The 115,343-nt window shown below is 69.4% G+C and carries 92 protein-coding genes, 2 tRNA genes and 2 pseudogenes (1 of these 96 running past the window's edge); 38 read left to right on the top strand and 58 right to left on the bottom strand.

The genetic code is table 11. The features are described from left to right. The 3 genes from SGFS_RS29240 to SGFS_RS29230 form a co-directional block, all read right to left on the bottom strand. Nucleotides 1-1,468: the 5' portion of a protein kinase family protein gene (locus SGFS_RS29240; protein WP_286254711.1), read on the bottom strand. 230 nt of this gene lie to the left of the window's left edge; 1,468 of the gene's 1,698 nt are visible here — the first part of the coding sequence; it begins with the start codon at nt 1,466-1,468; its stop codon lies beyond the left edge, outside the window. A 117-nt stretch (nt 1,469-1,585) separates the two neighbouring features. Continuing rightward, nucleotides 1,586-3,802 carry a murein biosynthesis integral membrane protein MurJ gene (murJ, locus tag SGFS_RS29235; protein WP_286254710.1) on the bottom strand — a complete coding sequence of 739 codons (2,217 nt, stop codon included), beginning with the start codon at nt 3,800-3,802 and terminating at the stop codon, nt 1,586-1,588. A gap of 48 nt (nt 3,803-3,850) precedes the next feature. Continuing rightward, nucleotides 3,851-6,271, bottom strand: coding sequence for a DUF6049 family protein (locus SGFS_RS29230; protein WP_286254708.1), 2,421 nt, complete (start codon nt 6,269-6,271; stop codon nt 3,851-3,853). Nucleotides 6,272-6,507: 236 nt separating this feature from the next. Between SGFS_RS29230 and SGFS_RS29225 the strand changes: the two genes are divergently transcribed. After that, complete coding sequence (locus tag SGFS_RS29225; RefSeq protein WP_286254707.1) at nt 6,508-7,947, top strand: CCA tRNA nucleotidyltransferase; 1,440 nt, start codon at nt 6,508-6,510, stop codon at nt 7,945-7,947. A gap of 139 nt (nt 7,948-8,086) precedes the next feature. Here the strand turns inward: SGFS_RS29225 and SGFS_RS29220 are convergent, their stop codons facing one another. The 4 genes from SGFS_RS29220 to SGFS_RS29205 form a co-directional block, all read right to left on the bottom strand. Further along, complete coding sequence (locus SGFS_RS29220; protein ID WP_286254706.1) at nt 8,087-8,551, bottom strand: LppU/SCO3897 family protein; 465 nt, start codon at nt 8,549-8,551, stop codon at nt 8,087-8,089. 131 nt (nt 8,552-8,682) lie between these two features. Beyond that, the gene (locus SGFS_RS29215) at nt 8,683-9,963 is read right to left on the bottom strand and encodes an MFS transporter (RefSeq protein ID WP_286254705.1); all 1,281 of its coding nucleotides are present in this window, start codon (nt 9,961-9,963) and stop codon (nt 8,683-8,685) included. 126 nt (nt 9,964-10,089) lie between these two features. Next, entirely contained in the window at nt 10,090-11,172 is a 1,083-nt protein-coding gene (locus SGFS_RS29210) for an inositol-3-phosphate synthase (RefSeq protein WP_286254704.1), read from the bottom strand. Between the two features lie 44 nt (nt 11,173-11,216). Continuing rightward, nucleotides 11,217-11,894 (bottom strand): PadR family transcriptional regulator, encoded by a 678-nt coding sequence (locus tag SGFS_RS29205; protein WP_286254703.1) that lies wholly within the window; start codon nt 11,892-11,894, stop codon nt 11,217-11,219. Between the two features lie 374 nt (nt 11,895-12,268). Between SGFS_RS29205 and SGFS_RS29200 the strand changes: the two genes are divergently transcribed. Next, nucleotides 12,269-14,944 (top strand): transglycosylase domain-containing protein, encoded by a 2,676-nt coding sequence (locus tag SGFS_RS29200; RefSeq protein ID WP_286254702.1) that lies wholly within the window; start codon nt 12,269-12,271, stop codon nt 14,942-14,944. A gap of 218 nt (nt 14,945-15,162) precedes the next feature. Next, entirely contained in the window at nt 15,163-16,662 is a 1,500-nt protein-coding gene (locus tag SGFS_RS29195) for a glycosyltransferase family 87 protein (protein ID WP_286254701.1), read from the top strand. Nucleotides 16,663-16,786: 124 nt separating this feature from the next. On the opposite strand, the gene SGFS_RS29190 is transcribed toward SGFS_RS29195, so the two are convergent. The 3 genes from SGFS_RS29190 to SGFS_RS29180 all read right to left on the bottom strand — a co-directional run bounded on the left by SGFS_RS29190 (nt 16,787) and on the right by SGFS_RS29180 (nt 19,544). Beyond that, nucleotides 16,787-17,818 (bottom strand): alanine racemase, encoded by a 1,032-nt coding sequence (locus SGFS_RS29190; protein ID WP_286254700.1) that lies wholly within the window; start codon nt 17,816-17,818, stop codon nt 16,787-16,789. A gap of 64 nt (nt 17,819-17,882) precedes the next feature. Then, on the bottom strand, nt 17,883-19,004 hold the full coding sequence (gene femX / locus SGFS_RS29185; protein WP_286254698.1) for a peptidoglycan bridge formation glycyltransferase FemX: 1,122 nt from the start codon (nt 19,002-19,004) through the stop codon (nt 17,883-17,885). Between the two features lie 225 nt (nt 19,005-19,229). Then, nucleotides 19,230-19,544 carry a hypothetical protein gene (locus SGFS_RS29180; protein ID WP_286254697.1) on the bottom strand — a complete coding sequence of 105 codons (315 nt, stop codon included), beginning with the start codon at nt 19,542-19,544 and terminating at the stop codon, nt 19,230-19,232. A 263-nt stretch (nt 19,545-19,807) separates the two neighbouring features. On the opposite strand from SGFS_RS29180, the gene rpsF reads away from it, so the two are divergent. The 4 genes from rpsF (at nt 19,808) to rplI (ending at nt 21,533) form a co-directional block, all read left to right on the top strand. Next, entirely contained in the window at nt 19,808-20,098 is a 291-nt protein-coding gene (rpsF, locus tag SGFS_RS29175) for a 30S ribosomal protein S6 (RefSeq protein ID WP_005482942.1), read from the top strand. 79 nt (nt 20,099-20,177) lie between these two features. Further along, nucleotides 20,178-20,774 carry a single-stranded DNA-binding protein gene (locus SGFS_RS29170; RefSeq protein ID WP_286254696.1) on the top strand — a complete coding sequence of 199 codons (597 nt, stop codon included), beginning with the start codon at nt 20,178-20,180 and terminating at the stop codon, nt 20,772-20,774. 57 nt (nt 20,775-20,831) lie between these two features. Beyond that, on the top strand, nt 20,832-21,068 hold the full coding sequence (gene rpsR / locus SGFS_RS29165) for a 30S ribosomal protein S18 (protein ID WP_003949403.1): 237 nt from the start codon (nt 20,832-20,834) through the stop codon (nt 21,066-21,068). An 18-nt stretch (nt 21,069-21,086) separates the two neighbouring features. Further along, entirely contained in the window at nt 21,087-21,533 is a 447-nt protein-coding gene (gene rplI / locus SGFS_RS29160; RefSeq protein WP_286254694.1) for a 50S ribosomal protein L9, read from the top strand. A gap of 197 nt (nt 21,534-21,730) precedes the next feature. On the opposite strand, the gene SGFS_RS29155 is transcribed toward rplI, so the two are convergent. Further along, on the bottom strand, nt 21,731-23,077 hold the full coding sequence (locus tag SGFS_RS29155; protein WP_434028087.1) for an MATE family efflux transporter: 1,347 nt from the start codon (nt 23,075-23,077) through the stop codon (nt 21,731-21,733). Between the two features lie 449 nt (nt 23,078-23,526). Here SGFS_RS29155 and dnaB point away from each other — a divergent pair, with 449 nt between their 5' ends. Beyond that, nucleotides 23,527-25,002, top strand: a complete 1,476-nt coding sequence (dnaB, locus tag SGFS_RS29150; RefSeq protein WP_286254691.1) for a replicative DNA helicase — start codon at nt 23,527-23,529, stop codon at nt 25,000-25,002. Between the two features lie 335 nt (nt 25,003-25,337). Here dnaB and SGFS_RS29145 read toward each other — a convergent pair whose 3' ends face one another. Both SGFS_RS29145 and SGFS_RS29135 read right to left on the bottom strand, forming a co-directional pair. After that, on the bottom strand, nt 25,338-25,778 hold the full coding sequence (locus tag SGFS_RS29145; protein WP_286254690.1) for an NUDIX domain-containing protein: 441 nt from the start codon (nt 25,776-25,778) through the stop codon (nt 25,338-25,340). Between the two features lie 384 nt (nt 25,779-26,162). Beyond that, complete coding sequence (locus tag SGFS_RS29135) at nt 26,163-27,272, bottom strand: FAD-dependent oxidoreductase (RefSeq protein ID WP_286254689.1); 1,110 nt, start codon at nt 27,270-27,272, stop codon at nt 26,163-26,165. A gap of 72 nt (nt 27,273-27,344) precedes the next feature. Between SGFS_RS29135 and SGFS_RS29130 the strand changes: the two genes are divergently transcribed. Further along, nucleotides 27,345-28,025, top strand: coding sequence for a TetR/AcrR family transcriptional regulator (locus SGFS_RS29130; RefSeq protein ID WP_286254688.1), 681 nt, complete (start codon nt 27,345-27,347; stop codon nt 28,023-28,025). A gap of 232 nt (nt 28,026-28,257) precedes the next feature. Here the strand turns inward: SGFS_RS29130 and SGFS_RS29125 are convergent, their stop codons facing one another. Further along, on the bottom strand, nt 28,258-28,872 hold the full coding sequence (locus SGFS_RS29125) for a TetR/AcrR family transcriptional regulator (RefSeq protein WP_286254686.1): 615 nt from the start codon (nt 28,870-28,872) through the stop codon (nt 28,258-28,260). A gap of 118 nt (nt 28,873-28,990) precedes the next feature. Here SGFS_RS29125 and SGFS_RS29120 point away from each other — a divergent pair, with 118 nt between their 5' ends. Continuing rightward, on the top strand, nt 28,991-29,914 hold the full coding sequence (locus tag SGFS_RS29120) for an alpha/beta fold hydrolase (RefSeq protein WP_434028086.1): 924 nt from the start codon (nt 28,991-28,993) through the stop codon (nt 29,912-29,914). A gap of 125 nt (nt 29,915-30,039) precedes the next feature. After that, nucleotides 30,040-31,425: a serine hydrolase domain-containing protein gene (locus SGFS_RS29115; protein ID WP_286254683.1), complete on the top strand. Its 1,386-nt coding sequence runs from the start codon at nt 30,040-30,042 to the stop codon at nt 31,423-31,425. Between the two features lie 102 nt (nt 31,426-31,527). Here the strand turns inward: SGFS_RS29115 and SGFS_RS29110 are convergent, their stop codons facing one another. Both SGFS_RS29110 and SGFS_RS29105 read right to left on the bottom strand, forming a co-directional pair. Beyond that, nucleotides 31,528-31,980 carry a GNAT family N-acetyltransferase gene (locus tag SGFS_RS29110; protein WP_286254682.1) on the bottom strand — a complete coding sequence of 151 codons (453 nt, stop codon included), beginning with the start codon at nt 31,978-31,980 and terminating at the stop codon, nt 31,528-31,530. A 193-nt stretch (nt 31,981-32,173) separates the two neighbouring features. After that, nucleotides 32,174-33,040, bottom strand: coding sequence for a GNAT family N-acetyltransferase (locus tag SGFS_RS29105; protein ID WP_286254680.1), 867 nt, complete (start codon nt 33,038-33,040; stop codon nt 32,174-32,176). A gap of 175 nt (nt 33,041-33,215) precedes the next feature. Here SGFS_RS29105 and SGFS_RS29100 point away from each other — a divergent pair. Both SGFS_RS29100 and SGFS_RS29095 read left to right on the top strand, forming a co-directional pair. Next, nucleotides 33,216-33,374 (top strand): annotated as a pseudogene (locus tag SGFS_RS29100) (hydrolase); the annotation flags it as partial. A gap of 420 nt (nt 33,375-33,794) precedes the next feature. Beyond that, nucleotides 33,795-35,291, top strand: a complete 1,497-nt coding sequence (locus SGFS_RS29095; RefSeq protein WP_286254679.1) for a globin domain-containing protein — start codon at nt 33,795-33,797, stop codon at nt 35,289-35,291. 3 nt (nt 35,292-35,294) lie between these two features. On the opposite strand, the gene SGFS_RS29090 is transcribed toward SGFS_RS29095, so the two are convergent. The 5 genes and pseudogenes from SGFS_RS29090 to SGFS_RS29070 form a co-directional block, all read right to left on the bottom strand. After that, entirely contained in the window at nt 35,295-35,777 is a 483-nt protein-coding gene (locus SGFS_RS29090) for an NUDIX domain-containing protein (RefSeq protein ID WP_286254678.1), read from the bottom strand. Nucleotides 35,778-35,986: 209 nt separating this feature from the next. Further along, nucleotides 35,987-36,380: pseudogene (locus SGFS_RS29085) on the bottom strand (LysR family transcriptional regulator); the annotation flags it as partial. Nucleotides 36,381-36,528: 148 nt separating this feature from the next. Continuing rightward, nucleotides 36,529-37,674, bottom strand: a complete 1,146-nt coding sequence (locus tag SGFS_RS29080) for a cystathionine gamma-lyase (protein ID WP_286254676.1) — start codon at nt 37,672-37,674, stop codon at nt 36,529-36,531. After that, nucleotides 37,671-38,162, bottom strand: a complete 492-nt coding sequence (locus SGFS_RS29075) for a low molecular weight protein-tyrosine-phosphatase (RefSeq protein WP_286254674.1) — start codon at nt 38,160-38,162, stop codon at nt 37,671-37,673. Before SGFS_RS29075 ends, SGFS_RS29080 begins: the two co-directional genes overlap by 4 nt. Nucleotides 38,163-38,171: 9 nt before the next feature. Next, entirely contained in the window at nt 38,172-38,549 is a 378-nt protein-coding gene (locus SGFS_RS29070) for a phage holin family protein (protein WP_286254671.1), read from the bottom strand. A gap of 58 nt (nt 38,550-38,607) precedes the next feature. Between SGFS_RS29070 and SGFS_RS29065 the strand changes: the two genes are divergently transcribed. The 4 genes from SGFS_RS29065 (at nt 38,608) to SGFS_RS29050 (ending at nt 41,260) form a co-directional block, all read left to right on the top strand. Beyond that, entirely contained in the window at nt 38,608-38,925 is a 318-nt protein-coding gene (locus SGFS_RS29065) for a cupin domain-containing protein (RefSeq protein WP_286260121.1), read from the top strand. Between the two features lie 161 nt (nt 38,926-39,086). Next, nucleotides 39,087-39,299 carry a DUF5326 family protein gene (locus tag SGFS_RS29060; protein WP_286254670.1) on the top strand — a complete coding sequence of 71 codons (213 nt, stop codon included), beginning with the start codon at nt 39,087-39,089 and terminating at the stop codon, nt 39,297-39,299. A gap of 699 nt (nt 39,300-39,998) precedes the next feature. Continuing rightward, entirely contained in the window at nt 39,999-40,724 is a 726-nt protein-coding gene (locus SGFS_RS29055) for an IclR family transcriptional regulator (RefSeq protein WP_434028218.1), read from the top strand. A 98-nt stretch (nt 40,725-40,822) separates the two neighbouring features. Next, nucleotides 40,823-41,260: an SsgA family sporulation/cell division regulator gene (locus SGFS_RS29050; protein ID WP_286254668.1), complete on the top strand. Its 438-nt coding sequence runs from the start codon at nt 40,823-40,825 to the stop codon at nt 41,258-41,260. Between the two features lie 119 nt (nt 41,261-41,379). Here SGFS_RS29050 and SGFS_RS29045 read toward each other — a convergent pair whose 3' ends face one another. Continuing rightward, nucleotides 41,380-42,858 (bottom strand): YibE/F family protein, encoded by a 1,479-nt coding sequence (locus tag SGFS_RS29045; RefSeq protein WP_286254667.1) that lies wholly within the window; start codon nt 42,856-42,858, stop codon nt 41,380-41,382. Nucleotides 42,859-43,079: 221 nt separating this feature from the next. On the opposite strand from SGFS_RS29045, the gene thiC reads away from it, so the two are divergent. After that, nucleotides 43,080-44,897, top strand: coding sequence for a phosphomethylpyrimidine synthase ThiC (gene thiC, locus SGFS_RS29040; protein WP_286254665.1), 1,818 nt, complete (start codon nt 43,080-43,082; stop codon nt 44,895-44,897). Nucleotides 44,898-45,254: 357 nt separating this feature from the next. Here thiC and SGFS_RS29035 read toward each other — a convergent pair whose 3' ends face one another. From SGFS_RS29035 to SGFS_RS29025, 3 genes are all read right to left on the bottom strand, one after another. Next, nucleotides 45,255-46,130: a hypothetical protein gene (locus SGFS_RS29035; RefSeq protein ID WP_286254663.1), complete on the bottom strand. Its 876-nt coding sequence runs from the start codon at nt 46,128-46,130 to the stop codon at nt 45,255-45,257. A gap of 183 nt (nt 46,131-46,313) precedes the next feature. After that, on the bottom strand, nt 46,314-47,417 hold the full coding sequence (locus SGFS_RS29030; RefSeq protein WP_286260116.1) for a metallophosphoesterase family protein: 1,104 nt from the start codon (nt 47,415-47,417) through the stop codon (nt 46,314-46,316). A gap of 199 nt (nt 47,418-47,616) precedes the next feature. Further along, complete coding sequence (locus SGFS_RS29025) at nt 47,617-48,729, bottom strand: LacI family DNA-binding transcriptional regulator (RefSeq protein ID WP_286254661.1); 1,113 nt, start codon at nt 48,727-48,729, stop codon at nt 47,617-47,619. 402 nt (nt 48,730-49,131) lie between these two features. On the opposite strand from SGFS_RS29025, the gene hisC reads away from it, so the two are divergent. The 5 genes from hisC (at nt 49,132) to SGFS_RS29000 (ending at nt 57,863) form a co-directional block, all read left to right on the top strand. Beyond that, nucleotides 49,132-50,211 carry a histidinol-phosphate transaminase gene (gene hisC / locus SGFS_RS29020; protein ID WP_286254660.1) on the top strand — a complete coding sequence of 360 codons (1,080 nt, stop codon included), beginning with the start codon at nt 49,132-49,134 and terminating at the stop codon, nt 50,209-50,211. 222 nt (nt 50,212-50,433) lie between these two features. Continuing rightward, entirely contained in the window at nt 50,434-51,942 is a 1,509-nt protein-coding gene (locus tag SGFS_RS29015; RefSeq protein WP_286254658.1) for a cytochrome ubiquinol oxidase subunit I, read from the top strand. Nucleotides 51,943-51,972: 30 nt separating this feature from the next. After that, nucleotides 51,973-52,977, top strand: a complete 1,005-nt coding sequence (gene cydB / locus SGFS_RS29010) for a cytochrome d ubiquinol oxidase subunit II (protein ID WP_286254657.1) — start codon at nt 51,973-51,975, stop codon at nt 52,975-52,977. Nucleotides 52,978-53,074: 97 nt separating this feature from the next. Continuing rightward, a complete protein-coding gene (cydD, locus tag SGFS_RS29005) occupies nt 53,075-56,575 on the top strand; it encodes a thiol reductant ABC exporter subunit CydD (protein ID WP_286254656.1) in 3,501 nt (1,166 codons plus the stop codon). 226 nt (nt 56,576-56,801) lie between these two features. Then, nucleotides 56,802-57,863 (top strand): M23 family metallopeptidase, encoded by a 1,062-nt coding sequence (locus tag SGFS_RS29000; protein ID WP_286254655.1) that lies wholly within the window; start codon nt 56,802-56,804, stop codon nt 57,861-57,863. Nucleotides 57,864-57,876: 13 nt separating this feature from the next. Here SGFS_RS29000 and SGFS_RS28995 read toward each other — a convergent pair whose 3' ends face one another. The 7 genes from SGFS_RS28995 to SGFS_RS28965 all read right to left on the bottom strand — a co-directional run bounded on the left by SGFS_RS28995 (nt 57,877) and on the right by SGFS_RS28965 (nt 65,133). Then, nucleotides 57,877-58,746 carry a Cof-type HAD-IIB family hydrolase gene (locus tag SGFS_RS28995; protein ID WP_286254654.1) on the bottom strand — a complete coding sequence of 290 codons (870 nt, stop codon included), beginning with the start codon at nt 58,744-58,746 and terminating at the stop codon, nt 57,877-57,879. A gap of 172 nt (nt 58,747-58,918) precedes the next feature. Further along, the gene (locus tag SGFS_RS28990; RefSeq protein WP_286254652.1) at nt 58,919-59,821 is read right to left on the bottom strand and encodes an LLM class flavin-dependent oxidoreductase; all 903 of its coding nucleotides are present in this window, start codon (nt 59,819-59,821) and stop codon (nt 58,919-58,921) included. 41 nt (nt 59,822-59,862) lie between these two features. Further along, nucleotides 59,863-60,411, bottom strand: a complete 549-nt coding sequence (locus tag SGFS_RS28985) for an RNA 2'-phosphotransferase (RefSeq protein WP_286254649.1) — start codon at nt 60,409-60,411, stop codon at nt 59,863-59,865. A 162-nt stretch (nt 60,412-60,573) separates the two neighbouring features. Beyond that, a complete protein-coding gene (locus tag SGFS_RS28980; RefSeq protein WP_286254647.1) occupies nt 60,574-61,521 on the bottom strand; it encodes a MerR family transcriptional regulator in 948 nt (315 codons plus the stop codon). Between the two features lie 35 nt (nt 61,522-61,556). Beyond that, nucleotides 61,557-62,495 (bottom strand): metal-dependent hydrolase, encoded by a 939-nt coding sequence (locus tag SGFS_RS28975; RefSeq protein ID WP_286254645.1) that lies wholly within the window; start codon nt 62,493-62,495, stop codon nt 61,557-61,559. Further along, nucleotides 62,492-64,270 carry an SDR family oxidoreductase gene (locus SGFS_RS28970; protein WP_286260115.1) on the bottom strand — a complete coding sequence of 593 codons (1,779 nt, stop codon included), beginning with the start codon at nt 64,268-64,270 and terminating at the stop codon, nt 62,492-62,494. Before SGFS_RS28970 ends, SGFS_RS28975 begins: the two co-directional genes overlap by 4 nt. A gap of 14 nt (nt 64,271-64,284) precedes the next feature. After that, complete coding sequence (locus SGFS_RS28965; RefSeq protein WP_286254642.1) at nt 64,285-65,133, bottom strand: M24 family metallopeptidase; 849 nt, start codon at nt 65,131-65,133, stop codon at nt 64,285-64,287. Nucleotides 65,134-65,498: 365 nt separating this feature from the next. Between SGFS_RS28965 and SGFS_RS28960 the strand changes: the two genes are divergently transcribed. The 6 genes from SGFS_RS28960 (at nt 65,499) to SGFS_RS28935 (ending at nt 69,971) form a co-directional block, all read left to right on the top strand. Continuing rightward, on the top strand, nt 65,499-66,488 hold the full coding sequence (locus SGFS_RS28960; RefSeq protein ID WP_286260114.1) for an ABC transporter ATP-binding protein: 990 nt from the start codon (nt 65,499-65,501) through the stop codon (nt 66,486-66,488). Continuing rightward, nucleotides 66,478-67,410: an ABC transporter permease subunit gene (locus SGFS_RS28955; RefSeq protein ID WP_286254641.1), complete on the top strand. Its 933-nt coding sequence runs from the start codon at nt 66,478-66,480 to the stop codon at nt 67,408-67,410. The genes SGFS_RS28960 and SGFS_RS28955 overlap by 11 nt, the downstream gene beginning before the upstream one ends. Further along, nucleotides 67,407-68,318: an ABC transporter ATP-binding protein gene (locus SGFS_RS28950; protein WP_286254640.1), complete on the top strand. Its 912-nt coding sequence runs from the start codon at nt 67,407-67,409 to the stop codon at nt 68,316-68,318. Before SGFS_RS28955 ends, SGFS_RS28950 begins: the two co-directional genes overlap by 4 nt. Nucleotides 68,319-68,328: 10 nt before the next feature. Further along, entirely contained in the window at nt 68,329-69,048 is a 720-nt protein-coding gene (locus tag SGFS_RS28945; RefSeq protein WP_286254639.1) for an ABC transporter permease, read from the top strand. A 278-nt stretch (nt 69,049-69,326) separates the two neighbouring features. Beyond that, entirely contained in the window at nt 69,327-69,596 is a 270-nt protein-coding gene (locus SGFS_RS28940; protein ID WP_286254638.1) for an SGM_3592 family protein, read from the top strand. Nucleotides 69,597-69,883: 287 nt separating this feature from the next. After that, nucleotides 69,884-69,971 (top strand) — tRNA-Ser (locus SGFS_RS28935). A gap of 727 nt (nt 69,972-70,698) precedes the next feature. Here the strand turns inward: SGFS_RS28935 and SGFS_RS28930 are convergent. The 9 genes from SGFS_RS28930 to SGFS_RS28890 all read right to left on the bottom strand — a co-directional run bounded on the left by SGFS_RS28930 (nt 70,699) and on the right by SGFS_RS28890 (nt 81,472). Beyond that, nucleotides 70,699-71,562, bottom strand: coding sequence for an HAD family hydrolase (locus tag SGFS_RS28930; RefSeq protein WP_286254637.1), 864 nt, complete (start codon nt 71,560-71,562; stop codon nt 70,699-70,701). Next, nucleotides 71,559-72,836 (bottom strand): serine--tRNA ligase, encoded by a 1,278-nt coding sequence (gene serS, locus SGFS_RS28925; protein ID WP_286254636.1) that lies wholly within the window; start codon nt 72,834-72,836, stop codon nt 71,559-71,561. The genes SGFS_RS28930 and serS overlap by 4 nt, the downstream gene beginning before the upstream one ends. Before the next feature lie 655 nt (nt 72,837-73,491). Continuing rightward, on the bottom strand, nt 73,492-74,427 hold the full coding sequence (pheA, locus tag SGFS_RS28920) for a prephenate dehydratase (protein ID WP_286254635.1): 936 nt from the start codon (nt 74,425-74,427) through the stop codon (nt 73,492-73,494). Nucleotides 74,428-74,888: 461 nt separating this feature from the next. Continuing rightward, entirely contained in the window at nt 74,889-76,283 is a 1,395-nt protein-coding gene (gene efeB, locus SGFS_RS28915; protein ID WP_286254634.1) for an iron uptake transporter deferrochelatase/peroxidase subunit, read from the bottom strand. Between the two features lie 8 nt (nt 76,284-76,291). Then, the gene (locus SGFS_RS28910; RefSeq protein ID WP_286254632.1) at nt 76,292-78,493 is read right to left on the bottom strand and encodes a copper resistance CopC/CopD family protein; all 2,202 of its coding nucleotides are present in this window, start codon (nt 78,491-78,493) and stop codon (nt 76,292-76,294) included. 14 nt (nt 78,494-78,507) lie between these two features. Beyond that, nucleotides 78,508-78,966, bottom strand: a complete 459-nt coding sequence (locus SGFS_RS28905) for a copper chaperone PCu(A)C (protein WP_286254629.1) — start codon at nt 78,964-78,966, stop codon at nt 78,508-78,510. Next, nucleotides 78,963-79,637 carry an SCO family protein gene (locus tag SGFS_RS28900; protein ID WP_286254628.1) on the bottom strand — a complete coding sequence of 225 codons (675 nt, stop codon included), beginning with the start codon at nt 79,635-79,637 and terminating at the stop codon, nt 78,963-78,965. Before SGFS_RS28900 ends, SGFS_RS28905 begins: the two co-directional genes overlap by 4 nt. Nucleotides 79,638-79,766: 129 nt before the next feature. Further along, the gene (locus SGFS_RS28895; RefSeq protein WP_286254626.1) at nt 79,767-80,531 is read right to left on the bottom strand and encodes a YcnI family copper-binding membrane protein; all 765 of its coding nucleotides are present in this window, start codon (nt 80,529-80,531) and stop codon (nt 79,767-79,769) included. 152 nt (nt 80,532-80,683) lie between these two features. Continuing rightward, nucleotides 80,684-81,472: a hypothetical protein gene (locus tag SGFS_RS28890; protein ID WP_286254625.1), complete on the bottom strand. Its 789-nt coding sequence runs from the start codon at nt 81,470-81,472 to the stop codon at nt 80,684-80,686. A gap of 437 nt (nt 81,473-81,909) precedes the next feature. Between SGFS_RS28890 and SGFS_RS28885 the strand changes: the two genes are divergently transcribed. Both SGFS_RS28885 and SGFS_RS28880 read left to right on the top strand, forming a co-directional pair. Next, entirely contained in the window at nt 81,910-82,359 is a 450-nt protein-coding gene (locus tag SGFS_RS28885) for an ATP-binding protein (RefSeq protein ID WP_286254623.1), read from the top strand. A gap of 568 nt (nt 82,360-82,927) precedes the next feature. Further along, nucleotides 82,928-83,791 carry an alpha/beta fold hydrolase gene (locus tag SGFS_RS28880; RefSeq protein ID WP_286254622.1) on the top strand — a complete coding sequence of 288 codons (864 nt, stop codon included), beginning with the start codon at nt 82,928-82,930 and terminating at the stop codon, nt 83,789-83,791. 105 nt (nt 83,792-83,896) lie between these two features. On the opposite strand, the gene fxsT is transcribed toward SGFS_RS28880, so the two are convergent. The 4 genes from fxsT to fxsA form a co-directional block, all read right to left on the bottom strand. After that, nucleotides 83,897-87,868, bottom strand: coding sequence for an FxSxx-COOH system tetratricopeptide repeat protein (fxsT, locus tag SGFS_RS28875; protein WP_286254621.1), 3,972 nt, complete (start codon nt 87,866-87,868; stop codon nt 83,897-83,899). Nucleotides 87,869-87,994: 126 nt separating this feature from the next. Beyond that, complete coding sequence (locus tag SGFS_RS28870) at nt 87,995-89,245, bottom strand: TIR-like protein FxsC (protein ID WP_286254620.1); 1,251 nt, start codon at nt 89,243-89,245, stop codon at nt 87,995-87,997. Between the two features lie 116 nt (nt 89,246-89,361). Next, on the bottom strand, nt 89,362-91,788 hold the full coding sequence (locus tag SGFS_RS28865; protein WP_434028085.1) for an FxsB family cyclophane-forming radical SAM/SPASM peptide maturase: 2,427 nt from the start codon (nt 91,786-91,788) through the stop codon (nt 89,362-89,364). Between the two features lie 137 nt (nt 91,789-91,925). Further along, on the bottom strand, nt 91,926-92,129 hold the full coding sequence (fxsA, locus tag SGFS_RS28860) for an FxSxx-COOH cyclophane-containing RiPP peptide (protein WP_286254618.1): 204 nt from the start codon (nt 92,127-92,129) through the stop codon (nt 91,926-91,928). Nucleotides 92,130-92,974: 845 nt separating this feature from the next. Here fxsA and SGFS_RS28855 point away from each other — a divergent pair. Together SGFS_RS28855 and SGFS_RS28850 are read left to right on the top strand one after the other, a co-directional pair. After that, the gene (locus SGFS_RS28855; protein ID WP_286254617.1) at nt 92,975-93,919 is read left to right on the top strand and encodes an intradiol ring-cleavage dioxygenase; all 945 of its coding nucleotides are present in this window, start codon (nt 92,975-92,977) and stop codon (nt 93,917-93,919) included. Between the two features lie 9 nt (nt 93,920-93,928). After that, nucleotides 93,929-94,747 (top strand): triphosphoribosyl-dephospho-CoA synthase, encoded by an 819-nt coding sequence (locus SGFS_RS28850; protein WP_286254615.1) that lies wholly within the window; start codon nt 93,929-93,931, stop codon nt 94,745-94,747. Between the two features lie 117 nt (nt 94,748-94,864). Here SGFS_RS28850 and SGFS_RS28845 read toward each other — a convergent pair whose 3' ends face one another. Both SGFS_RS28845 and SGFS_RS28840 read right to left on the bottom strand, forming a co-directional pair. Then, nucleotides 94,865-96,382, bottom strand: a complete 1,518-nt coding sequence (locus SGFS_RS28845; protein WP_286254614.1) for an aminopeptidase P family protein — start codon at nt 96,380-96,382, stop codon at nt 94,865-94,867. A gap of 141 nt (nt 96,383-96,523) precedes the next feature. After that, on the bottom strand, nt 96,524-98,080 hold the full coding sequence (locus SGFS_RS28840) for a PP2C family protein-serine/threonine phosphatase (protein WP_286254612.1): 1,557 nt from the start codon (nt 98,078-98,080) through the stop codon (nt 96,524-96,526). A 526-nt stretch (nt 98,081-98,606) separates the two neighbouring features. Here SGFS_RS28840 and SGFS_RS28835 point away from each other — a divergent pair. Together SGFS_RS28835 and SGFS_RS28830 are read left to right on the top strand one after the other, a co-directional pair. Next, nucleotides 98,607-99,272, top strand: coding sequence for a bifunctional DNA primase/polymerase (locus SGFS_RS28835; protein WP_286254610.1), 666 nt, complete (start codon nt 98,607-98,609; stop codon nt 99,270-99,272). 532 nt (nt 99,273-99,804) lie between these two features. After that, nucleotides 99,805-100,536, top strand: a complete 732-nt coding sequence (locus SGFS_RS28830) for a TrbL/VirB6 family protein (protein WP_286254609.1) — start codon at nt 99,805-99,807, stop codon at nt 100,534-100,536. A gap of 265 nt (nt 100,537-100,801) precedes the next feature. Here SGFS_RS28830 and SGFS_RS28825 read toward each other — a convergent pair whose 3' ends face one another. The 3 genes from SGFS_RS28825 to SGFS_RS28815 form a co-directional block, all read right to left on the bottom strand. After that, the gene (locus SGFS_RS28825; RefSeq protein WP_286254607.1) at nt 100,802-101,791 is read right to left on the bottom strand and encodes a DUF5926 family protein; all 990 of its coding nucleotides are present in this window, start codon (nt 101,789-101,791) and stop codon (nt 100,802-100,804) included. A gap of 155 nt (nt 101,792-101,946) precedes the next feature. Next, nucleotides 101,947-102,489 carry an ATP-binding protein gene (locus tag SGFS_RS28820; protein WP_286254606.1) on the bottom strand — a complete coding sequence of 181 codons (543 nt, stop codon included), beginning with the start codon at nt 102,487-102,489 and terminating at the stop codon, nt 101,947-101,949. Between the two features lie 348 nt (nt 102,490-102,837). Next, nucleotides 102,838-103,635, bottom strand: a complete 798-nt coding sequence (locus tag SGFS_RS28815) for a glycerophosphodiester phosphodiesterase (protein ID WP_286254604.1) — start codon at nt 103,633-103,635, stop codon at nt 102,838-102,840. 219 nt (nt 103,636-103,854) lie between these two features. On the opposite strand from SGFS_RS28815, the gene SGFS_RS28810 reads away from it, so the two are divergent. From SGFS_RS28810 to SGFS_RS28800, 3 genes are all read left to right on the top strand, one after another. Then, nucleotides 103,855-105,510, top strand: coding sequence for a S1C family serine protease (locus SGFS_RS28810; protein WP_286254603.1), 1,656 nt, complete (start codon nt 103,855-103,857; stop codon nt 105,508-105,510). A gap of 209 nt (nt 105,511-105,719) precedes the next feature. Beyond that, the gene (locus SGFS_RS28805) at nt 105,720-107,243 is read left to right on the top strand and encodes a COG1361 family protein (RefSeq protein ID WP_286254602.1); all 1,524 of its coding nucleotides are present in this window, start codon (nt 105,720-105,722) and stop codon (nt 107,241-107,243) included. A 65-nt stretch (nt 107,244-107,308) separates the two neighbouring features. Continuing rightward, nucleotides 107,309-107,393, top strand: a tRNA-Ser gene (locus tag SGFS_RS28800). Nucleotides 107,394-107,528: 135 nt separating this feature from the next. Here SGFS_RS28800 and SGFS_RS28795 read toward each other — a convergent pair. The 8 genes from SGFS_RS28795 to SGFS_RS28760 all read right to left on the bottom strand — a co-directional run bounded on the left by SGFS_RS28795 (nt 107,529) and on the right by SGFS_RS28760 (nt 115,298). Continuing rightward, nucleotides 107,529-108,905 carry a tyrosine-type recombinase/integrase gene (locus SGFS_RS28795; RefSeq protein ID WP_286254600.1) on the bottom strand — a complete coding sequence of 459 codons (1,377 nt, stop codon included), beginning with the start codon at nt 108,903-108,905 and terminating at the stop codon, nt 107,529-107,531. Between the two features lie 64 nt (nt 108,906-108,969). Continuing rightward, nucleotides 108,970-109,155: a helix-turn-helix transcriptional regulator gene (locus SGFS_RS28790; RefSeq protein ID WP_286254598.1), complete on the bottom strand. Its 186-nt coding sequence runs from the start codon at nt 109,153-109,155 to the stop codon at nt 108,970-108,972. A 110-nt stretch (nt 109,156-109,265) separates the two neighbouring features. Then, nucleotides 109,266-110,687, bottom strand: coding sequence for a DNA primase family protein (locus SGFS_RS28785; RefSeq protein WP_286254597.1), 1,422 nt, complete (start codon nt 110,685-110,687; stop codon nt 109,266-109,268). Continuing rightward, entirely contained in the window at nt 110,684-111,049 is a 366-nt protein-coding gene (locus SGFS_RS28780) for a hypothetical protein (RefSeq protein ID WP_286254596.1), read from the bottom strand. Before SGFS_RS28780 ends, SGFS_RS28785 begins: the two co-directional genes overlap by 4 nt. Then, nucleotides 111,046-111,951 carry a bifunctional DNA primase/polymerase gene (locus tag SGFS_RS28775; protein WP_286254595.1) on the bottom strand — a complete coding sequence of 302 codons (906 nt, stop codon included), beginning with the start codon at nt 111,949-111,951 and terminating at the stop codon, nt 111,046-111,048. The genes SGFS_RS28780 and SGFS_RS28775 overlap by 4 nt, the downstream gene beginning before the upstream one ends. An 88-nt stretch (nt 111,952-112,039) precedes the next feature. Continuing rightward, entirely contained in the window at nt 112,040-112,498 is a 459-nt protein-coding gene (locus SGFS_RS28770; RefSeq protein WP_286254594.1) for a hypothetical protein, read from the bottom strand. A gap of 13 nt (nt 112,499-112,511) precedes the next feature. Continuing rightward, nucleotides 112,512-112,970: a hypothetical protein gene (locus SGFS_RS28765; RefSeq protein WP_286254593.1), complete on the bottom strand. Its 459-nt coding sequence runs from the start codon at nt 112,968-112,970 to the stop codon at nt 112,512-112,514. Between the two features lie 207 nt (nt 112,971-113,177). After that, nucleotides 113,178-115,298, bottom strand: a complete 2,121-nt coding sequence (locus SGFS_RS28760; protein ID WP_286254591.1) for an FtsK/SpoIIIE domain-containing protein — start codon at nt 115,296-115,298, stop codon at nt 113,178-113,180. Between the last annotated feature and the right edge of the window lie 45 nt (nt 115,299-115,343).

Below are 115,343 nucleotides of genomic sequence, written 5' to 3'. Positions count from 1 at the left end.
ACGTAACGGTCACCTTCCCGACCTGCTGGACCTTGCCGAGATCGAGAATTATGCCGAGGCCCGACTTCAGGTTTCCGAAGTCGGCACCCTTGTAGAAGTTCGTCTGCCAGTACGACCCTGCGTCGCTGTCGTAGGCCCTGTTTATGTCGGACGGCTTCTCGGATCCGTCGCCGAACGGGTCGAAGTCGTGCGCGCCGCTGATCGCGATCGGCTTGGTGACAGGCTTCGTCGGGCTCTTGTCGTTGTCGTCCGTCGTCTGGCTCGTGTCGGTGTCGCCGGACCGGTCGCGGTGCTCCATGAGCGCGTCGGCGAGCTGCCAGCTGCCGAGGCCCAGCGCGGCGATCAGCAGTGCGGACACCGCCCACTTGAGGGCCCTGCCCGTGCGGCTCTGCAGCGGGGGCGGCGGTGTCGGAATGGGCTGGGTCGCGCCGGCGTGCGGTGCCTGGCGGCCGTAGGTCCCCTGCTGGTACGTCGTGCGCTGGTAATCGGGCGGGGCGGTGAACGCCGGCTCCGGCGGGCGGATACGGGGCATCTCACCGATCGCCTTCACGAGTTCCTCGGGCGTGGTGCACGGGGACTCATGACGGGAGGCGGTCGCACCGTCGTTGGCGAGCGCACGCATGGCGAGCTCCGACAGGCCTCGGTGGACGCCCGCGCGCACCTGGTCGGGGGCGATGAGCCCGACGCCCTTGGGAAGCCCGGAGAGGCCGTACGCATCGCTCTCGTACGGCCAGCGCTGGGTGAGCGCGGCGTAGAGCAGTGCGCCGATCGCCTCGGTGTCCGTGCGCTGCGGGGTGTCGGAGCTGATGCCTCGCAGCGCGGCGTTCACCGCGAGACCGCGGATGCGCCACTGGCCCGAGGCGGACCGCAGTACGGCGCTCGGGTTGAGCCGGAGGTGGGAGAGACCCTCGCGGTGTGCGGCGGCCATGGCGTGGGAGATCTGCGTGACCATCTGGTACGCGTCATGCGGCTCCAGCGGGGCGGCGGCGAGGAGTGCCGTCAGCTCCGTGGCGTCGGGGAGCCACTCGTGCACCACGTACACGAGGTCGTTCTCCTCGACGGCGTCCAGGACTTGGACGAAGCGGGGATCGCCGAGCAGCGCGGACGAGCGGGCCGCCGCCAGCACCGAGCGCGCTCGTGAATGATCGGCGGGCAGCACATGCACACCGACCGCGCGACGGAGTTTCTCGTCCACCGCACGCCAACTGCTGAAACCGTCCAGACGGGTGACGCACTCTTCAAGGCGGTAGCGTCTGGCGAGCTTGTGGCCACTGTGCAGTTCGGGTGGCGTCGTCTTCGCGAGGTCCTCGCCGCCACTCCCCTGTGCCTCTTCGCTCGCCGAGCTGTCCGTGTCCCGCTCCCGGTTCTGGGCCACCCCGTCGGCCGTGGACTGGTCCGCCTGTGCGGTCAGCGGCTCGTCGCCGCTGTTGTCTGCCACGTCGACGGCAGCCGTGCTCCGTTCCGCCACCGTCGTCCCTGCCTCCCCATCCGTTGAGCGCTCTGCGGCGCCAAAGCCAATTGTGCCCACAGTCCGCCGCTATGAGCGACACGCAGCGGCGGACGATGGTTGTGCGCCTACCCCGACTCAGCGCCCCAGTCGTCCCCGGACCATACCGACCATCGAGTTGAGCTCCTCGATGCGCATGCGCCTAGCGGCGACATAGAAGACACCGAGCAGAACGATTCCTCCTCCGACCAGCGCCAGCATCGAGCCGCCGACACCCTGTCCCAGAGCCTTGCTGATCCCGTAGCAGGCCACACCGCTGACCAGCGCCGCCGGCAGCGCGGCGATGCACAGCCGCGCGTAGGTCCGCAGCACCCTGGCTCCGTCCAGGTCACCACCGAGCCGCTTCTTCAACCGCCGCCAGGCGACACCGACACCGGTCATGTACGCCAGGCCGTACGAGGCGGCCATGCCTACCACGGCCCAGCGGGCCGGGAGCACGAAGAAGCAGATCGCGGAGGCGCTCGCGTTGACGGCGGCCACGATCACCGTGTTGTAGAACGGCGTCCGGGTGTCCTCGTACGCGTAGAAGGCGCGCAGGACGACGTACTGCACGGAGTACGGGATCAGGCCGAGGCCGAAGGCCATCAGCATGAAGCCCATGTTCGTGGCCGCGGTCGTGCCGGAGGAGCCGAAGATCAGTGTGCACATGGGGATGCCGAGCGAGAGGAAGCCGAAGGCGATCGGCACGATGGCGACCGCCGTCGTGCGCAGGCCTTGGGAGATGTCGTCACGAACGGCACCCGTGTCGTCCTCCGCCGCCGAGCGCGAGATGCGCGGCAGCAGGGCGGCCATCAGCGAGACCGTGATGATGGCCTGTGGCAGGCCCCAGATCAGCTGTGCGTTGGCGTAGGCGCTGATTCCCGTTCCGTCGATCTTCGTCTTGATGAGCGCCGCGGTGGCCAACTGGGTGACGACGAGGGCGCCTGCCTGGTTGGCGAGGACGAACAGGATCGTCCACTTGGCGAGCATGGCGGCCTTGCCGAGGCCGTGGCCCTTCCAGTCGAAGCGCAGCCGCAGCCGGAATCCGGTCTCCCGCAGGTACGGGATCATCGCGAGGGCTTGGACGACGAGGCCGAGCAGGATGCCGACCCCCAGCAGTCGCACGCCCTCCGGCGGGATGTTCTGCACAGCCATGTGGGAGTCGGCAGCGGTGCCGTAGACCCAGAGGAACGTGCCGAGGGTGACGATGATGACGACGTTGTTCAGAACCGGCGTCCACATCATCGCGCCGAACCGGCCGCGCGCGTTGAGGATCTGCCCCATCACCACATGGATGCCCATGAAGAAGATCGAGGGCAGGAAGTAGCGGGTGAAGGTGACGGCGACGTCGTTGGCCTCAGCGTTGTTGGCGATAGGTGTCGACAGTGCGCGGACGAGCAGCGGCGCGGCGAACATGGCAAGCGCGGTAAGCGCGCCGAGGACCACCATGACCAGGGTCAGCAGGCGGTTGGCGTAGGCCTCGCCACCGTCGCCGTCCTCCTTCATGGCGCGCACGAGCTGCGGCACGAAGACGGAGTTGAGACCACCGCCGACGGTGAGGATGTAGATCATCGTCGGCAGTTGGTACGCCACCTGGAAGGCATCACCCAGCAGGGCGTAGCCCAGCGCCGAAACGATCATCGCGGAGCGAATGAAACCCGTGAGGCGCGAGACCATCGTGCCCGCCGCCATCACGGCACTCGACTTCAGCAGGCCTGCCGCCTTGCCGCCCTTCTTCGGTGTCGGTGCGGCGGCAGCAGGCGCGGGCGGCGGGGTCGGGCTCTGTGCCACGGGCCCGGGTGCGGCGGCCGGGCCGGGGACGGACGGCTGGCCCGTCGACGGGTATCCGCCGCCCTGCTGCTGATCACGGAAGAGGTGGGCGAAGGCGTCCGGCTCGTGGCGCTCCTCCCCGGCCTGGGTGACCAGGTCGTCCACGCCGACGAACTGGGTCGTCCGGGCGTCGTCGCCGTAGGGCAGGTGCCGGGTCGGCCCCTCCGGCTCGGGGGCCGGGGTCTGGGCCCACACCCGCGGGTCGGGGGCGTACTGCGAGGTCGTCGGCCGGCCGTAGAGGGGCTGCTGCGGCTGGTAGGTGCCCGGAGCCGGTGGGGGGTGCGCGGCACGGTCGTAGAGGGCCTCGGCCACCGGGTCCTGGGCGGCCGGGTCCTGCGCCCGGTAGGGGTCCTGGTTGTAGGCGTCCTGGAGGTACATGTCCGCGGGCGGCTGCGGCGGCACCTGGCCGGGCCCGGGCAGCGCGCCCTCGGGGAAGCCCGAGTCGGCCGCGCCCTGGCCGCGGTCACCGTCGTACGGCGCGTTCATGGTTACCCCACCTCATCGTCCCCGGGCCCCACCGGCCGCGACAATCGCTCAACGGTCCACTCTCTCACCCGTGCCGGACGGGTCGGCGCTTCCCGGTGCGGTGTCCGGTGGCGGGTCACTCGGGTGCTCCGGCTCGTCTGCCCCTGACTCGACAGCCGGGGACTCCTCCTCGTCAGTGTCTACGACCTCGTCAGTGTGTACGACAGCGGCCGCCTCGTTGTTCGCGTCCTCGTCCTTGTTCTGTGTGCCGTCGCCCTGCGAGCTGCCCTCGGCGTCCGCCTTGGCGGCGGCACGCTTGCGCTGCGTGTACATACGGAATCCGGCGAGGACGAGCAGCAGGAGGCCGCCGGCGATGACCAGCATCACCGCGGGAGTGATCTCGGTGACCCGCACCGTGAAGGTGACCTCTTCGCCGTACTTCTCGCCGTCCTTCGTGTAGAGCTGGGCGACGACGTTGATGGGACCGTTGGCCTCGGCGTTCGTGGTGAACTTCACCGACTCGCTGTGCCCGCCCGAGATGTCGATGGTCTGCTCGGCGAAGTCGTCGTCGCGGATCTTCAGACGTTTCGGCTGCATCGACGTGAGACGCAGCACCAGGTTGTCGACGCCCTGCACCAGGTTGTTCTGCACCGTCACCGGGATCGTGGCGCTGCGGCCCGAGAGCTTCGTCTCGGACTTCTCGATCAGCCGGACCTGCTCGGTGAGGGTGTCGAGGTACGACTGCACGTTGTCCCGGTAGGTCACCGCGTCGGTGGCCCGGCCGCGCCAGGAGGCGGACGTCTCCCGGTCCATGGCCCGGCCGAAGGGCGTGACCACGCGGGACTCGTCGGTGAGGATCACCTTGAATTGGTCGAGGTCGCTCTGGGTCGCCTGGGCCTGCTCGAACGCCGACTTCGGCAGCGCCTGCTTGCGCAGCTTCGAGGGGTAGGCGGAAGCGGACGGGATCTTGGTGGTGGCGCCCGGGTCGGGCTTCGCGTCGGCGGCCCGGGACAGTTCCTGGGACTGCGACCACGTACCGCCCTGGAGAGCTGTCAGGGCCTGGGCCATCGTCTGCGCCTGGCTCGCCGACGGCATGCGCTGCGGGGCGATCACGATGCTGCGCTGTTTGTTCGTCTGGAGGTTCGTCAGCAGGCTCTGGGAGAGGAACTTCTGCACCGCGAGCGTGGAGCTCTCGGCCTCCGTCATGTCCCCCTGGAACGCCGTCGACAGCCTCGCGTCCGCGACCACGGCCGTCGTACCGCCGCCGATGGGACGGGCCGCGCTGGGCGTGTACGACAGCCCGCCCGTCTCCTGGAGGCTGTCGCTGCGGGCGATCACCTTGTCGGCGCCCGCGGAGATGGCGACCTTGACGATCGAGGGGTCGACGGCGCCGTCCACGGGCCAGGCGAAGTCCGTGTCCGGCTCGACGCGGAGGATGTTCCTGACCGTGTCCGAGGCCACGTCGGTGGCGTACTTCAACCGGCTGAGGGACCCGGTGATGGTCCTGCCGTTGTGCGCCAGCGACGCGAGGTCGGGGTCGGCGAAGGGGAGGGCGACGACTTCCTTGTCCTGGACCGCCTTCTCCAGTCCGGCCAGCCACTGCTTGGCGACGGCCTGGTTCTTGCCCGCGACGGTGGTGGTGCCGCTCTGGACGCGGTAGTTCTCCGTCATCGCGATGACGGACGCCAGCAGATCCGGGTCGATCACCCAGGTGACGTCGAGGTCCTTGCCCAGCGTCACCATCTGCTCCAGACGGCCGCCCGCGGAGATTTCCTTGGCCAGGTCGTCATTGAGGAAGACGGGCGTCTGCTGCTCGCCGGGACCCGTCTCGGCCGTGAGGTGGGTCGTGGAGATCAACGGCCAGAGGTACGTCGTCCTGGTCTCCGTGTCCGCCTCTTCCGGCTGCCACGGGACGAACGTGCGCTGGATGCCGAGTACCTGGTCGTACTGGGCGGCGGCGGTCCGGCCCGAGAGCGACACCCCGACCTGGTAGACGCCGTCCGCGCCGAGGTCCAGCGCCTTGACGGGCACCGAGATGGTGAAGGGCTGTGCCACGCCCGGAGCGAGCTTGGAGAACTTCTCGTCGTACTTCCCGCCCACCTCGGCCCCGTCGAGGTACTGGTCGAAGCCGGTGCGCTTGGTGGCGTCGTCGAGCGCCGTACGACCCGCCAGGGGCGTCGAGGCCACGTGCAGGCCCACATGCGCGGCGGTGACCGTCTGCTTGCTGTTGTTCGTGACCGTGCCGGAGACCGTGATCGTGTCGCCGTCGGTGGGTGCGCTGGGGCTCAGCGAGTCCAGGGAGACGTCGACGGTCTTCGACCCGGTGGCGTCGGCGACTGAGCTCTGCTGCGCCGCCTGTGTCTCCAGGGCCATGGGCAATTGGAGCAGACCGGCCAGTAGAGGCGCACCCGCGACCAGGGCTCCGGTGCGCAGCAGCCACCGGCGGGCAGGTGAGGGACTCGTCCCCTGGAAGTCTGCCGCCTCGGCCACGCGCTCGCCCGTCCCTCGTCGTCGTCAGTGGTCGTCGGAATGTGCGTCCACGCATGGTAACGATGTGCGCTGAGGGGAAGTGCCGCGGTCCGCACCACAAGATCCGTGGAGGAGACCGGACTGTCCCTTTATGTGCAGGTATCAAATGGGTCGTCGCAAGCGTCACCTGCGCCAAGCCCATGTGCACATTCAATGGAGGCGACTGGGGCTGCCGGGGCCACGTAACCTTTTCTGCTGTGCCGAACGCCAACGAAGACCCCAGTGCCCTGAGCCAGGTGCAGAGCCGCGCGGTGAGTGAACTGCTGCGGGTGTCCCCTGTCGCCGACGACCTCGCCCGCCGTTTTCAGGAGGCCGGGTTCTCGCTCGCCCTGGTCGGCGGTTCGGTCCGGGACGCACTGCTGGGCCGGCTCGGCAACGATCTGGACTTCACGACGGACGCCCGTCCCGATGACGTGCTGAAGATCGTGCGTCCCTGGGCGGACGCGGTGTGGGAGGTCGGGATCGCCTTCGGCACGGTGGGGGCGCACAAGGACGGCTACCAGATCGAGGTGACCACGTACCGGTCGGAGGCGTACGACCGGACCTCGCGCAAGCCCGAGGTGTCGTACGGCGACTCGATCGAGGAAGACCTCGTCCGGCGTGACTTCACGGTGAACGCGATGGCCGTGGCCCTCCCCGCGAAGGAGTTCATCGACCCGCACGGCGGGCTGGTGGATCTTTCGGCAAAGGTGCTGCGAACCCCCGGCACCCCGGAGGAGTCCTTCTCCGACGACCCGCTGCGGATGATGCGGGCCGCGCGCTTCGCCGCGCAGCTCGACTTCGAGGTGGCCCCGGAGGTCGTCTCGGCGATGACCGAGATGGCCGGGCGCCTTGAGATCGTCTCGGCGGAGCGGGTGCGGGACGAGCTGAACAAGCTGATCCTGTCCGCCCATCCGCGCAAGGGTCTGCGGCTGCTGGTCGACACCGGGCTCGCCGACCACGTCCTGCCCGAGTTGCCGGCGCTGCGGCTGGAGCGCGACGAGCATCACCGGCACAAGGACGTCTACGACCACACGCTGATCGTTCTGGAGCAGGCGATCGCGCTGGAGGAGGGCGGCCCGGACCTCACGCTCCGGCTCGCCGCACTGCTGCACGACATCGGCAAGCCGCGCACGCGCCGCTTCGAGAGCGATGGCCGGGTCTCGTTCCACCACCACGAGGTGGTGGGCGCCAAGATGACCAAGAAGCGCATGTTGGCGCTCAAGTACTCCAACGAACTCGTCAAGGACGTCTCGCGGCTGGTCGAGCTGCACCTGCGCTTCCACGGGTACGGCACCGGGGAGTGGACGGACTCCGCCGTCCGGCGTTACGTACGCGACGCGGGCCCACTGCTCGACCGGCTCCACAAGCTGACCCGCTCCGACTGCACCACGCGCAACAAGCGTAGGGCGAACGCCCTGTCCCGCGCGTACGACGGTCTGGAGGAGCGCATCGCTCAGCTCCAGGAGCAGGAAGAGTTGGACGCCATTCGCCCGGACCTCGACGGCAACCAGATCATGGAGATCCTCGGTGTCGGCCCTGGACCGGCCATCGGTCAGGCGTACAAGTTCCTGCTGGAACTGCGGCTGGAGAACGGTCCGATGGAGCACGATGCGGCGGTGACAGCACTCAAGGAGTGGTGGGCCGAGCAGGGATGAGCATGCGGTCGGGGTCATGTTTCACGTGAAACATGACCCCGACCGCGCTGGTTCGGCACCGACCGAACCGGTTCTCACACGCACCGAGGGGCGATGTTTCACGTGAAACATCGCCCCTCGGTGCGTTGCCTGCGTCCGACTAGACCGACTTCAGGCAGAGCACGACGTTGTGGCCGCCGCCCACCTGGTAGTAGGAGAGCTCCGCTTCCTTCACGGACTCACACTTGGTGCTGTCGCTGGTGTCGTCGAACTTCTCCACCACCTTGTACTCGGCGCCGCTGTCAGAGCAGTCCACCTCGTTGAGGTCCGGCGTGGTGTTCGTGCCGTCGTTGTGCATGCACGCGCCCACAGAGGTGGTCTCCGCGTCGGTCTGGCCCATGAACCAGCCGATGCCGAACTTCACGGCGAGGCCGACTATGACGACGACGACGATGCCGAGGAAGCGGACCAGCTTCTTGCTCTTGGCCGGCGGCGGAACGGGCGCGCCCTGACCGGGGAACGGCGCGTAAGGCTGCTGGGGCGCCCCCGGCTGGCCGGGCTGCGCCACCGCGGTGGTGGGCTCCTGGGCGTACGGGTTCTGGCCCTCTGGCGGCGGAGTGGTCACTTGGGGGTCCCCCTCGAGATACGGGTGCGCGTGGCGCGAAACGCGTGGTGTGAAAATAAGACGCACGTAAGCTACCGGGGCACGCAGGCAAGTCTGAACTTAAGGAAGACTCTGTGGCCTTGATGTGACACTTACTGCGCGCCAAAGCGGCCCATAGCCGCAGCAATCGCTCCGTAGATAACAGCGATCGTGACCACCAACGAGACTGAGCGACCGTCCGGCGGGAGCATCAGAGCGGCCACCGCCGCGGCGCCGACGAAGGCGACGTTGAACAGGACGTCGTAGAGCGAGAAGATCCGGCCGCGGAACCCGTCGTCGACCGAGGACTGGACGATCGTGTCCGTGGCGATTTTCGATCCCTGCGTGACGAGGCCCAGGACGAACGCCGCGACCAGTATCGGCACTTCGGTGAAGGGCAGGCCCAGCGCGGGTTCCAGCACGGCTGCGGCCGCTGCGCACACCACGATCCAGCGGCCCGGGCCCAGTCGGCCGACCGTCCACGGGGTCACCACCGCCGCGGCGAAGAAGCCCGCCCCCGAGATGGCCACGGCCAGACCGAGGAGGGCCAGCCCTTGGTCCGAGTCGGTCGATCCGGAGGCGTCGGAGGACCAGGCGTACCGGCACAGCATGAGCACCATGACCGTCAGGGCGCCGTAGCAGAACCGCATCAGCGTCATCGAGGCCAGCGCCCACGCGGCCGTCCGCCGCCCGGGCTCGGCGAGATGCCGTACACCCGCCACCAGACCCCGCGCCGTGCCGGCGAGCGCCGTGGTCAGCTGCGGCTGCACCAACTCAGGGTCGGGCCCGAGCAGTTCCCGGCCGATGCGCAGGGAGGCCAGGGCCGAGCACAGATACAGAGCGGCGCCGAGGAGGACCACCACCGCGTCGGAGTCCGAGCCCACCAGCCGTACGACGAAGGCGAGTCCGCCTCCCGCGGTCGCGGCGAGCGTTCCGGCGGTCGGGGAGAGTGAGTTGGCCACGACCAGGCGCTCGGCGTCGACCACGCGGGGCAGTGCTGCCGAGAGCCCGGCCAGCACGAAGCGGTTGACCGCGGTGACGCACAGCGCGGAGACGTAGAAGAGCCAGTCGGGCACGTGACTCAGGATCAGCACGGCTGTCACGGACGCCAGCAGCGCGCGCAGCAGATTGCCGTACAGCAGGACCTGGCGGCGTCGCCAGCGGTCCAGCAGGACGCCTGCGAAGGGGCCGACGAGTGAGTAGGGAAGGAGCAGGACGGCCATCGCGGAGGCGATCGCGGCCGCGGAGGTCTGTTTCTCGGGAGAGAAGACGACGTAGGTGGCGAGCGCGACCTGGTAGACGCCGTCGGCTCCCTGGGAGAGCAGGCGTACGGCGAGCAGACGCCGGAAGTCCCGGAAGCGGAGCAGGACCCGCAGATCGCGCACGACGGACATGGGCCACAGCCTCACATAGGGGGAGGGCCCCCGGGCACACGACCCAGGGACCCTCGACAGCCCGGCGAACGAGCCGGTTCAGCACACCGTGCCGTGTCGCGCCGGCGCACACTGAGTTGTGCCGCGCTAGCGCTCGACCTCACCCTTGATGAACTTCTCGACGTTCTCGCGGGCCTCGTCGTCGAAGTACTGGACCGGCGGGGACTTCATGAAGTAGCTCGACGCCGACAGGATCGGACCGCCGATGCCGCGGTCCTTGGCGATCTTCGCGGCGCGCAGGGCGTCGATGATGACACCCGCGGAGTTCGGGGAGTCCCAGACCTCGAGCTTGTACTCCAGGTTCAGCGGGACGTCGCCGAAGGCACGGCCCTCGAGACGGACGTACGCCCACTTGCGGTCGTCGAGCCACGCCACGTAGTCCGACGGGCCGATGTGGACGTTCTTCTCGCCGAGGTCCCGGTCGGGGATCTGGGAGGTGACGGCCTGCGTCTTGGAGATCTTCTTGGACTCGAGGCGGTCGCGCTCGAGCATGTTCTTGAAGTCCATGTTGCCGCCGACGTTCAGCTGCATCGTGCGGTCCAGGACGACGCCCCGGTCCTCGAACAGCTTCGCCATGACGCGGTGCGTGATGGTGGCGCCGACCTGCGACTTGATGTCGTCACCGATGATCGGGACGCCCGCCTCGACGAACTTGTCCGCCCACTCCTTCGTACCGGCGATGAAGACCGGAAGGGCGTTGACGAAGGCGACCTTGGCGTCGATGGCGCACTGGGCGTAGAACTTCGCCGCGTCCTCGGAACCCACGGGCAGGTAGCAGACGAGGACGTCCACCTGCTTGTCCTTGAGGACCTGGACCACGTCGACCGGGGCCTCGGCGGACTCCTCGATCGTCTCGCGGTAGTACTTGCCCAGACCGTCCAGCGTGTGGCCGCGCTGCACGGTCACACCGGTGCTCGGCACGTCACAGATCTTGATGGTGTTGTTCTCGGAGGCGCCGATGGCGTCCGCGAGGTCGAGCCCGACCTTCTTCGCGTCGACATCGAAGGCCGCGACGAACTCCACGTCACGCACGTGGTAGTCACCGAACTGCACATGCATGAGGCCCGGGACCCTGGACGCCGGGTCGGCGTCCTTGTAGTACTCGACTCCCTGCACCAACGACGCGGCGCAGTTGCCCACACCGACGACGGCTACGCGAACCGAACCCATTCCGGTTGCTCCCTGTGTGTACGAGTGAGGTCCTGGCAGGGACCTCACGTGGTGGTGTCGCCGGGCGCATCCGGACCGGGGGTGTCCCCGGGCCGGGGCAGGGCGCCCGGCGCTCCCTCTGTGGTGTCGCGAGCGGGCTCTCCATGGCCGGGACCCTTCAGATCCCGGCCCGCCCGCTCGCTCTCGATGAGCTCGTTCAGCCAGCGCACTTCGCGCTCCACGGACTCCATCCCGTGGCGCTGGAGCTCGAGTGTGTAGTCGTCGAGGCGCTCCCGGGTGCGCGCCAGGGAGGCGCGCATCTTCTCCAGCCGTTCCTCCAAACGGCTGCGACGGCCCTCCAGGACGCGCATGCGCACATCCCGGGAGGTCTGCCCGAAGAAGGCGAAGCGAGCGGCGAAGTGCTCGTCCTCGTACGCGTCCGGGCCCGTCTGCGAGAGCAGGTCCTCGAAGTGCTCCTTGCCCTCCGCCGTCAACCTGTAGACGATCTTGGCGCGGCGACCTGTGAGGGCGGCGGGAGCTTCCTCCTGGCCCCCTCCCGATTCCTCGATCAACCAGCCGTTGGCGACCAGCGTCTTGAGGCAGGGGTAGAGCGTCCCGTAGCTGAAGGCACGGAACACACCCAGTGAGGTGTTGAGTCGTTTGCGCAGCTCATAGCCGTGCATCGGGGCCTCGCGGAGCAGTCCGAGGACGGCGAACTCGAGTATTCCGGAGCGCCGGCTCATGGTCGCCTCCCCTCTCTCGCTGGCCCTGTCGACACGTTTATGCCGAGCTGATGTATCGACTCGATACATCATGACGATAGAACGCACCTCCGGACGCGACAAGTGGGGATCCGGTGAACGGGATCACATCACCGATTCGTAGGAGGCAAGTTGCCTGATTTGGGATGAAGTTCGGTCCTCAGTGGGTTTTGACGGTGCGTAGTCTGTGCGGCATGCATAACCACCGGGACCCGAGTGACGTTTGAGCACGTCGTCGTCGTTCGGTGCAGTACGGATGAATGCCTACACGACCGCATCCGTACTTCGGGGGGACCGGAAACCAGCCGCCGTTTCCAGGCGCGCACGGGTGCGCCTGCCCGAGGAGTAGTCGTTCGATGAGCGAGCACCGTCGCAAACCGCCGCAGCCGCAGGGAGGCGGACGTGCCGCGGCCCGACGCGGCCAGTCGGCGTCTTCCGGCCGCCGCGCGGCACCGCGGGGCGCCACCGGGTCACTTTCCGACACCTATGGTGCGGGAGGTGAGGAGTCCGCGCACGAGGGTCGTGCCGCGGCCCGGCGGGCCACGCAGAGAAACAACAGCAGTGGCGGCGGCGGTGGTGGCGGCCGTCGCAGAGCGGCCGAGCCCCCCGCGGGGCGCGGCCCTGGCCGCGGCCGTGGCCGCGCCGCCCCGCCCGACAAGAAGCGGTTCATCGACTATCCGCGGGCCGGCAAGTACGGAGCCATGCGCTGGGTGCCGTCCTGGCGGCAGGTGACGGGGCTGTTCATCGGCTTCTTCGGCTGCCTGGTCGCGGCGGCGGGCATCGGGTACGCGGTCGTGGGCATCCCCATCCCGGCCGAGGCCGCCAAGGCACAGAACAACGTCTACTACTGGTCGAACGGCACCCAGATGGTCGCGACGGGTGGTGAGGTCAACCGTCAGATCATCCCGTACGAATCCATCCCCCCGGCGATGCGGAACGCCGTCATCTCGGCCGAGAACAAGACGTTCGAGAACGACAGCGGCATCGACCCGATGGGTATCGCCCGTGCCGTCGTCAACATGGCCAAGGGCGGTCAGACGCAGGGTGGTTCGACCATCACCCAGCAGTATGTGAAGAACGCCATGCTCGACGACCAGTCGCAGACCCTGTCGCGCAAGGTCAAGGAGCTCTTCATCTCGATCAAGGTCGGCACCCAGGTCGACAAGAACGACATCATGGCGGGCTACCTGAACACCGCCTACTACGGCCGTGGCGCCTACGGCATCCAGGCGGCCGCCCGTACCTACTTCGGCGTCGAGGCGAAGAAGCTCAACCCGAGCCAGTGCGCCTTCCTCGCCGCCGTGCTGAAGGGCGCCACGTACTACGACCCGGCGGGAGCGACAGCGATCGACCCCGCCGCCACTCCGGACGCCAACCTCAAGCGGGCCACGGAACGCTGGACCTGGATCCTCGACGAGATGGTCAATGACGGCCGGCTGTCGAAGACGACGCGGGACAAGTACACCAAGTTCCCCAAGCTCAAGAGCCCTCGCTCCAACGCACAGCTGGGCGGTCAGATCGGCTATCTCGTCGACACGGCCAAGGGCTACATCCTCAACAACACCAACATCAACCAGAAGCAGCTCGAGCAGGGCGGCTACGAGATCTACACGACCTTCGACAAGAGGAAGGTCGACGAGCTCTCGAAGGCCGTGGAGAAGGTCCGCAAGGAGAACATCAAGCCCAAGCTGCGCCCCGAGACGGACACCCACGTCCAGTTCGGCGGTGCGTCGGTGAGCCCCAAGACGGGCGCCATCGAGGCGATCTACGGCGGTGAGGACGCGACCAAGCACTTCACCAACAACGCCGACGTCACGGGTGCCCAGGTCGGCTCGACATTCAAGCCGTTCGTGCTGGCGGCCGCCATGTCGTGGGGCAAGAAGGACCCGGAGCTGCCGTCGCAGCAGGCCCAGGACGAGCGCACCATCGTCTCGCCGAAGAGCCTCTACAGCGGCAAGAACAAACTCAAGATCGAGGACTACCAGGGGAAGATCTGGACCGACGACAAGGGCAAGGAATGGCTGCAGGCCAATGACGACGACGCGTCGTACGGCAGCCCGCCCAAGTACCAGATCGACCTTCGTGAGGCGATGCGGGTCTCGGCGAACTCCGCCTTCGTGCAGCTGGGCATGGACGTCGGCCTGGACAAGGTCAAGGAAGCGGCCATCAACGCGGGTCTCAAGGAGAACAGTCTGGCGGGCACCAGCTTCCCGTCGTTCTCGATCGGCATCTCCGACCCCAGCGCGATCCGCATGGCGGGCTCGTACGCGACCTTCGCGGCCCAGGGCAAGCAGAGAAGCCCGTTCTCTGTCACGAAGGTCAAGCACGAGGGTCTGGTCAAGTTCGACCACGAAGAGGTCGCTGAGACCAAGGAAGCCTTCACCCCGGACGTCGCCAACAACGTCACCGACGTACTCAAGACCGTCGTCGACAAGGGCACCGGTACATCGGCGCAGCTGGCCGGTCGGGAGGTGGCCGGCAAGACCGGTACGACCGACGGCAACAAGTCGGCCTGGTTCGTCGGGTACACCCCGCAGCTGTCGACCGCGGTCAGCATGTACCGCATGGACGACGACGAGTCCAACAAGAACCGCACGTTCTTGGAGATGTACGGCACGGGTGGCCAGGAGACGATTCACGGTGCCTCCTTCCCGGCCGAGATCTGGCACGACTACATGGAGGACGCGCTCAAGGGCGAGCGGGCCATCCCCTTCCCCGAGGCCGTGGACATCGGCAAGATCGTCAACGACGACCCGGACCCGAGCCCGATCCCGACGGCCACCGAGTCCGCGGAGGAGAGCGCCGAGCCGAGCCCGACGCCGACCGAGACCGAGGTCTCGCCCTCGCCCACGCCCAGCGAGACCTGCAACAACCCGTTCAACCCCAGCTGTGAGAACAACGGAACGGGCGCGGGTGGCACGGACACAGGCACTACCGACGGCGGTGTGACCGCGACACCAACGGAGACCAGCGAAGAGGGGAACAGTAGAGGCAACGGCAATGGAGGCCTCTTCGGAGGCTCCAGCGGCTAGCTCACTGCCCCGGCTGAGCATGTTTCACGTGAAACGCTGAGCATGTTTCACATGAAACAAGGGCCACCGCACCGATCAGGTGCGGTGGCCCTCGCCGTTTCCCGCCGAGGGCGCCGAGACCGTACGGCCGGGTGTGTTTCACGTGAAACAAGCACACCGTGCGACGGGATCCGGCGGTCCTGGGCGTATTCCCAGGGACGTACGGCAGGATGTGCCGCATGTCCAGTGCAGAGACGACGCCAGTGAGCGTGGACGAGCCGGAGCCGGTGCGGCCGACCAAGGAAGACGAGGTCGCCGCAGCCGGCAGTGAGCTGATCGGCGGCCCGATCGGGCGGCGCGCGCTGTTCGGGACGTCCTGGTGGACCCCCGTGCGGGTCGTCGCCCTCGTAGCGATCGGCATGTTCGCGCTGGGCATGGTGCAGAAGCTGCCCTGCTACGACGGCGGCTGGTTCTTCGGGGCCAGCTCGCAGTACACGCACGCCTGCTACTCGGACATTCCGCACCTCTACAACGGGCGCGGTTTCGCCGACGGGCTCGTGCCGTACTTCGACAAGATCCCCGGCGACATGGAGTACCTCGAGTACCCGGTGCTGACCGGTTTGTTCATGGAGGTCGCGGCCTGGCTCACGCCGGGCAGCGGCACCATCCAGGAACAAGAGCAGTGGTACTGGATGGCCAACGCCGGGATGCTGATGGTGTGCGCGGCGATCATCGCCGTCTGCTCCGCGCGCATCCACCGCCGGCGTCCCTGGGACGGCCTCCTGGTCGCCCTGGCGCCCGCCTTCGCGCTGACTGCCACGATCAACTGGGACCTCCTCGCCGTCGCCCTGCTGGCCGCAGCGATGCTGATGTGGTCGCGGCAGCGGCCCCTCGCCTTCGGTGTGCTGATCGGGCTCGCCACGGCCGCCAAGTTCTACCCGTTCCTCTTGCTCGGACCGCTCTTCCTGTTGTGCTGGCGGGCGGGCAAATGGCGGGAGTACGGGACCGCGATGCTCGGCGCCGTCGGGGCCTGGCTCGTGGTCAACCTGCCGGTGATGTATCTGGCGCCCGAGGGTTGGGCGAAGTTCTACAGCTTCAGCCAGGAACGCGGCGTCGACTTCGGCTCGTTCTTCCTCGTCATCTCGCAGCGGTTCGGCATTCAGATCACCGCCGAGACGGCGAACGCCTACGCGATGGTCGCGATGGTGCTCATCTGCGCGGGCATCGCCGCGCTCACGCTGACGGCCCCGCGCCGCCCCCGCTTCGCACAGCTAGCCTTCCTGATCGTCGCGGCCTTCATCGTCACCAACAAGGTCTACTCGCCGCAGTACGTGCTCTGGCTGGTGCCTCTCGCGGCTCTGGCCCGTCCACGCTGGCGAGACTCCCTGATCTGGCAGGCGTGCGAGGTCGCGTACTTCCTCGGGATCTGGATGTACCTGGCGTACACGACCAGCGGGGACGCCCACAAGGGTCTGCCCCCCGAGGGCTATCAACTCGCGATCATGGCCCACCTGCTGGGGACGCTGTACCTCTGCGCCGTCGTCGTACGCGACATCCTCATGCCGGAGCGGGACATGGTGCGCCGGGCCGGCGACGACGATCCGTCCGGCGGCGTGCTGGACGGCGCGGAGGACGTCCATGTCTACGGCTCGGCGGCTCATCCCCCACGGCACGCGGCCTACGTCGAGGGGCCGCACGTGGAGTGGGGCCGTCCCGGGCCCGCGGACCGTTCGCCCTGAGCGAACAGAGCACGTCAGCACCCATGGGAGTGACGCAGAAGGCCGTACACGGGGATTCCCGTGTACGGCCTTCGCGCGTTGTACGGCGAACGATCCGTCCTGCCGAGCCCGGAGAGGGCCGGGGTCAGCGCTCGACGATCCGGTCGAACTGCGTGGTGGTGTGGCGCAGATGGGCCACCAGTTCCTCGCCGACCTTCGGCTCAGGGGCGTCCGAGGGTACGAAGAGGATCGACACCTGCATGTGCGGCGGCTCGGCGAACCAGCGCTGCTTGCCACCCCAGACGAATGGCGAAAGGTTCCGGTTGACCGTCGCGAGGCCGGCGCGGGCGACGCCCTTGGCGCGCGGCATGACGCCGTGCAGGGCCTTGGGAGCCTCCAGGCCCACGCCGTGCGACGTACCGCCCGCCACGACCACCAGATAGCCGTCCGAGGCCGCCTTCTGCTGTCGGTAACCGAAGCGGTCGCCCTTGGAGACCCGGGTGACGTCCAGGATGGCCCCGCGGTACTCGGTCGCCTCGTGGTCGCCGAGCCACAGTCGCGTGCCGATACGGGCCCGGAAGCGGGTCTGCGGGAACTGCTGCTGGAGGCGGACGAGGTCCTCGGCCTTGAGGTGGCTGACGAACATCGTGTGCAGCGGGAGGCGGGCCGCACGCAGGCGGTCCATCCAGCCGATGACCTCCTCGACGGCGTCCGAGCCGTCGGTGCGGTCCAGCGGCAGATGGATGGCGAAGCCCTCCAGGCGCACGTTCTCTATGGCCGCGTGGAGCTGGGGCAGTTCCTGCTCGCTCACGCCGTGCCGCTTCATCGAGGACATGACCTCGATGACGACACGGGCGCCCACGAGTCCGTACACGCCGTCGACCGACGACACGGAGCGGATGACGCGGTCGGGCAGTGGTACGGGCTCCTCGGCGCGTCGGTAGGGCGTCAGCACCAGCAGGTCACCGCTGAACCAGTCCTTTATCCGGGCTGCCTCGTACGTCGTGCCCACAGCGAGAATGTCCGACCCGAGGCGCGTGGCCTCCTCCGCGAGCCGCTCGTGCCCGAAGCCGTAGCCATTGCCCTTGCAGACGGGTACGAGTCCCGGGAACTGCTCCTGCACGTGCTTGTGGTGTGCCCGCCAGCGCGTGGTGTCGACGTACAGCGTGAGCGCCATGGCCGGTCCCGGAACCTTTCTCGTGGCTGCGGTGTATCAGAGGTATGGAAACAAAAACGGGGCGTCAGCGGCGCGACATGTAGATGTCGAGCGCCTTGTGGAGCAGCTTGTTGAGCGGGAAGTCCCACTCGCCGAGGTATTCGGCGGCCTGCCCGCCCGTGCCCACCTTGAACTGGATCAGGCCGAAGAGGTGATCGGTCTCGTCCAGCGAGTCGGAGATGCCACGCAGGTCGTAGACGGTCGCGCCGAGGGCGTAGGCGTCGCGCAGCATGCGCCACTGCATCGCGTTCGAGGGCCGGACCTCACGCCCGATGTTGTCCGAGGCGCCGTACGAGTACCAGACGTGCCCGCCGACGACCAGCATCGTCGCGGCCGACAGGTTCACCCCGTTGTGCCGGGCGAAGTAGAGCCGCATGCGGTTGGGGTCCTCGGTGTTGAGGGCCGTCCACATGCGCTGGAAGTACGACAGGGGGCGGGGCCGGAATCGGTCGCGCACGGCAGTGATCTCGTACAGCCGCTGCCACTCCTCCAGGTCGTGGTAGCCGCCCTGGACGACCTCGACGCCGGCCTTCTCGGCCTTCTTGATGTTGCGGCGCCACAGCTGGTTGAAGTTCTTGTGCACCTCTTCCAGGGAGCGGTTCGCGAGCGGCACCTGGTAGACGTAACGGGGCTGTACGTCACCGAAGCCCGCACCGCCGTCCTCGCCCTGCTGCCAGCCCATGCGGCGCAGTTTGTCGGCCACCTCGAAGGCGCGCGGCTCGATGAAGTCGGCCTCGATGTCGCGCAGTCGCTTCACGTCGGGGTTCTGGATGCCGGCCTTGATGGAGGTGGCCTCCCAGCGACGGATGATCACCGGCGGGCCCATCTTCACCGAGAAGGCACCCTGCTGCTTCAGATGCGCGAGCATCGGCTCCAGCCAGTCCGTGAGGTTCGGCGCGAACCAGTTGATGACCGGACCCTCGGGAAGGTAGGCGAGATAGCGCTTGATCTTGGGCAGTTGGCGGTACAGCACCAGGCCCGCGCCGACCATCTCACCGGTCTTCTCGTCGAACCACCCGAGGCTCTCCGAACGCCACTCGGCCTTGACATCTGCCCAGGCCGGAACCTGCATGTGGCTCGCCGCCGGCAGGCTCTGGATGTACGCCAGATGCTGCTCGCGGCTGATCGTCCTCAGGGTCAGGCTCATTCGGGGCGCTCCTCGGGCTGGTGTGTCCCCATGGGAACAGGGGCTCCGGCTCTCGCGCCGAAGCCTACTGCGCCCTGCGAGCGCCTCGAATAACCGTATGGGACCTGGCGCCCGACCGGTACGCGGCCGGGACGTCAGGCGGTGTTGTTCGGCCGCTTGGCCCCATGTAATACGGAAGATCCTGAGAAGGACAGCCCGCCGGGCCGGGCGGCCGGTGACGTGGAGTCAGCCGATGAGCCCGCCGAACAGGCCTCCGTGGGCCATACCGAGGAAGAAACCGACCGCTGAAGCACCGAGACCCACGATCAGGCCGAAGCGCTCACGAGTCGTAACCGAGATGAATTGCCCGTACGCGCCGGTCAGAATGCCCACCAGACCCGCCCAGGAACTGAGCAGGTGCAGATGGTGGAACATCGCCGTGATGAACGAGAGCACCCCGAGCACGAGCGTCACGGCGAGCAGGGTGTCCTGCACGGGGTGGGGCTTGTGGTCGGTGGCGAACAGGGATCCGGCGATGGTGGGTCGCAATGTCTGTGCCATAGGGCACCTCCTGCGGAAGGCGGCGCATCGTAGCGCCATACACACCCGATGTGTACAGATTGACGGTCACCCCGGCCGGATTTCAACCGGAAGCGGGTATGCGGGTAGTCTGTAGCGTCTGCACCGGTGTCTGCCCAGGCCATGGCCGGGATCCCCAGCGGGGACCCCGATTGTCAGTGGTGGCAGATACCGTTGCGTACGCATCACAACCCTCCTGCCACGGAACGACCGTGGCCGCTGAGTCCGAAGGAGGTGGGTTCCACATGCGTCACTACGAGGTGATGGTCATCCTCGACCCCGATCTGGAGGAGCGCGCTGTCGCCCCCCTGATCGAGAACTTCCTCTCCGTCGTCCGTGAGGGCAACGGAAAGGTCGAGAAGGTCGACACCTGGGGCCGTCGTCGTCTCTCGTACGAGATCAAGAAGAAGCCCGAGGGCATCTACTCGGTCATCGACCTGCAGGCCGAGCCTGCGGTCGTCAAGGAGCTCGACCGCCAGATGAACCTGAACGAGTCGGTCCTCCGGACCAAGGTCCTCCGTCCCGAGACTCACTGAGCTCTTCCGCTCAGCTGATTTCGGGCATCGAGTAGCAGCACCAAGCAGCCAGCAGCAAACCCGCCGAGAGGTTCCCCCAATGGCAGGCGAGACCGTCATCACGGTCGTCGGCAATCTTGTCGACGACCCCGAGCTGCGCTTCACCCCTTCCGGTGCGGCGGTCGCGAAGTTCCGTGTCGCGTCCACCCCCCGCACCTTCGACCGTCAGACCAATGAGTGGAAGGACGGCGAGAGCCTGTTCCTGACCTGCTCGGTCTGGCGTCAGGCGGCGGAGAACGTCGCCGAGTCGCTCCAGCGAGGCATGCGCGTCATCGTGCAGGGCCGGCTGAAGCAGCGGTCCTACGAGGACCGTGAGGGCGTCAAGCGCACGGTCTACGAGCTGGACGTCGAGGAAGTCGGCGCCAGCCTGCGCAGTGCCACGGCCAAGGTCACCAAGACCGCCGGCGGCGCCGGCCGCAGTGGCCAGGGTGGTTACGGCGGCGGTGGCGGTGGCGGCCAGGGTGGCGGCGGCTGGGGCGGTGGCCCCGGCGGCGGTCAGCAGGGCGGCGGCGCTCCTGCCGACGACCCCTGGGCGACCGGCGCTCCCGCCGGTGGCAACCAGGGCGGTGGCGGCGGCTGGGGTGGAAACTCCGGCGGCGGCGGTGGCGGCGGCTACTCGGACGAGCCCCCCTTCTAGGCCTTCGGGCCAAGGGTGGGTCGTACCCACACTTCTTGATCACACAGGAGAAACACCATGGCGAAGCCGCCTGTGCGCAAGCCTAAGAAGAAGGTCTGCGCTTTCTGCAAGGACAAGGTCACGTACGTGGACTACAAGGACACGAACATGCTGCGGAAGTTCATTTCCGACCGCGGCAAGATCCGTGCCCGCCGCGTGACCGGCAACTGCACGCAGCACCAGCGTGACGTCGCCACGGCCGTCAAGAACAGCCGTGAGATGGCGCTGCTGCCCTACACCTCCACCGCGCGATAAGGGAAGGGTGACCGAAACATGAAGATCATCCTCACCCACGAGGTCTCCGGCCTCGGTGCCGCGGGCGACGTCGTCGACGTCAAGGACGGTTACGCTCGCAACTACCTGATCCCGCGGAAGTTCGCTATCCGCTGGACCAAGGGTGGCGAGAAGGACGTCGAGCAGATCCGTCGCGCTCGCAAGATCCACGAGATCCAGACCATCGAGCAGGCCAACCAGATCAAGGGCCAGCTCGAGGCTGTCAAGGTCCGTCTGGCCGTCCGCTCCGGCGACGCCGGTCGTCTCTTCGGTTCCGTCACCCCGGCCGACATCGCCTCGGCGATCAAGGCTTCCGGTGGCCCCGAGGTCGACAAGCGCCGCATCGAGCTGGGCTCGCCCATCAAGACCCTGGGCGCCCACGAGACGTCCGTGCGTCTGCACCCCGAGGTTGCCGCCAAGGTCAACATCGAGGTCATCGCGGCCTAATCGCTGCGCTCGCTGAAGCGATCTGTGGGGCCGGACCCGAGAGGGTGCGGCCCCACAGACGTGTTTCACGTGAAACAGCGTGAACTAGACGATGTTTCACGTGAAACACGAGCTGCGGCCGGCCTTGGAGCAACCTGGGCCGGCCGCAGGCCGACCGAGTTGGCCTTGGCAAGAGGCCGCCTGGTTTCGGGGCTCGCTCAACGCGTCGCGCCGGTGACGATCCAGCGTCCCGAGCGGGAGCGCAGCCAGAGGGTCAGCATGCGGGTCGCCATCATGAGAGTCATGGCTCCCCAGAGAGCGGTCAGACCGCCGCCGAGGGTGGGGACGAGCAGAGCCACCGGGATGAACACCGCCAGGGTCAACAGCATGGCCCAGGCGAGATAGGGACCGTCTCCCGCACCCATCAGCACACCGTCCAGTACGAAGACGATCCCGGAGATCGGCTGGGAGAGCGCCACCACGACAAGAGCAGGCACTGCGGCGTTCTGGACGGCCGGGTCGCCCGTGAAGAGCGGGACGAACAAGGGCCGAGCGACGATCACCAGCCCTCCGAGCACGACACCGGTGGCCACCCCCCACTGCACCATGCGGCGGCAGGCCTCGCGTGCGCCCTGGGCGTCGCCCGCGCCGAGGTAGCGGCCGATGATGGCCTGCCCTGCTATGGCGATCGCGTCCAGGGCGAAGGCGAGCAGACTCCAGAGCGACAAAATGATCTGGTGTGCGGCGATGTCCGCGTCCCCGAGGCGAGCGGCGACTGCGGTGGCGACCAGCAGGATGGCCCGCAGCGAGAGCGTACGCACCAGCAGTGGTGCGCCGGCCTGGGCGGAGGCACGTATGCCGGCTGCATCGGGCCGCAGTGAGGCTCCGTACCTGCGGGCCCCGCGGACCACGACGCAGAGGTAGGCGGTGGCCATGCCGAACTGTGCGATGACCGTGCCCCAGGCGGATCCGGCGATGCCCAGGTCTGCGCCGTAGACGAGGCCGGCGTTGAGTGCGGCGTTGGCGACGAAGCCCGCGATGGCGACGTACAGAGGTGTCTTCGTGTCCTGGAGGCCGCGTAGGACGCCGGTGGCGGCGAACACGACGAGCATCGCCGGGATGCCGAGTGCCGAGATCCGCAGATAGGTAGTCGCGTACGGAGCCGCGGTGTCCGAGGCGCCGAAGACGGACACCAAGGCAGGTGCGGTGGGCAGTACGACCGCGACGACGATGGTTCCGAGCAACAGGGCGAGCCAGATTCCGTCCAAGCCCTGGCGGATGGCGGCCCGTAGATCGTCGGCCCCCACGCGTCGGGCGACCGCGGCGGTGGTGGCGTACGCGAGGAAGACGAAGATGCTCACTGCGGTGGCGAGGAGGGCCGAGGCGATGCCGAGGCCGGCCAGCTGTGCGGTGCCGAGGTGGCCGACGATGGCGGTGTCGGCCAGCAGGAAGAGAGGCTCGGCGACGAGCGCGCCGAAGGCCGGAACGGCCAGCGCGACGATCTCTCGGTCGTGCCGACGTCGGGTGGCCCTGGGTATCGCGGGAGCCTGTGTCATGAGCACCAATCTAATCTTCCACAGGTAAGAGATGCAATCCGTCTATGACCCTTACTTCACACGTGGTTGAGTGTGCCGGTGGGCACTGATTGTGATGATCTTGATCCGCTCGGGAAAGTTTTTCTTCTGCACAGCCCGTGGACGGTAAAGGCGCAGGTCAGATGAGGTTGCTTGGAGTGGACGAGTGCTTGTTCACAGGGCTGTCCACCGACTCGTGCACAGGTTTTGTGGAGTTCTCCACAGCATCTGGGCCGTCGTCCACATGGCCTGTGGATAACCAGATTGGCTGACGGTGCCTGCGGGCCTACGGTGGTGCGGCGCCCACTCCGCGGCGGATCTCGGAAACCTCGCAAATCCGACGCCGCCAGAACCGGAGTTGGGCCTCTCATTTGTCAGTGTCGTGCCGTAGAAAGAGGGGCACGGCGAGGTCCGCTCGGCGGACGGGAGGAGGTTGCTCGGTGAGCATTTCCGAGCCCTTGGACGACCCGTGGGCCGACAGCGGACCCAGTGATCGTCTGCCCGCCGCCCGCCGACGCAATGATGGCGGCCGGGGCCGGGACGAACAGCATGAACGCGGCCGGGAGAGCGGTGAGTGGGACGGCGGCGGCTCGTCCTTCGAACGCGTACCGCCGCAGGACCTCGACGCCGAGCAGTCCGTCCTCGGCGGCATGCTGCTGTCCAAGGACGCCATCGCCGACGTGGTCGAGGTCCTCAAGGGCCACGACTTCTACAAGCCGGCGCACGAGACCATCTACCAGGCGATCCTCGACATCTATGCGAAGGGCGAGCCCGCCGACCCGATCACCATCGCCGCCGAGCTCACCAAGCGCGGCGAGATCACCAAGGTGGGTGGCGCGCCGTATCTGCACACCTTGGTCCAGACGGTGCCGACGGCGGCCAACGCCGAGTACTACGCGGAGATCGTCCATGAGCGGGCGGTGCTGCGCCGTCTGGTCGAGGCGGGGACCCGGATCACCCAGATGGGATACGCGGCCGACGACGACGTCGACGAGATCGTCAACAGGGCGCAGGCCGAGATTTTCGCCGTGACCGAGCAGCGCACGACCGAGGACTATCTGCCGCTCGGCGACATCATGGAGGGCGCGCTCGACGAGATCGAGGCGATCGGTTCGCGTTCGGGCGAGATGACGGGTGTGCCGACCGGCTTCACCGATCTCGACCAGCTCACCAACGGTCTGCACCCGGGCCAGATGATCATCATCGCGGCTCGTCCCGCCATGGGTAAGTCCACGCTCGCGCTGGACTTCGCACGAGCCTGCTCGATCAAGCACAACCTCCCGAGCGTGATCTTCTCCCTCGAAATGGGCCGCAACGAGATCGCGATGCGTCTGCTGTCGGCCGAGGCACGCGTCGCCCTGCACCACATGCGGTCCGGCACGATGACCGACGAGGACTGGACCCGGCTGGCCCGCCGCATGCCGGACGTCTCGTCGGCCCCGCTCTACATCGACGACTCCCCGAACCTGTCGATGATGGAGATCCGCGCCAAGTGCCGCCGCCTCAAGCAACGCAACGACCTGAAGCTGGTCATCATCGACTATCTCCAGCTGATGCAGTCCGGCGGCAAGCGGTCCGAGAGCCGCCAGCAGGAAGTCTCGGACATGTCGCGAAACCTGAAGCTCCTGGCCAAGGAGCTGGAGCTGCCGGTGATCGCGCTGTCGCAGCTCAACCGTGGTCCCGAGCAGCGCACGGACAAGAAACCCATGGTCTCCGACCTGCGTGAGTCCGGATCGATCGAGCAGGACGCGGACATGGTGATTCTGCTGCACAGAGAGGACGCGTACGAGAAGGAGTCGCCGCGCGCGGGCGAGGCCGACATCATCGTGGGCAAGCACCGTAACGGGCCGACGGCCACGATCACGGTCGCCTTCCAAGGCCACTACTCGCGCTTCGTGGACATGGCTCAGACCTGATCCTGAGCCATGCAGGGTCTCGAATTTCGCGGCGCGATCTCAGCTCCGATGGCGCTTCGATGGCACTCATGCCGTCTTCGTGAGTCTCGCTGGTCGAAGCGTCCTCCCTTTTGTTGATGGGGATTCCGGCCCGCTCCGCCCACCGATGTGCCTCTGACACCCTTGGCTGCGCGGGTCATCGCCCGTGGGTCGGGGGTGTGCGAGAGGCAGCGTCACTGCGACGGTGAGTATCCGTCAGCAGCGTTGGTGTTCTCGTGGAGGACCGAGACTGGAGTACGGCGCCTGTCGACCTCCTTCAGTCGGCTTGTCCGTGAGGAATGGTCAAGATCTGTGGATCAAGATCCGTCGGTGCGTTTGTCGCATGAGGGATCTGATGGTCGGAGGTCGTGGATGTCGGGGCGGGAGAGGGCAGCTTCGGCGAACAGTCGGCGATAGAAGGGACCGAGGCCGTCGGGGATGGCGAGGGAGTGGAACACCTCCTCCGCAGGCAGTAGACGGCGGTGGGCCATCTCGAATCGTGGGTCCCACGGAGTCAGACGCACCTCTGCTCGCCACATCGACCGGACCAGCACCAGCCCTTCCTCCGGGCCTCGCACGCAGACGCCCCGGCTGAACCCGAGGAGTCGGCAGTCCATCACCTCGGCGCAGGCTTCCTCACTGACCTCGCGTCGCATCGTGTCGACCCACTGCTCATGCCGCTCGGGGCGGCCGCCGGGCAGGCCCCACCGCTGTCCATCCGGGCTGACCACGACGATCCGATCGCCGGCGACGCACACCGCCTCCGCACCGTGTGGTGTACCCGGCGGCGGGTCAGAAGGTGGATACCACGCAGCGCGCCATTCCTGACCGTTGATGAATGCGGTGAAGTAGGCGCCATTCCCAGCAATGTCGTTCATGGTTCCGTTCCAGCGATCGGTTCAAGCGGCTGTGGGGACGAGTTCCTCGTCGGTGCGTTCGACGAGGCGGCCTCGTTCGAAGCGGGCTCCGGCACGGACCAGGGCGACGAGGTGGGGTGCGTGCATTCACGGCTCGCCAGCGGGTCTGGGGGGACTCGATGACGCGGCCCTCCGGCAGGGCCGACGACCGATGGGTGGAGACCGCGCTGGAGGGCATGATCGCGCCGGCCGGACGACCGGATCCCTGATCGTATTTGGTTACCTTCAGCCAGGTTGGAAGAACGCGAGCATCTTCTGGGCGGCGTCCGGCGACGTCAGCAATTCCTGCATGTCCGCGGACATCCGGGCGGCAGCGCTGGTGCGTTCGAACATCTCGCGTTCGTATTCCTTGACGGCGGCGGGAAAGTCCTCCGGGTGCGCGGCCAGCGCGAGACCGAGCAGGGCACCGTCGAGCAGCGCCATGTTGGCGCCCTCTCCCACCGGTGGCATCAGGTGCGCGGCATCGCCGAGCAGCGTGACGCCCGGCGTCGACGGCCAGGTCAGGCCGACCGGGAGAGTGGTGATCGACCGCGGCACGACCGTGTCGTCGCAGGCAGCGATCAGCGCGGTGAACCGTGAGTCCCAGCCGGGGAGCAGGTCGATCAGCCGCGCCCGGGCGGCGGCCGGGTCGTCGAACGGGATCCCGCTGGTGGCGAACCAGTCCTCGGCGGTGTTGTAGAAGCTGAGGCCGATGCGGACACGGCCGTCGCCGTTGCGCTGCGCCGCCAGAGACAGTCCGTTGCCGAGCACCCAGTAGTTGCCGCGCCCGACCATCGCCGCGAGGTCGGGGTGCGTGCGGTCGATGTCGGGAATGCCGACCTCGACGATGTTCTGGCCGATATGCGTCGGGCGGGCGTCGGTGAGCAGCGTGCGGACCCGGGACTGCGCGCCGTCCGCGCCGACCAGCAGGTCATACGGCGCACTGCTGCCGTCGGCGAAGTGCAGCAGGCCGTTGTCGGCGGATTTGAACGTGTGCCCCCAGCGCACGACGTCTTCGGGGAGGGAATCCAGCAGCAGGTTGCGCAGATCGGCGCGGTCGACCTCGGGTCGCTCAAGCGGGGCGTCGTCGGGCGTGTCCTCCTGGAGCAGCAGGGTGCCATCCGGCTCGAGAAGACGCATGTCCTGGCCTTCGCCACGGGCAATCTCGTAGAACTGGTCGATCAGACCGGCCTCGCGCAGCGCCCGCTGGCCGGAGTGGATGTCGAGCATGCCGCCCTGGCCGCGCGCGCCGCGTGACGATTCACGTTCATACACGACGGCGTCGATGCCGTTCACGTGCAGCACACGGGCGAGGGCCAGGCCGCCCAGCCCGGCTCCGACGATGGTGATGGTCATGGTCGCCTCTCCCTCCGATACACCGTACTGATCAATACACTGTATCGCCCGATGCGATGTATTGTCAGTGGCATGTTGGTGTGGGAGAGGCCGGAGCCACCGAATCGACCCGTGCCGGCCCCGTTGAGCCGGGAACGGATCGTGCGAGCGGCGATCCAACTGGCCGACGCGGACGGCCTGGACGCGGTGTCGCTGCGCAAGGTCGCCACCGTGCTGGACGTCCGTCCGATGCGGCTGTACGGCTACATCGGCAGCAAGGAGGAGTTGCTCGACCTGATGGTCGACGCCGCCCACGCCGAGATCCGGCCGGTCGGAGACGGCTGGCGGGAGGCGCTCCGGTCTCTTGCCGAAGCCACTCGGCGCGCCGCTCACGAGCACGAATGGCTCGCCGATCTGCTGGGTGGCCGACCCCAGCTAGGGCCGCACGCGCTGGCCAGTGGGGAGAGCGTGGTGGCCGCACTGGGCGACGTCGACGTGGACGCCATCATGCCGGTGGTCGCCGCAGTCAACGCATACGTGATCGGCGCGGTGCGTCGGGAGATCGCCGAGCGGCGTGCCGAGCGGACCACCGGGATGGACGAGAAGCGTTGGCAGGCCTCACTCGGGCCCTATCTGGAGCGAACCTTCGCCACTGGCCGATTCCCCGCGCTGGCCACGGTGGTGCGCGATGCCGCCCACCTGGACGCCGACCACACCTTCCGGATCGGCCTCGAGTTCCTGCTCGACGGCATCGAAGCCCGCATCTCAAGGTGATCGCGGCCGAAGGGCCGGACCGGCCATAGCAGCAGGTCGGCGCTGACGCGTTGAGATGACGCAACCTCGCTGAAGCGCGCTGGAATTGATGAAGTGCCAGGGAACTCAGACTCAAGCCGCATTTCATCCCGTGAGGTAACCCGGGGATCCGCTGGTCAGCTGAGATCGACATGTCACGCGATCTGAGACCCTGCAGCCACCACAATGCGGGGTCTCGCCCTCTGTCCCGCCGTCAGCTGCGCCCAGGGGCGCGGAAGATGCGGTTCAGGTGGTGGTCCAGGACCGCCTCGGCGGACTCCTGGCTGCGCTGGCCGACGAGGACGCTGGTACCGAGCCCTGCGGACATGGCCAGAAGGCTGATCGCCTCCAGCTGCACGTCGACACCCGGCGCGAGCAGATCAGCGGCCTGTGCCTGCCGGAGGAGGCCGGAAAGGGCGTCTTCGGCGGCATCGGGGCGACTGATGAAGGGCTGGGCCGCGAGCGAGGGATCGGTCATCGACAGGACCGCGTACGAGGTGTAGAGGTGGTGGAACGTGCGGCTCTCCTCGTCGGTCGGCAGGGCCACCCCGAGCAGGGCCTCGACCACGGCACGCGGGCCGGCACCGTCCCCGACGGCCCGGAGACGGTCGGAGACCCGCTTGCCGAACCGCTCGGTCAGCTGCTCCAGCCCGAAGAACAGCAGCTTCTCCTTGGTCTCGAAGTAGTACTGCACCAGCCGTAGCGAAACGCCGGCCTCCGCCGCCACGTCACGCATCCCCACGGCATGCAGCCCGCGCCGCCCGGCGACCCTGATGAGCGCCTCGACGATCTCGGTACGCCGTTGTGCGTGATCCACCCGTCTGGGCATCGACCGGTTCTCCGCTCGTTGTTCTCGCTGGTAGAGATCCTCTCAAGCTCTTTGATGATACAGCCGTACCAACGTCATGGTACGTTCGTACCATAAAGCCGAGACTGCGGAGGTGGACGTGACCTCGACCGTTACCCGTGCCCGAACCGATGTCGGTCGCTATGTGAGCGACGCTCGGCGCGACCGTCACTTCGCGGCCTGCGACGCGGTCTACGCACTGGGAGCGACCGTCCTCGGGGAACAGGACGTGGAGACCTCCTTCGGTACCACTCACGTGTACCGCTACGGCCCCGCAGCCCCAACGGCACAGTCCCGCACCCCCGTAGTCCTGGTGCACGGAGCGGGCTCCTGCTCCGCCATGTGGTACCCGAACACCCCCGACCTCAGCGCCGACCGCCCCGTGTATGCCATCGACACTCCGGGCGACCCCGGACGCAGCGTCCAGCGCGCCCCCATCCATCAGCCCGAACACGCCGCCCAGTGGCTGGACGAGACGCTCGCCGGGCTCGGACTCGACCGTGTCCACCTGGTCGGCAGCTCGTACGGCGGCTGGCTCGTCCTGAACCAGGCGCACCGTGGCCGCGACCGCCTGGCCTCGGTCACCCTCCTCGACCCCGGCGGCCTGGAGAAGGTGGGTCTGCGCTTCTTCGTGTGGATCTTCGCCGGTCTCTTCGCGACCTTCGCTCCCAAGGCGATGCGCCCGCGCCTGGCGGACTGGCTGGAACAGCCGGTCCTCGTCATTCCCGAGCTGCGCACGATGATCAGAACGGCCGTCCGTGCCTACCGCATACGCCGGCCCTCCCCTCTGCCTCTGTCCGAGGACGAGCTGTCCACCATCCGCACTCCGCTCTACCTGGTGCTCGGCAAGCGCAGCCTCCTGGTGCACCCCGAGCGGCAGGTGGAGCGCGTGCCCCGTCTGGTACCGGGTGCCAGGGCCGAGATCATCTCGGGCACGGGCCATGGACCCCAGATCGACCACGCGGAGGAGATCAACCGCCGGATGCTGGCTTTCATGGCCTCCGTCGACTCGCAGACCGTGTGAGATCTCCTCAGGCCGACTCCGTGGGTCCGTGTGCGCCTTCAGCCTCTCGGCCGGAGCGTGGGCCCCGGAGCCTCGCTCGGAGAAACGCGCTCGACGTGTGGTGCGGGGCCAGGTGGACTGGGCTCATGACAACACCTCAGGAAGATCTCCTTCCCGCCACGCGCCGGGCCCTGCTGCACCGGATCGCCGTCGCACAGGTCGAGGGACGTGCGCCGTCGTTGGTCGCGGCCGTGGTCCGGGGCAGGGAGGCGGTATGGCACGGGGCACGAACCTCGGTGGACGGGCACGCGCCGGATGCGGACGTGCAGTACCGGATCGGCTCGATCAGCAAGACCTTCACCGCCGTGCTGGTCCTGAGACTGCGCGACGAGGGCGTGCTGGACCTCGGTGACCCGCTGGAGAAGCATCTGCCGGGCACCGGGGCGGGGGAGGCGACCATCGCCGACCTGCTGGCGCACACGGGAGGGTTGGCGGCCGAGACACCCTCTCCCTGGTGGGAGCGAACCCCTGGTTCCCTGCGCCCGGAGTTGGCGGACGTACTGGGCGACCAGCCTCACCGGCATCCCGTCGGTCGCCGCTTCCACTATTCCAACCCCGGCTACACGCTCCTGGGCGCGCTCGTCGAACAGCTGAGGGGCGCCCCATGGGAGGACGTGCTGCGGAGCGAGGTGCTCGAACCGCTGGGGCTGCGCCGCACGACCCGGGATCCGCAGGCGCCCCACGCCGGTGGCTGGGCCGTGCACCCCTGGGCCGACGCCATGATGCCGGAGCGCGTCGAGGACCTGGGCAGGATGGCCTCCGCCGGTCAACTCTGGTCCACGACGGCGGACTTGGCGCGCTTCGCTGTCTTTCTCGCCAAGGGTGACGATCGGGTGCTGAGCGCCGAGTCCGTTCGGGAGATGCGGACGCCCGCTGCGCCCGGTGAAGTTTCCGATGTGGTCGCCGGTGCCTCGTACGGCCTGGGCATGCAACTACAGCGCCGTGACGGCCGGTTCCTCGTCGGCCACTCCGGCTCTGTCCCGGGTTTCGTCGCGAATCTTTCGATCAGCGTCGAGGACGACGTGGCAGCCGTGGTGCTGGCCAACTGCACTACCGGGGTGCCGACGACGGAGGTGGCCGCCGACCTCGTCCGTATCGTGGCGGAGGCCGAGCCTCGGATCCCCGAGCCCTGGCGGCCACTGCCCGAAGTGGACCAGTCCGTGCTCGAGTTGGCGGGGCAGTGGTACTGGGGGACACAGGCCTACGCGTTGCGGCTCACAGCCGAGGGTGGGGTCTCGCTCGGGCCGCTGTCCGGCCCCGGTCGTCGTGCCCGTTTCCGGGCCAACGGCGACGGTACGTGGACCGGACTCGACGGTTACTACGCGGGAGAGGCCCTACGGGCCGTACGAAGGCCCGACGGGTCCGTGAGTCACCTGGACCTCGGGTCGTTCGTGTTCACGCGTCAGCCGTACGACGAGGGGGCTCCGGTGCCCGGTGGCGTGGACCCCGAGGGGTGGCGCGGGATCCGGTAGGTGCCGTTCTGACGAATGTGGAGTCCTGCGGTGCGATGTTTCACGTGAAACATCGCACCGCAGGTCGACCTCGCGGGGGTCAGCGGCTTCGTGAAGGGGCTTTCAGAGAGGCAGCTTGAAGCCGAGGTGGCTGGCCTCGAAGCCCAGTCGCTCGTAGAAGCGATGAGCATCGGTCCGCGTGATGTCGGACGTCAGTTGGACAAGCCGGCAGCCCTGTCGGCGGGATTCGTCGATCGCCCACTCGATGAGTCGCGTCCCCAGGCCGCTGCCGCGCTCGTCGGCGTGGATGCGTACGCCTTCGATGATCGAGCGGGTGGCACCGCGCCTGGAGAGGCCGGGAATGATCGTCAGCTGGAGAGTGCCGACGACGCGGCCTTCGCGCTCGGCAACCACCAGGTGCTGGTTCGGATCGCCGAGCAGGCGCTCCAAGGCGGTCAGGTAGGGGGCCAGGTCGTCCGGTGACTCGCGCTGGGCACCCAGGGGGTCGTCGGCGAGCATCGCGACGATCTCGGTGACGTCCTCCCTGGCTGCGGGGCGTATTTCAAGATCTCCCATACGCGCACCCTATGCGGGCAGGTGCGGCGACGGCATGGACGCGAAACCAGGGGAGAGTTCGTCGCGGGACGGCCACAGCTGAGGCTCATGCCCCGGTGGAGCACCAGCCCGTCACCAGCCGCTGACCGTTCGACGACGCGTCGACCCGCCCCACTGACTCAACCGCCGCGCTGGTGGCGGCGACGACGGAAATTCAGCCCGCGGCCACCGTCAGCGGCGCATAGCGTCGGGTCCAGTCACCGGGCAGCTCGGAAATGCCGTACGTCATCACCGAGTTGAAGGCGACCGATGCCATGCCGCGCTCCTTCACCCACGTCAGCAGCTCCTCATGGCGTACGTCGATGTCGGTGCGCAGCGGACGGTCGCTGCGGGCGGCCAGGGAAGTGATGAGTGCCTTGGCCGTCTCCGTGTCGCGCGCGATCAGTGGGCCCACGACATGGGTCTCCATGTTCGGCCAGGCGGCCGCGTACCCGATGATCCGGCCGTTCTCCTCGGCGACGCGCAGTTGATCGGAGAAGGCGGGGAGCCGGGTGAGTACATGCGTACGGTCCGTGCCGAAGACCTCTTCGTCGAGCCGGAGGATCGTGGTGAGGTCCTCGGCCGTGGCCGAGCGCGTGGCCACCGACAGGTCGGGGCCGTCGGGTGTGAACTGTCCGACGACCATCTCGGCCCGGCCGGTGACCTTGAAGCCCAACTCCTCATAGAGCGGGCGACCGTACGGCGTCGCGTGCAGGGTCAGGGGAGTCGTGCCCATCTCCGAGACGACATGGCGCATCAAGCGGCGGCCGACGCCCTGGCGGGCGTGGCGCTCGGCCACCAGCACCATGCCGATGGCACCCAGATCGGGGCGCCCTGCCGGGCCGTACTCGGTGACGACGCAGGCGGTGACGAGGCCGCCGGCGGGGTCGTCGATGCCGTACCCCGTTCCGGCCGCGAGCAGCAACCCCCACTTGTGCTCCTCGCGGGGCCAGCCCCGGTCCTCGGATAGGTCCGCGCAGGCGATGAGATCGCGAGGCGTCAGACGGCGGATGGGCAGAGCGGTGGGGGAAGGTGTCGACACGCAGGTCAGGCTGTCCGACATGGGCCGCCGACGTCCACCGGTTTGCAGGCGACGGCCACGCTTTTGGCCATCTCGTGCACAACCGCACAGCGCGCGGACAGATGTTTCACGTGAAACAGCGCATGCACGCATAAACGGGAGGGACGGCCTCACCGTCGAGGCGGCCGTAGTGCCTGTCGCCTATGGAGACTCGCTCTCCGACGCGGAACTCTTCGGAGCTGTACCGGTCTCGGTCGCAGTCAATGCCGATCAGTATCTGGCGAAGCTCGCTACGCACTCCTGTACGGGGCAGGATCTGTGGAATACCTATGAATTGGTGCGTGGCGTCCGGTAATCGCAAGGAATTGATGATTCGACCCCGTTGAATTCCCAGTAGGGCAAGGGGGGACTTGTGTGTGGCGTGGCTGCCGGTAGGGTCGAGTCCGGTTCGTGTCCGAAGCGAGATGTTCTCGTCTCATGAAGCGGGGACGAACGCAACCCAATGCAGCCTAACCGGACGGAGAGATCGAAGACCTGCGTTTGCCGTTACACGGCCAAGGCGTTCCCGAGCACTGGAACGCTGCGGTGGGGGTGCTGCGGTTCACGTCACACTCTCACCTACTTGTCCGTACGGCGCGGGAACGCAGGTTGAATGTGGCCGCATTGGTCGACAGGGAACGCACGGGGAAAGCAAGCCGTCTGCGGGGGAAAGCAGGCAACTTCCGATCGGGGAAGTGCGCAGATCGACCGAAAGATGTTCGAGGCGAGGCACACCATGGACGCTCCGACCACCACGTCGGCCGGCAACGGCACTTCGGGGGACAGCGACGGAGGCGGCTGGTTCACACCGCGCACGCAGCCGCCATCCTCCGGCGGAGACCAGGAGCCCGAGGGGAACCGTCTCGCCGCGATGCGGCCCGTGCGCCGCTCCCAGGAGCTCCACAGCGGCCCGGAACAGGAGCGGAACGGCTCCCCACGGGAACGAATACCGGCGTTCGACGCACCGCCTGCCGCCGCGGCACCACGCCCTGCCGCTGTACCGCCACCCGTCGCGGCACCCCACCCCCAGCAGGGTGAGGCTCGTGACCCACAGGGCCCCGAGGACTCCGTCTTCGAGACAGGGGCCCCCGTCCAGCCTGCCGCGCGCACCCCGGAGGCCTCCCCCGACGCCGTGCTCATCCGGCGCACCATGGCCGAGATCGGACCCGTCGCCGACAAGGTCACCTCGTACTTCTACGCGCTGCTCTTCGTCCAGCACCCCGAGCTGCGCTCACTGTTCCCCGCGGCGATGGACACTCAGCGGGACCGCCTGCTGAAGGCGCTCCTGACCGCGGCCGAGCACATCGACAACGCCCCGGTCCTGGTCGACTATCTGCAGAACCTCGGCCGGGGCCACCGCAAGTACGGCACCCAGGCCGAGCACTACCCGGCCGTCGGCGAGTGCCTGATCGGCGCGCTGAGCCGCTATGCGGACGGGATCTGGGACGACGAGACCGAGGCGGCCTGGGTCCGGGCGTACACGACGATCTCCCAGGTGATGATCGACGCGGCGGCCGCGGACGAGTTGCACTCCCCACCCTGGTGGCTCGCCGAGATCGTCTCGCACGAGCTCAGAACTGCAGAGATAGCGGTCGTCACCGTCCGTCCGAACCAGCCGTATCCCTTTCTGGCCGGGCAGTACACGAGCCTGGAGACTCCCTGGTGGCCGCGGATCTGGCGGCACTACTCGTTCGCCTCGGCACCCCGCTCGGACGGACTGCTGTCGTTCCATGTGAAGGCGATCCCGGCGGGCTGGGTCTCCAACGCGCTTGTGCACCGTGCCCGGCCTGGTGACGTCATACGCCTCGGTCCGCCGGCAGGCACCATGACCGTCGACCACTCCACCGACAGCGGACTGCTCTGTCTGGGCGGCGGCACCGGTATCGCCCCCATCAAGGCCATGATCGAGGACGTCTCGGAACGCGGAGTGCGTCGCCCGGTCGAGGTTTTCTACGGCGCCCGCACCGACCACGACCTGTACGACATCGACACGTTGCTGCGGCTGAAGCAGAGCAACCCCTGGCTGGAGGTCCGCCCGGTCGTGGACCGGGACGGACTGCTCCAGCTTCCCGACGCCATACGCCAGTACGGGCCGTGGCACGAGTACGACGCGTACATCTCGGGGCCGCCCGGCATGATCCGCAGCGGCGTGAACGCCCTCAAGGGCGTGGGCGTCCCTCTGCGGCGCATACGCCATGACTCGGTGGAGGAACTGGTGGCTGCCGGGGACTGAACGTCAGCCCAGGTCGGGTGCGTGCATCGCTCGTACACCCTCGATGTTCCCGTCGAGATAGTGCCGCAGGGACAGCGGCACGAGATGGACGGACGCGATGCCCACCCGGGTGAAGGGGACGCGCACGATCTCGTACTCGCCGAGCGGGTCGTCCACCTCGGGGCCGTGCCGCTTGGACGGGTCCATGGATTCCAGGCGGCAGACGAAGAAGTGCTGGACCTTCACGCCGGTCGCGCCGCCGTCCTCGCCGATGTGCTCGACGGTGTCGACGAAACAAGGCACCACATCGGTGATCTTGGCGCCGAGTTCCTCGTGCACTTCGCGGTGGAGCGCGTCGACGACGGTCGGGTCCTCCTGCTCGACTCCGCCGCCCGGTGTGACCCAGTAGGGATCCATGCCGGGCTTGGTCCGCTTGATGAGGATCAGGGCGTCACCATCGAGCAGGATGGCGCGGGCGGTGCGCTTGACCACGGGTCGTACGGTCATGGGAGAAATGTGGCCCCGCATGTTCCACGTGAAACATCGCCGCACGACCAAGAAGCGGTACTCCGGCGCCGGTGGGAGGCCGCCGAGCCGAGAAGCAGCCTCCTTGATCGAGGAGTTCCAGGGCCCCTTCAGGGCCCGTCCGCAGCCGTATGCAGCAGCCACTCGTGTGCCCGGGCGATGTGCGACCCGGCCAGTGTGCCGGTGCGGACCACCAGGAACTGCCCCTCGTCGCAGAGCGGGGCAGCGGTGAGCAGGGCGCCAGGGGCCGGGCGGGTGGTGATGGCCAGGTCGTGGTGTCCGGCGGCAAGGCCCTCCAGCGTCTCGTCGGTGGCCCCGAAGGAGACCCGCGAGGTGAAGCCCTGGCCGTCGTCCCCGGTCAGCTCGGTGAGGCGGGAAGGGCCCGCTCGGCAGTGAACTCCGGTGGTCCGGCGAGGTGGAGGGCGCGGGAGGAGGAGTCGTCGTCGAGACCTGTCTCGGTGATCTCCACCAGTGCGTCGAGGTGGGGCGCCGCCTTGTCGGCGAGTTCGTCACCGATGGTCGTGGGGGGTCACTCCCCGGGCCTGGCGAAGGAAGATCAGGGCGGCCCAACCGGCGTTCGAGCGTGCCGCTCGACAGGTCGCTGCCGCTCCTGTGATTGGACACTGACGCAGAGTCAACTAGCCTTGTCGGCGCGGTTCTTCGTGCGAGGAACCCAGGACGGTCCGAGCCATGAGGGGGGAGGCTCGGACCGTCCCTTGTACGTACCGGGTCACTAGTCGGTAGCCACATCGAGCGCACGCAGCACGTCCGCCACCAGATCGTCGGTGTCCTCCGCGCCGGCGGAGAAGCGGATGAAACCTTCCGGAACGGCGTCACCACCCCACCGGCCGCGCCGCTCGGCCGTCGACCGGACCCCGCCGAAGCTCGTGGCGTCGTCCACGAGGCGGAGCGCGTCGAGAAAACGGTCGGCACGCGCGCGCGTGGGCAGTGTGAAAGAGACCACACAGCCGTAGCGCCGCATCTGCTGCGCGGCGATCTTGTGCGAGGGATCGTCGGGGAGCCCCGGATAACGCAGCCCGGTGACCTCGCGCCGCCCCCTCAACGCCTCCGCAACGGCCAGGGCGTTGGCGTTCTGCCGGTCGGCGCGCAGATGGAGCGTGGCGAGGGAGCGGTGTGCGAGCCAGGCCTCCATCGGGCCCGGGATCGCCCCGACGATCTTGCGCCAGCGCCGTACACCGGCCATCAGCGAGGCATCGCGCGACACGACGTATCCGAGCAGCACATCTCCGTGCCCGGTGAGCTGCTTGGTGCCGCTGGCCACGGAGAAGTCGGCGCCCAGCTCCAGCGGCCGCTGCCCGAGCGGGGTCGCCAGTGTGTTGTCGACCGCGACGAGACAGCCACGCGCGCGTGCCGCCTCACTGAGCCGCCGCACGTCGCACACGTCCAGACCAGGGTTGGACGGGGTCTCCAGCCAGAGCAGCCTCGCGCCGTCGAGGAGGTCGAGCTGGGCGTTGTCGGCGGTCGGGGCGGTGCGCACCTCGATGCCGTACGAGCGCAGCTGCTCATGGACCAGGGGCAGTGCCTGGTAGCCGTCGTTCGGCAGGACCGCGATGTCTCCGGCGCTCAGCTGGGAGAAGAGCACGGCGGAGATGGCGGCCATCCCGGAGGGGAAGACGAGCGTCTCGACGTCGTCCCGCCCCGGCGCCTCCAGCTCGCCGATGGCGCGCTCCAGGAGGGTCCAGGTGGGGTTCTCGTCGCGGCCGTAGGTGTACGGGCCCGTGGGGTCGCCCGGCAGATGGTAGTGGGCGGCGAAGACCGGGCCCGGGAGGGTCGGCTCGTGCTTCACGGGGTCGGGTAGCCCGGCCCGCACCGCGCGCGTGCCGTCACCGAGGTCCGGAACGATGTCCTCCGCGCTCATGCCGCCGGTCCCTCCACCTGCTCGCGTACGGCGGCGAGCAGCCCGGGGCTCGCCGCCTCCACCAGTTCGAGGCACTCCTCGAAGCCGTCCATGCCTCCGTAGTACGGGTCGGGAACATCGAGGTCGTCGTCCGCGGCAGGGTCGTAGGAGCGCAGAAGCCGTACTTTCTCGGCGTCCTCCGTGGTGGGCGCGAGCCGGCGCAAGGCCTTGAGATGGCCGGTGTCGAGGGCGATGACGAGGTCGAGGCGGGAGAACCAGGAGACCTGGAACTGCCGCGCGGCGTGATGGCTGTCGTAGCCGTTCGACTCCAGGACGGAGACCGTGCGGGGATCGGCACCGTCACCCTCGTGCCAGCCGCCGGTGCCCGCGCTGTCGACCTCGACCGTGCCGTCGAGGCCGGCCTCCTCTATACGTGCGCGGAAAACGGCCTCGGCCATCGGGGAACGGCAGATGTTGCCGGTACAGACGAAGCAGACGCGGTAAATCATCTCGGGACCTCAGTCACCGTCGGGCAGGACGAGGTGGAGCGCCCAGGAGACGATCGAGATGATCAGGGCGCCGAGTACGGCCGTCCAGAAGCCGTCCACGTGGAAGCTGAGGTCGAGCTTGTCGGCCAGCCACGAGGTGAGCAGCAGCATCAGGGCGTTCACGATCAAGGTGAAAAGGCCGAGCGTCAAGATGAACAGCGGCAGGGTCAGCAGGTTCACGAGCGGCTTGACCACGGCGTTCACCAGGCCGAATACGAGCGCGACCAGCAGTAGTGTGCCGACCTTCTTGCCCGTGCTGTCCCCGGTGAGCGTGATCTTGTCCAGCACCCATACGGCGACCGCCAGGGCGCCCGCGTTGGCTATCGTCTTGACTAGGAAATTCATCATGTGTCTGATCGTGACAGACGAGATCGGTTACGAGTACGGGCAAGGGCGGACCAAATCGATGAAGGCATTCCGGTTGGATGAACTGGAGGCGGAACGCGCCGCCAACGACGGTGCCTACCTGCAGTTCCTGCGCGAGCGGAACATGTCCGTCGGTCTCTACGCCCTCGACGCCGGCGAACTCGACCCGCAGAACCCGCACAAGCAGGACGAGGTGTACTTCGTCGTGAGCGGCCGCGCCTCGCTCACCGTCGGCATGGAGACCACCCAGGTCGCGCGCGGCAGCGTCGTCTACGTGCCCGCCGGAGTCGCCCACAAGTTCCACCACATCACCGAGGATCTGCGGGTCATGGTGGTGTTCTCTCCGCCGGAGGGCTGACATCCGCTTCAGGGTTCCCTAGGGGAACGATCAGGGTTGGACAAGGGCTGCGAAGCCCCCGAACGCCCTCCTCGCCGTCCTAGCATCGATGGCAGGACGTCAGAAGTCCCGGAAGAGAGCCCTGGAAGAGGGCCACGGGCCTGGACACAAGGAGCAAGGCGATGCGGGAGATCTTCGCGGGGATGCCGTGGTGGGTGAAGTGGATCGCGGTGCCGGTCATCGCTCTGCTCGTGTTCGGCGGACTGATAGTCAGCGTCGTCCAGGTCGTGGTCGGCCTGCTCTTCAAGGCACTGGTCTTCGTGGCGCTGGTCGGCGGACTGATCTACGTCGTACGGAAGTTCACGGCGGGGTCGTCGTCGCGCGGCGACTGGTGAGGCGCTGGTCACGGGCGGGGCGGTAACAGGAACGCGAGGTTCGCTCGCCCGGGGGAAGTTTCCCGGCGGGGCGGTCGGCGAGCGGTGGCAGGCGGTTAGAGTCCGGAAGCTCGTCGCGGGCTCGACCCCCGCGTGCGGCGCCTCTCCCCTCCCGTGTTCCCCGCACGGGCGGCCCTCCTCGTGCTTCGGGAGTGACCCTTGGCCACGGCTGACACCGCACCCGCAGAACCCCTCGCCCCACCCGCCCAGCCGCGCCCCCGGTCGGCCCAGAGCGCCGCTCCGCCCGCGCAGCCCGGGCCCAGATCGACACCGCCGCAGAGCGCGGCTCCCCCCGAGCAGCCGGGCCCCCGCCCGACACGAACGGCCGCCGCCCCCGAGCGCCCTGCCACCCGGCCCACGGAGACACCCCCCGCGTCGACACAACCGCGTACGACACCGTCGAAGACGGCGGCTCCGCCCGAGCAGCCTCGTACGTCACCGGGCGAGGAATCCGTTCCGTGCGCCCGGCCCCGAGCGGCGGAAAAGCGTACGCCTTCGGAGGGTTCTCGGCTGACGGAGCCTTCTCGGTCGCCGGATGGCCCGAGCCCGTCGCAAGCCCCTCGTCCGCCGGACACCCCTCGCCCCTCGGGACTGCACATCCCGGCACCGAAGCCCCCCACCGCCGTGCCGGAGGCCCACTCCGGCACCCTCATCGGCTCCGTGCAGCGGGCGATGCGGCTACTGGAGGCGGTCGCAGGGCGGGAACACGGGGCGCCCGCGAAGCAGTTGGCGCGGGACGCAGGCCTCGCGCTCCCCACGGCGTACCACCTGCTGCGCACCCTGGTCCACGAGGGCTATCTGCGCCGGGAGAAAGGGCTGTTCTTCCTGGGCGAGGCTGCCGAGCGGTTGAGTAGCAGCGGAGCACAGCAGAAACGTCGCAGCAGCGTGAGCGAAGCGCTTGCCCACTGGCGGGACACCATCGGCGTACCCGTGTACTACGCGGCCTACCGCGAGGGCGAGATCGAGGTCATGTGCGTCGCGGACTCCCCGGGTCTCCCCGCGGTCGAGGAGTGGGCCGACTTCCGGGAGACGGGGCACGCCCACGCCATCGGGCAGTGCCTGCTCTCCCAGCTCGGCGAGGGGGCCCGCCGGGACCACCTCGACCGCTATCCCGTGCAGTCGATCACCCCGTACACGGTGCGCGACAACGAGAGCCTGTTGCGGCGCCTGGACCGCATCGGACGGATGGAACCGGTCGTCGAGCGGCAGGAGTACGCCCTCGGGACGGTCTGTGCCGCGATTCCCATCACGGCTGGGCCGACGGCCGCGACGATGGCCATTTCGCTGCCAGCACACCAGGCGGACCGGCTGATGACCGCGGCGCATCAGTTGCAGACGGAGATCGGAAAGCTCGTAGGGACACTCGCGATCTCTATCAGTATCTGAAAAATCACTCCTTGTGATCTCTTGTGTACTTTCAGCAAACTTCCAGCAGTGTCAGGCAGATGTTTCCTGGCCAGTCGACAAACACGGCGGGGTAGGCGATGCGCGAGTCGGTACAGGCTGAGGTCATGATGAGCTTCCTCGTGTCGGAGGAGCTCTCCTTCCGCATTCCGGTGGAGCTGCGTTACGAGACCTGTGATCCCTACGCCGTGCGGCTGACCTTCCATCTGCCGGGCGACGCCCCCGTGACCTGGGCCTTCGGGCGGGAGCTGCTGATCGACGGAGTGGGTCGGCCGTGCGGTGACGGGGACGTGCACATCGCGCCCGCCGATCCGGAAGGGTTCGGCGAGGTGCTGATCCGGCTTCAGGTCGGCAGCGACCAGGCGCTCTTCCGGGCCGGCACGGCGCCGCTCGTGGCCTTCCTGGACCGCACGGACAAGCTCGTGCCGCTGGGGCAGGAGCGTTCCCTCGCCGACTTCGACGCCCTGCTCGACGAGGCGCTGGACCGCATCCTGGCCGAGGAACAGAGCGCGGGTTGAGCCGTACGGCGCCGAGAGTGCCGTAACGCTTCCTCTGGGGCGGTACGCGGCTGTCGGCGTCGTAGCGGACCGGGTGCGGTCGGTGTGGCTGTTGGGGCCGCCAGTGGTGGCGGAACGCTTCAGCGCTTGCGGCGGCGGCCCCTTCCGGTACGTGCCGGAGCGGCCGCGGCTGCGACCTCAGGGGTGCCAGGGCGGTCGGCCGAGACCACCAGGGCCGCCAGCACGGTGGTCACCGGCACGGAGGCCACCAGGCCGATCGAGCCGACCAGCGTCCGCACGATCTCCTCGGCGACCAGCTCGCTGTTGGCGACCGTGCCGACACTGCTCTGCGCGATCGAGAAGAGCAACAGCAGCGGCAGGGCGGCACCCGCGTAGGCGAGGACGAGGGTGTTGACGACCGATGCGATGTGGTCGCGGCCGATCCGGATGCCCGCCCGGTACAGCCCGCGCCAGCCCATCGCCGGGTTCGCCTCGTGCAACTCCCAGACCGCGGACGTCTGGGTGACCGTCACGTCGTCGAGCACGCCGAGCGAGCCGATGATGACGCCCGCGAGCAGCAGACCGCTCATGTCGATCGACGGATACAGTCCGTGGATCAGGCCGGTGTTGTCGTCGGTGTTGCCGGTCAGTGCCGCCCAGCCGATGAACATCGAGCCCAGGACACCGATCAGCAGCAGCGAGATCAGAGTGCCGAGCACCGCGACCGATGTCCTCGCCGAGAGGCCGTGGCACATATAGAGCGCGATCAGCATGATGGCGCTGGCTCCCACCACGGCCACGACCAGCGGATTCGAGCCCTGCAGGATGGCCGGCAGGATGAAGAAGGTCAGCACCATGAAGCTGACGGCCAGCGCGACCAACGCCATGACACCGCGCAACCTGCCCACCACAACGACCGCGAGTGCGAAGATCCCGGCCAGCAGTGCCATCGGGAACTTACGGTTCACATCGGTGACCGAGTACTGGAGATCCTTGGGCGCGGCAGGTTCGTAGGCGACCACGACCTCCTGGCCCTCACTCAGCTGCCGGGACTGGTCGGGCTGGACGATCTCCGTGAACGTACGGCCCTTGTCCTTGCCGGTGTCGATGCGGATCGTCGCCTTCTTGCAGGTGCCGTTCGCCTGCTGCTGGGCGGACGAGCCCTCCGCCGTGGACGTGTCGCCGGACGGGGCCTCCCCCGAGGCGTTCACCGACGCACAGCTGACCTCGTCGACCTTGGTGACCGTGGCCGCCTGTGTCTGCCGGTCGAAGCCCACGCCGGTGCGCTCGTGCGAGGGGGCGCCGCCGGGCCAGAGCACGACAAGCCCCACGACGACCGCGGTCGCGAAGGGGATCAGCACCGCGGCGATCACCTTGCGCAGGTGCTGTGAGACGGGCGCGGCGGGCCCGTGACTGTGACTATGGCCATGGGAATGACCGTGGCCCCCGCCTGGAGGCGGGGCGGAGTCACCGTGGCCACCGGCAGGGGGCGGCGAGGCGTGTTCATGCCCGTCACCGGGGGCGTGCCCGCCGCCGCTGCCGTCCCAATGGCCGTTCGCGAGGCCATGGCCGTGCGGCGGCTCGGAGGGTGGGAACGGGGGATGCTGTGTCGAGGTCACCGACCGATCATCGCAAGAACGAGCGGTGCCCACTGTTCACCGCGCCACATCTGCCGCTAGCGTGGAGGGCACCTTTGCACACGCGGGAGCTCGGAGCACCGGGCTGAGAGGGCGCTGACCTACGCAGACGCGATGTTTCACGTGGAACATCGCCGGGCGGAAATCGCTGCGTCGACCGCTGAACCTGTTACCGGGTAATGCCGGCGTAGGGAGTAGGTCTCATGACCATCGAGGACACACGCACGCCTGCCTCCGGCCAGACGGGGACGAATGGGGTAAATCCCGAGTCCCGGGATGGCGAGCCCCAGGAGGCCGGGAAGTCCATCGGCTGGCACAAGGCGTATGTCGAGGGCTCGCGCCCCGATCTGCGCGTGCCGGTCCGTCAGGTGCATCTCACCAACGGGCAGTCGGTCACCCTGTACGACACCTCCGGCCCGTACACCGATCCGACCGCCGACACCGACGTCCGTAGGGGGCTCGCCCCGCTTCGCGAGAGTTGGATCACCGCCCGCGGTGACACCGAGGAGTACGCGGGCCGTCCTGTCCGGCCCGAGGACGACGGGATCAAGCACACCTCGCCGCGCGGGGGACTGCGCAATCTCGATGCGGTGTTTCCTGGGCGGCCGCGTCAGCCACGACGGAGCCGGGACGGTCAGGCCGTGACTCAACTCGCGTACGCGCGGCGCGGAGAGATCACGCCCGAGATGGAGTTCGTGGCCGTCCGGGAGAACGTCTCGCCCGAAGTCGTCCGTGAGGAGATCGCGGCGGGCAGGGCCGTACTGCCCGCCAACGTGAACCACCCGGAGATCGAGCCGATGATCATCGGCAAGCGGTTCCTGGTGAAGGTGAACGCCAACATCGGCAACTCTGCGGTCACTTCCTCCATCGAGGAGGAGGTCGAGAAGATGACCTGGGCGACCCGCTGGGGCGCCGACACGGTCATGGACCTGTCCACCGGGCGCAATATCCACACCACCCGTGAGTGGGTGCTGCGCAACTCCCCCGTTCCCATCGGCACGGTGCCGCTCTACCAGGCTCTGGAGAAGGTCGACGGCAGGGCCGAGGAGCTGACCTGGGAGATCTACAAGGACACGGTCATCGAGCAGGCCGAGCAGGGCGTGGACTACATGACGGTCCACGCGGGTGTGCGCCTGCCGTATGTGCCGCTCACCGCCAACCGGAAGACGGGCATCGTCTCGCGCGGCGGCTCCATCATGGCGGCCTGGTGTCTGGCCCACCACAAGGAGTCGTTCCTCTACGAGAACTTCGAGGAACTGTGCGAGATCCTCGCCGCGTACGACGTCACCTACTCGCTCGGTGACGGCCTACGGCCCGGCTCCATCGCGGACGCCAACGACGAGGCGCAGTTCGCGGAGTTGCGCACGCTCGGGGAACTCAACCGGATCGCGAAGCGTTTCAATGTTCAGACCATGATCGAAGGCCCGGGACATGTCCCGATGCACAAGATCAAGGAGAACATCGACCTTCAGCAGGAGATCTGCGATGAAGCTCCGTTCTATACGCTCGGCCCGCTGACCACGGACGTCGCTCCGGCGTACGACCACATCACCTCGGGCATAGGTGCCGCGATGATCGCGTGGTGGGGCACGGCGATGCTCTGCTACGTCACTCCCAAGGAGCACTTGGGGCTACCCAATCGTGACGACGTCAAGACGGGCGTCATCACCTACAAGATCGCGGCCCATGCGGCGGACCTCGCCAAGGGACACCCTGGCGCACAGGAGTGGGACGACGCGCTGTCGGACGCCCGCTTCGAGTTCCGCTGGGAGGACCAGTTCAACCTGGCTCTCGACCCCGACACGGCTCGTGAGTTCCACGACGAGACGCTGCCGGCGGAGCCGGCCAAGACGGCCCACTTCTGCTCGATGTGCGGTCCGAAGTTCTGCTCGATGAAGATCTCCCAGGACATCCGCCGTGAGCACGGCGGCTCCCGGGCGGAGATCGAGGAGGGCATGGCCCAGAAGTCGAAGGAGTTCGCGGACGCGGGGAACCGGGTCTATCTGCCGATCGCGGACTGACGGGCGGGTCGGGCTCGGTCGGCGTCTGCTGTTCCGCGGGCCGAGCTTCAGACTCAGGTGCGGCGCGGCTCGAGGGCACGTCCTTCGGCCGCGGCAGCCTGGCCTCAGCCGCGGCAGCCTGGCCTCAGCCGCTCAGCCGCTCAGCCGCTCAGCCGCTCAGCCGCTCAGCCGCTCAGCCGCTCAGCCGCTCAGCCGCTCAGCCGCTCAGCCGCGCGGTAGGGCGGTAGGGCGGTCTGGTGGTCCGGTGGTCCGGCGGTGGTGTAGGTGAGCCGTTGGGTGTGGTGAGAAGGCGGGTCGGGGCCGGGGTGGCCGCCGTTGTCCCGGTGGGGCCGGTTGCGGCGGCCTGGGCCCGGCAGGTCAGTCGGGCTGGTGTTCCGGGCCGCCGAAGTCCGGGCTCGTGAAGTCCGGGCTGCTGAAGCTGGGGCGGTGGCCCGTGGTGGTGCCACTGTCCGGGCTGCTGAAGCTCGGGCGGTTGTAGCCCAGGTGCGGCATGCGGCTGGGCGGTGTCGGCCGGGGCGGGTCGCCGAGCGGAACCATGCCCGGGTTGGCGAGTGCCTCGCGTAGGAACGGGAAAATGCCACGCTCCAGAAGGGCGTCGCGCCAGGCACCCCTGGCCCGGGCCACTTCGTCGCTCAACTCGCTGCGTGCTCCGTCGTCCAGGGCCGTGGCGCTGTTGCGGAGGGCGGTGAGCAGGAGGCCGACCGCGGCGACAAGGATCGCCGCCGCTGTGACCGCGCCGAAGACCCAACCGGTGGTCAGGAGTGTCTGGGCTATGGCCCGCTCGGGGGCGATCATCTTCATGACGTAGCCGACAAGGAGGAAGATCCCCGCGGCTGTGCCGGCGAGGACGGGGGCGAGCACCGTGGCGACGGCGCCCGCGCCGGCCCCGGCAGCCTCCGTGGCTCCACTTATGGTGGCCGCGAGGCTCTCGGCCGTACCGTCCGGCTCGGCCGAGCCCGTCGCCGTGCCTTCGCGGGCGGGCGGGGTCGAGGCGGCGGGGTTGCGCAGTTCCTCGCGGATCTTCACATAGTGCTGGTACTCGGTCGCCGCGGCTTCTGTGATGAGGGTCGTGGCGTTGAGGGCCATCGTGCGCAGTTGTTCGGGGTTGAGCCGCTGCAGGCCGGCGGCGAATTCCGGGCGGTGTGGTGCGGAGCGCAGCGCCTCGCCGAGGATCCGCTCGTACTCCTGGCGGTCCTCACTGAGCAGGTGCTGCGGAACGCTGTTCATGTGCATCCCCCGATGCTCCGTAGGGCTTGTGGCTCGGCATGCTGACGAGCCGTCGGGCAGAAACGGAGGGGAGCCTGCTACGGATAAGCCGATGGTAGAGCGGTGACGGCAGGCGGTGACAGGGGGTTTGAATAAATTGGCCCCTGGCCAGCAAACTCTTCCGAAGGGGGACGCCTGCCCGTTGAATGCTCAGCTATCCAGTGGCAGTTGCTGGACCAGCAGCTTTCCGGCCATGGTCACGCCACCGTCCATGGCGACGGCCAGACCGTCCGCATAGGTGTACGGACCGTTGACCACGGGCCCCGAGTTGTCCTCGCCGTCCTCCGAGCCGACCTCGCCCAGGAGGTACGGGATGGGGCTGTGGCCGTGGACGATGCGCGTGCCGCCGTAGACGTCGAGCAGGGAGCGCACGGCGTCGGCGCCGCCCTCGTCGCGGAACGAGAAGCGCCGGGTGAACTTGCGGAAGAGGTCCCACACCTCGTCCGCGTCGTTGCGCGTGATCGTCTCGCGGATGGTGTCGTTGACGGCTTCGATGGAGTCGCCGTAGTCGCGGTAGGCCGTGGTGTCGGAGTGCACCAGGAGGTGGTTGTCGACCAGCTCCATGGCGTCGAGGCGGGCCATCCATTGCAGGTGGTGGTCCTGGAGGCGGTCCATGTCGGTCTTCTGGCCGCCGTTGAGCAGCCAGGCCGCCTGGAAGGTGGCGGTGCCCGCGCCGGAGTTGACGGGGGTGTCGCCGAACCGCTTGGCGCCGAGCAGCAGCAGCTCGTGGTTGCCCATGAGGGCCTTGCAGTAGCCGCCGGCCGCTGCCGCCTCGGCGGACAGGCGCATCACGAGGTCGATGACGCCGATGCCGTCCGGGCCGCGGTCGGTGAAGTCGCCGAGGAACCACAGACGCGAGGTCCCCGCCGACCAGTTGCCCGCGGCATCGATCAGGCCCTGCTCCTGAAGCGCGGCGATCAGCTCGTCGAGGTAGCCGTGGACGTCGCCGACGACATACAGGGGACCCGGGCGGGCGGTGGGCCGCTCGGCGGCCACGGCCTCGGGGTCGACGACGACCTGAAGCGTGTCACCCCGGTTGATCACCGGAAGGTCGCGCTGGGTCGGGGTGTACCCCTCGGGGAAGCCCTCCGGGTCCTCGGCGGGTCCGCCGGACCCGGCGGCCTCGCCGGGGTGTGTCGTCTGTCCGTACGGACCGGCCTCGTGGACGTACGCGGGCACGCGGAAATCGCGCACCGTCGGCGTCCGCACCTCGGGTCCCTGACCGGCCCCCTGAGTCATCGACCCCTCCACCACCATCGCGCCGCATCTGCACCGCATCGGACTGCCTGGTCGCAGCGGCCCGCGGTGTCGTCCGCCCATCATAGGAATGCGGATCGCGCCATGTGATGACCCAGGGGTGTTGAAATGGCGCAGGACCCCAGTTCACCGCGGTTTTCTCCCGAATTGGGCGGGGCTTTCCCCGCCCGCTTCCGGTCGGATCTTCGTTACGGCGTCAACCCTCTTCGGGTGATCGTGGCGGGCTGACCGTCGTACGCGGCGGACGTCGCTCGGACGAGGTGCGCACGATCAGCTCCGTCGGTATCACCTGTTCGACCGGTTGGTCTGATTCGACCCCTTCGATGGCGTCGATGAGGAGCTGGACCACCGCCGTGCCGATGCGGCGCGGTTTCAGCGAGAGGGTGGTGATGGGCGGTTCGGTCGTCGCGTACACATTGGACTCGCTGCAGCAGACGAGCAGCAGGTCGTCGGGGACGCGCAGGCCGTACCGCCGGGCCGCGGCCAGCAGGTCGGTGCCGTTGGGGTCGAAGAGCCCGTAGACGGCGTCCGGGCGGTCGGGCCGTGCCAGCAGCCGGTCGGCGGCGAGGGCTCCCGCGCACGGATCGTGCGCCGGATAGGCCTCGTACACCGGATCCTGGCCCACACGCTCGCACCAGCGCAGGTATGCGGTGGTGGAGAGGTGCGTGTATGTGTCCGTGGTCGTGCCTGTGAGGAGTCCGATGCGGCGGGCGCCCGCGTCGGCCAGATGGTCGAGGATGCCCAGCACCGCGGCCTCGTGGTCGTTGTCGACCCACGCGGTGACGGGGAGCGAGCCGGCCGGGCGGCCGTCGGAGACCACCGGTAATCCTTGGCGGACCAGCTCGCTGACGACCGGGTCCTGGTCGGACGGGTCGATGACCACGGTGCCGTCCAGGGCCACGTTCGACCACACGTCGTGCCGCGAGGTCGCGGGGAGGATGACCAGGGCGTAGCCCCGGGCGAGCGCGGCCGAGGTGGCGGCCCGCGCCATCTCCGCGAAGTACGCGAACTCCGTGAAGGTGAAAGGTTCATCCCCGTAGGTGGTCACGGTCAGTCCGATAAGGCCGGACTTGCCCGTTCTGAGAGTTCGGGCCGCCGCCGAAGGGCGGTAGCCAAGTCGGTCGGCGACCTCGCGTACATGGCGTCGGGTGGCGTCCGGGAGCCGACCCTTGCCGTTGAGGGCGTCGGAAACGGTCGTGATGGAGACCCCGGCGGCGGCGGCCACGTCTCGGATGCCCGCCCGGCCCGACCGGCTGCCTCGGCGGGGAGTTTCCGCCCGGCTCACCTGGTGCTTCCCTGCTGCTGTCATGGCGAGCCGATAGTAGGGCTCATGCGGTGGGGTAGTGCGGACGCATATGCACTCGTTGACAGGCACGTTTCTGCAAGGTCATCAAGGGCCAATTGCCTTGAAATCTAAGGGAGTTGAACGATCCGATGTCACTACGTTACTTGTCGGCACGCATGAGCCTGCCAAGTAGCTCAGGTTTCGAAGAGGTCTCAACTCACCTGCACGGGTGATGCGCGCCACGGCGTGAGCTACCGGCGCATCCACATACGGAGGGCGCGCCCCCCGATTCGTACACCTTCGTGTGTGGATGCCCCTGGGACGGGTGTGACGGACGGGAGGTGAGGTGGTTGTCCACAGACCATTCGCAGCGGCGCGGAATCCTCATAAGGTGAGAAGCATTGGGTGTCGACGAGGAGGACTGCGGTGAGCGAGAAGAGCCCCAGGCTGCGTTCCGAGCTGGAGGGGATCCCTACCTACAAGCCCGGCAGGCCGGCCGCGGCGGGCGGTCCGGTGGCGTACAAGCTGTCCTCCAACGAGAACCCGTATCCGCCCCTGCCCGGTGTGCTGGAGAGCGTGACAGCGGCGGCCACGTCCTTCAACCGGTACCCGGACATGGCGTGCACCGGGCTGATGAGTGAGCTGTCGGACTGCTTCGGGGTGCCGGTCACGCATCTGGCCACCGGTACCGGCTCGGTCGGTGTCGCCCAGCAGCTGATCCAGGCGACGGCGGGCCCGGGCGACGAGGTGATCTACGCCTGGAGGTCGTTCGAGGCATACCCGATCATCACCCAGATCAGTGGCGCCACCTCGGTGCAGGTGCCGTTGACCTCGGGCGATGTCCACGACCTGGACGCGATGGCGGAGGCGATCACCGACCGGACGCGGCTGATCTTCGTCTGCAACCCGAACAATCCGACGGGAACGGCGGTGCGCCGGGCCGAGCTGGAACGGTTCCTCGACCGGGTGCCCGGCGATGTGCTCGTGGTGCTCGACGAGGCGTACAAGGAGTTCGTGCGCGACGTCGAGGTCCCGGACGGTGTCGAGATCTACCGCGAGCGTCCGAACGTGTGTGTGCTGCGTACCTTCTCCAAGGCGTACGGCCTGGCCGGACTCCGGGTCGGTTTCGCGATCGCCCACGAGCCGGTGGCGGCGGCCCTGCGCAAGACGGCCGTGCCGTTCGGTGTGAGCCAGCTGGCCCAGGACGCGGCGGTCGCCTCGCTGCGCGCGGAGGACGAACTTTTCGGCCGGGTCGGGTCACTGGTCTGCGAGCGGACCCGGGTCGTCGACGGACTGCGCGCCCAGGGCTGGACCGTGCCGGACACACAGGCGAACTTCCTGTGGCTGCGGCTGGGGGAGCGCACGGTCGACTTCGCCGCCGTGTGCGAGCAGGCCGGGGTCGTGGTGCGGCCGTTCCCGGGGGAGGGTGTGCGCGTGACGATCGGCGAGACCGAGGCGAACGACATCTTCCTGAAGGCCGCCGAAGGGTTCCGCAAGGAGCTCTAGAGCATCTTCGACCAGAGGGTTCGGGGCTTTCCCCGAGCCCCCTGACTTGTTCGGTCCGCACTCTTGCGTTTCCGGGGACCCCCCACTCTCGTGCCTCGAACGGCTATGCGTCATAATTGCTTGTGAATGTGAACGCGTTCACAAGCGCGTCCCGGTTGTCCTGTGATGTGGGTAACAAGCCGGGGCAAACTGCCGCAGTGCCACGGCATGTAAGGAGAAGACGTGGACCTCGCTCTGGCGCCTGAGACTCTGGCGCGATGGCAGTTCGGTATCACCACCGTCTACCACTTCCTCTTCGTCCCCCTCACGATCTCGCTCGCCGCGCTCACCGCCGGCCTGCAGACCGCCTGGGTGCGCTCGGGGAAGGAGAAGTACCTCAAGGCCACCAAGTTCTGGGGCAAGCTCTTTCTGATCAACATCGCGATGGGCGTCGTCACGGGCATCGTGCAGGAGTTCCAGTTCGGGATGAACTGGTCCGACTACTCGCGCTTCGTCGGCGATGTCTTCGGAGCCCCGCTCGCCTTCGAGGCGCTGATCGCCTTCTTCTTCGAGTCCACCTTCATAGGCCTGTGGATCTTCGGCTGGGACAAGCTGCCGCAGAAAATCCACCTCGCCTGCATCTGGATGGTCTCCATCGGCACGATCCTGTCGGCGTACTTCATCCTCGCGGCCAACTCGTGGATGCAGCACCCCGTCGGCTACCGGATCAACGAGGCGAAGGGCCGGGCCGAGCTGACCGACTTCTGGCTCGTCCTGACCCAGAACACCGCGCTCACCCAGGTCTTCCACACCCTCTCCGCGGCCTTCCTCACCGGTGGCGCCTTCATGGTCGGCATCGCCGCCTTCCACCTGTCTCGCAAGAAGCACATCCCGGTGATGAAGACCTCGCTGCGACTCGGCCTGATCACCGTGGTCATCGCCGGCATGCTCACCGCGATCAGCGGCGACCTGCTCGGCAAGGTCATGTTCAAGCAGCAGCCCATGAAGATGGCCGCCGCCGAGGCGCTGTGGGACGGAGAGGCGCCCGCGCCCTTCTCCGTCTTCGCCTACGGCGACGTCGACAAGGGCCACAACAGGGTCGCGATCGAGATACCCGGCCTGCTGTCCTTCCTCGCCAACGACGACTTCGACTCGCACGTCCCCGGCATCAACGACGTCAACAAGGCCGAGCAGGAGAAGTACGGGCCCGGCGACTACCGGCCCAACATCCCGGTCTCCTACTGGGGCTTCCGCTGGATGATCGGCTTCGGCATGGCGTCCTTCACCCTCGGCATCATCGGGCTCTGGCTCACCCGCAAGAAGTTCATGCTGCCGCAGCACCTGCGGGTCGGCGACGACGAGGTGCCGCATCTCGTGCTGCTGCCCAAGAAGGCCCTCGGCCCGACCCTCACCAAGTGGTACTGGCGCATCGCGATCCTGACCCTGGGCTTCCCGCTGATCGCCAACTCCTGGGGCTGGATCTTCACCGAGATGGGTCGTCAGCCGTGGGTCGTCTACGGCGTGCTGCGCACCGAGGACGCCGTCTCCCCCGGTGTCTCCCAGGGCGAGATCCTCACCTCGATGATCGTCTTCACCACGCTGTACGCCATCCTCGCCGTCGTCGAGGTCAAGCTGCTCGCCAAGTACGTCAAGGCCGGACCGCCGGAGCTGACGGAGGCCGACCTCAACCCGCCCACGAAGATCGGCGGCGACTCCCGTGACGCCGACAAGCCGATGGCCTTCTCGTACTAGGCCGTACCGGGCCAAGGGAGCTGCACAGTCATGGAACTTCACGACGTCTGGTTCGTCCTCATCGCCGTCCTCTGGATCGGCTACTTCTTCCTGGAGGGCTTCGACTTCGGAGTCGGTGTCCTCACCAAGCTGCTGGCCCGGAACCGGCCGGAGAAGCGGGTTCTGATCAACACCATCGGGCCCGTCTGGGACGGCAACGAGGTGTGGCTGCTCTCGGCGGGCGGCGCGACCTTCGCCGCCTTTCCCGAGTGGTACGCCACGATGTTCTCCGGCTTCTATCTGCCGCTGCTGCTCATCCTGGTCTGCCTGATCGTCCGCGGTGTCGCCTTCGAGTACCGGGCGAAGCGGCCCGAGGAGAACTGGCAGCGCAACTGGGAGACGGCGATCTTCTGGACCTCGCTGCTCCCCGCGTTCCTGTGGGGTGTGGCCTTCGCCAACATCGTGCGCGGAGTGAAGATCGACCGCGACTTCGAATACGTGGGCAATGTCGGTGACCTGCTCAACCCCTACGCCCTGTTGGGGGGTCTGGTCACGCTGTCGCTGTTCACCTTCCACGGGACGGTGTTCGTCGGCCTCAAGACCGTCGGGGACATCCGGGAGCGGGCACGGAAGCTGGCCCTGCAGGTCGGGCTGGTGACCGCCGGGCTGGCACTGCTCTTCCTGGTCTGGACCCAGGTCGAGAAGGGGGGCGGCGCCTCGCTGGTCGCCCTGGTCGTGGCGGTCGCGGCGCTCGTGGTGGCGCTGGTGGCGGCCCGTGCGGGGCGCGAGGGCTGGGCGTTCGCGCTGTCGGGGCTCACCATCGTGGCGGCCGTCGGGATGCTTTTCCTGACGCTCTTCCCGAACGTCATGCCGTCCTCGCTGAACGAGGAGTGGAACCTCACGGTCACCAACGCCTCGTCGAGCCCGTACACCCTGAAGATCATGACCTGGTGTGCTGTGATCGCCACGCCTGTGGTGATGCTCTACCAGGGGTGGACGTACTGGGTGTTCCGCAAGCGGATCGGTACGCAGCACATCGCTGATCCCGTGCACTGAGTCCGCCAGGGGTGTGTTTGGCGATGTTTCACGTGAAACACACCCCCTCCGGCCGAAGAGGCATGTTTCACGTGAAACATCGCCTGCCGAGAAGAGGGTGTTTCACGTGAAACCGATCGACCCGCGACTGCTGCGGTACGCCCGCGCCACCCGCCTCTTCCTGGTGGCGGTCGTCGGCCTGGGCGTCGTCGGGGCGGGGCTCGTCATTGCGCAGGCGATGCTCATCGCCGAGGTGGTGGTCGGTGCCTTCCAGCACGGGATGTCGGTCGCCGAACTCGGCACTCCCCTGCTGCTGTTGACGGTTGTCGCGGCCGGTCGGGCCCTGGTCGCATGGCTCACCGAACTGGCCGCTCACCGCGCGAGTGCGGCCGTGAAGTCGGAGCTGCGGGGCCGGTTGCTGGAGCGGGCCGCCGAGCTGGGCCCCGGCTGGCTGAGCGGGCAGCGCACGGGCTCGCTGGTCGCCCTCGCCACTCGTGGCGTCGACGCGCTGGACGACTACTTCTCGCGCTATCTGCCGCAGTTGGGCCTCGCGGTGGTCGTGCCCGCGGCGGTGCTCGTCCGGGTCGTCACCGAGGACTGGGTCTCGGCGGCGATCATCGTGGGCACACTGCCGCTGATCCCGGTCTTCATGGTGCTCATCGGCTGGGCCACCCGCTCGCAGATGGACCGTCAGTGGCGGCTGCTGTCCCGGCTGTCGGGGCATTTCCTGGACGTCGTCGCCGGGCTGCCGACGCTGAAGGTCTTCGGGCGGGCCAAGGCGCAGGCCGAGTCGATCAAGCGGATCACTGGTGAGTACCGGCGGGCGACCATGCGGACCCTGCGGATCGCCTTCCTGTCGTCCTTCGCGCTGGAGTTGCTCGCGACGATCTCGGTCGCGTTGGTCGCCGTGACCATCGGTATGCGGCTGGTGCATGGCGAGATGGACCTGTACATCGGGCTCGTCATCCTCATTCTCGCCCCCGAGGCGTATCTACCCGTGCGGCAGGTGGGGGCGCAGTTCCACGCGGCCGCCGAGGGGCTCGCGGCGGCCGAGGAGATCTTCGAGGTGCTGGAGACGCCGTCGCCGGTGTCCGGGGCCGGGGCCGTGTCGTCTTCCGGCGGTATCCGCTTCGAAGGGGTGACTGTCCGGTACCCGGGTCGCTCCGGCGACGCCGTCTCGGATGTGTCGTTCGCCGTGGAGCCCGGGGAGACGGTGGCCCTCGTCGGACCGAGCGGCGTGGGCAAGTCGACGCTGGTGAACGTGCTGTTGGGGTTCATCGAGCCTGCTGTCGGCCGGGTGCTCGTCGGGGGAGCCGAACTCGCCTCGCTGGACCTTGCGGAGTGGCGGTCACATGTGGCCTGGGTGCCGCAGCGGCCGCACCTGTACGCCGGGTCGATCGCGGAGAACGTACGGCTGGCTCGGCCCGACGCGGACGACGAGGCGGTGCGGCGGGCGTTGGCCGACGCGGGGGCGCTGGAGTTCGTGGACGCGCTGCCCGCCGGGCTCGACACGGTCCTCGGGGAGGACGGCGCGGGGCTCTCCGCCGGACAGCGCCAACGGCTCGCTCTCGCCCGGGCGTTCCTCGCCGATCGGCCCGTGCTGCTCCTCGACGAGCCGACGGCCTCGCTGGACGGGGAGACAGAGGCCGAGGTCGTTGAGGCGGTGCGGCGGCTGGCGGTGGGACGGACCGTGCTGCTGGTGGTGCATCGGCCCGCGCTGCTGGGAGTGGCGGATCGGGTGGTGCGGTTGGCGGCCGTGGCGGAGCCGGTTGTTGTGCCTGGCGACCGGCGGGTTGAGGCCACGACGGGGAGTCGGCCCCACGACCGGGATGTCGCGCGCGCTCAGGAGCAGGATCTGCCCCTGGAGAGGCGTGGCGGCGTGCTGACCCGTGTCCGGCGTATGGCCGGGCCCCGCCGGAGTCGCCTCGCGCTCGCTCTGCTGCTCGGCAGCCTCGCCCTCGGGAGCGCTGTGGGGTTGATGGCGACCTCCGGGTGGCTGATCTCGCGGGCCTCGCAGCAGCCTCCCGTGCTGTATCTGATGGTCGCCGTGACGGGCACGCGGGCGTTCGGGATCGGGCGGGCGGTGTTCCGGTACGCGGAGCGGCTGGTGTCGCACGACGCCGTGCTGCGGATGCTGGCCGACACCCGGGTCGCCGTGTACCGGCGGCTGGAACGGCTGGCGCCTGCCGGGCTGCGGACGACCAGGCGGGGCGATCTGCTCTCGCGGCTGGTCGCCGACGTGGATGCCCTGCAGGACTACTGGGTGCGCTGGCTGCTGCCCGCCGGGGCCGCGGTGGTCGTGTCCGCCGCCTCCGTCGGGTTCACCGCCTGGCTGCTGCCCGAGGCCGGAGCCGCCCTCGCCGTCGGACTGCTCGCCGCCGGGGCCGGGGTTCCGCTCGTGACGGGGACCGTGGCCCGGCGCGCGGAGCAGCGGCTGGCGCCCGCTCGTGGGGTGCTGGCCACCAGCGTGGCCGACCTGCTCACCGGCACCGCCGAGTTGACCGTCGCGGGCGCCCTGCCCGCGCGTATCGCCGAGGCGCGGCGGGCCGACGGGGTGCTCACTCGGATCGCGTCCCGTGCGGCCGGCGCCACCGCGCTCGGCGACGGGCTCACCGCGCTCGTCTCGGGGCTCACCGTCGCCGCCACCGCACTTCTGGGCGCTCAGGCGGTCGCCGGTGGGCGGCTGAGCGGGGTTGCCATGGCTGTCGTCGTGCTCACCCCGCTCGCAGCCTTCGAGGCCGTGCTGGGGCTGCCGCTGGCCGTGCAGTACCGCCAGCGGGTGCGCAGGAGCGCGGAGCGCGTGTACGAGGTGCTGGAGGCCCCCGATCCCGTACGCGAAGCGGAGGAGCCGGCCGAGGCGCCCGTGTCGCCGTTCCCGCTGCGGCTCGAAGGTGTCGGCGCCCGGTACGCGGGACAGGAGCGGGACGCGCTGGCCGGACTCGACCTCACCCTCGAACAGGGGCGCAGGATCGCCGTGGTCGGCGTCTCCGGGGCGGGCAAGACGACGCTCACGCAGGTGCTGCTGCGGTTCCTGGACGCGAGAGAGGGGACGTACACGCTGGGCGGCGTGGACGCGTACACCCTCGACGGGGACGCCGTACGGCGGTTCGTCGGACTGTGTGCGCAGGACGCGCATCTCTTCGACAGCTCGGTGCGGGAGAACCTGTTGCTGGCCAGGAAGGACGCCGGTGAGGCGGAGCTGCGGGACGCGCTCGCGCGGGCGCGGCTGCTCGACTGGGCCGACGGACTGTCCGACGGCCTCGACACCCTGATCGGCGAGCACGGGGCCCGGCTCTCCGGCGGCCAGCGTCAGCGGCTCGCCCTCGCCCGCGCACTGCTGGCCGACTTCCCGGTCCTCGTCCTCGACGAGCCCGCGGAACACCTCGACCTACCGACCGCCGACGCGCTCACCGCGGACCTGCTGGCCGCCACCGAGGGCCGTACGAGCCTGCTGATCACCCACCGGCTGGCCGGGCTTGAGGCCGTGGACGAGGTGGTCGTACTGGCGGAGGGGCGGGTCGTCCAGCGGGGTCGGTACGAGGAACTGGCCGTCGTCGACGGGCCGTTGCGGGCGATGGTGGAGCGGGAGAGCGCGGGGGAGCTGCTGCTCAGGGCGTGAGCGCCCCTCTGCGGGATCGGGACCTGGGAGGCAGGTCGGAGTGGCAGGCGTTCACTGAGGCCGGCTGAGCCCCGGCCCTCTCGAAGGCCCCGCAGGTCTCCCCGCCGAACATCCCTGAGCCGCCCCCTGTTCGGCCCAGTCGGCTGGGCTGTCCGGGGTAGCCGGGTCCCCCGGCCGTACGACCTGAACAGGACCGCGGCACCGGTCCCGGGACACGATCGCTGGCATGCGCTCACCCCGTCGACATCCACTGCTCGTTTCCGTGCTGTTGTGCGCTGCCGCGGTTCTCGCCCTCCTGCCCACGGCGGCCGAGGGCGACGACGGGCAGCCCGGAGCACCCGGCGACGCTGCCATCAGCGCCCAGGTGGCGCGGCTGTACGAGGACGCGGCGGTGGCGACGCAGCAGTACGAGATGGGGCGGCTGGAGGCGGAGGCACAGCGGGCGAGGGCCGAGCGGTTCGAGGCGCTGCTGGCCCGGGCGCGGCGGCGGGTCGAGGTGCTGCGCGCGGACCTCGGTCTGATCGCGCGTGCCCAGTACCGCGAGGGTGGCGGGCTGCCGTACACCGCGCAGATGCTGCTCTCCGACGATCCCGAGGGGATGATGCGGGGGCAACGGGCTGGTCGGCAGGCCGATCTGACGTTCAGCAACGCCGTCGCCAGGGGCCGTCGCGCGGAGAAGAGGCTGGCCGTCAGGGAGGCGAGGACCGCGGCGGCCTGGCGGGAGCTGGAGCGGCGCAGGGCCGAACTCGCCGAGATCAAGCGGAACATCCAGGAGCGGCTCGAAGAGGCGCAGTGGATGCTTCAGGGGCAGGCCGACGCGGCGGTCGCGGCGGGCAGCTGCCGGGGCGCCGTCCGGCTGGACCAGCCGGACACCGGCTCCGTAGGGGATTGGGCCGCGCCCGTGGAGACGTACGAGCTGTCGGCGGGGTTCGGCAGCGGTGGGGACCGGTGGGCCAGTCGACATACCGGGCAGGACTTCGCGGTGCCGATCGGCACGCCGGTGCGGGCGGTCGGCGAGGGGCACGTGGTGAAGGTGTCGTGCGGCGGCGCCTTCGGCATCGAGGTCGTCGTGCAGCACGCGGACGGCTACTACACGCAGTACGCGCATCTCGCCGCCGTCACCGTCGACCAGGGCGAGCGCGTGGCGCCCGGGCAGTGGATCGGTCAGTCGGGCACCTCCGGCAACTCCACCGGCCCGCATCTGCACTTCGAGGTGCGGGTCACCCCTGAGCTGGGATCGGGCATCGACCCCGTGCCGTGGCTGCTCAGGCACGGGGTGCGGCTGTAGGTGTCGCGGCGGGTTACAGCCGTTCCGCCAGCAGGCGCTCGATCACCACCGCGACGCCGTCCTCGTTGTTGGCGACGGTGCGGCCGGAGGCGGCCGAGACGACGGCCGGGTGCGCGTTGCCCATGGCGTACGACTGGCCCGCCCAGGTGAGCATCTCGACGTCGTTCGGCATGTCGCCGAAGGCGACGACCTCCTCGGGGGAGATGCCGCGCTCGGCGCAGCACAGGGCGAGGGTGCTGGCCTTGGAGACACCCGGGCCGCTGATCTCCAGCAGGGCGCTGGGGCTGGAGCGGGTGATGGTCGCGCGGTCGCCGACGGCGATACGGGCGGTGTCGAGGAACTCGTCGGGGTCGAGGTCGGGGTGGAACGCGAGGATCTTCAGCACCGGCTCGTCATCGGCGACACCGCCCGGGGACAGCAGCTTCTCGGCGGGCGCGAGGGCGTCGGGTACCTCCATGTGGAGCTTCGGGTACTCGGGCTCCTGGTTGAAGCCGTACGTCTGCTCGACCGCGTACACGGTGCCGGGCGCGGCCGCGCGCAGCAGGCGTACGGCGTCGAGCGCGTTCTCCCGTGCCAGCTCGCGGACCTTGACGAACCGGTGGGTGCCCGGGCCGCCGTGCAGGTCGACCACGGCGGCGCCGTTTCCGCAGATGGCGAGGCCGTGGCCGTGGACGTGCTCGCTGACGACGTCCATCCAGCGGGCCGGGCGGCCGGTGACGAAGAAGACCTCGATGCCCGCCTCCTCCGCCGCCGCGAGCGCGGCGACCGTACGGGGCGAGACGGACTTGTCGTCGCGCAGCAGGGTGCCGTCGAGGTCCGTGGCTATCAGCCGGGGCGGGACGGTCGGGGCCGGGCTCTCGGGCTGTCTCGTCGCTGAGGTCACGGACCCCATTCTCGCGCATATGCGCGCACGGTCGTGCGGGTGCCCGCACAGGTGAGTGATTACTCTCCCTGAACCGCTCCCGGAAATACCCCTGATCCTGCTCCTGCCCGTACGTCTCGGCCGCTTCTGCGGGCACGGCCTCCCGGGGGCCGCGGCGGTTCTGTGGCAGGACTCACGCCAGCTGAGCAGGGGCCTCCAGGGCGATCTGCTCGAAGACCTTCTCGTCAGCCGCGAAGACGGAGTCGGGGATCGGCCAGTGGACCACGAGGTCGGTGATGCCCAGCTCGGCGTGGCGGCCCGCGAAGTCCACGAACGCGTCCAGCGACCGCAGCGGCAGGCCACGGTCCGGGGTGAAGCCGGTGAGCAGGATCTTGTCGAGCCCGGCGACGTCCCGGCCTTGCTCGGCGCAGGCGTCGGCCAGCTTCTCGATCTGTCCACGAATGGCTTGAACCGATTGTGCAGACGTACCCGTCTCGTACAGCCGGGGGTCCCCGGTGGTCACCCACGCCTGCCCGTGGCGGGCCGCGAGCCGCATTCCGCGCGGCCCGGTGGCGGCCACCGCGAAGGGCAGCCGGGGGCGCTGGACGCAGCCGGGGATGTTGCGGGCCTCGTGGGCCGAGTAGTGGTCGCCCTCGTAGGAGACGGAGTCCTCGGTGAGGAGACGGTCGAGCAAGGGGACGAACTCGGCGAAGCGGTCGGCGCGCTCACGCGGGGTCCATGGCTCCTGGCCGAGCGCGGTGGCGTCGAAGCCGCTGCCGCCCGCGCCGACGCCGAGGGTGACGCGGCCGCCGGAGATGTCGTCGAGGGAGATCAGCTCCTTGGCGAGGGTCACCGGGTGCCGGAAGTTCGGCGAGGTCACGAGGGTGCCGAGGCGCAGATGGTCGGTGACGGCGGCCGCGGCCGTCAGGGTGGGCAGGGCGCCGAACCACGGCCCGTCGCGAAAGCTCCGCCACGACAGGTGGTCGTAGGTGTACGCGGTGTGGAACCCGAGCTGCTCGGCCCGCTGCCACGCGGAACGACCGCCCTCGTTCCAGCGGAGGTACGGCAGGATCACGGTGCTCAGACGCAGACTCATGCATCGAGCGTAAGCGCAGCCGTCGGGTGCTCCGGCTTCGCTCAGTGAGGGTCGGGGAACCGCAGATACTCGGGCGGTACGGCTTCGGTCAGCCACACTCCGTTGGCGCTGACGCGGAACTCGTGGCCGTCGCGGTGCATGGCGCCGGCGTCCACGGAGAGCACGACGGGACGGCCGCGGCGGGCGCCGACACGGGTGGCGGTCTCGCGGTCGGGCGAGAGGTGCACATCGTGGCGGTTCATCGCCCGTAGTCCCTCGGCTCGGATCGCCTCCAGACAGGCCGCCACGGTCCCGTGGTAGAGGTACGGCGGCGGGGTCGCCGGGGGCAGGCCGAGGTCGACCTCGACGGTGTGGCCCTGGTTGGCGCGGATCCGGTCGCCGTCGATGGTGAAGCGCCGCTTGTCGTTGTGGGCGACCACGTGGTCGAGTTCGGCCCTGGTGAACCGGAAGCCGTGCGCGGTGGCCGCCGCGATGAGCGTGTCGATCCCGACCCAGCCGCCTTCGTCGAGCGTGAGCCCGATACGTGCGGGCTGGTGCCGCAGATGCTTCGAGAGGTACTTCGACACCTTCACGGTGCGTCGTTCGTCCATGCCGTTCGTTGGTCTGTCCGTTTCGTTCATCCCGCCAGCGTGCCTGGAGAGACACGCGTCACGCACATGATTTTGATGCGAATGTTTGATCCACAGCCAAGTGTAGTTATCCACAGGGGAATTGGAGATTCTGTGGACAACTATGCGTCCGATTGAGGGTGTTTAGTCATCTTTTTCTCTGTTGTTGTGATTTGAGGCGAGGGTATCCAAGGTGCGGGCTTGGACCTCCCGTTCGGCGGCCGCTGTGATGAAGGCGGCGATCTGTTCGGAGCCGACCAACTTCTCCACGGCCCGCATTGTGGAGGCGGGAATCCGCACCGAGCACGATGCGTCCGCCGTCTCGGTCGGAGCGTCCGAACCGAGATGCCGACGCAGCTGTCGGTTCGCGAACAGCCGCATCGCGCGGGCGAGTTCGGCGTCCATCGTCTGTTGCGCGAGTGGCCGCAGACGCCGTACGAGGGCCGCCGCCTCGGCCGTGTCGGCGTCGGTCGGAGGCTGATGCCGCCCGAGGTAGCGCGCGAACACGTGCTCGGTGGTGAAGTCCAGGAAACGTGCGGCGATGTGCTCGACCTGCCCCCTCAACTCCCTCAGGTGGCCTGCGATCGCGGACAGCGGGACCCCGGCCTCGTGTAACTCGGCGGCCACAGCCAGTTCCTGGGGGCTCGGCACGAGGAACAGCTCCTCCTCGCCCGGACCGCCGGGCAGGGGCTCCAGTACGCCCAGTTCGACCGCGTCAGCGACGGCTGTATCGTCCGGGACGCCACCGAAGCGCTGGGCCAGCTCGGCCCGTGAGATCCGCACGGGCTCCTCGTCGGTCCACGGCCCGTCGACCTCGGCGACCAGACCGAGCACCCCACCGAGGCCGCGGCCCGCGTCCCAGGCCTCCAGGAGTTCCTTGATGGAGGCCAGGGTGTAGCCGCGGTCGAGGAGGTCGGCGATCTGGTGCAGCCGCGTCAGATGAGCGTCCGAGTAGACGTTCGACCGGCCGCGGCGCTCGGGGCGGGGAAGCAGCCCACGGTCCTGGTAGGCGCGGATCGTGCGGACCGTGGCACCGCTCACATGCGCCAGGTCCTCGATGCGGTACGTGGCTCCGGCCGGCTCTTCGTTCACAGTCCCTGGCCCTCCTGTGCGGGTGGTGCGGGTGGTTACGCGGAGGCCGCCCGCTTTGTCGCCCCGGTGGCGGCACGCGCCGCGGGGGACTGTGCCAGGTACTCGACCGCCCGGCGCAGCGAACCCTCCTGCGAAGGATGGTAGGAGCGTCGCAGATAGCGGGGCACGGCCGAGCCGAGCGCCTTCCACGTGGGCAACAGGCCTTTGCGTATGGCTCTGTTGTGCGTGGCGAGGGAGTAGCGCAGGCGTCCGGCGAGCTGAGGGTCGTGGCGTATGAGGTACGCGGCGCCCCATGCCCAGAGGTAGAGCATCACCGGTGCCGTGATCGTCATGCCAACGACCCGGCGGGCGTAGCGGGGCAGGCCCTCGCCGCCGCAGTGTTGGTACATGTCGAAGGCGACCGCGCGGTGCTCGACCTCCTCCGCGCCATGCCAGCGCAGCAGATCGAGCATGACCTCGTCGGACCCGGCCCGGTCGAGCCCCTCGGCGGCCAGCACCCAGTCGCCCAGTACCGCCGTGAACTGCTCGATGCCCGCGATCATCGACAACCGGAAGCGCAGCCACTCTCTTGGTGGAATCGGCGCTCCCAGGGGAGGTCGCTCGCCGAGCAGTCTCTGGAAGAGGAAGTCGACGTACTTGGTGAAGGCCGCGGTATCGAGTCGCTGTGCCGCGAGATGGTCCAGCACATACGCGTGCTGCACGCTGTGCGTGGCCTCCTGGCCCATGAACCCCTTGACGTCCTGGAGCAGCTCCGGGTCCCTGACCAGCGGCAGGCCTTCCTTGAAGACCTTCACGAACCACCGCTCCCCAGCCGGCAGCAGCAGATGCAGCACATTGATGACATGGGTTGCGGTGGGCTCGTCCGGGATCCAGTGCAGCGGGGTCTTCTCCCAGTCGAAAGAGACCTTGCGCGGGGTGATCCTGCAGTGCTGCCCGTTCTCGTCCCGGGAGGCGTTGTCGTCCTGGTGGCTCACAGCGGGGGCTCCAGTCGGGCGAGCGCGCGCAGCGCTCTCGGGGTGAGGCGGGACATGAGACGGCCGCCGCGCGCCTCCGGGGTCACAGGGACGACCGCCTGGTTGCGTACGACCGCGCGCAGGACGGCGTCCGCGACCTTCTCCGGCGGGTAGTTCCGCAGTCCGTACAGCCGTGCGGACTTCCGCCGGCGCTGCCGTTCCTCCTCGGCGCTGACGCCGGCGAAGCGCGCGGTCGAGGTGATGTTGGTGTTGACGATGCCAGGGCAGATCGCCGAGACCCCGATGCCCTGACCGGCCAGCTCCGCGCGCAGACACTCGCTGAGCATCAGGACGGCCGCTTTGGAGGTGCTGTAGGCGGGCAGCGTCTTCGACGGCAGATACGCCGCTGCCGAGGCCGTGTTGACGATGTGGCCGCCCTGTCCGCGCTCGGCCATCTGCCTGCCGAAGAGGCGGCAGCCGTGGATCACACCCCACAGGTTGACGTCGAGGACCTTGCGCCAGTCCTCGGGCGTGGTGTCGAGGAAGGACCCGGAGAGCCCGATCCCGGCGTTGTTCACCAGCACGTCCACCACGCCGTACTCGGTGGCGACCTTCGCGGCGAGCTTCTCCATCTCCTGCTCGTCGGAGACGTCGACGGTCTCGGCCCAGGCCTCGGGCGCGCCGATCAGCCGTGACAGCTCGGCCGTGCGGGCCGCGCCCTCCTGGTCCCGGTCGACGGCGATCACGCGTGCGCCTGCCTCAGCGAACGCGAAGGCCGTGGCGCGCCCGATGCCACTGGCCGCGCCGGTGACCAGCACCAACTGCCCGCCGAACCGGGCCGCGTACTTTCCGGTGGTCACCGGGGCCGGCCGACCGCCCTCGGTGGCCGTGACGAACTCGCGGATCCAGGCCGACAGTTGGTCGGGGCGGGTGCGAGGGATCCAGTGCTTGGCGGGCAGGGTGCGGCGGGTCAGCCGCGGAGCCCACCGATCCAGATCGTCGTAGAGCCGCTCGGAGAGGAACGCGTCCCCGAGGGGCGTGATGAGCTGCACGGGCGCGTGCGCGTACGCGTCCTCGCGGGGGCTGGTCAGCCGGGCCCGTACGTTGTCCCGGTACAGCCAGGTCCCGTGTGCCGCGTCCGTGGGCAGCGACGGGGTGGGGTAGCCACCCGGGGGCAGCTTCTCGGTGCGGCGGAGCATGCCGGGCCAGCGCTTACCGAGGGGGCCGCGCCAGGCCAGCTCGGGGAGGACAGGGGTGTGCAGCGCGTACACGTACCAGGACCTGGCCCCCTGGCCGAGGAGCTGACCGACCCCGCGCGGGGTCGGTCGTTTCGCGCGCCGCTTGATCCAGTGACCGATGTGGTCGAGCGACGGGCCGGACATCGAGGTGAACGAGGCGATGCGGCCCTCGGCGCGCTCGACGGTCACGAACTCCCAGCCCTGCACCGAACCCCAGTCGTGCCCCACCAGGTGCACGGGCCGATCGGGGCTGACCGCGTCGGCGACCGCCAGGAAGTCGTCGGTCAGTTTCTCCAGAGTGAACCCGCCGCGCAGCGGCCGCGGCGCCGTCGACCCGCCGTGACCGCGGACGTCGTACAGCACCACGTGGAAGCGCTCGGCGAGCCGTACGGCGACCTCGGACCACACCTCCTTGGAGTCGGGGTAGCCGTGCAGGAGCAGTACCGTCGGCTGGTCGGGGTCGCCCAATTCGGCGACGCACAACTCGACCTCTCCCGACCGCACCAGGCGCTGCCGCGCACGGTCCAGCGTCACCTCACCCGGCACGTCGCCCGGCATGTCTCCCCGTTTGCTCACCCGCACTTCTCCTCCGCCCAGCGCCTGACATGCGGCAGGTCGTCGTCCAGCCAGAACGCGCTCTCCGCGGGGTCCCGGGAGTCGGTGACGACGAGGATCTCCTCGAACTTCGCGCCCGTGCCCCGGAATCCGAGATGCGGCTCGACCGCCCACAGCCCCGGCTGGGGCGGGTGGTCCGAGAAGCGGTACGGCGACCACAGCGGCGACCAGCCGTCCCGATGGCCGTGCAACGCGTCGCTCGCCAGCCCCTTCAGTGACTGTGTGCCGAATCCGAAAACATGCGGTGACCAGCGTCTTTCCTTCACCCGGTGCACCTTGTGGGCGATCACGCCGAAGGGATAGGCACGATGTCGGTTCGCGTATCCCTGGCGGACCATGAGCCGGTCCACGTCCTCGTAGATCTCGCGCAGCGGGCGGCGCTCGCGCACCTCGCGCAGGATCAGCTCGCGGTGCGCCTCCAGGTCCGCCATCAGCCGGTCGTGCAACGGGCTCGGGCCGAGACAGCCCGAGTAGCCGATGTCCGCCGTGAAGCCCTTGTACACAGGGGCCATGTCGAGGATGAACGGCATGCCCGCTTCGAGACGGCGGTCGGTGGGGAAGAACTGCAGCGGTATCCGGAAGTTCACGAACGCCGTGCGGTCGCCGAACCAGGCGAAGGGCAGATGGAACCAGTCCCGCACCCCGTGCTCGCGCAGCCAGCGGCGCTGCATCCGTGCCGCCTCGCGCTCGGTCACACCGGGCTTCAGCTGGGCCGCCACGGCTTCCGCGCACTCGTATGCGAGCCGCTGCACCTGCCTGAATGACCGCAGTTCCACGGAGAGTCCACCTGCCACTGCCGAGGTCATGTCACTGCCCCCACCTGTACTTGTCGACTGCGGTACGTGTTCGCAATGTGACACCAATGAATGTGACAGTTGTTGGAGGTCACGTCAATGGCGGTCTGTGGAGCCTGTGGAAAACCCGGCGGGCGGGCGCGGGCGGAAGACCTGGCGGGCAAGGTGTGGACGACTCACGGGCCCTCACGGGCACGAATGGACGACGCCGGTCGTTGGGGCTTTCGGCGGCCTCTGTCGTTCGACCTAAGGGTGACCCCTAGGGGGACCGGCGGCTGAGAACCCTTACGTTCCCGTACGACTCGAGGGTGAGAGCCAGACAGCTCTGCGGGGTGACGACGGCGAAGCGCCGCGCGCCTACCTTCGACATCGTGACTGTGATCGCGACCGAAAGCCTGAGCAAGCGGTTCCCGAGGGTGACCGCGCTTGACCGGCTCTCCGTGGACATCGGACCCGGTGTGACGGGACTCGTCGGTGCCAATGGCGCCGGCAAGTCCACACTGATCAAGATCCTGCTGGGTCTGTCCCCCGCCTCGGAGGGCCGTGCCGAGGTGCTCGGCCTCGACGTCGCCACGCACGGCGGCGCCATCCGCGAGCGCGTCGGGTACATGCCGGAGCACGACTGCCTGCCACCCGACGTCTCGGCCACCGAGTTCGTCGTGCACATGGCCCGCATGTCCGGACTCCCGCCGACCGCCGCGCGCGAGCGCACCGCGGACACCCTGCGCCACGTGGGACTGTACGAGGAGCGGTACCGCCCCATCGGCGGCTACTCCACGGGCATGAAGCAGCGGGTGAAGCTCGCCCAGGCCCTGGTCCACGACCCGCAGCTGGTCTTCCTGGACGAACCGACGAACGGCCTCGACCCGGTCGGCCGCGACGAGATGCTCGGCCTGATCCGCCGCATCCACACCGACTTCGGCATCTCCGTCCTGGTCACCTCGCACCTGCTCGGCGAGCTGGAGCGGACCTGCGACCACGTCGTCGTGGTCGACGGCGGCAAGCTCCTGCGCTCCAGTTCCACGCGGGACTTCACCCAGAGCACGGCGACCCTCGCGATCGAGGTCACCGACAGCGACGAGCACCCTGACGGCACCCGCGCTCTGCGCGAAGCGCTCCACGCGCGCGGTGTCACCGTCTCAGACGGCAGCGGCCTCCCGGGCGCCGGGCACATCCTGCTACTCACCGCCGAGGGCGAGGAGACCTACGACCTGGTGCGGGACACCGTCGCCGACCTCGGCCTCGGCCTGGTCCGCATGGAGCAGCGCCGACACCACATCGCCGAGGTCTTCCAGGACAACGACGAGTCGGCGGACACCCCGGCCTCCCAGAACGCACGGAAGGAGGCGGTCGGCCATGGCGGTTGAGCAGCACAGGGCACCGGCCCCGGCGGGCGCACAGCCCGCGCACGCGGGCGAGCAGACCCGCATCCACAACATCGGCTACCGCAGCTACGACGGCCCCCGCCTGGGGCGTGCCTACGCCCGCCGCTCGCTGTACTCGCAGTCCCTGCGCGGCGCGTACGGCCTCGGCCGCTCGGCCAAGTCCAAGGTGCTGCCGATGCTGCTCTTCGCGGTGATGTGCGTGCCCGCGGCCATCATGGTGGCCGTCGCGGTCGCCACCAAGGCCAAGGACCTGCCCATCGCCTACACGGACTACGCGGTCATCATGCAGGCCGTCATCGGCCTGTACGTAGCCTCCCAGGCACCGCAGTCCGTCTCCCGCGACCTGCGCTTCAAGACCGTGCCGCTGTACTTCTCGCGTCCGATCGAGACCGCCGACTACGTCCGCGCCAAGTTCGCCGCCCTGACCTCGGCGCTCTTCATCCTCACCGCAGTGCCCCTGCTCGTGCTCTACATAGGAGCGCTGCTGGCCAAGCTCGACTTCACCGACCAGACCAAGGGACTCGCGCAGGGACTGGTGTCCGTGGCACTGCTGTCGCTCCTCTTCGCCGGAATCGGCCTGGTGATCTCGGCGGTCACCCCGCGCCGAGGCTTCGGCATCGCGGCAGTCATCGCCGTGCTGACGATCTCCTACGGGGCCGTGTCCGCGGTCCAGGCCATCGCCGACGTGCAGTCCGGCGGCGAGATGGTCCCCTGGCTCGGCCTCTTCTCGCCCATCACGCTCATAGACGGTGTGCAGACGGCCTTCCTGGGCGCCACGTCCGCCTTCCCGGGCGGGCACGAGCCCTCCAGCGGGCAGGGAGTCGTCTACGTCTTCGTCGTCCTCGGTCTCATCGCGGGCAGCTACGGCCTGCTGATGCGCCGCTATCGAAAGGCCGGGCTGTGACCACGCTCAACATCGACCACGTCTCGCGCTGGTTCGGCAACGTGGTGGCGGTCAACGACATCACGATGACGATCGGCCCCGGCGTCACCGGCCTGCTCGGCCCGAACGGCGCCGGGAAGTCCACCCTCATCAACATGATGGGCGGCTTCCTCGCCCCCTCCACGGGCACGGTCACGCTCGACGGCCAGCCGGTGTGGCGCAACGAGCAGATCTACAAGCACATCGGCATCGTCCCCGAGCGCGAGGCGATGTACGACTTCCTCACGGGCCGCGAATTCGTCGTCGCCAACGCCGAGTTGCACGGACTCGGGGCGGTGGCCGCGCAACGCGCGCTCGCCACGGTCGAGATGGAGTACGCGCAGGACCGCAAGATCGCGACGTACTCCAAGGGCATGCGCCAGCGTGTGAAGATGGCGAGTGCCCTGGTGCACGAGCCGTCGCTGCTGCTGCTGGACGAGCCCTTCAACGGCATGGACCCGCGTCAGCGCATGCAGCTCATGGACCTGCTGCGGCGCATGGGAGACGAGGGCCGCACGGTGCTGTTCTCGTCCCACATCCTCGAAGAGGTCGAGCAGTTGGCCGCCCATATCGAGGTGATCGTCGCCGGGCGGCACGCGGCGAGCGGTGACTTCCGGCGCATCCGCCGGCTGATGACCGACCGTCCGCACCGTTACCTGGTGCGATCCAGCGACGACCGGGCCCTGGCCGCCGCGCTGATAGCGGACCCGTCGACGGCCGGCATCGAAGTGGACCTGGCCGAGGGCGCGTTGCGCATCCAGGCCGTCGACTTCGGCCGCTTCACCACCCTGCTGCCGAAGGTGGCCAGGGACCACGGCATCCGTCTGCTCACGGTCTCGCCGTCGGACGAGTCCCTCGAGTCCGTCTTCTCGTATCTGGTCGCGGCGTAGGAGGCCGAAGATGTATGACCCCACAGTCGCCCGGCTCACCTATCGGGCCCTGCTAGGCCGCCGCCGGGCGCTCATCCTCGGTGCGCTGCCCGTCCTGCTGATCGTGATCTCCGCGGCCGTGCGCAGCCTCAGCGGCGCCGACGACCAGGTGGCCGTGGACCTCCTCGGCGGGTTCGCGCTGGCCACGATGGTGCCGATCATCGGTGTCATCGCGGGCACGGGCGCCATAGGGCCGGAGATCGACGACGGCTCGGTGGTGTATCTGCTGGCCAAGCCGGTGAAACGGCCGACCATCATCGTCACCAAGCTCATTGTGGCCATCGCGGTGACCATGGTGTTCTCAGCGATACCGACGTTCGTCGCGGGCCTGATCCTCAACGGCAACGGACAGCAGATAGCGGTCGCCTACACGGTGGCGGCGTTGGTCGCGTCGATCGCGTACGCGGCGATGTTCCTGCTCCTCGGGACGGTGACCCGGCACGCGGTCGTCTTCGGGCTCGTCTACGCGCTGGTCTGGGAGTCCCTCTTCGGGTCCCTGGTGGACGGCGCGCGCACGCTCAGCGTCCAGCAGTGGGCGCTCGCCGTGGCCCACAAGGTCACCGACGGCGACCTCGTGACCTCGGACGTGGGGCTGCCGACCGCGGTGATCCTGCTGACGGCGGTCACGGTGGGCACGACCTGGTACGCGGGCCAGAAGCTCCGGACGCTGAAGCTGGCCGGGGAGGAGTGACCGGCCCCTCCGAGGTGTGTGCCGCCTCCCGGCGTGCGAGCTGCAGGGGTTCCGGCGTGCGGCACGGCTCGGGAGGGGCACGGTTCGGGAGGGACACGGCGCAGGGGCCCGCGCCTCGTCAGGCGCGTGGCTCCCGAGGTGTTCGGTTTCGGGCTTCGCGCCCGGGAGCGGAGAGGTGGAGCCTTCGTGATCTTGACGAGGGTTTCACGTAAGCCCAGGCACACTGGGCCGAGCTGATACGCAGCCAGAAGGGGTGGCCGGGAGGCAGGAGGACGGGGATGGCAGCCGAGGAACTGAACGGCGAGGCGCAGGCGGCGACCGGTCGTGCGGGCGGGGCCGGGGCCGAAGGCGAGGACGTCTGGGACGACATCGTGCTGGACGAGGACTTCATAGGGGCCGCGGAGACGGCCGAGCCGTCGGCACGGGCCCGGATGCTCGCGGCGCGCTGGCGAGAGCAGGCCCCCGACCCGCAGCCCTGGCGGTCGGACGAGCCGCCCGCCGGGTGGTTCTTCAGCAAGGCGCGGCGGCGCAAGTGGCGGCGCCGGTAGGCGCGGATGCGTAGCTGCTGCTCAGTGCCCCGGGGCGGTGGATATTCGGTGGCGTGCGGCTTGGCGTACGGGCACAGTGGTGATGTCCATGACGCCGGGTCGAGCCGGCGCCACGTACTGGGAGAGGAGCTCGGCGATGCTCGTCAGTCGCAGTACGTCGAGTTTCCTTCAGGGCAGCCCGCGGCGGTCTTCGGAGTAGTTACCCCTCCGTTCAGCCCGCCCCTGCGGGGAGTTGCCCGGGGCGGCCGCTTCGAGCACGCGATTCGTTTCGCGTGGGCCGCCCACCCGGAGGATTGGCCGAGTGGTAAGGCACCGGCTTGCTAAGCCGTGGTCGGGCCTGGAAAGCCCGCGCACGTTCGATTCGTGCATCCTCCGCCGTTTCGCTGTCGCTGTGACCTGGCCGGGTTCTGGGGCTGGGGTTTGTGCGGGAAGGGCCCGGGGTTGTGCTGGACAGGGCGTCTTGGGAGTGGCCGCCCGGGAGTTGGTGTCGGGTTAGGGGGCGTCGGAGAGCATGCCTGGTGCTGTGGCTGGGCGTGGTTGGGTGTCGCTCACCGGCGCTTGCCGGGTACCGCTGCGCCCACCCGTGCCGCCCCTAGGGCCTGCCTGACATTCCCGTCTGCCCCGCGACGCCATGCACGCCCTCTCGCCGTACCGGGCGCGGACCCAAGTACGTCCGGTACGAGGGTCTAGGCCTGGCATGCCGCGAACACGCACCTACCGGACACAGCCTCCCCCACTCTCGACTTCGCTTGAGCGGGCGGTGCCCCCCATCGCGGCGGGCGCGAGGGCGGGTGGTCCCCCCCAACGCGGCGGGCGCGAGGCCGGCCTCCGGGCGACGCCGGGAATGGTCAGACAGGCCCTAGCGGCACGATTTGCCCTGCGGTGGTGGCGGGCAGGTTGCCGTCTTCAGCGGCGTGGCTGCCTGCAGCTATGGCAGGCGGGCTTCGCCTCCACAGGGTGGGCTGTTGGGATTGGGGCGGGCGGCCTTGCCCGCTCTGGTGTCCACCCCAGCCGGGGCGGGGACTGTCTCTGGGGTGGGCGCTGCGCTCGTGGTCCCCTTGGGCACGAGCGGGTCCCGCAGTTGTGTTCAGCCGCCGAAGGTCTACTCGGCCCCGGGCAGCAGGCGTTCCAGTATCGCTGCGATGCCGTCTTCCTCGTTCGAGGAAGTGATCTCGTCGGCAACGGACTTGAGGTCCTTGTGGGCGTTGGACATGGCTACGCCGTGGGCGGACCAGGTGAACATGGGGATGTCGTTGGGCATGTCGCCGAAGGCGATGGTGTCGGCGCGCTTCGCGCCGAGGCGGCGGGCGGCCAGGCGGAGGCCGGTGGCCTTGGTGAGGCCGAGGGGAAGGAGTTCGACGATGCCCTCCCCGGCCATGGCGACCGTGACGAAGCCGCCGGCGGCCCGGCGGGAGGCCTCGGCGAGTTCGTCGGTGGTCAGGGTGGGGTGCTGTATGTAGATCTTGTTCAACGGGGCCGCCCAGAGGTCGGACACGTCCGTGAGCGGGGTGGTCGGCAACGAGCCGTGCAGGGCGTAGCCGGGGCCCACCAGTATCTCGCCCTCCAGGCCCGCGCGGCTCGCGGCCAGGAACAGCGGGCCGACCTCCGCCTCGATCTTGGCGAGAGCCACCGCGGCGAGCTGCCGGTCCAGGGTCACCGAGGTGAGCAGACGGTTCTCCCCGGCGTCGTACAGCTGTGCCCCCTGGCCGCAGACCGCGAGGCCCTGGTAGCCGAGGTCGTCGAGGATGTGCCGGGTCCAGGGGACGGCACGGCCGGTGACGACGAGGTGGGCGGCGCCCGCCGCGGTGGCCGCGGCGAGCGCCTCACGGGTGCGCTGCGAAACCGACTCGTCGGAGCGCAGGAGCGTTCCGTCGAGGTCGGTCGCGATCAGCTTGTACGGGAAGCCAGAGGGTTCCGTGGATGCCGAGCAGTCCGCGGAACCCTCGGCGGCAGCCGCTTCGGTCACTTGGCTACCGGCTCCAGGACCTCTCGGCCGCCCAGGTACGGGCGCAGGATCTCGGGGACACGGACGGAGCCGTCGGCCTGCTGGTGGTTCTCCAGGATTGCCACGATCGTGCGCGGGACGGCGCACAGCGTGCCGTTGAGCGTCGCGAGCGGCTTGACCTGCTTGCCGTCACGGACGCGGATCGACAGGCGGCGGGACTGGAACTCGGTGCAGTCCGAGGTCGAGGTCAGCTCGCGGTACTTGCCCTGGGTCGGGATCCACGCCTCGCAGTCGAACTTGCGCGAGGCCGAGGAGCCGAGGTCGGCGGAGGCGACGTCGATGACCCGGAACGGCAGTTCCAGCGACGTCAGCCACTGCTTCTCCCAGTCCAGCAGGCGCTGGTGCTCGGCCTGCGAGTCCTCCGGGGCGACGTACGAGAACATCTCGACCTTGTCGAACTGGTGGACGCGGAAGATCCCCCGGGTGTCCTTGCCGTGCGAACCGGCTTCGCGGCGGAAGCAGGGGGAGAAGCCCGCGTAGCGCAGGGGGAGGCGGTCGGCGTCGATGATCTCGTCCATGTGGTACGCCGCCAGGGCGACCTCGGAGGTGCCGACCAGGTACAGGTCGTCCTTGTCGAGGTGGTAGACGTCCTGGGCGGCCTGGCCGAGGAAGCCCGTGCCGGCCATGGACTGCGGGCGGACCAGCGCCGGGGTCAGCATCGGGGTGAAGCCGGCCGCGGTGGCCTGGGCGATCGCCGCGTTGACCAGGGCGAGTTCGAGGAGGGCGCCGACGCCCGTCAGGAAGTAGAAGCGCGAGCCGGAGACCTTGGCGCCGCGCTCGGTGTCGATGGCGCCGAGGATCGTGCCGAGCTCCAGGTGGTCCTTCGGCTCGAAGCCCTCGGCCGTGAAGTCACGGATCTCGCCGTGCGTCTCCAGCGTGACGAAGTCCTCCTCGCCGCCGACCGGGACGTCCGGGTGCACGAGGTTGCCGAGCTGGAGGAGGAGCTCCTGGGTCTCGGCGTCGGCCGCGTCGCGCTCGGCGTCGGCGACCTTGACGTCGGCGGCGAGCTGGCTCGCCTTCTTCAGCAGCTCGGCCTTCTCGTCACCCGAGGCCTTGGGGATCAGCTTGCCGAGCGACTTCTGTTCGGCGCGCAGCTCGTCGAAGCGGACGCCGGAGGACCTGCGCCGCTCGTCGGCAGACAGGAGGGAGTCGACGAGCGCGACGTCCTCTCCACGGGCGCGCTGGGAGGCGCGCACACGGTCGGGGTCCTCACGAAGCAGGCGAAGGTCAATCACCCCTCAAGGCTACCGGTGCGCGGTTCCGGCCCACGACTTGTATTCGCCCTGCGCCTCTTCTGTAGTGATTTGAACTAAATGTCGACTGCTTCGACTCGGGCGGCGAAAGTCAATGAAATGGTGCCCGCCTCCCTGAAAGGGGGCATGCGTGCCGCCTCTGGTTGACTCGACTCCCTTGTGGAGAACGGGACTTGGGGTCTCGCCGTCCACAGGGATCCACGGTGCCGGAAAGTTATCCACAGGCTGTGCGAAAGATCTGTGGACTGTGGGAGTGGTCATTCCGAGAGGGTTGCGCGGAACGGGAAATTTGCGGTTCAAACCATCTTCATTCCCACTTTCGAGTGGAAAAAGGTCGCCCCAAAGGGTGGAGCAGGGGAAACGGGTAGACGAAGGGTGACGTAACACCCTGTGGACAGAGGGGGTCCTGGAAGGGGATTTGTCGACCGATTGATGCTGCGTTGTCGACTTGTCCCCAGGTCGAGAAGGGTACCTGTGGATAACTTCTGTGGATGAAGAAAATAGGCAGGTAGGACCGGCCCGCAGACCAGTCGGCAGGTCGGCCCGCAGGTCGGCCCGCAGCGCTGACCCAGCGCTGACCCAGCGCTGACCCAGCGCTGACCTCAGAACCGGCACGAAGCCGGTCCCGGGACCGTCCTCAGAACCGGCCGTCCTGGCAGCGGGCCACCCAGTCCGCCGCCGCGACGAACTCCTCGTCCGAGGTGCCGGGCGATGTGGGCCGGACGTCCGCGACGTCGGAGTCGGCGCGCGGGTACGAGCCGAGGAAGCGCACCTGGAGGCAGATGCGCTTGAGGCCCATCAGCGCCTCGGCCACCCGGCGGTCGGAGATGTGGCCCTCGGCGTCGATGGCGAAGCAGTAGTTGCCGATGCCCTCGCCGGTCGGACGGGACTGCAGCAGCATCAGGTTGACGCCGCGGACGGCGAACTCGCCGAGGAGATCGCGCAGTCCGCCGGGGTGGTCGTCGCGCTGCCAGATGACGACGGACGTCTTGTCGGCGCCGGTCGGGGCCGCAGGACGCGCGGGGCGGCCGACCAGGACGAACCGGGTCTGGGCGTTCTCCGCGTCGTGGATCTCCCGCTCCAGGGGCTCCAGGCCGTACCGGGCCGCCGCGAACTCACCGGCGAAGGCGGCGTCGTAACGGCCCTCCTGGACGAGTCGGGCGCCGTCCGCGTTCGAGGCGGCTGACTCCCAGACCACGTCGGGCGGCAGGTTGGCCTTCATCCAGTTGCGGACCTGGGGCTGGGCGGCCGGGTGCGCGGTGACCGTCTTGATCTCCGAAAGCTTCGTGCCCGGCCTGACCAGCAGTGCGAAGGTGATCGAGAGGAGCACCTCGCGGTAGATCATCAGCGGGGCGCCCGCGACCAGCTCGTCGAGCGTGGTCGTGATGCCGCCCTCCACGGAGTTCTCGATCGGTACGAACGCGGCTTCGGCCTCGCCGTTGCGGACGGCGTCGAGTGCGGCGGGCACGGACACCATCGGGACGAGCTCGCGGGTCGCGGACTCCGGCAGCGTGCGCAGGGCGACCTCGGTGAAGGTGCCCTCGGGTCCGAGGTACACGTAGCTGGCTGGCATGGCCTCACCCTAATGGGCCCTACGCCGCCCGGCGCACGCGTCTCGCATCCACCACCCCTGCGGGATACGTACGGCCCTGGGGGCGCCCTTGCGCCTCCCTCGGCCCCCGGCGCGGCGCCCTTGCGCCTCCTCGGCCCCGGCGGCTGTTGCTGGGCGGGGGCAGGGTTCGCTCACCGGCGCTTGCAGGTGCCGCTGCGCTCACCGTGCCGGCCCCCCAGCGGAACCTATTGCCCCGCAGCCAGGACAGGTGCGGACGACAGGCCCTGGGGCCCTTCTGATGGATCTCCGCAGCGTCGCGACGCCCGGCACGCTCCCCCACTGCCTCAAGGGCGTGGGAGGTGCCCCCACTCGCCGCACCCGACGGAAGCCCTAGTAGCTCCGCTACGAGGACTTCCGTCCGGCACACCGAGAGCACGCACCGAACGCCGCTCCTTCTCCCACGGAGATCCATCAGAAGGGCCCTAACCCTCCATCAACCCCTGCCCCACATACCCACCCTTCGCCGCGCCCCCCGGCACCGCGAAGAGGCCGCTCGACTCGTGGCGGATGAACTTGGACAGGGCGTCGCCGCGGTCGAGCTTGCGTTGGACCGTGACGAAGCCGCGGAGCGGGTCGGTCTGCCAGCAGACGAAGAGGAGGCCCGCGTCCGGGATGCCGTCCTTGTCGATGCCGTCGTGGAAGGAGAACGGGCGGCGGAGCATGGCCGCGCCGCCGTTCTGGTCGGGGCGGCTGATCCGGGCGTGAGCGTTGATCGGGACCAGGAGCTTGCCGTCCGAGCCTGTCTTCTCCAGGTCCATCTCGGTCGTCTCGGTGGCCCCGCTGCCACCGCTCAGTGCCGCCCCGTCCGACTTCCGGCGGCCGATGACGTCCTCCTGCTGCTTCAGCGACAGCTGATCCCAGTCATCGAGGAGCATGCGGATACGTCGTACGACGGCGTACGAACCGTTGGCCATCCACTCCGGGTCGCCGGACCCGCCGGAGGCGGGCACGAAGATCCGCTCGTCGAAGTCGGACTCGGTCGGCTTCGGGTTGCGGGTGCCGTCGATCTGGCCCATCAGGTTGCGTGCCGTCATGGGGTGGGCCGTGGCACCCGGTGACCGGTTGAAGCCGTTCATCTGCCAGCGGACGCGGGCCGCGCTCCCCGCGTCCTTCTGGATCGCGCGCAGGGCGTGGAAGGCGACCAGGGCGTCATCGGCACCGATCTGCACCCACAGATCGCCGTTGCTGCGCGTTCTGTCGAGATGGTCGGAGGAGAAGTCGGGCAGCGGGTCCAGGGCGTCCGGGCGCTGCTTCTCCAGGCCGGTGCGGCCGAAGAAGCTGTGGCCGAAGCCGAAGGTGACCGTCAACGACGAAGGTCCCGCGTCGCGCGCGATACCCGTGTCGTCCTGCGCGGAGGGCTCCCCGGCCATCAGCCGCCGGGCCGTCTCCGACCAGCGGCGCAGCAGGGCGGCCGCCTCCTTCCGCCCGGCACCGGCCGCCAGGTCGAAGGCGACGAGGTGGCCGCGTGCCTGCAGCGGGGTGGTGATCCCGGGCTGATGTTTCACGTGAAACATGACCTCCCCCGCACCCAGGGAGGACACCGGTGTGACGTCCGAGGAGGAGCCGGAGGAGTCGGACGAGGACGCCGCCGCGTATCCGGCGGCGCCGCCCGCCGCGCCCAGAGTCAGGCCGGTCGCCCCGGCCGTGCCCAGGAGCCGGCGCCTGGAGATCGTTCCGCCGGAGAGCTCTGACGACGGGGTGTCGCCGTCCCGCCGTAGCTCCGAAGAGCTCGATGGCGACCGCGAGTCGTCCTGGGTTGCCCGCGCAGTTCCCCGCGACCCGGTGGGGGCGGAGCCCTCCTCGAAAAGTTCAGCCATGATGTCGTTCAGCCGATCTGAGCGTTCTTGGTGACGGTCACCTGGTCGATGTCCGATGTCCGTACGGTGACCGAGATCTTCCATTCACCGGCCATGGGGAGCTGTACGCCGTTCGCCGACCAGTGCCCGGTGGTGATGCGGTCCGGGACCACCGGCAGTGGCCCGATCTTCTTGGCCTCCAGGGTGAAGGCGACCTTCACCTCGGGGACGTCGAAGACCCTGCCGTCGGGGCTCTGGACGTAGAGGTGCATCTCGTTGGCGCCGGCGCGCGCGGGGTCGAGCTCCAGCCGTACGACTCCCCTGCCCTTGCGGCCGCCGGTGTCGAACGCCATGTCCAGGGCCAGCGCCCCCGACACGTCCGCGTCCTGCGTCACGGCCGCGTTGGCCGCCTCGGCCTCCTTCACCGTGCGGCCGGGCTCGGTGGAGGTCAGGGCCGTTGTGACGGCGAGGAGGACGACGGCCACGCCGGCCTCCGCCAGCACAGAGCGGCGCAGGCCGCCACGGCCCGGGTCGGCGTTCCGGATCTTCTTCTCGCGCGCGCTGGCCATCGCGGCCCGCTGCCGGGCGAGCTGAGCGGCGCGCTCGGAAACCTCACCATCGGCAGCCTGCCTGGTGCCGCTGCCATGGACAGCCCGCCCGGAGCCGCCCCCCGCCGCGGCCTGACCGGAGCTGCCGCCCTCGGGACCCTGCCCCGAGCCGCCGCCACCTTCGGTCCGCCCGCCCATGGCCGCCTGCTCGGTGTCACCGCTCGCCGTACGCGCGGCCACCGGCTCCCGCTCGGTGACAGCTGTAGCTGTGGCTGTAGCTGCAGCCACAGCTACAGCCACAGTGCCAGCCGCCGTTTCCTCGGCCGTCGGCACCTCCGCCAGCTGTGCGGTCCACCGGCGCGAGATCCACGCGATGCCGACGAGTACGGCCACCAGCCCGATCTTCACCAGCAGCAGCCGGCCGTACGACGTGTCGGTGAGGGCCGACCAGGAGCCGAGCTGACGCCACGACTGGTAGACGCCGGTCACGGTCAGCACGAGCACGCTGCCGAAGGCGACCCGGGAGAAGCGTCGTACGGCCGCCGTCTCGATCTGTGCGTCTGCGGGTGCCCGGAACAGAGCCACGAGCAGGGTCGCCAGGCCGCCCAGCCAGGTGGCGACGGCCAGCAGATGCAGGATGTCGACGGGCATGGCGATGCCGGTCTGGATGCCGGTCGAGGCGTGCTCGGCCATCGCCCAGCTCGCCGCGAGCCCGGCCGCGACGACGCCACCGCCGATCGCCAGCCCGAGAGTGAGGTCCTTCTTGGCGTCGAGGTCGTCCGTGGCGTCGTCCGTGGCGTCGTCCGTGGCGTCGTCAGGGGCGTCGTCCGTGGCGTCGTCCGGGGACACCTCACTTTTCTCCTCGGCGCCCTCGTCCTCCCCGGCCTCCGCCGAGGCCTCGCTCTCCTCCTCGTCGCGCCGTGCGAACGCCCCGAACAGGACCGCGATGAACAGGGCCGCCGCGGCGAGGAGCAGCAGGCGGGAGACGAGGGCCGCGCCCGTCTTGGTCTGGAGGACCTGGCCGAGCAGATCCAGGTCGAAGACGTCGCCGGGCTTGCCGGAGCCGGTGTACGAGCCGCGCAGGAGCAGCATCGCGAGCGTGGCGGCGGTCAGCGTCAGCCAGCCGGAGACGACCAGGCGCTGGACGGGTCGCACACCGGCGCCCCGCTGCCAGCAGGCCAGCACGAAGACCGCGCCGCCGATCAGCAGGATGTAGCCGGCGTACGAGAGGTAGCGCGCGAAGCCGTAGAGGCCGCCGACGACCCCGCCGCCCGCGGTCTGCTCGGGGACCGCGACCGTCGTCTTCGAGGGCGCCCCCACCGAGAAGGTGAAGGCGCCGGCGACGGGGTGGCTGTCCGCCGAGACCACCTGGTAGGTGACGGTGAACGTGCCGTCGGGCAGGCCCGAGTGCAGCTTCACCCCGTAGGAGTTGCCGCCCAGGTCGGACGTCTCGCCGGTGTCGACCTGCTTGCCTTTGGGGTCGTACACGCGCACCGAGCCGTCGGACATCGCGACCTTCTCGGAGAAGGTCAGCGACACCTGGGCGGGTGCCTCCTGGACCACCGATCCCTGCTGCGGGTCGCTACCGGTCAGCGCGGCGTGCGCGGAGACGGGTCCGGCACCGGCGAACAGCGCTCCGACGGTGACGAGCAACAGCAACAGCAGGGGCCTCAACCGGCTCAACGGTGCTACCTCCCTCAGTGCCCGCTGGTCGGCTGGTACGTCGCCGACTTCACGGGCATTTCGACCGTGATGGCCTCGGACTTGGTGAAGTTCAACCGCAGGGACACCGTCTCGCCTTCCTTCGGCTTGCGCTTCAGGTTCTCGAACATCAGGTGGTTTCCACCGCTCTGGAGCACGAGTCGGCCGCCGGCGGGGACCTTCAGGGCCGAGGCCTCCTTCATCGACTGCCCGGTCGTCTCATGGACGGTGACGTCCTGGGCGATGTCGCTGGTGACGGAGGTGAGCTCGTCCGCCGTGCCGCCGTCGTTCTCGATGACGAGGAAGCCCGCCGCCATGGAGTCCGTGACAGGCTGCGGCATATAGGCGGACTTCACCGCGAGCTTCGCGGCGGAGGAACCGGAAGAGCCCGAGGAACCGCACCCGGTCAGGACGAGTACGCCGGCGACCAGGGCGGATCCGACCAGCGGCCTCACGGGTTCTCACCCTTGAGCAGCTTCGGCAGGTCCTTCTCGTAGTCCTGCACGGTGGCGTCCTCCCCATACAGCACATATCCGCCGTTCGTCTTCGGCGAGAACGCGATGACCTGGGTGCCGTGCTCGGAGACGGTCTTGCCGTTCTCGTCCTTGGTCGGCGGGTTGATGGAGATGCCGAGGGTGCGGGCGCCCGCCTGGATCGTGTCGAAGTCCCCGGTCAGGCCGACGATCTCGGGGTCGATGCCCTTGAGCCACTTGCCCAGCTCTTTCGGGGTGTCCCGCTCCGGGTCGGTGGTGACGAAGACGAGCCGCAGGTCGGCCAGCTCCGACTTCGACAGCTTCTTCGACACCTCCTTCTTCGCGACCGCGAGGTTGTTCATGGTCAGCGGGCAGACGTCGGGGCAGTTGGTGTAGCCGAAGTAGATCAGCGTCGGCTTGCCCTGGGTCTCCTTGCGGAGGTCGTACTTCTCGCCGTGCGTGTCGGTGAGGACGAGGTCCGGCTTCTTGAACGGCGAGTCGAGGACCGTACCCGGCTTCCGCGCGTTCGCGTCCGTGGAGACCTCGGCGACCGACACCGAGGAGTCCTCGCCGCTGCCGCAGGCCGAGAGCGTGAGGACGGCCGCCGCGAGCAGGGCCGCCGCCGCGTACGTCTTCTTCGTGTTCGTGCGCATAGGAAAAATGTCCCTGATGTTCGAGTTCGGGCTCGCACGGGTGTCGTACGCCGTCGCCGTGACACCGCGGTGCCACGGCGACGGCGGTGTCGTACGACGACCGCGTGCGCGCCGGAGAGGAGCGGAGCGTCAGGCGTCGCCGCGCCGACGGCCGGCCATGACGCCGTACGCCACACCCGCGGCGCCGACGACGATGCCGACGACACCGAGCACGCGGGCGGTGGTGTCGCTGGTGTCGGCGGGCTCGGCGGCGGTGGTGGTGCTGGAGGCGGCCTTGGCGTCCGAGGCCGTGTCCGCGTCCGAGTCGGAGTCCGAGTCGGCGGTGGAGGAGCCGTGGTGGCCGTCCTCCGACGCGGCGGACAGTGCGAGCACCGGCGCCGGGTTCTCGGGCTCTTCCTGGCCCTTCTGCTGGACCTCGATCCAGCGGACGACGTCCTTGTTGGAGTACGTCTGGACGGCCTTGAAGACCAGTTCGTCGGTGTTCTCGGGGAGTTGGCCGATGGAGAGCGGGAACTTCTGGAAGTAGCCCGGCTGGATGCCCTTGCCGGTGGCGGTCCAGGTGATCTTGGAGACGGCCTCGTCGATCTTCTCGCCGTGCAGTTCGAGCGGCTTGTCGAGCTTGGACTTGGTGACCTGGATCTTCCAGCCGTCGAGGGCCTCCGGCTGGGCCGAGGCGAGCGGGTGGTCGGTCGGGAAGCTCACCTCGAGCTTGGTGGTCGAGGCGTTGTCGCGCTCGTTGGGGACCTTGAAGTTCACGGTCGCGTATCCGCCCTTGGCGGCCGTGCCCTCGGCGGACACGCTGACGTGCGCGAACGCGGGGCCGGACAAAACGAGGACGGCCGAACCGGCGAGGGCGCCGACGGCGGCGACACGGGAACCCTTGAAGATCTTCATGACAGCGGGCACTCCACGGTGAGTGAGGGATGTGAGAGGAGGCGCGTCCACAGGCGACGGACGTGTCCACAGGCGACTGACGGACCTGAACGAAGACTGCACGCGCGCGTGCCGCACGACGGCGACCGCTCTCAGCAAGGGAGCGCGTCGCGTCAGGCGGCGAGGAAGAGGGCGTCGGCCGTGGGCGGGCCGCGCCGGACCACCGTGTGCTGGAGCGCGGTCGTACGGAGGGCCGACGGCACCGCGTACCCGGCGCGCGGGGCGCGCGACCCGGTCTCCGGCGTGCCAAGGAGGCCGTCGAACAGTGCCCGTGCCAGCGCGAGCGCTCCGCGCAGGGACCGTACGAGCGGTCCCTCGGCCGACAGCCGGACCAGGCGCAGCAGCGCCAGGTCGCCCCGGCGCAGCACCCACCCGGCGGCGACGGCCGCGAGCACATGACCGAGCAGCATGGGCAGGGACGGCAGCACGGAGGCGGAGGAGTCCGGCGCGGTCGACATGGCGTCGGCCGGATCGTGCACGTGGGTGCCGAGCCCGGCGTCCACGAGGATCCGCTGGGCCTGCGCGGGGCTCAGCGCGGCGGCGGTCGCCCCGCACACGAGCCGGGCGGCACGCGCGACGAGCGCCGCGTCCAGGGCCTCCGGGCTGAGCCGAGTCGTCGTCGCCTGGTGCTGGCCGAGGCCGAACAGGGTGTGCAGCACGGTCTGGCCGACGGCCAGCAGGGCCGCGATCCCCGGCAGCGACCGCTCCCGCCCGGCCAGCGGGGCGGCGACGGCGAAGACGCCCAGGAAGCCGACGCCCAGGCTCCACCACGGGATCGTGGCGCAGGAGGCGAGCGCGTGACCGGCCCCGGCCAGCACGACGCAGACCGCGGCGAACACCGCGGCCCGCAGGGCCCGGAGGTCACCTCCGGGGCGCGTCCAGCGCTGGTGGGGGGCAGTCATGGCGGGCTCATCATCGCATCGGGGCGCTCCGCTGGGTTGGCCGGGTCCTTGCGGGGAGGTACGGGGGGATGCGGGCGTGCGTTCAGGTGGGGGCCTCGCGCCGCAGAGGGTAGGGCGAATGGGCGGGCGGTAGGCGGCTACGGGTGGTGTGCGGCTTGTCGCGCACTTCCCGGCGTACTTCCGCGCAGTTCCGGGCGCAGTTCCGGGCGTACTTCCCCGCGCACCTCCCCGCCCAGTTCCCCGCGCCCCTTCAGGGCGCTTCCGCGGGCCGAGATCGGAAGGAGCGGCCGGGATTCCGGAACGAATTGCTCCGCATACACCGATTGCGCCCCCGTCGCATCCGCCGTATGGGCGGCAACACATCCTTCGGGCGATTGCGCGGCGCCCTGGGTGGCAATACGTAACGGTATGTCGAGCCGCGGCCTGGAGGCTGGAGCATGAGCATCTGGTGGTCACTCCATCTGAGGCGCGAGGCTGCGAGCGTGCCGCTCGCCCGGCGTCTGCTGCTCGGCACCATGGAGACCGCGGGTGTCGATCCGGACGTCTCCTACGACCTGTCCGTCGCCCTCAGCGAGGCGTGTGCCAACGCCGTCGAGCACGGTGGTGCCGGATCCGCCGGTGGCGGGCCTTCCGAGGCGTACCGGGTGACCGCGTATCTCGACGGCGAGAAGTGCCGTATCGAGGTGGCCGACTCCGGCCCCGGTTTCCCGCACCGCCCTCAGGTCCGCCCGGCGCAGTCCGACGCCGAGCACGGCCGCGGCCTCTGTCTCATCCGTGAACTGGCCGACCACGTCCACATCGGCAACAAACCGGGGCGGGGCGGCGCGGTGGTGAGCTTCGACAAGATGCTGAAGTGGCGGGAGGACGCACCGCTGGTCGCGGTGTAGAGGCGCGCGCCCCCCGCGTGCCCCGACGCGCCTCCTGTCCCCCTCCGCGCGCCCGCCATGTCCGGAAGCGCCCCGGCGTACGGGGGCGGCGTGTCCGAGGTGAAGACCGGCTGAAGACAGGGCTTGCCCCGGTACGCGGTCTGGGCCGGGTGGCCGTCCGCCTGCATACTGGCCGGATGGGGGAGTTGGCGATTACCGCGGGTATCCGCCGGTGAGGGAGCACGGTCACCCACTGGTAGCAGGAACGTCACGGCACACGGTCGGTACGGGGACGACCACTGTCCGTATGTCATCGGCTGTGTCACCAAGGCGCACGCAAGTGCACGTGCGTATGCATACGCATACGCATACGCATACGCACAGCCACACCCACACGACAACGGCTGTGGTTCACCCGCATACGACATCGACCCGGGCGGTTCCCCGCCGTGGCGTCACGCCGTGCCGCACCGCGCCCCGCACGGCCTCCCCCAGCCCCGCACACCCACGAACCCGCGGCGGCGGGTGACGACCGGTGAAGCGGGGCGCGGCGGGGGACACGGCGGGCCGGGACGACAGGGGATGGGCGATGCAGCAGACGGTGCGTACCTCGGACGGGCGGCGGCTGGCGGTCGAGCAGCGAGGTGATCCGGAAGGGCGGCCGGTGTTCCTTCTGCACGGCACCCCGGGCAGCCGGCTGGGGCCCGCGCCGCGCGAGGGCGTCCTGTACCGCATGGGCATCCGGCTGATCGCCTTCGACCGGCCGGGGTACGGCGACTCGGACCGGGCATCGGGCCGCCTGGTGAGCGCGGCCGCCGCCGACGTGTCGCACATCGCGGACGCGCTCGGCATCGGCCGCTTCGCCGTGGTCGGCCGCTCGGGCGGCGCCCCGCACGCGCTGGCCTGCGCGGCCCTGCTGCCGGACCGCACCACGCGCGTCGGCGCGCTGGTCAGCCTCGCGCCGCGCAACGCGTCCGGGCTCGACTGGTTCGAGGGCATGACCGAGGCGAACGTGCGGGAGTACGTCAACGCCTCGATCGGGCGGAACCGGGTGACCGCGACGCTCGGGATGCGCTCGATGTCGATCGTCGCCGACCCGGCCGCGTCCGTCGCCGAGATGAAGGACGGGCTCCCGGAGGCAGACCGCTGGATCGTCGCGGACCCCGGCATCCAGGACATGCTGGAGCGCAACTTCGCGGAGGGGCTGCGCAGTTCGGCCGACGGCTGGGTGGACGACGTCATGGCGTTCAACACGGGGTGGGGCTTCGACGTGAGCCGGATCACCACCCCCGTGTTCCTCTGGCACGGCGAGGACGACATCTTCGCCCCCGTGCAGCACACCCGCTGGCTCGGCCGCAACATCCCGGGCGCCCGGGTCGAGGTCGAACCGGGCGCCGCGCACTTCGGGGCGTTGCGGGAGATGACGCGGGTGTTGAGCTGGGCCGTCAACTAGGTCCTGCCGTTCGGATCACGCCTGTACCTCGGATCACGCCTGTACCGAGGGGCGCGGCCCGCACAGCACCACGCGTCACGACCGCACCCCGTACCGCATCACGCGTCACGTCTGCTGCGGCTCCAAGTCCCTCCCCATCCGTCGCCACGACCGGATCGACTCGGTGACAGGGTGGGTCTCGCCCAGTTGTTGGGACAGGTCGGCCACCGCCGACTCCTGGAGTCGTACGGCCTCCTCCTGGCGTCCCATGTCCCGCAGGGTGATCGCGAGGTTGCCCGTACTGACCAGAACGTCGGGGTGGAGGCGGCCGAAGCGGCGGCGCGTGCCCTCCAGGGCCGTCCGCTCCCACCGCTCGGCCTGGTCGTTCAGCCCCAGATCGCCGTAGGCGTTGGCGAGGTTGAGTCCGGCGCACAGAACGGCGGGGTGGTCGTCCCCGAGGTCCGCGGCGAGGGCGTCGCGGGCCTTCTCGCTCAGCGCGGCCGCCTCGTCCACCTCGCCGAGGGCCCGGCGGTAGATGGAAAGGTTGTTGAGGCAGTACATGACGAACGGGTGCTGTGGGCCGAAGGAGGTCTTGTAGCCCTCCAGCACCTCGTTGACCAACTGGACCGCACGCGCGGCCCCGTTCACGGGATCGGTGGCGAAGTAGTCCGCGGCGAGGTTGAGTCCGCAGGCCAGATACTCGGGCAGGGCACTGCCGTAGCGCTCGCGGTAGCGCTTGTACGTCTCCCAGGTCTCCTCGGTGATCCGCAGCGCCTCGCCGGTCTGGCCCGCCTTGCGCAGGGAGACAGCGAGGCTCTTCTCGACCCGCAGCACCTCGGGCACATAGGGGTTGAGGACCTGCTCGAAACCCTCGCGCACCTCGCGCAGGATCTCGATCGAGGTCTTGTAGTCCCCCAGTTCCCGCAGGTCACGGGCGTGATGCCCCTTGGTGGTGAGGGTATACGGGTGCAGTGGGCCGAGCAGGGCGGTGCGGCGGCGTACGGTGTCCTCGTCGAGCCGGCGGGCGGGTTCGCTGTCGCCGGCCAGCCGGTAGTCGATGGCGAGGTTGTTGGCCGCGGTGAGCGACCGGGGGTGGTCCTCGCCGAAGATCTCCCGGAAGCCCTGGTAGATCCGCTGGTCCAGCTCCAGGGCCTCCTTGAACCTGCCCAGCGCGCGCAGGTCGGCGGCGAGGCTGCCGGAGGTGATCAGGATGCTGGGGTGGCCTTCGCCGAGCAGGTGCCGCTGGCTGGCCAGGGTGTCCTCGTCAAGGGAACGAGCGGACTGGTACTGGCCCTGGGAACGCAGCACGTTGGCCAGTTCGAAGCGGAGGTTGAGGATCTGCTCGTCGTTGGCGTCCGGGAACTCGGTCGTCCAGAACTCGTTGAGCTGCGTGCTGAGGGTCCGGGCCGCGTGCAGGTCTCCGCGCTTCCAGAGATAGCGGACGCGGTCGACCATCAACTGTCGTGGTTCCTCCTCCGAGCAGTTCCGGATGTTCGAGGGCGTCAGATGCGGCCAGATCACCTCGAACCCGGGCCACTGCAGAGGATCGTCCACGGCACCCTCGGGCGGTCGGGCGGCGGCGAGGATGCGGTGCACCTCGTGGATCGTGTCGTCGAACTGCTGCTCGTCCAAGCCGTCGCGCACGGCCGCCTGCACCAGGCGGTGCACCTGGATCGAGTTGTCGGTCGAGTCGACCTTGGCCAGGGCGAAGCGGTTCAGTGCCTGGGTGACGCGACCGAGCATGTAACGAGCGCGCAGATCCTTGTCGTACGGCAGCAGAGCCTTGATCATCGCGTCGCTGCCGACCAGGCTCATCGAGATGGGCTCGGCGGCGAAGAAGGCGCACAGCTCCAGGAGGCGGGCGGCGGCCGGGGACTCCTGGCGCAGCCGGTTGATGGAGATGTTCCAGGTGGCGCCGACGGACCGTGGGTACTCCACCGCCTCCACGGCCTCCTTCACGGAGAGCACCTGGGTCGACTGCTCGTGCAGTTGGTCGATGTATGCCGCGACGGGTGTGGCCGTCGCCTCCAGCCAGGCCGCCGCGACCTCGATGGCCAGCGGCAGGTCGCCCACCGCGTCGGCGACCAGCCCGCCGTCGCCCTCGCTCAGCCCCGGCACCCGGCGGCACAGGTGCTCCACGCTCTCGTCGCGGGTGAAGACCTCCACCTCCAGCGGCTGGACGTCGGTCGAGGTGGGCCGGGCGCGGGTGGTGACCAGAAGGTGGCCGTAGATGTTGTCGGGGACGGGCGCGGCGTACTCGGGAAAGAGTTCCAGCCACTTGTCCAGATCCTCGACATTGTCGAAGATCACCAGCCAGCGGTCGCACGGCTCCCCGGACAGCAGCGCCTGGATGGCGGCCTCGGCGGCCTCCTTGACGTCGTCGCCGACGGGCAGCCCGAGCTGCTGGGCGAGCTGGGCCAGCTTGGGCGGGACCAGCTCCGGCTGTTCGGCGTCGACCCACCACACCAGGTCGTAGTCCGCCATGAACCGGTGGGCGTACTCACGGGCGAGCTGGGTCTTGCCCACCCCACCGAGACCGTGCAGCACCTGTGGCACACGCCGTCCCGGGCGCCCGGTGGTCAGCTGCTCGCGCAGCCGGTCCAGGATCGTGGAGCGGCCGGTGAACCAGCGGTAGCGGGTCGGCACATTGGAGATGCGCCTGCCGATGCTGGGGAAGCGCAGCCCCCGGGAGCTGGGCGTGACCGTGGTGACGGTGTCCGCGCGGTCCAGCCCGGCCAGCAGTGTGCTGTACGACTGCCGCTCGTCGAGCCCCTTGAGATCGATCACGCCCCGGCTGGCGTACGGCAGGCTGAGCTGGACGTCGTCGACGCGGATGGCGACCGGCTGCTGCCGTTTCTCCGAGCCGCCGGACTGCACGGCCGCCTCCCACGCGGCCCGCGCCCGGCGGGAGTCGACGAAGCTCGGCGAGAACACGGCGAGCACCCGGTGCGCACCGCTGGGTGTGGCCTCGGCGCCGATCTCGGTGGTCTGCATCGACTGGACGTTCTTCGGCACCACGTCGAACCCGGCGCCGCGCAGCACCGACTCCAGCCAGTCCACCCACATCCGGTCTTCCGAGACGTAGTAGAGCTGCAGCTGGGACAGCGGCAGCGGACGGCGGCGGGTGTACGCGCTCTTGTACTGGCCGCGCTTCGTCTCGCTGATCGGGGGCAGTTTGGTGACCCGCTCCTCGGTGATGACGGAGGTGAGCCGCTCGCAGGCGCTGAGCATGGAGTTGGCCGTCTTCGGCGGGTCGCCGAACGCGGCGAGGATCTCCTCGTACGCGTAGTACGGCTGGTACAGGATCTCCATCGAGGCCCAGTAGTCGGTGAGCCGGTCGCCGTCCAGACCGGACGGCAGCCCGGAGAAACGCTCCTTGGCCAGCGCCCGCCCCGCATCCAGCTTGTCCTTCTCACCGAGGTCGATGCGCATGGCGACCGGCAGGATCCGGATGTTCTTGTCGCCGTAGCGCTCCCGGATGTCCTGGGCGACGGCGGCGGCGCCCTCGATGCTCTGGTCGCTGAGCGTGTAGCAGACGACCAGGGTGTTGGGCATCTGCACGGTGCAGATGTCGGCGAGGTCGCTGAGGCCGGTACGGCTGTCGATCAGGGTGTAGTCGTAGTAGCGCTGCATGTCGGAGCGCATCGCGTCGAAGAACTGGCCGCCGCCGTAACTGGCGTAGAAGCGATCCCAGTCCATGTTGCCGACGATCGGGTAGTCACGGTGCCGTTTGCCGGCCGAGAGGAAGTCGAGGCTGCCGCCCTCGGGAAACGGCCAGTCCAGGGAGAGCGCGTGCGGCCTGACCCGGGCGTAACTGCGGTGCCAGTCCGGAGCCCGGTCGGGCAGGTCGCGTACGGCCTCTCGGCGGTAGTCGTCTATCAGGTTGATGAGACCGGGCGTCGCACGGAGTAATTGGGCGTCCAGAAAAGGGTGGAAGAACTTGTGGAGGCCCGGCGCCTCCAGGTCCCAGTCGACGGCCAGCACGCGATGTCCGTTCGCGGCCAGGATCCATGCCACGTTGGCGAGCGCCATGGTGCGCCCGGTGCCGCCCTTGTACGAGTAGAACGTGATCACGGTGCCATTGCGGTTCTGCGTCATGCGCCTGCCCTCCGCCCGGTCGGCCGGTGTCGGCCTCACTCGTCCCTCGCTTCTCGTGGTGATGCCTGGTCGTGCCGGGGTTTCCCGGTCCGGGTCCTCTTCTAACCCGCTGGCCCGGGGCGCCCGCTACCCCAGGTCGGGTCCCCGCAGCCGCGGGGGCTTCCTCGGTGGCCCCTCCGGCGGATAGGTCCGCGCGTTCTCCCAGTAGTACGAGACGGCCGAGATGACCGCCTTCTGCAGTTCGTTGCCGAAGGCGTCGAGATCGCGGACACCGCCGTTGGGCGAGCAGTGGCCGCTGCCGTTCGGCATCCGCGAGGCCAGGGTCCGGGCCGTGAGCGACCGCAGCTCCTGTTCCTTCTCCGTGGGGGCGATGTCGTCCCTGGCCTGCGGGATCATCACACTGATCCAGGGCCGCCGGTCCCCGCAGAGCTTGCCCACCAGCCGCCGGCCCTGGTCGGAATCGAGCGTCCACCGGTCGAGCAGCAGCAGTCCCGGTGCCTTGGGCGCGCCCTGGCGGAGCATGTGCTCGGCGTCGTTCTCGAAGTCGCCGATGTTCACCTTGTAGTCCATGGTGCGCACCAGGTTGGCCGCGTGGTCGCCGAGCGACAGCGCCGAGACGGGGTGGTACGGGTTCCAGTCGCGCGGCCGGTCCCCGTAGTAGTCGGGCTTGCGCCCGGCCGGCAGATCGGACCGGGTGTGCGCGAGCACCGAGATGTCGAACTCCGGCGGATGCCCGGTCCTGCCGAACGCGCTCGGCAGCGACTCGTACTCCGTGTAGACCTGCCCCTCGTCGAGCTCGGTCTCCTTGGCGATCTTCACGATCTGCTTGGCGAGCCGGTACACGGCACGCTCGTACTCGTCCCGCAGATAGCGGAGTTTGGTCAGCCCGTAGAAGCCCTCTTCCGCGTAGTCCTGCCCGAAGGTGGCGTGGTTGAACTGGAGATCGCGGGACACCTGAGGCATCTGAGCCGGTTCCACCGGCACCCATAACGCCGGAATGATGGCGCTCTCCCAGGCTGCACCGCCTCTCGCCCGCTTGTTGGCCTGCCGCTGGGAGAAGGCCCACCACTCGCGGCCGCACTGTTCACTGATGAAGTACCTCGGTGAGTAGAGCGGCACGAACACCTTGCACCGCGCGAGGTTCTCCGACAGCTCGTCGGTCCACCGGGTCCCCACGGCCATGCCCTGATCCAGAAACCCGGCCTTCGTCCCCGGCGGCAGATCGGTGAGCTGCATGATGTGCTCACACAGCCCGTCGTACAGCTTCTTCACCCAAGCGTTCGGGTCAGCGTCCCCCGCGTCGTTCCGAGGGGTGTGCGCATAACTGAGGAAGAAGTATGGATTCCCCCCTCTGGCGCGCCCCGTTCCCCCTTGCACGTATGACCCCCCGACGTCCCGTGACTGGAACCCCAGTGTAGGAACCGACAAGTCCCGTTCGGAACAGGACGAACAGACCCGTATCCACGGGGGGTTGAGGTGTTACGCCGGTGGGCTCACTGTTCCCGCCAGGCGCTCCTGTGCTCATCGGCAGCCCGCCGAGCCGCCCGCAGGGCCTCCGGGGACACCTCGATCGCCAGCAACCCCCGCACCGTCGCCCGCATCCCCGCCACGAACCGCTCCCCCGCGGGCGTCAGTGCCCCCGAAGCCGCCAGGGTCTCCACGGCCTCGGCCGTCTGGTCGCGCCAGCGGGTGAACTGGATCTCCGCCGCACGGGCCTCTTCGCCCGTGCTCGTACGCCGCCGGGCGTGCCAGTAGTCGATGACCGCCAGGTGGGCGTACGTGCCTTGGAGCAGGCCTTCCAGGGGGCGTGGGTCGGGGCGCCAGGGGGCGTAGAACAGGCGGTCGCAGGATGGGTCGTAGAGGTCCATGAGGTCCAACACCGCGCCCAGCTTGACGTGTTGGAACTCGTGGACCAGGAGCAGCGCGAGCGCCTCGGGGGTGGCCGGTCTGGCGATCGCCACCGCGCCGAACGCGTCCCTCGCCGCCGAGCTGATGTCGTCGCCGGTGGCGGAGGGCATGAGGGGTGTCACCGCTCTCAGGCCCGCTCGCAGGCCCGGGGCGTACTGCGGCAGTTCGCTGCGAATCCACGCCCATGCCTGAGTCAGGTCGGCGTGCCACGCCTCGGCCTCGTCCTCCGCGAGCCGGGGGTGCGCGGGATGGCCGTGGCAGTCCCGCCAGGGATCCGTGTCCTCCAGCGAGACGGGCCAGTCGTCCAGACCGAACCACCAACTCCCCTGCCAGGAGGCGGACTTGTCGCCCTTCCAGGAGACCGTGTACGTCGCGCCTGCCGTCTCGGCCGTCTCGGCCGTGAAGCCGTCGGAGTGGATGCGGACCGTGACCCGGTCGACGTCCTCGCCCTCCAGCTTCAGGGCGCCGTGCGTGGGCAGCCGCAGCACCCCGTCCCGCACCGGCACCACCAGTGACTCCGCGCGGCCCGCGCGCAGTGCCGCCGCCGCCGCGATCTCCGCCATGCCCCGCACGGCCGTCGCCGCCGCCTCCGGGTCGCCCTGGAGCGAGCGGATCGCCCAGGGGCGTACGTACGGATGGGCCAGCACCTTGTCCACCGACTCCGGTGCCTCGCGGTCGAGCACGGTCAGCGTCCGCCAGGCCGCTTCGCCGAGGTCGCTGTGCCCGCTCTCCTGCCGGACCAGGGCCAAAAGCTCGCGGTGAAGGGCGAGTTGGTGGCGGGCCAGCAGGTCGGTGGTGGCGGTGGAGCCGAGGCCGGAGGCCAGCTCGTCGAGGTGGTGGTCGGCGAGGGGCGGCTGCGCGGGCTGGTGGGAGGGGGCGGTCTGGTCGGACATGTCGCGGTCCCGGATTTCGGTGATCAGACGCAGGAGGTCGGAGCAGTAGACGGAGGGGTTCACGAAACCGCTGGGACCGGATCTGTACCGGTGGGCGTACAGGCCCCCGCCGCAGGAGCGCACGACCGGGCAGCTACGGCACTGTTCGGACAGCCCGTCCATCCCTTGCTGCCGGGCCACGACACCCGGATGCGCGGCGACCTCGTCGAGCGAGTTCACGATCACGTCCATGCCGGTCGCGGGCGCGCCGTCGTACGCCGTCTTCAGCGAATCGGCCTGTTCGAACGTCCCGTCGGTCTCGATCACGGCCAGGTCGGTCGGGGCGAGGCCCAGCGACTCGGTCAGGCTGTCGCCGCCGTGCAGCGTGCTCAGGACGGAGTCGAAGACACGTACGTCCATGGGGCGGCCGTCCGCCGTCCAGCGGTCGTAGACCGCCAGCAGCCAGCGCGCGTACGCCGTGCCGTCGGTGTCGTCGGCGGGGCGCTGCGGGGGCTCGTCCCAGGTGGCGTGGGGGAGGAGGAAGTCGACGCGCGGCGGGGTGAGTTCGGCGAGGGCGTCATAGACCGCGATGGGGTCGTTGCGTACGTCGATGGTGCAGAGGATGCCCGCGAAGAGGTGGCGGTAGCGGGGCTCGTTGAGGAGGGCGATGCCTCTGAGGACCTTGTCGTGGCTGCTGCGGCCGTTGGCGTAGCGGCGGTGGAGGTCGTTGGCGGCCTTGTCGCCGTCGAGCGAGACGCCGACCTTGATGTCGTACTGGTCGAACAGGTCCAGGAAGCGTTCGTCGAGGGTGACCGCGTTGGTGTGGATGCGCAGGTCGAGGGCGCATACGCCACTGAGCGCGTCGGTCAGTTCCCGTGCTGCCGCGCGCAGTCGGACACGACCGGCGAGGAGGGGTTCGCCGCCGTGCAGGACCACGTGGACGGTGTCCAGGTGATGCGTCCTGGCGTGCTCGGCGATACGTTCCGCCGTGGCGCGCAGGATCTTGTCGGAGGTCACCATGGGCCGACCGCGCCAGCTTTGGTCCGCGTGTTCGAACACATAGCAGTGGTCGCACGCGAGATCGCAGCGGCTGTGCATTTTGAGCACGAATTGGCGTAAGGGGTGGAGTGGTCGGCCCATGAGTGTCATGAGGGTGCTGACAGTCCTCGGCTCGGTCTGATCAGCCGGGTCGGTCTGATCGGTCGGATCGGTCGGATCGCTCGGATCGGACGTGGGATGGGGACGTCGGATCGGTCTGATCGGTCGGATGGGCCCGATCAGACCGAGGACTGGAAGGCCGCCACCGCGACGCGGCCCGGTCCGCGCCGTTCGACGCCGTTGGACACGACGCGAGTCAACGCCGGCGACGAGGCGCCGCCGCGCTGTGCGGCCAGCGTCACGAGAGACACCCGCTCCGGGCCGAGCACGGCTGCCGTCGCTGCAACGGCGGCGGTGATCGCGGCGTCGTGGGATGCGTTCATTCGGACCTCAGCTATCTGTCTGTGCGTACATACACGCACCGTGACGGAACGTAGGGGTGAGCCTCACACTTCACAAGCAGATCACCGGCGGAGCGGAAGCGCGAGCCTGAGGTGCCGAACGACTGCTGGGCAGACGCGGGCAGACGGGCGCGTTCTAGTGCCCGTCGGCCACTGATTGCGAGCGAACATTAGCCAACCCGGAGAGGCGTCACTGCAACACCTTGCCGGATAAACGTGAGGCCCGTCACACCCCCGAGTGAGTGTGCAGGCCTCTTGCCGAGGTCAATGCCAAGGCCATCGACTTGGCTGTTGGTCGACTGCCAGGTCAAGAGAAGCGTCGACCGGCTGTCGGACGGAGGGCTTGTTACGAAGTCTTTACCCTTTCGGGCGGTAAATAGGCCTAATGGACTGGCAGTTGGTAGGTCACAAAGGTGACCCTCTCTCAGCGGGAGCGCCGGGGCGCAGTACGGCGCGTGCACCCGAACGACCCGCGCGAGGGGGCGTACCCCCGCGCGAAATGTCCCGGCTCGCGAAGCTCTGCGCCACGATCTCCGAGGGTTCACCCACCCGAGTGGCCGTCACTGTACGTAACGACTGCTCCGGGAAGTGCTCGATGACGGTCAGGCCGCGCGAACCGTACGGAGGGTTGCCGTCCGACCGGACGGAATGTCAGCAGCCGTTGCTGAAAGGGGAGTTGATCCGCAAGGGGACTGGCCGCGAGCACGGTGACATCCCCGAGGCCCGTCGAGATCCGCGCCCCGTGCCTTCAGCCTTCTCAGCACTCTCAGCCCCCTCACAGCCACCCCCCAGCCCGCTGACGGACTGCGTACCTAATTTCCTCTGCCATGACGGGAAACCACAGGAGCAAGACGATCACCCGGCGCCGCGCCCTCGCAGTGACCGGAGGGACGGTCGCGGCCGGCGGGCTCGCGGTCGCCGGGTACCAGTCCGCCTTTGCGGATGAAACGGAGGCAGTCGCCGCGGACACGACGGCCGCGGCGTCGGCCACCAGCACCAGCGGCGAGTGCATGACGCTGATGACGAGCGTCACCGAGGGGCCGTACTACCTCGACGGCGCGCTGGTGCGCAAGGACATCACCGAAGGCAAGAGCGGTGTGCCGCTGACCTTGCGCCTCACCGTCGTCGACGCCACCGACGGCTGCACCCCGGTCCCCGGCGCGGCCGTGGAGATCTGGCACTGCGACGCCTGGGGCTACTACTCCGGCTACACCACGGCCAACCCCGGCGGCTCGGCCCCCGCAGAGAGCGAGGACGGCTCGACGGCCAATGACGCCACCTATCTGCGTGGTTATCAGATTGCGAACGCGAACGGGGTTGTCAAGTTCGAGACGATCTTCCCTGGCTGGTACACCCCGCGCACCTGCCACATCCATGTGAAGGTCCACACGGGCGGCGAGAAGGAGGACGGCACCTACGAGGGCGGCAAGGTCAACTACACCGGCCAGTTCTTCTTCGACGACGAGATCGCCCAGGAGATCTTCACCCTGGAGCCCTACTCCCAGCACAGCGGCAGCTACACCACCCTCGACAACGACATGGTGTACGACGGCGGCGGTGCCTCCAGCGGTCTGCTGACTCTGAAGGCCGTGCACAAGAAGGACCCGTCCAAGGGCTACAAGGGCTTCCTCACCCTCGGCGTCGACCCGGACGCCGAGAACACCGGCGCGGGCAGCGGAGGCGGTGGCGGGGAGGGCGGTACACCCCCGTCCGGCGAGCCCCCGACAGACGCCCCGAGCGAGGCCTCCCCCTCCGCCTCGACCTCCTCGTAAGGTACGCCCATGAGCAGCCGCGAGGACGACGCGCTGGCGCAGGCCGCGGTGGCCGCGCTGACCCGGCAGTTGGAACTGGCTCCCAAGCCCGGCCTGCCCGACCCGCGCGACCTGGCCGCGCGAGTCACCCGGCAGGACCACTGTGCTCTGCGCTGGTCGGCGAAGGCGCTGACGCCCGGCCTCGCGGCGATGGCGGCCTGCGCCCGCCGCAACGGAGCGGCCACACCCGAACTCCGTGCCGAACTGGGCGCCATAGGCCGCTCCACCGAGCACTCGGTGGCACTCGCCGGAGGCGGCCACCGGGGCGCCACCTGGGTCCTCGGCCTCTTCGTCGCCGCGGCCGCCCTCGACCCCGCCGCCCGGGGCCGCGACCTGGCCGCCACTGCCAAGAAGATCGCCGCCCACCCCGACCGCCGAGCCCCTCGTCGGCCCTCCCGGGGCTCGTCGGTCTCGGCGAAGTACGGGGCGGCCGGCGCCCGTGGCGAGGCCCGCGCGGGCTTCCCCCACGTCCGCCGTGCCCTGGATGTTTTGGCCAAGGCCCGCAAGGCGGGCACCCCCGAGCCGGACGCCCGGCTCGACGCCCTGCTGACGGTCATGTCGACGCTCCAGGACACGGAGCTGCTGTACACGGCGGGCCCGCACGGACTGCGTCACGTCCAGGCGGGCGCCCGCGGCGTCCTGGAGGCGGGCGGCACGACGACCGCCGTCGGCCGCGAGGCCCTGCGGACCTTCGACACCGACCTCCAGAGCCGGGGCTGGAGCCCGAGGGGCAGCGCGCCCCTCCTGGCGGGCGCACTGTTCGCGGACGCGCTGCCGATCACTCCGTGAGGACCGGGGCGCAGCCCGTCTTCTCAGGGGCGCGGGGGAACGGGGCGCGAGCGACCACGACGCACCCGCGGAAAAAATGGCCGGGCACTGAACCAGTACCCGGCCACCAACCCCGAATCAGCCCGTGAGTGAGGCCATCCACGCCTCCACCTCGGCGGAGCGCCGCGGCAACCCGGCGGACAGATTCCGATTCCCGTCCTCCGTGACGAGAATGTCGTCCTCGATCCGCACCCCGATCCCCCGGTACTCCTCGGGAACGGTCAGATCATCGGCCTGGAAGTACAGCCCCGGCTCGACGGTCAGCACCATCCCCGGCTCCAACGTCCCGTTCACATACGACTCGGTCCGCGCGGCAGCACAGTCGTGGACGTCCATGCCGAGCATGTGCCCCGTCCCGTGCAGCGTCCACCGGCGTTGCAGCCCCAGCTCCAGCACCCGCTCCACCGGCCCCTCGACGAGCCCCCACTCGACGATCTTCTCGGCGAGCACCCGCTGCGCGGCGTCATGGAAGTCCCGGTACTTGGCGCCGGGCCGCACCGCCGCGATCCCGGCCTCCTGGGCCTCGTACACGGCGTCGTAGATCTTCTTCTGGATCTCGGTGTACGTCCCGCTGATCGGCAGTGTGCGCGTGACATCGGCGGTGTAGTACGTGTGGGTCTCGACGCCCGCGTCCAGCAGCAGGAGGTCACCGGAGCGCACCGGTCCGTCGTTGCGCACCCAGTGCAGCGTGGTCGCGTGCGGGCCGGCCGCGCAGATGGAGCCGTAGCCGATGTCGTTGCCCTCGACCCGGGCGCGCAGGAAGAACGTGCCCTCGATGTACCGCTCGGAGGTCGCCTCGGCCTTGTCCAGGACGCGGACCACGTCCTCGAAGCCACGCACGGTCGAGTCGACCGCCTTCTGCAGCTCGCCGATCTCGAACGCGTCCTTCACGAGCCGCGCCTCGGAGAGGTAGACCCGCAGCTCCTCGTCCCGCTCGGCCGTCACCTTGTCGGTCAGCGCGGTCTCGATCCCGGCGTCGTAACCGCGTACGACCCGCACCGGGCCGGTCGCCTCACGCAGCTTCTCCGCCAGCTCGCGCACATCACCGGCCGGGACGCCGTACAGCTTCTCCGACTCGGTCAGCGAGTGGCGGCGGCCGACCCACAGCTCGCCCTGGCCGGAGAGCCAGAACTCGCCGTTCTCCCGGTCGGAGCGGGGCAGGAGGTAGATCGTCTCCTTGTGCCCGTCGGCCACCGGCTCGAACACCAGTACGCCGTCCTCGGTCTGGTTGCCGGTGAGATACGCGTACTCGACGGAGGCCCGGAAGGCGTACTCCGTGTCGTTCGAGCGGGTCTTCAGGTTGCCCGCGGGGATCACCAGACGCTCGCCGGGGAAGCGCGCGGAGAGCGCGGCGCGGCGCGCGGCGGTCTCGGCGGCCTGGGCGATCGGCCGCAGGTCGTGCAGCTCGGTGTCGGCCCAGCCGGACTTCATGCTCTCGGCCAGTTCGTCGGACACGCCCGGGTACAGGCCGTTCTTGCGCTGCTTGATCGGCGCCTCTTCTTCGGCTCCGGCCGCCTCGGCCTCCGGGTTCTCCGGCCCCGCTGCGGTAGCAGCAGAATCCGATGCAGCCGAAGTGAGCTCGTCCGCCACGGTCATCCTCCTAGATACGGAACTGGACCCCGCCCATCGTACGGTCGTACGGGACGGGGCCCAGGCCCGAAAGGTCTTGTTGGTCCTGACCGGTGGTGCTTGACCGGTGCTGCTTGACCGGTGGTGCTGTCGGCGGTGCTGACCGGGTCATTCGAACCGCGCCGCCAGCAGCACCACGTCCTCCGCGCTGTCCGCCTCGTCCAGCCCGTCCGGCAGTACACAGCGCAGGACGTGGTCGGCGATCGCGCCCGGGTCGGTGCGCAGGGCCTTCGGAACGCTCGCGGCGGCCGAGTGAAGGCGGGCGAAGGCGCGGTCGACGGGCTCGCCGGTGCGCTGAATCAGGCCGTCGGTGTAGAGAAGCACCGTTTCGCCGGGCTCGGCGGTCAGCTCGACGCTGGGCGCCTCCCAGCAGGCGAGCATGCCGAGCGGCGCCGACAGGGACGTCTCCACATACTCCGTGCGCCGCTCGCCGATCACCAGCGGCGGGCTGTGCCCGGCCCCGGCCAGCGTGAGCTTGCGCAGTGCGGGCTCGACGTAGGCGAAGAGCGCGGTGGCGCTGCGGGCGGGCTCGGTGAGACGCAGCAGCAGTTCCAGGTCGGACAGGACGGCGACCGGGTCCTCGCCCTCCATCACGGCGTATGCCCGCAGGGAGGCCCGCAGCCGCCCCATCGCGGCGACCGCGCTGGGCCCCGAACCGGTCACCGACCCGACCGCCAGGCCGAGCGCGGCGTCGGGCAGCGGCAGCGCGTCGTACCAGTCGCCGCCGCCGCGCGGGCAGGTGCGGTGCCGGGCGGCGAGCTGGATCCCGGCGACGCGCGGCAGCCGGGAGGGGAGCAGCTCCTCGGCGATCTTCGCCATGCACACGCGCGTACGGTCGACCTCGACGATCCGCGCCAGGTGCTCGGTGGCGTACCGCGTGTACAGCCCGGCCAGATGCCGCTGGCGCTCGGCCGGCTCGGCCGGCTCGTCGTAGAACCAGGCGACGGCGCCCAGCCGGCCGGCCGCCTCCGCGGACAGGGGCAGGGCGTAGCTCGCGGCGTAACCGAGCCGGCCGGCCACCTCGCGGTGGCGGGGGTCGAGCCCGTCCTCGGCGAACAGATCGGGGCGCACGACTTCACGGAGGCCGCCGGGGAGCCCGGCCGGGGTGTCGAGGAGATCGCCGTACGGCATCGAGCCGCGCGGCACGGTCTCGAGGTGGCCGAGGTCGGCGCGGGCCAGGCCCAGACCGATGGTGGTGTCGGGGCCGAGTCCGTCGCCGGGCTCCAGGACGACGAGACCGCGCCGGGCGCCCACGAGGGCGGCTCCGGCGCGCAGCAGTTCCTGGAGGGCGTCGGTGAGCGATGCCGTGCGAGCCAGGCGCTCCGTGAGTTCATGAAGGGTTGTGAGATCCGACACCCAGCCCGCGAGTCTGTCCTGGAGAACGGCCCCCGGCGCGGGTCCCGACGCGGCGTCCGCGCTGGTGGGGTGCTCGGTGGCCGACGTGGCCGATGGGGTGTCCGTGGCGGCTGGCGTCGGCGCGACAGTGTGTGCGGGAGAGGGAACCGTTGAATCGATTCCAGCCACTTTCGGAGGGTGAGGGGCGTTCATGGCGTCCGGCTTTCGGACCGGTGCGTATTGCTCAAAAGCATCGCAAACCCCCATGTCATTCTGCGCCGCTAGCAGTGTCTCCACATCTACACGCACTCGTGCGGAGATGTCCAGCATTGTCCTGTTGGGATATCTGGTGTCCGTGCGGCGCGGTTGTACTTCCGGTGTGTTCTTGTCCAGTCCAGAGATAAAAGCAAAGTTGGCTAAAAAGTGTTGTGGGGAACGGTGTATTGAGGTCGACTGGCCTTGTTCAAACAGAGCGTCACAGCGGTCGTGATGGGTACGTACTCGGTGAAGGCCAGGGGTGGGAGACCTACCCGGAACCTGGCGACGGAACCGGGCGTCCTATGCACCGACGACCGAGCCCCATCCTCCCGTGGCGGAGGCGGCGAGCACATGCGGTACGGCAAAACGCCAGGCGCCGCCACCCCCACGCCATGCCCATGCTTTTGACAGACGCAAGTCGACACGATTCATGGACGTGGCCGACGCGGACGCGAACCAACGCTCGGCCCATAGGGGTTCCCCTTGTTCTGCACAGGGGTGTGATGCGCCAGCAGGTACGCACAGTGAAGTGAACGACCACATGGTGTGATCCGACCCACGGTGTTGCCAGGCGTGCAACGGAAAGGAACGAGCGCTCATGCGCGAGATCCCCGGAAGGCGACGCAGGCTCCTGCCCAGGCGCAACGGCGGGAGGCCCGAGATGCTCGAGCAGGCCTTGACCTTCGCGACGCAATGGCAGTGGCCCGTACTCCCGGGTGTGGCACCGGACCCGCAGGGGCGTGCCCGCTGCGCGTGCCCGGACCCGGAGTGCGTGGTGCCCGGAGCTCACCCGTTCGATCCCCCGCTGCTGGCCGCGACCACCGACGAGCGCATGGTCCGCTGGTGGTGGGGCAACCGGCCGTCGGCCCCCATCGTGCTGGCGACCGGCGGCAAGGCGCCCTGCGCGGTGAGCCTGCCGGCTCTCGCCGCCGCCCGCGCCCTCGCCGCGCTCGACCGCACGGGCATGCGCCTCGGCCCCGTCGTCGCGGCCCCGCACCGCTGGGCGATCCTTGTCGCGCCCTACTCCATGGAACAGCTGGGCGAGCTGCTCTACGCCAAGGACTTCGTCCCCGGCTCCCTCCGCTTCCACAGCGAGGGCGGCTATCTCGCCCTGCCCCCCTCGGAGACGGGCCACGGCGCCGTCCGCTGGGAGCGCGCCCCGCTCCCCGGCTCCGCCGCCCCTTGGGTACCCGATGTCGAGGCCGTCGTGGACGCGGTCGTCGACGCCCTCACTCGTACGGGTGTGAGCGCGCCCGAGTTGTAGCCGCCCCCGGCGCGCGCGGAGCGGAACGCGGCCTGCCGCTCGTTATCTTCCGCTCATGCAGCGTCTTCCTGGGGGCCGTCACGGAGCGACTCCGTCGAGGGGCGGAGCGACTCCGTCCAGGGGGCGGGGGAGCTCCTCGCAGCCGGAACCGCAGCCAGAGCCGGAACCGCAGCCAGAGCCGGAACCGCAGCCAGAGCCGGAACCGGCGCGGGCTCCGGCTGCCGAGTCGCAGTCGGCTCCGGCCGCCGAGCCGCAGTCCGGTGTCGGCGTCGGTGCCGGTGTCGCTGTCGGTTCGCAGCCCGGTCCGGGTGCGGAGCCGCCCTGGGGCCCGGGTGCGGAGCCTCCGTCCGGTGTCGATGCCGGTGCGGAGCCTCCGTCCGGTCCCGGTCCCGGTCCCGGTGCCGGTTCGCAGTCCGCGCCCCGCCGTCGTACGGTCTCGCGGCCGGGGCGCCATGCTGCTTCGTCTCGTGGTCGGCGGGCCTCTTCACGGTGGGCGCGCCGAGCGCACTCGGCACCCCGCCACCGGGCCTCGGTGCCGTCGCGCGGTGGGCTGGACCCCCGCAAGCTCCGCCTCGCCGGACTGACCGTCGCCGTGGCGGTCGCCTTCGCGCTGCCGCTGGTCGCGTCGGCCGGGCCGATCGGCAGAGGGAGCGGCACGACCGAGGCCGCGCGTACGGCTGAGCGTGCGGGTGGGGCTGATGTGGCTGCCAGGTCTGACGGGGCCGATGGTGTGCTCGGCGCCGTAGGGGCCGACGGCGCCCACGGGTCCGACGCCGCTGACGTGGCCGATGCGGGCGACGGGCCCCACTCCCGCGCCGCCGCCCACCCCCGCGACGCCGTCGACGGAAAGGCCGACGGCGGTCGTAGTGGCAGCGGTGGCCTCGCCGATCCCTCCCGCTCGCCCCTCCTCCTGGACCTCGGTCTGGCCACCGCCGCGCGCTGTGGGCCCGAGCTCACCTCCCCCGACGGGATCGAGGCGCAGACCTGTGTGCTGAGCCAGGGCGAGGACACCTGGGCGCGCACCTACTACCGCAACGCGACCGGCAGAGAGCTGAGTTCGGTGCTGAGCGTGATGGCTCCGGGCGGGCACACCGTGCGGATGCACTGCGCTGTGGGCGCGCAGGACGAGCCGGGGGCGTGCGAGACACCGAGGGAGCGCACACGGGGCGAGATGGGGGCGTACACGGCCGTGGCGGAGTTCGCGGCGCCCGACGGGCGCGGTCCGCTGCTGCTGCGCTCCGGGAGCAACTCGGCCCAGCCGTAAGGGGGTTGGCGCCCACTGCCGATCCGTACGACGATCCGGGTCCGGAGTCGCTACGTGGCCAGGCATGAAAAGACCCGGTTGCTGGCGACGGGGGATGCACCAGCAACCGGGCTAATGAAACCGTAACAAGAGATCGGCGCTTCGCAAATTCGATCTTGGCTATTCGGACACGAATTTGCCTGTCACGTAGGGGAGTTGTGACAGGAGTCACCACATTCGTAAGCTTCCGATCAGCTGACCGGCCGGTCGGTCCACGCCCCCGGCGTCAGCTGAGCGTGACCTGCCGGTTGGTCAGTCCGCCGCGCGCCCGACGCTCCTCCGGGGTGAGCGGCGTCTCGACCGCCAGGGCCGCGGCGAGCCGCTCGGCGAACTCGGCCGCCGGCTTCTCCACATCGTCCGCGCCGACGCCGCTGGGCAGGTCCCAGACCGGCACGGTGAGGCCGTGAGCACGGAAGGAGCCCACCAGCCGGGTGCCCTCGCCGAGGCTGGAGGTCCCCGCCGCGTGCAGCCGCGCCAGAGCGTCCAGAAGCCGCTCCTCGGCGTGCGGCATGACCCAGCGCAGGTGGTTCTTGTCCGGGGTCTCGCACCAGTACGCCGAGTCGACGCCCGTGAGCTTCACGGTCGGGATGGCCGCCGCGTTGGCCCGCTCCAGGGACGCGGACACCTCCGACGTGGCGTTCTCCGCGTCCGGGACCCAGAACTCGAAGCCCGTGTGCACAACTGGCTCGAACGCGCCTTCGGCGTCGAGCAGGTCCTGCAGTCGCGGACCGTCGGCCGGGGCGCGCCGACCCGGAACCGGAGTGCCCGGCTCGGCGGCCAGGGCGCGCTGCAGGGTGTCGGCGAGGTCGCGGCTGATGTCGCCCGACGACGTGTCGTTCTGCAGACCGAGCAGCACCGAGCCGTCGTCGCGGCGCAGCGCGGGCCAGGCCATCGGCAGGACCGTGGCGAGTGTGACCGACGGGACGTCCTCGGGGAGCGCGTCCTTCAGCTTCAGCTCGACGGTGGCGGCGGGCACCAGCTCACGCAGCGCGACCCAGTCGCACTCGCCGGGCAGACCCTCGAAGGGGCGGTGCACCAGCTCCGTCACCGCCTGGGCCGCGGCCCTGCCGTGACAGGCCTTGTAGCGGCGGCCGCTGCCACAGGGGCATTGTTCGCGCGCGCCGACAACCGGAACCTGCCCATCGGCGCCTGTGGCGCCGACTCCACCGGTGCTCTGCGGGCGCTTGGCCTTCGTAGGGGGGCGCTTCTTGGCCATCGTGGGTGTCTCCCGATCACGGCTCGACTCGTACTTGCGCGAGCCTAGTCGCTCGTACGACGGCCGATGGGACCCTGTGGACAACGCACCGAGTCGTCCCGGAACCGGAGGTTCAGGCCAAGTTGTTCGGACCTGGCCTGAAGCCTCCTGTGGGGTCAGTCCATGTCCTCGAAGGCGTCCGTGAAATCCAGACCTGGGAGGGTGGAGACCGACGGGGCCGAGATACGGGCGGCGAAGTCCTCGCGGCGGCGTGCCTGGTACACGTCGTCCTGGACGATCACCCATACCGTGACCTCGCCGCGGGCGTCGTTCCTGACGCCCCAGTCGTCGGCCAGTGCCGTGACGATGTTGAGCCCGCGGCCGCCGTGGGCGGTGACCGACGGGGTGGACGGGGTCGGGCGGGTCGGGCCGCCGCCGTCCGTCACCTCGACCGTGAGCCGCCCCGTGGGGTCCACCCGCCATGCGCATCGCACGTCGCCGTCACCGGCCAGGGCATCGCCGAGGGGCCTGCCGTGTTTGCAGGCATTGCTCAGCAGTTCGGAAAGGATCAGTACGGCGTCGTCGATGACCGATTCCGCCACACCACCGTCACGCAGTTGACTGCGCATCCGGTGTCTTGCTTCCCCCACGCCCGCAGGGCCATGGGGTACGGCCATGCTCGACGACGTGGGCACCTCCTGTGCCACCACCAACGCCACCCCCGAGACCTCCTTCGCCCCACGCCACGGTGTGAATGCCCCAATGGACCGGACTGGAAACCGGCTGGCGCACGTGCTCTGACGCACTCACAACGATCGAATACGGATCGAACGCGCCGGTGCACTCCCCGTGATTTCCCGCCCATCGATTGGCCGGATTTCACCCTCAATATGCCGACTTCGCCTTCGGTCGCCCTCTGTCTCGCTTGGCGGAATTCTTACCTCCATTCAAAGGTTGCAAGATCGGGCGTCGGTGCAACCGGAAGCGTTCCGCAGTGGTCGGAGGCGGTCGGAAGTGGTGGCGTATCCGTCAGATGTGAACGGCGGTCGCGTGATCGGAAGGGGCGTTCAGTGACCCAGTTGGTGGCGGACCGCTCGGGGCCGGTTGGTGATGATCGCGTCGACTCCCAGCTCCACGCACAGGTCGACGTCCTGGGGCTCGTTCACGGTCCACACGTGCACCTGGTGGTCGGCCTTCTTCAGGCGCTCGATGTACGCGGGGTGGTTGCGCACGATCCGGATCGAGGGGCCCGCGATCCGCACCCCGGCGGGCAGCCGCCCGTCGCGCAGGCGGGGCGAGACGAACTGCATGAGATAGACCGTCGGCAGCGTCGGGGACACGGTCCGCACGCGCTGCAGCGAACGCGCCGAGAAGCTCATGACCCGTACCGGAGATTCCTCGGCGGACTCCGGCGCGTCCAGCCCGAACCGCTTGAGCAGCATCAGCAGCCGCTCCTCCACCTGTCCGGCCCAACGCGTCGGATGCTTGGTCTCGATGGCCAGTTCGACCCGGCGTCCCGCGTCGGCGACCAGCTCCAGCAGCCGCTCCAGCGTCAGTACGGAGGTGTCCGGCCCGATCTCCCAGTCCGGGGCCTCGTCGCGGTTCTTCCAGGAGCCGAAGTCCAGGGCGGCAAGCTCGGCCAGCTCCAGCGCGGAGACCGCGCCGCGGCCGTTCGACGTACGGTTGACGCGGCGGTCGTGCACGCAGACGAGATGCCCGTCCGCGGTCAGCCGGACATCGCATTCGAGGGCGTCCGCACCGTCCTCGATCGCCTTCTTGTACGCGGCCAGGGTGTGCTCGGGGGCGTCCTCGGAGGCCCCGCGGTGGGCGACGACCTGGATCGGGTGCTGTCGTGCGTGGGTCACCGCGTCATGGTGCCACCGTGATGGCGGCGGGCGCAGGCGATCGGCCCGTTTAGTCTGATAGATCCGATATAAAGGATGGCCCCGGACCCACAGTCACCGCTTATGGTGCCCTGACGGCTCGTGGGAAAAGCTGACCACATACAAAACTCACGCACAGCCGCATGTGCGAACAACACCATGTCGACAGTCGACAGCAGCCGTGGATCGAGGAGAGAAGCTGTGAGCACCGAGAACGAGGGCACCGCGGTACCCCCGGCCCCGTCCGCGCCTCCCGTGCCGGTGGAAACTCCCGCTGCCTCCGCCCCGGCCCCGGCGGCGGCACCGGCCCCCACCCCGGCGCCGGCCCCGATCGCCGAGGAGAACGCGCCGACGGCCCAGCTGCCGCCGGTGCCCCCGGCGGAGCCGCACCCCGAACTGGTGGGCGCCGGGGCACCGGCGTACGCGGGGGCCACGGGTCAGGGTCCGGAACCGGCGTACGCGCAGCCTGCGGGTCCGGGTCCGGGTCCGGAGCCGGTCTACGCGGCGCCCGGGGGCCCGGGTCCGGAACCGGCCTACGCGGCGCCTGCGGGTCAGGGCCCGCACCCCGGTGGCTACGCGCAGCACCCCGTCGGGCCCTCGGCGCCCGAGGGAGGCTGGCCGCCTCCGCCCCCGCCCGGCACCCCGTCGTACGCGGACGCCGGAGCGGCAGCGGGCCCCGGCGCGGCAGCGGGGGGCGGTGGCTGGGGCTCCTCGTACCAGCAGCAGACGCAGCAGCCCGCCCCCAAGCCCGGCGGCAGGCGGGGTGGTCTGATCGCCGCGGTCCTGGTGGCAGCCCTGGTGGCCGGCGGCGTCGGCGGCGGCCTCGGCTACACCCTGGCCGACCGCAACGACGACTCGACCGGCTCCACGACCATCTCGGCCTCGCAGCAGGGCGGCGACCTCAAGAGAGACGCCGGTACGGTCGCCGGGGTGGCCGCCTCGGCGCTGCCGAGCACGGTCACGATCCAGGCCGAGAGCAGCGACGGCGAGGGCGGCACGGGCACGGGCTTCGTCTTCGACAAGGAAGGCCACATCGTCACCAACAACCACGTGGTGGCGGACGCGGTCGACGGCGGCAAGCTGTCGGCGACCTTCCCGAACGGCAAGAAGTACGACGCGGAGGTCGTAGGCCACGCCCAGGGCTACGACGTGGCCGTCATCAAGCTCAAGAACGCCCCGTCGGACCTCAATCCGCTCCCCCTCGGAGACTCCGACAAGGTGGCGGTGGGCGACTCGACGATCGCCATCGGCGCCCCCTTCGGTCTCTCGAACACGGTGACGACGGGCATCATCAGCGCCAAGAACCGCCCGGTGGCCTCCAGCGACGGCTCCTCCAGCAGCAAGGCGTCGTACATGAGCGCCCTGCAGACCGACGCGTCGATCAACCCGGGCAACTCCGGTGGCCCGCTCCTCGATGCCAAGGGCAACGTCATCGGCATCAACTCGGCGATCCAGTCCGCGAGCAGCGGCGGCCTCGGCTCCGGCCAGTCCGGCTCCATCGGCCTGGGCTTCGCGATCCCGATCAACCAGGCGAAGAACGTCGCCCAGCAGCTGATCAGGACGGGCAAGCCGGTGTACCCGGTGATCGGCGCCTCCGTCTCCCTCGACGAGGGCGTGGGCGGGGCGAAGATCACCTCCGACGGCGGCGTCACGGCGGGCGGCCCCGCCGACAAGGCCGGTCTCAAGTCCGGCGACGTCATCACCAAGCTCGACGACACGGTCGTAGACAGCGGTCCCACCCTGATCGGCGAGATCTGGACCCACCAGCCCGGCGACAAGGTCACCCTGACGTACACCCGGGACGGAAAGACCCGCACGGCGGACGTCACTCTGGGCGAGCGCGAGGGCGACAGCTGATCACCTTGGCGGAACGAACTGAACCGGGAACGAACTGAACCGGGAATGGTCTGAGCAGGAATGGTCTGAGCCGGGAACGAACTGAGCCGGGAATGGTCTGAGCTCGATGTAAGGGGCGTCCTCAGTGGAGGGCGCCCCTTACGGGTGCAGGCGACGGTCCGAGCCTTCCGGCGCCCGGCCAAGAAGGGGCGGTCCGGCATACTGCGGCGATGATCGGCATACCGGAGCGTCGGCACGCGGTGGTGATCCGATGCGTGCTGGCCGGGACCCTGGCCCTGATGTCCACACTCTTGGGTACGGGCTCGGGGCGGGCGACGACGGCGGAGAGTGGCCCGCGCGACATCACGCAGAACGTTTTCTACGTCCCCTTGCATGAGCAGGAGCCGTACACCTCCGACCTGCTGGGCCTGGAGTGGGCGTACGACGGGCCGCCCCGCGACGCCGAACTCACCGTGGACGCCTCGGGGCTGGACGGCGTCGCGGTCGTGGCATCGGGCGCCGACGGCTGCAAGCCGAAAGGCAGGCCGTCCTTCTCCTGCTCCAAGCCGCTGTATCCCGACTCCGAGGGCTGGAACATGCAGGAACTGGGACTCCGCCCGGCGACCGGGGCCCGGCCAGGGGACTCCGGCACCCTGCGCTACACCCTCGAACCCAAGGGCCTGCCCGCTGTCCGGGGCAGCCTGAAGGTGATCGCGGGCCGCCCCGAACTGCGGGTGAACGAGCCCGCCGCCATCCGGGAAATGACTCCCGGGGAGTCGTTCAACGTGCCGATGGTCATCCGCAACACGGGCGATGTCCCCGCACGAGGCGTAGTCCTGCTCATGGAGAGCAACGAAGATCTGTCGGCCGCCACTCGACACAGCAACTGCCGCTACACGAAGGACGCCGGCGGCCTCGTCCAGTGCCTGCTGCCGGACGAGGTCATAGCCCCTGGCGAAACGGTGGAGGTGTCCTCCGGCCTACGGATGAAGGCGGATCGCGACGCGCTGACGGAACGTCTCTCCTACGGGGCGTGGTCCTTCCACTCCAGCGGACGGCACCCCGGCCCGCCGTGCTGCGTGGACACCCCCGACCCCGACCTCACACCGGGCCGGGCCGCACCCCTCACGCTGACCCGGGCACCGGCCCTCGGCAAGGGGATGAGGTTCACCAAGACCCCGGAGCCGGTTTTGGTGGAGGTGCCGGTACGGAACACGGCCGACGTCGAGGTGTTCGGCACATCGCTGCGCGGAGGGATCGGCAGCAGCCACCACATCCGCATCGGCTTCCGCAACAACGGCCCCGCCCGACTGGAAGGCGTCCAGACCGAGTTCCTCGTCCCGCCCGGCACCGAGGTGACCGAGTCGCCGTACGACCCCGGCGGCGAGGACAACGAGTGCGTCCCCACGGACGACGGCCGCCGCTACACCTGCGGCAGCGAAGGCAAGGTCGGCCAAAAGGTCTTCTACGACTTCACGTTGCGCATCAAGAGCAAGAACACCACACCGGGCTGCGTGACCGTCGCGCCCCCGGCGGACGACAGCGCCAAGACCAAGGACCCCGAGCCGGACAACGACAAGGCGGCGGTCCAGGTGGCGGAGAACAAGGCCTTCTCCTGCGCCCCGTCCAAGGACGAAGACGACGCCGGCCCCGACGCCGACTGGCCAGTGGCCACGGGCATCGCGGCCGTCGCCACCACCTCACTCCTCCTCGTCCTGGGCCACCGCCGAAGGAAGAGGCCCGCTTCTCATTGATCTCCCACGCCACCGCCGGGGGCCGGTAGGCTGTACCCGCTCCGTCCCAGGTGGGCCGGGGCGTGGGTGGGTTGCCCGAGCGGCCTAAGGGAACGGTCTTGAAAACCGTCGTGGCGCGAGTCACCGTGGGTTCAAATCCCACACCCACCGCGCAGGTCAGAAGCTATGCAGGTCAGAAGGGGTGTCCCCCATGCAGGGGCACCCCTTCTGTGCGCAGCCTGTCTCACCCCGGATCGGCGGTATCCCACCTTTGACCAGCGTGTGCGGCCAACCTGCGGCCAGGTTTCACGGCCCCTCGGTCCCGCCCTCGTGCTCCGCTAGACCTTGCTCGATCAGGGCGTTCATCCTCGCTTCCTCGCCGTCCAGCACCTTGGCGTAGTAGCGCTGAAGCACGGCGACGCTCTGACCCGCGCGGCGGGCAGTCTCAGCGAGGCTCACCCCCGAGCGGAGCCAGAAGGACACGCAAGCGTGCCGCAGGTCGTACGGGATGGCGGCCAGAGGAGAGGCCACCTGCGCGGGGGTGAGTGCCTTCCGGCGGGCTTCCTTCCACACCGCGCCGTACTCCTGCGACCGGACGGGCCCACCTCGTACGGCACTGAACAGTTGACCCTCGGTCGCGCTGCCGAACGCTTCGAGGTGGGTTCGCAGGATGGCGACCAGCACCGGCGGGATGGGCACGGGCCGGACCGCGCGGCGGGCCCGATGCTTGAGCTGTCGTTCCTCGTACGGCTTGCCGTCGTCGGTCCAGGCCGAACCCACCTGCGGCCGGGCGCCGGCGAGGATGAGCCGTCCCCAGCCGTCAGCGGGGAGTTCGCACTGATCAGCGCTCAGCATGGACACTTCCTCCGGTCGCATGGCGGCGTAGTAGATGCACGCGTAGAACGCGACCAGGTGGGCGCCGCGCGGCCCCTGCGCGCGGACCGCGTCAAGTAGCGCCCGTGCCTGTGCCGGTGTGGCGACGCTGCGAACGTCAAGCTCCTCCACTGCCTTGGGAGTCTCCCAGTGCACTCGGTGCAGGGGGTTGCCGGGCAACAGTTCTTGTTCCACAGCGAGACGGAGGCAGTTGCTCAGCACCGCCCGGCGCCGCCGGAACGTGTTCGCTGCGGCGGCCTTGCCGTCCTGTCGTTTGGCCAAGGCTTCGAGCACCATGCGCACGCGCTTCGCACTGTCCAGGTCGACCACGGCTGGCGCGTTACGTGCCACCCACGCCAACGCCTTGGCCTCTGCTTCTGGCGGTTCCTGGTCATGGCGTCCGGCGTTGAATCCCCACTGGTAGAGCGCACGCCGCAAGAGTTCGTCTGCCGGGCGTCCCTTGCCGTCCGGGCACAGCGCCATCGTGGCGATGGTCAGGCTCTCTGCGATGCTCGCGCGGTGCTTCGCTGCGGCAGTCGGCCACTTTCGCGCGGCGTGCGCGCGGGCATGGGCGTACCAACCCGTGCGGTTCCGTTCCCGCAGCTCCGAAACGGGGAGACCGGTCTCGGTGTCGAACGGCTCTCCCTTCCGGGCCGCGGTCAGCAGTTCCGCGCGGCGCGCGTCGGCAAGCGTCTTGGTGGCGAACTTCTCCGGAAACTCCGTCCCGTCGACCTGCCAGCGGAGTTGATACGGGGCCGACTTGCTCGGACGCTTCCGGACGCTCCAAATGCGCACGTCGTAGCTGTGCATTGTTCCCCTTCATGGAGATGGGGCCCCGCTGCGAACGGCGGGGCCCCACGGGTCTGTCAGCGGGTCAGGCGGCGATCTCGTTCTCGGCCCACCACGCGTCCAGGTCGCTGCGGCGGCAACGGATCTGCCCGTTCGGCAGCTTGATGAGCTTCGGTGCCTTGCCACGGGCGCGCATGCGGTAGAAGGCGGCGCGGCTCATCTTGATCTCTACGAGGACTTCGGCGAGCTTGAGCTTCTCGGGGCGGGGCATGGCACTCCTCAGCGCGGGGGTGGCGCGGTGATGGGGTTCTGAGCACATTGCTCTGAGTCGTGACTCATCGCGACTCAGGGCGGGTTGGTGGGGGTGTGAGTCGCGATGAGTCACGACTCAGGCAGATGTGGTTCGGACCCGTTCAGCGTGATCCCGGTGTACGTGGCGACCTGTTGGCCGTAGGCGTTGCGGGGGCGGGTGCGGTTGAGTTGGGGGACGACGGAGAGCAGGTTGCGGCCGAATACCTGCTTCGTTCCGGGCTTGACGCCGTTGTCCTCGGCCCAGTCTCGCCAGACGGCCCACAGTGCTTCCACGGGAACGCTGCATGTGGGGCCGGTGGTGCAGCGTTCGCGGACGAATGCGCTGGTGGGGCTCGCGGTGTCGCGCATGGTGGTGACGGCTTCGCGGCTGGATGCCGGTTCGGTGATCCGTCCGGTGCGCTGGAGTCGGGCGAGTCCTTCCAGGGCCCAGTTGATGATGCCGGGGACTTCGGCGATGAGCCGGTCGGTGAGGGTGGGATCTTCCTTGCCGAGCCAGGACAGGCGGGTGTTGAGCAGGATGAACCGGTTGGCGATGACGCCGGAGGAGTCGCCGAAGTGGGGCAGTTCGTTGGACAGGATCACTAGCCGGGTGGGGAGCTTGCCGGTCCACGGCTGGCGGTACTTGCGGTCGATGTCGATGGTGTCCTCGCCGGAGATGGTGAGGAGCCGTTCGACGACCTGGGTGTTGTCGTTGCCGGACAGTCGGGCGTCGGAGATGACCCCCAGGGGCTTGCCGATCAGGGTGGACAGGCCGAAGTTCGTGCCGAGTCCGGCGAGGGTGGGCCCGGCGAGGTTCTCCTTGCCGACCAGCGCTTTGAGGACGCGGGCGATGGTGCCCTTCCCGGATCGGGTCGGGCCGACCATGAGAAGGATCTTCTGTTGGTCGGTGCGGCCGGAGATGACGTAGCCGAACCACTCCTGTAGAGCGGAGACGGAGTCGGGATCGTCGGGCCAGAGCTGGGCGAGGAAGTTGTCCCACGTCGGTGCGCTCGCGCTGGGGTCGTAGGCGTACGGGATGGAGACGTTGTTGAAGAACTCCGGTGTGTGCGGCATGAGCGCCCGGTCGCGGATGCGCAGCAACCCGTTCTGGCAGGCCACGATGGGGCCGTGGTCCTGTCCGGTGTCGCCCTGGTCGTCGATCCATGCGGGGGTGTCGGTGTCGGTGGGCAGGAGAACGATCGAGCCCAGGGCATCGAGCAGGTTGCTGATCTTCGGTTTGGTCGGCGCCCAGTCGCGTTCCTCGGTCTCGCCGTCCTTGGCGGGGACCTGGTAGACGGCGTGCTCAAGGCGCTCGTACATGGCCTTGCGTACTTGGTCGTCGTCGACCTCGCGCCAGCAGGTGCCGTTCCAGCGCATCCAGGACGCGCGCCAGCGGCGGCACACGAGCTTGCCGTCCTCGCCCTGCCAGTCGGGCAGCAGACGGCGGGCAACGGCCATGGGGTGGGACGGTGCGGGCAGTTCCTCGCTCTGAGCGGTGCGGGTGTCCGTCATGCCGCCGTCCTCCCTTCCTGGTTGCTGCGGAGCGGGCAGATGTCGCGGTGGGCGGTGTGCGTCTCGATCAGGGCGAGCACGCGGCGTTGGCCGACGGCGCTGCGGTCCCACCCGCACAGGCACTTCGAGGTGGCGGTGGGTTCGGCTCCACGTCGGCGTGGGGCTTGGATGTGGAGCCAGGCGACGGGGTAGCGGCCGTCTCCGGTCTGCGGGTCAGGACGAAGGGCAGAAGGGGCGCCCTTGCGGGCGACGTCCGTCGGCGCGCTACGGCCGGTGGCGGGGTCGGCCGGTTCGGCGGCGTGCGGCTGGTCGGGGGTGGGTGTGGTGCTTTTACCTGCGGGGTGGGGCCGGGGGGTGGTCATGCCGTCCTCCGGGGCCAGGCGGTGCGGATGGAGTAGTCCAGGGCCTTGCGGATGGTGGCGCGGCACTCGGCCGGCGACAGTCCCGCCGACTCGCCCCCGCAGGTAAAAGCCGCTTCCACGGTGGCGCGGTCGAGGTCACCCCACGCCACGAACCGGCCCACCGCCCGTACGGCGCGCAGGAGTTCGGCCTGCCGCCCGCCCTCGCCCGTGGCGGCCACGGACGCGACCTCGCGGTTGAGGACGGCGGCGGCGTACCGGTCGGTGTCGCTGGTGGGCATGGGCAGGATCGGTGCCGTGACGCGCCTCTGAGGGGCCGCCAGAGCCTTTTGGAGCCATTCAGGCAGGTTTGCAACAGGCTGGTCGTCCAGGACGGTATACGGGCCTTGTGGGGTGATGCTGCCGGGGGCGACGACCTGTCCGCCCCATGCGCGGGTGTCGACCTTGGGGGTGAGCGTGCCGGTGGTGTTGGTGAACCGGACGCCGTCCGGGGCGGTGAAGTACAGGTGCTGGCCGCCGCTGGGGGTCCGGATGCGGCGGGTTGCGGGGACGGCGTGTCCGGCGCGCTCGCAGAGCGCTGCGAAGTTGGCCGCGCCGTCAGGCGTGCCCTCTGCGTCTGTGGGCTTGAGCGTGTCCAGGTCGACGACCAGCAGTCCGGCGGGGCCGGTGGCGATGCCGACGTTGTACGGGCCCGAAGACCAGCACCGTTCGATGCGGGCGGGGTCGAGGGTGGCGCGCTGCTCGAAGGTGCGGTGCCCGTCGGTGCAGTCGCCGGTGTGGGGGCAGCGGCGTTCGCCGTGCAGGGCGGGGACCTTGCTGCGGGGGCGTAGCGGGATCACGGGCCAGCGGCGTTCGGCGGCGTCCAGTGCCGCGCGCAGCAGCGCGCGGCGGGGGTCATGGGTCATGCTGGGTGTCTCCAGTTCCTTGAAGGGTGCTGGTGGGCAAGGGCGGCCCCGCTTCTTTGGCGAGAGGGAGGGGCCGCCCTTGGCGTAGCTAGTTGTTCCTGGTCCAGCAGGCGTACTGCCGACGGACGTAGGCGCGCGGGTCGCCCGTGACGTCGGCGCCGTCCAGCTCGATGAGGAAGTGCGCCAGCTCCATGGCGTGCTCGTCGCGCATGCGGCCGTCGGGCGGGAGGTGGGCGGAGCGGCGGTCGACGACGGCGGCGCGGCGCAGCCACCACTCCCGGTTGCGCCTGCCGGCGTGGGCCTCGCTCAAGAGCCAGTCGAACTCTTCGCGGGCGTCGGGGGCGTCGGCGTACGCGTCGGCCGCGCTGGGCCAGTCCTCCGAGGGCGCGGCGTTGGCGGCCTGGTGGTCGGCGCGGACGTAGAGACGGTGGCGCTTGCGGTCGCGGGTGGGGCAGACGGTCACGGTGCCGGTGGTGAACGTACGGTCCAACGCGGCGACGATGGTGTCGGTGTCGGTGGGGTCGCAGATGACGCGGATCTCGAACACTCGGGGCTCCCTGTCAGCCGTGGAAGTGGTTGCGCTTGATGACGGCCTTGCGGATGTTGACCGTGGTTCCGCCCGTGCCGTGGCCGCCCTTGAAGATCTGCACGGCGACGTATCCGCCGAAGAGGACGGCGGCGAGGGTGATGAGCTGAGTGATCAGCGCCGTGAGCGCGGTGATGAACGTCGTGAGGAGCAGCAGTCCGCCGCAGACGGCGAGGAAGCCGACTCCTCCGAGGGCGACGTTCACGGCCGCGCGGGAGACGGCCGGCTTGGCGGCCACCGGTTCCGGGCGGGCGTGGTCGATGGCGTAGCCGGTGACGACCCGCCCGTCCGGGAGGACGACGGACGCGACCGCCGGGACGGTGCCCGGCTGGACGGGCACGAGCGGCGCCATCGCGGCGGGGGTGATGGGGGTGGGGTGATGGACTTCCACGGCCCGTTGTGTGGACGCGTGGTGGCCGTTCTCGGGGAACATACGGAATCCCTTCCGGCAGTAGGACAGGGAGGCAGAGGCACCCCCTTGCCGGGGGCGTGTGGAGGGGGTTTCAGGGGTGCTGACCTGCGGGCCTCCCTGCCTCCCTGACTGATCATTCATGCAGGTCAGGTACAGGGAGGCGGGTCAGGGAGGGGTTCAGGGAGTTCTCCCTGCCTCCCTGACCCGTCCGGGGTCGGCTCCCTGCCGTCAGACGGTGGAAGTGGAACCGTCGTCGTCGCGGTTGGCGAGGGCGCGGTGAAGGCGGTCGCGGGCGACGACCATGACGCCGTCGGACTTGTAGGCGATGTCCGGTCCGGCGTCGTCGAGGACGCGCTTGAGGTCGGTGAACGACCAGTCGCCGTAGGCGTCCGCGTTCAGCGTGGCGAGCCGCGCGAGCACGTCCTTGGTTCGCACGCGGGGCGCGTCGCCGACGACGGTGGCGATGTCGTCGAGCGGGTCGCGGTCCTCGCCCCGGTTGATCACGTGCAGGGTGGTGACGCCGTCGCGCAGGGCCTTGGCGCGGTCGGTGATGGCTTCGGCCGCGTCGTCGTCGATGTAGTGCGTGCGGACCGTGATGGAGGACTGGCCCTTGGGGATGTCGATGCCGGAAGAGGCGACGACCAGGGTGCCCTGGTCGAGTCCGGGCCGGAGCATGTTGGGGGCGGCGCCGCCGTCGACGGCCTTGTCCCCGAGTGCCATGCGGGCCTGCGATTCGGTGCCGAGGGCGAGGGATGCGCGGGTGTGGGCGCCCTCGCGTACCAGCTTGGGAAGGTTCTGGTCGGTGGGGTCCTGGGTGCCCTGCCACATCAGGACGTTCACGGCACGGCCCTGGTTGTGGATCTTGCGGACGGCCATGAAGTACCGGGAGTTGGACTTCGACCCGCCGTAGGGGCGCTTGTCCTCGTCCTTGACCGGGCACATGAACGCCACCTGCGCCTCGTCGACCAGCACAATCAGCGCGGGAAAGGTGGTGCCGGGCGGAGCCTGGAGACGGCGGTTCATCTCCTCCACTGCCCCCTCCACCATCTCCGTCACCTGGATCACGTGCTCATCCGTCGGACCCTGGATGAGGGTGCTGGCAAGGCCGTCGAACATGTTCCAGTCGCCCACGCCCTTGAGGTCGCCCATGAGGAACTGCACCGATCGATCGAGTGCGACCCACAGGGCGAGGGAGCGCAGGGCGACGGTCTTGCCCTGGTTGGACAGACCGGTGATCAGAAGGTGGCGCTGGTAGAGGCTGAGGGCGGCGGCGTCGCCGCGCAGGTCCTGCCCCCACGGTGCCTTCCCCTTGGTGTAGTCGGCGGTCATCGTCTCGTCCGTGACCAGCGGGGACGGTCCGATCGGCTCGTCCAGCGCTCCCGAGTCGGCCACCCACAGGCGGACCGTGCGGGCGGCCTCGGGGATGGTGATGAACACTTCGTGCTCGTGCCGGGTCAGGTTCTCGGCGAGCTTCCGGCGGCGCTGCTGCACCTCGTTCGTCGACACCCCCGACGGGAGCGTGACGTCGACCTCGATGCCGCATCCGGCGATCCGGATCGGACCGAGCATGGACGCGCCGGCGTCCCCCATGTCCTTGATGGCGTTGCGCAGTGCCGGGACACCGAGGTCGCGCAGTGCCTTGACCACGATGGACGGGGTAATCGGCTCACCATCGCCCGAGCGGACGTTCGCGGGAAGGGCCCACTGGGGTGCGGCCTGCTGCTTGCTGCCGACGGCCCACAGGGCGAGCAGGGCGAGGAACGGGCCGATGGTGAGCGCCGGGCCCCACACGATCTGCACGATCCTGATGAGCAGGGCGATGAAGTCGATGGTGGCCGACAGCGGGGTGATCACGTCCGCGACGTCGCCGTTGTTGATGGCCATGACCACCCCGAGCCCGACCAGGACACCGATGCTCATCCCGGCGCCGACGGCCACGCCCTTGGCGGCCTCTACCGGGGAGTGGAGGAGGTCCATGCGGCGGTGGTGGCGGGCGGCGCGGAAGCGCTGAAGGCGCTCCTCCCACTCCTCCGCCGCTTCCAGGTTCCCCGCGGCTTCCGCCGCCCGGATCATCCGCTCGTACCGGGCCCCGGTCTTCCCATCCCACGTGCGACGGGCCACGATCCGCCCGCCGTTGAACGTGTAGGCGCCGTGCCGGGCCACGGCCCGCACCGTCGCCTTGGTCGACTCGTGCGTGACGGCCGACTTCACCGCGCGACCCGAGCGCACCCACAGCGGGACGGGCCGTGTCGGCGGGGCGTCCGGGACCACGGTGAGCACGGTCGGCGCCGTGCCGTCGGCGCTGGTGGTGTCGGTGGGCTTGCGGAGGTAAACGACGTTCTCGGACATGCTGGGACTGCTCCTGACTGCCCTTTCGAGGGCGGGAGTTGTGTG

The organism is Streptomyces graminofaciens (assembly GCF_030294945.1).
GTDB lineage: Bacteria > Actinomycetota > Actinomycetes > Streptomycetales > Streptomycetaceae > Streptomyces > Streptomyces graminofaciens.
Note: the sequence above shows the minus strand (reverse complement) of the source record. Positions and strands in the feature narration are given on the sequence as shown.

What these genes read in the sequence shown, in the direction of transcription:
- murJ (WP_286254710.1), bottom strand. Translation starts at nt 3,802, where the DNA reads ATGAACGCGCCGTACGACGGTGACCGCGGCCAGGGCGCGGCCGACTCG.
- SGFS_RS29215 (WP_286254705.1), bottom strand. Translation starts at nt 9,963, where the DNA reads ATGTCCGTCGTGCGCGATCTGCGGGTCCTGCTCCGCTTCCGGGACTTC.
- SGFS_RS29210 (WP_286254704.1), bottom strand. Translation starts at nt 11,172, where the DNA reads ATGGGTTCGGTTCGCGTAGCCGTCGTCGGTGTGGGCAACTGCGCCGCG.
- SGFS_RS29205 (WP_286254703.1), bottom strand. Translation starts at nt 11,894, where the DNA reads ATGAGCCGGCGCTCCGGAATACTCGAGTTCGCCGTCCTCGGACTGCTC.
- SGFS_RS29200 (WP_286254702.1), top strand. Translation starts at nt 12,269, where the DNA reads ATGAGCGAGCACCGTCGCAAACCGCCGCAGCCGCAGGGAGGCGGACGT.
- SGFS_RS29195 (WP_286254701.1), top strand. Translation starts at nt 15,163, where the DNA reads ATGTCCAGTGCAGAGACGACGCCAGTGAGCGTGGACGAGCCGGAGCCG.
- SGFS_RS29190 (WP_286254700.1), bottom strand. Translation starts at nt 17,818, where the DNA reads ATGGCGCTCACGCTGTACGTCGACACCACGCGCTGGCGGGCACACCAC.
- femX (WP_286254698.1), bottom strand. Translation starts at nt 19,004, where the DNA reads ATGAGCCTGACCCTGAGGACGATCAGCCGCGAGCAGCATCTGGCGTAC.
- SGFS_RS29180 (WP_286254697.1), bottom strand. Translation starts at nt 19,544, where the DNA reads ATGGCACAGACATTGCGACCCACCATCGCCGGATCCCTGTTCGCCACC.
- rpsF (WP_005482942.1), top strand. Translation starts at nt 19,808, where the DNA reads ATGCGTCACTACGAGGTGATGGTCATCCTCGACCCCGATCTGGAGGAG.
- SGFS_RS29170 (WP_286254696.1), top strand. Translation starts at nt 20,178, where the DNA reads ATGGCAGGCGAGACCGTCATCACGGTCGTCGGCAATCTTGTCGACGAC.
- rpsR (WP_003949403.1), top strand. Translation starts at nt 20,832, where the DNA reads ATGGCGAAGCCGCCTGTGCGCAAGCCTAAGAAGAAGGTCTGCGCTTTC.
- rplI (WP_286254694.1), top strand. Translation starts at nt 21,087, where the DNA reads ATGAAGATCATCCTCACCCACGAGGTCTCCGGCCTCGGTGCCGCGGGC.
- SGFS_RS29135 (WP_286254689.1), bottom strand. Translation starts at nt 27,272, where the DNA reads ATGACCATCACCATCGTCGGAGCCGGGCTGGGCGGCCTGGCCCTCGCC.
- SGFS_RS29130 (WP_286254688.1), top strand. Translation starts at nt 27,345, where the DNA reads ATGTTGGTGTGGGAGAGGCCGGAGCCACCGAATCGACCCGTGCCGGCC.
- SGFS_RS29125 (WP_286254686.1), bottom strand. Translation starts at nt 28,872, where the DNA reads ATGCCCAGACGGGTGGATCACGCACAACGGCGTACCGAGATCGTCGAG.
- SGFS_RS29115 (WP_286254683.1), top strand. Translation starts at nt 30,040, where the DNA reads ATGACAACACCTCAGGAAGATCTCCTTCCCGCCACGCGCCGGGCCCTG.
- SGFS_RS29110 (WP_286254682.1), bottom strand. Translation starts at nt 31,980, where the DNA reads ATGGGAGATCTTGAAATACGCCCCGCAGCCAGGGAGGACGTCACCGAG.
- SGFS_RS29095 (WP_286254679.1), top strand. Translation starts at nt 33,795, where the DNA reads ATGGACGCTCCGACCACCACGTCGGCCGGCAACGGCACTTCGGGGGAC.
- SGFS_RS29090 (WP_286254678.1), bottom strand. Translation starts at nt 35,777, where the DNA reads ATGACCGTACGACCCGTGGTCAAGCGCACCGCCCGCGCCATCCTGCTC.
- SGFS_RS29080 (WP_286254676.1), bottom strand. Translation starts at nt 37,674, where the DNA reads ATGAGCGCGGAGGACATCGTTCCGGACCTCGGTGACGGCACGCGCGCG.
- SGFS_RS29075 (WP_286254674.1), bottom strand. Translation starts at nt 38,162, where the DNA reads ATGATTTACCGCGTCTGCTTCGTCTGTACCGGCAACATCTGCCGTTCC.
- SGFS_RS29070 (WP_286254671.1), bottom strand. Translation starts at nt 38,549, where the DNA reads ATGATGAATTTCCTAGTCAAGACGATAGCCAACGCGGGCGCCCTGGCG.
- SGFS_RS29065 (WP_286260121.1), top strand. Translation starts at nt 38,608, where the DNA reads ATGAAGGCATTCCGGTTGGATGAACTGGAGGCGGAACGCGCCGCCAAC.
- SGFS_RS29060 (WP_286254670.1), top strand. Translation starts at nt 39,087, where the DNA reads ATGCGGGAGATCTTCGCGGGGATGCCGTGGTGGGTGAAGTGGATCGCG.
- SGFS_RS29050 (WP_286254668.1), top strand. Translation starts at nt 40,823, where the DNA reads ATGCGCGAGTCGGTACAGGCTGAGGTCATGATGAGCTTCCTCGTGTCG.
- thiC (WP_286254665.1), top strand. Translation starts at nt 43,080, where the DNA reads ATGACCATCGAGGACACACGCACGCCTGCCTCCGGCCAGACGGGGACG.
- SGFS_RS29035 (WP_286254663.1), bottom strand. Translation starts at nt 46,130, where the DNA reads ATGCACATGAACAGCGTTCCGCAGCACCTGCTCAGTGAGGACCGCCAG.
- SGFS_RS29025 (WP_286254661.1), bottom strand. Translation starts at nt 48,729, where the DNA reads ATGACAGCAGCAGGGAAGCACCAGGTGAGCCGGGCGGAAACTCCCCGC.
- cydB (WP_286254657.1), top strand. Translation starts at nt 51,973, where the DNA reads ATGGAACTTCACGACGTCTGGTTCGTCCTCATCGCCGTCCTCTGGATC.
- SGFS_RS29000 (WP_286254655.1), top strand. Translation starts at nt 56,802, where the DNA reads ATGCGCTCACCCCGTCGACATCCACTGCTCGTTTCCGTGCTGTTGTGC.
- SGFS_RS28990 (WP_286254652.1), bottom strand. Translation starts at nt 59,821, where the DNA reads ATGAGTCTGCGTCTGAGCACCGTGATCCTGCCGTACCTCCGCTGGAAC.
- SGFS_RS28985 (WP_286254649.1), bottom strand. Translation starts at nt 60,411, where the DNA reads ATGGACGAACGACGCACCGTGAAGGTGTCGAAGTACCTCTCGAAGCAT.
- SGFS_RS28970 (WP_286260115.1), bottom strand. Translation starts at nt 64,270, where the DNA reads ATGCCGGGCGACGTGCCGGGTGAGGTGACGCTGGACCGTGCGCGGCAG.
- SGFS_RS28965 (WP_286254642.1), bottom strand. Translation starts at nt 65,133, where the DNA reads ATGACCTCGGCAGTGGCAGGTGGACTCTCCGTGGAACTGCGGTCATTC.
- SGFS_RS28955 (WP_286254641.1), top strand. Translation starts at nt 66,478, where the DNA reads ATGGCGGTTGAGCAGCACAGGGCACCGGCCCCGGCGGGCGCACAGCCC.
- SGFS_RS28945 (WP_286254639.1), top strand. Translation starts at nt 68,329, where the DNA reads ATGTATGACCCCACAGTCGCCCGGCTCACCTATCGGGCCCTGCTAGGC.
- SGFS_RS28940 (WP_286254638.1), top strand. Translation starts at nt 69,327, where the DNA reads ATGGCAGCCGAGGAACTGAACGGCGAGGCGCAGGCGGCGACCGGTCGT.
- pheA (WP_286254635.1), bottom strand. Translation starts at nt 74,427, where the DNA reads ATGCCAGCCAGCTACGTGTACCTCGGACCCGAGGGCACCTTCACCGAG.
- efeB (WP_286254634.1), bottom strand. Translation starts at nt 76,283, where the DNA reads ATGGCTGAACTTTTCGAGGAGGGCTCCGCCCCCACCGGGTCGCGGGGA.
- SGFS_RS28900 (WP_286254628.1), bottom strand. Translation starts at nt 79,637, where the DNA reads ATGCGCACGAACACGAAGAAGACGTACGCGGCGGCGGCCCTGCTCGCG.
- SGFS_RS28895 (WP_286254626.1), bottom strand. Translation starts at nt 80,531, where the DNA reads ATGAAGATCTTCAAGGGTTCCCGTGTCGCCGCCGTCGGCGCCCTCGCC.
- SGFS_RS28890 (WP_286254625.1), bottom strand. Translation starts at nt 81,472, where the DNA reads ATGACTGCCCCCCACCAGCGCTGGACGCGCCCCGGAGGTGACCTCCGG.
- SGFS_RS28885 (WP_286254623.1), top strand. Translation starts at nt 81,910, where the DNA reads ATGAGCATCTGGTGGTCACTCCATCTGAGGCGCGAGGCTGCGAGCGTG.
- SGFS_RS28880 (WP_286254622.1), top strand. Translation starts at nt 82,928, where the DNA reads ATGCAGCAGACGGTGCGTACCTCGGACGGGCGGCGGCTGGCGGTCGAG.
- fxsT (WP_286254621.1), bottom strand. Translation starts at nt 87,868, where the DNA reads ATGACGCAGAACCGCAATGGCACCGTGATCACGTTCTACTCGTACAAG.
- SGFS_RS28865 (WP_434028085.1), bottom strand. Translation starts at nt 91,788, where the DNA reads ATGGGCCGACCACTCCACCCCTTACGCCAATTCGTGCTCAAAATGCAC.
- fxsA (WP_286254618.1), bottom strand. Translation starts at nt 92,129, where the DNA reads ATGAACGCATCCCACGACGCCGCGATCACCGCCGCCGTTGCAGCGACG.
- SGFS_RS28855 (WP_286254617.1), top strand. Translation starts at nt 92,975, where the DNA reads ATGACGGGAAACCACAGGAGCAAGACGATCACCCGGCGCCGCGCCCTC.
- SGFS_RS28850 (WP_286254615.1), top strand. Translation starts at nt 93,929, where the DNA reads ATGAGCAGCCGCGAGGACGACGCGCTGGCGCAGGCCGCGGTGGCCGCG.
- SGFS_RS28845 (WP_286254614.1), bottom strand. Translation starts at nt 96,382, where the DNA reads ATGACCGTGGCGGACGAGCTCACTTCGGCTGCATCGGATTCTGCTGCT.
- SGFS_RS28840 (WP_286254612.1), bottom strand. Translation starts at nt 98,080, where the DNA reads ATGCTGGACATCTCCGCACGAGTGCGTGTAGATGTGGAGACACTGCTA.
- SGFS_RS28835 (WP_286254610.1), top strand. Translation starts at nt 98,607, where the DNA reads ATGCGCGAGATCCCCGGAAGGCGACGCAGGCTCCTGCCCAGGCGCAAC.
- SGFS_RS28825 (WP_286254607.1), bottom strand. Translation starts at nt 101,791, where the DNA reads ATGGCCAAGAAGCGCCCCCCTACGAAGGCCAAGCGCCCGCAGAGCACC.
- SGFS_RS28805 (WP_286254602.1), top strand. Translation starts at nt 105,720, where the DNA reads ATGATCGGCATACCGGAGCGTCGGCACGCGGTGGTGATCCGATGCGTG.
- SGFS_RS28795 (WP_286254600.1), bottom strand. Translation starts at nt 108,905, where the DNA reads ATGCACAGCTACGACGTGCGCATTTGGAGCGTCCGGAAGCGTCCGAGC.
- SGFS_RS28790 (WP_286254598.1), bottom strand. Translation starts at nt 109,155, where the DNA reads ATGCCCCGCCCCGAGAAGCTCAAGCTCGCCGAAGTCCTCGTAGAGATC.
- SGFS_RS28785 (WP_286254597.1), bottom strand. Translation starts at nt 110,687, where the DNA reads ATGACGGACACCCGCACCGCTCAGAGCGAGGAACTGCCCGCACCGTCC.
- SGFS_RS28780 (WP_286254596.1), bottom strand. Translation starts at nt 111,049, where the DNA reads ATGACCACCCCCCGGCCCCACCCCGCAGGTAAAAGCACCACACCCACC.
- SGFS_RS28775 (WP_286254595.1), bottom strand. Translation starts at nt 111,951, where the DNA reads ATGACCCATGACCCCCGCCGCGCGCTGCTGCGCGCGGCACTGGACGCC.
- SGFS_RS28765 (WP_286254593.1), bottom strand. Translation starts at nt 112,970, where the DNA reads ATGTTCCCCGAGAACGGCCACCACGCGTCCACACAACGGGCCGTGGAA.
- SGFS_RS28760 (WP_286254591.1), bottom strand. Translation starts at nt 115,298, where the DNA reads ATGTCCGAGAACGTCGTTTACCTCCGCAAGCCCACCGACACCACCAGC.